The 85,981-nt window shown below is 70.6% G+C and carries 79 protein-coding genes, 1 tRNA gene and 2 pseudogenes (1 of these 82 only partly in view); 26 read left to right on the top strand and 56 right to left on the bottom strand.

The annotated features are described in order from the left end of the window. Nucleotides 1-128, top strand: a pseudogene (locus ACZ499_RS28790) (IS5/IS1182 family transposase); the annotation flags it as partial. 242 nt (nt 129-370) lie between these two features. Here ACZ499_RS28790 and ACZ499_RS28785 read toward each other — a convergent pair. The 4 genes from ACZ499_RS28785 to ACZ499_RS28770 all read right to left on the bottom strand — a co-directional run bounded on the left by ACZ499_RS28785 (nt 371) and on the right by ACZ499_RS28770 (nt 4,625). Further along, nucleotides 371-1,693, bottom strand: coding sequence for a hypothetical protein (locus tag ACZ499_RS28785; protein ID WP_468679204.1), 1,323 nt, complete (start codon nt 1,691-1,693; stop codon nt 371-373). Further along, nucleotides 1,683-2,237 carry a DUF6114 domain-containing protein gene (locus tag ACZ499_RS28780; protein ID WP_468406132.1) on the bottom strand — a complete coding sequence of 185 codons (555 nt, stop codon included), beginning with the start codon at nt 2,235-2,237 and terminating at the stop codon, nt 1,683-1,685. Before ACZ499_RS28780 ends, ACZ499_RS28785 begins: the two co-directional genes overlap by 11 nt. A 97-nt stretch (nt 2,238-2,334) precedes the next feature. Then, nucleotides 2,335-3,012: a DUF6230 family protein gene (locus ACZ499_RS28775; RefSeq protein ID WP_468679197.1), complete on the bottom strand. Its 678-nt coding sequence runs from the start codon at nt 3,010-3,012 to the stop codon at nt 2,335-2,337. Between the two features lie 638 nt (nt 3,013-3,650). Then, a complete protein-coding gene (locus tag ACZ499_RS28770) occupies nt 3,651-4,625 on the bottom strand; it encodes a tetratricopeptide repeat protein (RefSeq protein ID WP_468679195.1) in 975 nt (324 codons plus the stop codon). A 275-nt stretch (nt 4,626-4,900) separates the two neighbouring features. Here ACZ499_RS28770 and ACZ499_RS28765 point away from each other — a divergent pair, with 275 nt between their 5' ends. Next, complete coding sequence (locus ACZ499_RS28765) at nt 4,901-5,527, top strand: TetR/AcrR family transcriptional regulator (protein WP_468679194.1); 627 nt, start codon at nt 4,901-4,903, stop codon at nt 5,525-5,527. A gap of 496 nt (nt 5,528-6,023) precedes the next feature. Here the strand turns inward: ACZ499_RS28765 and ACZ499_RS28760 are convergent, their stop codons facing one another. Next, the gene (locus ACZ499_RS28760) at nt 6,024-7,010 is read right to left on the bottom strand and encodes an SDR family NAD(P)-dependent oxidoreductase (protein ID WP_468679192.1); all 987 of its coding nucleotides are present in this window, start codon (nt 7,008-7,010) and stop codon (nt 6,024-6,026) included. Further along, nucleotides 7,007-8,155, bottom strand: coding sequence for a UDP-N-acetylglucosamine--N-acetylmuramyl-(pentapeptide) pyrophosphoryl-undecaprenol N-acetylglucosamine transferase (locus ACZ499_RS28755; RefSeq protein ID WP_468679191.1), 1,149 nt, complete (start codon nt 8,153-8,155; stop codon nt 7,007-7,009). Before ACZ499_RS28755 ends, ACZ499_RS28760 begins: the two co-directional genes overlap by 4 nt. 63 nt (nt 8,156-8,218) lie before the next feature. On the opposite strand from ACZ499_RS28755, the gene ACZ499_RS28750 reads away from it, so the two are divergent. Continuing rightward, nucleotides 8,219-8,926, top strand: a complete 708-nt coding sequence (locus ACZ499_RS28750; RefSeq protein WP_468679189.1) for a response regulator transcription factor — start codon at nt 8,219-8,221, stop codon at nt 8,924-8,926. Next, nucleotides 8,923-10,299, top strand: coding sequence for a sensor histidine kinase (locus ACZ499_RS28745; protein WP_468679187.1), 1,377 nt, complete (start codon nt 8,923-8,925; stop codon nt 10,297-10,299). Before ACZ499_RS28750 ends, ACZ499_RS28745 begins: the two co-directional genes overlap by 4 nt. 75 nt (nt 10,300-10,374) lie before the next feature. On the opposite strand, the gene ACZ499_RS28740 is transcribed toward ACZ499_RS28745, so the two are convergent. The 3 genes from ACZ499_RS28740 to ACZ499_RS28730 form a co-directional block, all read right to left on the bottom strand. After that, complete coding sequence (locus tag ACZ499_RS28740; RefSeq protein WP_468679185.1) at nt 10,375-12,075, bottom strand: acyl-CoA mutase large subunit family protein; 1,701 nt, start codon at nt 12,073-12,075, stop codon at nt 10,375-10,377. Between the two features lie 72 nt (nt 12,076-12,147). Then, the gene (locus ACZ499_RS28735) at nt 12,148-12,486 is read right to left on the bottom strand and encodes a DUF3817 domain-containing protein (protein ID WP_385549475.1); all 339 of its coding nucleotides are present in this window, start codon (nt 12,484-12,486) and stop codon (nt 12,148-12,150) included. Between the two features lie 124 nt (nt 12,487-12,610). Next, a complete protein-coding gene (locus ACZ499_RS28730) occupies nt 12,611-13,120 on the bottom strand; it encodes a MarR family winged helix-turn-helix transcriptional regulator (RefSeq protein ID WP_468406150.1) in 510 nt (169 codons plus the stop codon). A 160-nt stretch (nt 13,121-13,280) separates the two neighbouring features. Between ACZ499_RS28730 and ACZ499_RS28725 the strand changes: the two genes are divergently transcribed. Continuing rightward, entirely contained in the window at nt 13,281-14,315 is a 1,035-nt protein-coding gene (locus ACZ499_RS28725; RefSeq protein WP_468679183.1) for a glycoside hydrolase family 6 protein, read from the top strand. 24 nt (nt 14,316-14,339) lie between these two features. Here the strand turns inward: ACZ499_RS28725 and glxA are convergent, their stop codons facing one another. From glxA to ACZ499_RS28705, 4 genes are all read right to left on the bottom strand, one after another. Beyond that, the gene (glxA, locus tag ACZ499_RS28720; protein WP_468679181.1) at nt 14,340-16,295 is read right to left on the bottom strand and encodes a radical copper oxidase GlxA; all 1,956 of its coding nucleotides are present in this window, start codon (nt 16,293-16,295) and stop codon (nt 14,340-14,342) included. Between the two features lie 3 nt (nt 16,296-16,298). Continuing rightward, entirely contained in the window at nt 16,299-18,095 is a 1,797-nt protein-coding gene (locus ACZ499_RS28715) for a glycosyltransferase family 2 protein (RefSeq protein WP_468679202.1), read from the bottom strand. 167 nt (nt 18,096-18,262) lie between these two features. Beyond that, nucleotides 18,263-18,556, bottom strand: a complete 294-nt coding sequence (locus ACZ499_RS28710) for an MTH1187 family thiamine-binding protein (protein WP_190090896.1) — start codon at nt 18,554-18,556, stop codon at nt 18,263-18,265. Further along, complete coding sequence (locus ACZ499_RS28705; protein WP_468679178.1) at nt 18,553-18,897, bottom strand: DUF3817 domain-containing protein; 345 nt, start codon at nt 18,895-18,897, stop codon at nt 18,553-18,555. Before ACZ499_RS28705 ends, ACZ499_RS28710 begins: the two co-directional genes overlap by 4 nt. A 167-nt stretch (nt 18,898-19,064) precedes the next feature. Here ACZ499_RS28705 and ACZ499_RS28700 point away from each other — a divergent pair, with 167 nt between their 5' ends. The 4 genes from ACZ499_RS28700 (at nt 19,065) to ACZ499_RS28685 (ending at nt 21,799) form a co-directional block, all read left to right on the top strand. Continuing rightward, a complete protein-coding gene (locus ACZ499_RS28700) occupies nt 19,065-19,703 on the top strand; it encodes an AIM24 family protein (protein WP_468679176.1) in 639 nt (212 codons plus the stop codon). Further along, the gene (locus ACZ499_RS28695) at nt 19,703-20,386 is read left to right on the top strand and encodes an AIM24 family protein (protein ID WP_468679174.1); all 684 of its coding nucleotides are present in this window, start codon (nt 19,703-19,705) and stop codon (nt 20,384-20,386) included. The genes ACZ499_RS28700 and ACZ499_RS28695 overlap by 1 nt, the downstream gene beginning before the upstream one ends. Then, the gene (locus ACZ499_RS28690; RefSeq protein WP_385549458.1) at nt 20,383-21,165 is read left to right on the top strand and encodes an AIM24 family protein; all 783 of its coding nucleotides are present in this window, start codon (nt 20,383-20,385) and stop codon (nt 21,163-21,165) included. The genes ACZ499_RS28695 and ACZ499_RS28690 overlap by 4 nt, the downstream gene beginning before the upstream one ends. A 157-nt stretch (nt 21,166-21,322) precedes the next feature. Next, entirely contained in the window at nt 21,323-21,799 is a 477-nt protein-coding gene (locus ACZ499_RS28685) for a MarR family winged helix-turn-helix transcriptional regulator (RefSeq protein ID WP_468679172.1), read from the top strand. A gap of 777 nt (nt 21,800-22,576) precedes the next feature. On the opposite strand, the gene meaB is transcribed toward ACZ499_RS28685, so the two are convergent. Together meaB and ACZ499_RS28675 are read right to left on the bottom strand one after the other, a co-directional pair. Then, nucleotides 22,577-23,533 carry a methylmalonyl Co-A mutase-associated GTPase MeaB gene (meaB, locus tag ACZ499_RS28680; RefSeq protein ID WP_371654792.1) on the bottom strand — a complete coding sequence of 319 codons (957 nt, stop codon included), beginning with the start codon at nt 23,531-23,533 and terminating at the stop codon, nt 22,577-22,579. 52 nt (nt 23,534-23,585) lie between these two features. Further along, the gene (locus ACZ499_RS28675; RefSeq protein WP_385548648.1) at nt 23,586-24,788 is read right to left on the bottom strand and encodes an acetyl-CoA C-acetyltransferase; all 1,203 of its coding nucleotides are present in this window, start codon (nt 24,786-24,788) and stop codon (nt 23,586-23,588) included. A 137-nt stretch (nt 24,789-24,925) separates the two neighbouring features. On the opposite strand from ACZ499_RS28675, the gene mce reads away from it, so the two are divergent. The 7 genes from mce (at nt 24,926) to ACZ499_RS28640 (ending at nt 34,949) form a co-directional block, all read left to right on the top strand. Continuing rightward, a complete protein-coding gene (gene mce / locus ACZ499_RS28670; protein ID WP_385548651.1) occupies nt 24,926-25,354 on the top strand; it encodes a methylmalonyl-CoA epimerase in 429 nt (142 codons plus the stop codon). Nucleotides 25,355-25,523: 169 nt separating this feature from the next. Next, a complete protein-coding gene (gene scy / locus ACZ499_RS28665) occupies nt 25,524-29,651 on the top strand; it encodes a polarized growth protein Scy (protein ID WP_468679169.1) in 4,128 nt (1,375 codons plus the stop codon). A 113-nt stretch (nt 29,652-29,764) separates the two neighbouring features. Continuing rightward, nucleotides 29,765-30,703 (top strand): coiled-coil domain-containing protein, encoded by a 939-nt coding sequence (locus ACZ499_RS28660; RefSeq protein WP_385548657.1) that lies wholly within the window; start codon nt 29,765-29,767, stop codon nt 30,701-30,703. A gap of 104 nt (nt 30,704-30,807) precedes the next feature. Further along, nucleotides 30,808-31,800 carry an ABC transporter ATP-binding protein gene (locus ACZ499_RS28655; protein WP_468679168.1) on the top strand — a complete coding sequence of 331 codons (993 nt, stop codon included), beginning with the start codon at nt 30,808-30,810 and terminating at the stop codon, nt 31,798-31,800. A 3-nt stretch (nt 31,801-31,803) separates the two neighbouring features. Beyond that, nucleotides 31,804-32,583: an ABC transporter permease gene (locus tag ACZ499_RS28650; protein WP_468679166.1), complete on the top strand. Its 780-nt coding sequence runs from the start codon at nt 31,804-31,806 to the stop codon at nt 32,581-32,583. Between the two features lie 321 nt (nt 32,584-32,904). Next, the gene (locus ACZ499_RS28645) at nt 32,905-34,116 is read left to right on the top strand and encodes an ABC transporter ATP-binding protein (RefSeq protein ID WP_468679164.1); all 1,212 of its coding nucleotides are present in this window, start codon (nt 32,905-32,907) and stop codon (nt 34,114-34,116) included. Further along, nucleotides 34,113-34,949 carry an ABC transporter permease gene (locus ACZ499_RS28640; protein WP_468679163.1) on the top strand — a complete coding sequence of 279 codons (837 nt, stop codon included), beginning with the start codon at nt 34,113-34,115 and terminating at the stop codon, nt 34,947-34,949. Before ACZ499_RS28645 ends, ACZ499_RS28640 begins: the two co-directional genes overlap by 4 nt. Nucleotides 34,950-34,961: 12 nt before the next feature. Here the strand turns inward: ACZ499_RS28640 and ACZ499_RS28635 are convergent, their stop codons facing one another. After that, the gene (locus ACZ499_RS28635; RefSeq protein WP_468406174.1) at nt 34,962-35,288 is read right to left on the bottom strand and encodes an ATP/GTP-binding protein; all 327 of its coding nucleotides are present in this window, start codon (nt 35,286-35,288) and stop codon (nt 34,962-34,964) included. A gap of 215 nt (nt 35,289-35,503) precedes the next feature. On the opposite strand from ACZ499_RS28635, the gene ACZ499_RS28630 reads away from it, so the two are divergent. Continuing rightward, a complete protein-coding gene (locus tag ACZ499_RS28630) occupies nt 35,504-36,535 on the top strand; it encodes an LLM class flavin-dependent oxidoreductase (RefSeq protein ID WP_468679161.1) in 1,032 nt (343 codons plus the stop codon). A gap of 107 nt (nt 36,536-36,642) precedes the next feature. On the opposite strand, the gene ACZ499_RS28625 is transcribed toward ACZ499_RS28630, so the two are convergent. Continuing rightward, nucleotides 36,643-37,035: an SCO5389 family protein gene (locus tag ACZ499_RS28625; RefSeq protein WP_468406178.1), complete on the bottom strand. Its 393-nt coding sequence runs from the start codon at nt 37,033-37,035 to the stop codon at nt 36,643-36,645. 214 nt (nt 37,036-37,249) lie between these two features. Between ACZ499_RS28625 and nucS the strand changes: the two genes are divergently transcribed. Then, nucleotides 37,250-37,921 carry an endonuclease NucS gene (gene nucS, locus ACZ499_RS28620; RefSeq protein ID WP_385548677.1) on the top strand — a complete coding sequence of 224 codons (672 nt, stop codon included), beginning with the start codon at nt 37,250-37,252 and terminating at the stop codon, nt 37,919-37,921. Between the two features lie 86 nt (nt 37,922-38,007). Here the strand turns inward: nucS and ACZ499_RS28615 are convergent, their stop codons facing one another. The 3 genes from ACZ499_RS28615 to ACZ499_RS28605 form a co-directional block, all read right to left on the bottom strand. Continuing rightward, nucleotides 38,008-40,464 (bottom strand): ATP-binding protein, encoded by a 2,457-nt coding sequence (locus ACZ499_RS28615; protein ID WP_468679158.1) that lies wholly within the window; start codon nt 40,462-40,464, stop codon nt 38,008-38,010. 288 nt (nt 40,465-40,752) lie between these two features. Continuing rightward, nucleotides 40,753-41,076, bottom strand: a complete 324-nt coding sequence (locus ACZ499_RS28610; RefSeq protein ID WP_067163978.1) for an STAS domain-containing protein — start codon at nt 41,074-41,076, stop codon at nt 40,753-40,755. A gap of 159 nt (nt 41,077-41,235) precedes the next feature. Then, nucleotides 41,236-42,084, bottom strand: coding sequence for a 3-hydroxyacyl-CoA dehydrogenase family protein (locus ACZ499_RS28605; protein WP_385540552.1), 849 nt, complete (start codon nt 42,082-42,084; stop codon nt 41,236-41,238). A gap of 270 nt (nt 42,085-42,354) precedes the next feature. Between ACZ499_RS28605 and ACZ499_RS28600 the strand changes: the two genes are divergently transcribed. Next, a complete protein-coding gene (locus ACZ499_RS28600; RefSeq protein ID WP_468406184.1) occupies nt 42,355-42,927 on the top strand; it encodes a cob(I)yrinic acid a,c-diamide adenosyltransferase in 573 nt (190 codons plus the stop codon). Nucleotides 42,928-43,049: 122 nt separating this feature from the next. On the opposite strand, the gene ACZ499_RS28595 is transcribed toward ACZ499_RS28600, so the two are convergent. Next, a complete protein-coding gene (locus ACZ499_RS28595; protein ID WP_468679155.1) occupies nt 43,050-43,610 on the bottom strand; it encodes a hypothetical protein in 561 nt (186 codons plus the stop codon). A 114-nt stretch (nt 43,611-43,724) separates the two neighbouring features. On the opposite strand from ACZ499_RS28595, the gene ACZ499_RS28590 reads away from it, so the two are divergent. The 3 genes from ACZ499_RS28590 (at nt 43,725) to ACZ499_RS28580 (ending at nt 47,655) form a co-directional block, all read left to right on the top strand. Then, the gene (locus tag ACZ499_RS28590) at nt 43,725-44,981 is read left to right on the top strand and encodes a sensor histidine kinase (RefSeq protein WP_468679153.1); all 1,257 of its coding nucleotides are present in this window, start codon (nt 43,725-43,727) and stop codon (nt 44,979-44,981) included. Then, nucleotides 44,978-45,622 (top strand): response regulator, encoded by a 645-nt coding sequence (locus ACZ499_RS28585; RefSeq protein WP_468679151.1) that lies wholly within the window; start codon nt 44,978-44,980, stop codon nt 45,620-45,622. The genes ACZ499_RS28590 and ACZ499_RS28585 overlap by 4 nt, the downstream gene beginning before the upstream one ends. A gap of 173 nt (nt 45,623-45,795) precedes the next feature. Then, nucleotides 45,796-47,655 (top strand): glycosyl hydrolase family 18 protein, encoded by a 1,860-nt coding sequence (locus ACZ499_RS28580; RefSeq protein WP_468679149.1) that lies wholly within the window; start codon nt 45,796-45,798, stop codon nt 47,653-47,655. Nucleotides 47,656-47,858: 203 nt separating this feature from the next. Here ACZ499_RS28580 and ACZ499_RS28575 read toward each other — a convergent pair whose 3' ends face one another. The 25 genes from ACZ499_RS28575 to ACZ499_RS28455 form a co-directional block, all read right to left on the bottom strand. Beyond that, a complete protein-coding gene (locus ACZ499_RS28575; protein ID WP_385540543.1) occupies nt 47,859-48,305 on the bottom strand; it encodes a DUF2550 domain-containing protein in 447 nt (148 codons plus the stop codon). 137 nt (nt 48,306-48,442) lie between these two features. Further along, nucleotides 48,443-48,817: a F0F1 ATP synthase subunit epsilon gene (locus ACZ499_RS28570; protein ID WP_067163957.1), complete on the bottom strand. Its 375-nt coding sequence runs from the start codon at nt 48,815-48,817 to the stop codon at nt 48,443-48,445. A 210-nt stretch (nt 48,818-49,027) separates the two neighbouring features. Next, the gene (atpD, locus tag ACZ499_RS28565; protein ID WP_468406194.1) at nt 49,028-50,470 is read right to left on the bottom strand and encodes a F0F1 ATP synthase subunit beta; all 1,443 of its coding nucleotides are present in this window, start codon (nt 50,468-50,470) and stop codon (nt 49,028-49,030) included. Continuing rightward, nucleotides 50,470-51,387, bottom strand: coding sequence for a F0F1 ATP synthase subunit gamma (locus tag ACZ499_RS28560; protein ID WP_406342442.1), 918 nt, complete (start codon nt 51,385-51,387; stop codon nt 50,470-50,472). Before ACZ499_RS28560 ends, atpD begins: the two co-directional genes overlap by 1 nt. Nucleotides 51,388-51,407: 20 nt before the next feature. After that, on the bottom strand, nt 51,408-53,003 hold the full coding sequence (gene atpA, locus ACZ499_RS28555; protein ID WP_468406195.1) for a F0F1 ATP synthase subunit alpha: 1,596 nt from the start codon (nt 53,001-53,003) through the stop codon (nt 51,408-51,410). 141 nt (nt 53,004-53,144) lie between these two features. Then, entirely contained in the window at nt 53,145-53,960 is an 816-nt protein-coding gene (locus ACZ499_RS28550; protein WP_468406197.1) for a F0F1 ATP synthase subunit delta, read from the bottom strand. Continuing rightward, a complete protein-coding gene (locus tag ACZ499_RS28545; RefSeq protein WP_389888643.1) occupies nt 53,957-54,496 on the bottom strand; it encodes a F0F1 ATP synthase subunit B in 540 nt (179 codons plus the stop codon). The genes ACZ499_RS28550 and ACZ499_RS28545 overlap by 4 nt, the downstream gene beginning before the upstream one ends. A 53-nt stretch (nt 54,497-54,549) precedes the next feature. Next, complete coding sequence (gene atpE / locus ACZ499_RS28540; protein WP_361389568.1) at nt 54,550-54,786, bottom strand: ATP synthase F0 subunit C; 237 nt, start codon at nt 54,784-54,786, stop codon at nt 54,550-54,552. 75 nt (nt 54,787-54,861) lie between these two features. Beyond that, on the bottom strand, nt 54,862-55,680 hold the full coding sequence (atpB, locus tag ACZ499_RS28535) for a F0F1 ATP synthase subunit A (RefSeq protein ID WP_389888597.1): 819 nt from the start codon (nt 55,678-55,680) through the stop codon (nt 54,862-54,864). A 225-nt stretch (nt 55,681-55,905) separates the two neighbouring features. Further along, nucleotides 55,906-56,340 (bottom strand): hypothetical protein, encoded by a 435-nt coding sequence (locus tag ACZ499_RS28530; RefSeq protein WP_385540530.1) that lies wholly within the window; start codon nt 56,338-56,340, stop codon nt 55,906-55,908. A 263-nt stretch (nt 56,341-56,603) separates the two neighbouring features. Continuing rightward, nucleotides 56,604-57,959 carry an MraY family glycosyltransferase gene (locus ACZ499_RS28525; RefSeq protein ID WP_468406549.1) on the bottom strand — a complete coding sequence of 452 codons (1,356 nt, stop codon included), beginning with the start codon at nt 57,957-57,959 and terminating at the stop codon, nt 56,604-56,606. A 93-nt stretch (nt 57,960-58,052) separates the two neighbouring features. Continuing rightward, entirely contained in the window at nt 58,053-59,339 is a 1,287-nt protein-coding gene (locus ACZ499_RS28520; RefSeq protein ID WP_468679142.1) for a serine hydroxymethyltransferase, read from the bottom strand. A gap of 221 nt (nt 59,340-59,560) precedes the next feature. After that, a complete protein-coding gene (locus ACZ499_RS28515) occupies nt 59,561-60,211 on the bottom strand; it encodes an arsenate reductase/protein-tyrosine-phosphatase family protein (protein WP_468679140.1) in 651 nt (216 codons plus the stop codon). After that, nucleotides 60,208-60,855, bottom strand: a complete 648-nt coding sequence (locus ACZ499_RS28510) for an L-threonylcarbamoyladenylate synthase (RefSeq protein WP_329401763.1) — start codon at nt 60,853-60,855, stop codon at nt 60,208-60,210. Before ACZ499_RS28510 ends, ACZ499_RS28515 begins: the two co-directional genes overlap by 4 nt. A gap of 56 nt (nt 60,856-60,911) precedes the next feature. Continuing rightward, nucleotides 60,912-61,793, bottom strand: coding sequence for a peptide chain release factor N(5)-glutamine methyltransferase (gene prmC, locus ACZ499_RS28505; protein WP_385540525.1), 882 nt, complete (start codon nt 61,791-61,793; stop codon nt 60,912-60,914). Nucleotides 61,794-61,868: 75 nt separating this feature from the next. Next, nucleotides 61,869-62,948 (bottom strand): peptide chain release factor 1, encoded by a 1,080-nt coding sequence (gene prfA, locus ACZ499_RS28500; RefSeq protein WP_468406207.1) that lies wholly within the window; start codon nt 62,946-62,948, stop codon nt 61,869-61,871. 100 nt (nt 62,949-63,048) lie between these two features. Beyond that, nucleotides 63,049-63,267 carry a 50S ribosomal protein L31 gene (rpmE, locus tag ACZ499_RS28495; RefSeq protein WP_067163931.1) on the bottom strand — a complete coding sequence of 73 codons (219 nt, stop codon included), beginning with the start codon at nt 63,265-63,267 and terminating at the stop codon, nt 63,049-63,051. 160 nt (nt 63,268-63,427) lie between these two features. Continuing rightward, a complete protein-coding gene (locus ACZ499_RS28490; protein ID WP_468679137.1) occupies nt 63,428-64,543 on the bottom strand; it encodes an LCP family protein in 1,116 nt (371 codons plus the stop codon). A gap of 238 nt (nt 64,544-64,781) precedes the next feature. After that, the gene (rho, locus tag ACZ499_RS28485; protein ID WP_468679135.1) at nt 64,782-66,884 is read right to left on the bottom strand and encodes a transcription termination factor Rho; all 2,103 of its coding nucleotides are present in this window, start codon (nt 66,882-66,884) and stop codon (nt 64,782-64,784) included. Nucleotides 66,885-67,286: 402 nt separating this feature from the next. Continuing rightward, nucleotides 67,287-68,204, bottom strand: a complete 918-nt coding sequence (gene thrB, locus ACZ499_RS28480) for a homoserine kinase (RefSeq protein WP_468679133.1) — start codon at nt 68,202-68,204, stop codon at nt 67,287-67,289. A gap of 229 nt (nt 68,205-68,433) precedes the next feature. Beyond that, a complete protein-coding gene (thrC, locus tag ACZ499_RS28475; protein ID WP_385540515.1) occupies nt 68,434-69,492 on the bottom strand; it encodes a threonine synthase in 1,059 nt (352 codons plus the stop codon). Nucleotides 69,493-69,498: 6 nt separating this feature from the next. Beyond that, entirely contained in the window at nt 69,499-70,788 is a 1,290-nt protein-coding gene (locus ACZ499_RS28470; RefSeq protein ID WP_468679200.1) for a homoserine dehydrogenase, read from the bottom strand. A 131-nt stretch (nt 70,789-70,919) separates the two neighbouring features. Beyond that, nucleotides 70,920-72,311 (bottom strand): diaminopimelate decarboxylase, encoded by a 1,392-nt coding sequence (gene lysA, locus ACZ499_RS28465; RefSeq protein WP_468679130.1) that lies wholly within the window; start codon nt 72,309-72,311, stop codon nt 70,920-70,922. 36 nt (nt 72,312-72,347) lie between these two features. Next, nucleotides 72,348-73,382, bottom strand: a complete 1,035-nt coding sequence (nrtL, locus tag ACZ499_RS28460; RefSeq protein WP_468679128.1) for an ArgS-related anticodon-binding protein NrtL — start codon at nt 73,380-73,382, stop codon at nt 72,348-72,350. A 314-nt stretch (nt 73,383-73,696) separates the two neighbouring features. Continuing rightward, the gene (locus tag ACZ499_RS28455; RefSeq protein ID WP_468679127.1) at nt 73,697-74,143 is read right to left on the bottom strand and encodes a response regulator; all 447 of its coding nucleotides are present in this window, start codon (nt 74,141-74,143) and stop codon (nt 73,697-73,699) included. 158 nt (nt 74,144-74,301) lie between these two features. Here ACZ499_RS28455 and ACZ499_RS28450 point away from each other — a divergent pair. Then, nucleotides 74,302-74,373 (top strand) — tRNA-Arg (locus tag ACZ499_RS28450). Between the two features lie 1,727 nt (nt 74,374-76,100). Then, on the top strand, nt 76,101-76,529 hold the full coding sequence (locus tag ACZ499_RS28445; protein WP_468679125.1) for a hypothetical protein: 429 nt from the start codon (nt 76,101-76,103) through the stop codon (nt 76,527-76,529). A 16-nt stretch (nt 76,530-76,545) separates the two neighbouring features. Here ACZ499_RS28445 and ACZ499_RS28440 read toward each other — a convergent pair whose 3' ends face one another. From ACZ499_RS28440 to ACZ499_RS28425, 4 genes are all read right to left on the bottom strand, one after another. Continuing rightward, nucleotides 76,546-77,481, bottom strand: a complete 936-nt coding sequence (locus tag ACZ499_RS28440) for a phosphotransferase family protein (protein ID WP_468679123.1) — start codon at nt 77,479-77,481, stop codon at nt 76,546-76,548. 83 nt (nt 77,482-77,564) lie between these two features. Beyond that, the gene (locus ACZ499_RS28435; protein ID WP_468679120.1) at nt 77,565-78,203 is read right to left on the bottom strand and encodes a hypothetical protein; all 639 of its coding nucleotides are present in this window, start codon (nt 78,201-78,203) and stop codon (nt 77,565-77,567) included. Then, nucleotides 78,200-80,104 carry an alpha/beta hydrolase gene (locus tag ACZ499_RS28430; RefSeq protein WP_468679118.1) on the bottom strand — a complete coding sequence of 635 codons (1,905 nt, stop codon included), beginning with the start codon at nt 80,102-80,104 and terminating at the stop codon, nt 78,200-78,202. Before ACZ499_RS28430 ends, ACZ499_RS28435 begins: the two co-directional genes overlap by 4 nt. Further along, nucleotides 80,101-80,514 carry a hypothetical protein gene (locus tag ACZ499_RS28425; RefSeq protein ID WP_468679116.1) on the bottom strand — a complete coding sequence of 138 codons (414 nt, stop codon included), beginning with the start codon at nt 80,512-80,514 and terminating at the stop codon, nt 80,101-80,103. Before ACZ499_RS28425 ends, ACZ499_RS28430 begins: the two co-directional genes overlap by 4 nt. Before the next feature lie 616 nt (nt 80,515-81,130). Between ACZ499_RS28425 and ACZ499_RS28420 the strand changes: the two genes are divergently transcribed. Both ACZ499_RS28420 and ACZ499_RS28415 read left to right on the top strand, forming a co-directional pair. Continuing rightward, nucleotides 81,131-81,394 carry a CopG family transcriptional regulator gene (locus ACZ499_RS28420; RefSeq protein WP_468679114.1) on the top strand — a complete coding sequence of 88 codons (264 nt, stop codon included), beginning with the start codon at nt 81,131-81,133 and terminating at the stop codon, nt 81,392-81,394. Further along, nucleotides 81,391-81,804 (top strand): DNA-binding protein, encoded by a 414-nt coding sequence (locus ACZ499_RS28415; RefSeq protein ID WP_468679113.1) that lies wholly within the window; start codon nt 81,391-81,393, stop codon nt 81,802-81,804. The genes ACZ499_RS28420 and ACZ499_RS28415 overlap by 4 nt, the downstream gene beginning before the upstream one ends. 52 nt (nt 81,805-81,856) lie before the next feature. Here the strand turns inward: ACZ499_RS28415 and ACZ499_RS28410 are convergent, their stop codons facing one another. The 6 genes and pseudogenes from ACZ499_RS28410 to kdpB all read right to left on the bottom strand — a co-directional run. Then, nucleotides 81,857-83,056 (bottom strand): serine hydrolase domain-containing protein, encoded by a 1,200-nt coding sequence (locus tag ACZ499_RS28410; protein ID WP_468679111.1) that lies wholly within the window; start codon nt 83,054-83,056, stop codon nt 81,857-81,859. Between the two features lie 180 nt (nt 83,057-83,236). Then, a pseudogene (locus ACZ499_RS28405) lies at nt 83,237-83,724 on the bottom strand (nucleoside deaminase). A gap of 97 nt (nt 83,725-83,821) precedes the next feature. Further along, the gene (locus tag ACZ499_RS28400; RefSeq protein ID WP_371657075.1) at nt 83,822-83,896 is read right to left on the bottom strand and encodes a 50S ribosomal protein bL37; all 75 of its coding nucleotides are present in this window, start codon (nt 83,894-83,896) and stop codon (nt 83,822-83,824) included. 69 nt (nt 83,897-83,965) lie between these two features. After that, nucleotides 83,966-84,673: a response regulator transcription factor gene (locus ACZ499_RS28395; RefSeq protein WP_468679109.1), complete on the bottom strand. Its 708-nt coding sequence runs from the start codon at nt 84,671-84,673 to the stop codon at nt 83,966-83,968. A gap of 53 nt (nt 84,674-84,726) precedes the next feature. Continuing rightward, complete coding sequence (locus ACZ499_RS28390) at nt 84,727-85,410, bottom strand: potassium-transporting ATPase subunit C (protein ID WP_468679107.1); 684 nt, start codon at nt 85,408-85,410, stop codon at nt 84,727-84,729. A gap of 6 nt (nt 85,411-85,416) precedes the next feature. Continuing rightward, on the bottom strand, nt 85,417-85,981 hold the final stretch of the coding sequence (gene kdpB, locus ACZ499_RS28385) for a potassium-transporting ATPase subunit KdpB (protein ID WP_468679199.1). Its footprint extends 1,532 nt past the window's final position; the window shows 565 of its 2,097 coding nt (coding positions 1,533-2,097); its start codon lies beyond the right edge, outside the window; its stop codon occupies nt 85,417-85,419.

The following is an 85,981-nucleotide window of genomic DNA, read 5'->3' as shown; positions in this document are numbered from 1 at the left end:
GCGTCGGCGAGCAGGCCATGGCCACCCTCAAGGGCTGGCCCCTGCTGCGGAAGCTCCGCTGCAGCACCAACCGCATCACCGACATCGTGAAGGCCGTCCTCCTCGTCCTTCACCACGCCGCAACCTGAGGTTGGAAAAGGCTCATGCACGTGGGCACACCAAATGACTCGTTGTCTCCCCCATGAATGCCCCCGCACCGGGTCCACGACCGCAGCACCTGCCACTCTAGTGAAGGGCACGAATTTCCGTGAAGGTTATTTGAGCCACCTGTGAAAGTGGTGATGAAAATGAGACGACCGTGGCCCGCACCGATGTTGGTGCGGGCCACGGCTCAACTGCGGCTCCCGGATGGGTCTTTGAGTACGTACGGCTACTCGGGATTGCCGTCCGTAATGTAATTCTGCAGGCCAGGCACAGTGAGCGTGCCGCCGAACTGGCCCGCCTGGTGGACCGTCGCGTTGGTGAAGAAGACGTACGGGATGTTCAGGGGCGGCGGGCTCTGCGGGCTGAACGTGATCGGTATGAGGCCGAAGAGGTTGCCCTTCAGCTCCTCCGTGTACATCGTCACCGTGCCGTTGCGGATCGTCGACTCGGAACCCGCGCGCGCCTTGACGTGGGCGGTGGTCGGCTTGCCGTTGACCTCCGGGCCGTACACCAGCTGGTGCAGGTTGTCGATGTCCACCGACTTCGCCGTGAACTTCAGGACCTTCTTGATCTTGCCGCTGCCCGTCTTGACCTCGACGATGCCCTCGTAGTTCAGGCCGCTCAACGTCAGCTTGGAGGTCTTGAGGATCCAGGGCTGGTCCGGCAGCAGCGGGACGTCCGCGGCCAGCTTGGCGTTGGCCAGGGCCTTCGGGTCCGCCGTGGGACACGGGAAGGGCTGCTTGGCGCCGTCGGGGACGTTGGTGTCCTTCTTGGCGTCCAGGCCCTTCGCGTTGTCCGCCAGGTCCTCGACCTTCTGGCCCGCCTGCTTGGCCGCGTCACGGATCGCGTCGGCCGTCTTGTCCACGGTCTTCGTCACCGGCTTGGTGGCCGGCTTGCTCGGCGTGGTCCTGGGCGTCGGGGCCTTGGTCGACGGCTTCGTCGTCGGTGTGGACGTCGCGGTCGAGGACGGCTTCGGGGTCACCGGTGCCGACGACTTGCTCGGGTTCACGCCCAGGATGTCGCCCAGCACGTCCCCCAGCCCCAACGGGTCCAGCGGGTTCGTGGACTTGGTGGGCGCCGGTGCCGGAGGTGTCGTGGACGGCTTCGTCGTGGGCGCCTGCGTGGAGGTCTTCCCCGAGGAGCCGGACTGCTGCTTCGCCTTGTCCGCCGACGGAGTGGTCGCCGGGGTCGGCTCCTTGTCCTTCTCCGAGGAAGAGGACGACGGGCTCGGCGTCGGCGTCGTCGACTTGCTCGACGACGGGCTGGGCGAATTCGACGGGCTCGCCGACTCGCTCGGCTGGTCGGAGCGCGTCACACAAGGGCCCGGCGCGAACGGGATGTCCGTCTTGTCGTCCGCCATCGCGAGCTTGGGCGTGAGGCTCATCCCGACGAACATGGCCGTCGGCATGGCGGCCAGCGCCATCGCCTTGCCCGCGGGCATGTGCAGCTTCGTCAGCAGCGACTTCCTCGGGGCCGCGTGGCGCGGCCCGCCTCTCTCACGGGAGTCGCCGCCTCCGGTCGAGTTCAGCTGCGTCTCGTCACCCCGCACTGTTCCTCCCGCCATTGGCGTCGACTGTCGTTTCGGTGATGGCGGTTCCGTGCCCCTCCTCGCGCGGGCCGGGGACGCTTCCCTCTTCCGGGAGTGCGTCCGGCTCATCGCCCGAGGGCTCGGCGGCCTCGCCGCGGAGATCACGCCGTCTGGGCTTTGCGGGCACCCACGCAACTGCGAGCGCCCCGCCGAACAGAGCAAGCAGGAAGCCGATGACGAAGCCGCCGAAGTTCGCGACGGGCAGGGAGATCAGCGCCAGCAGGATGGCCGCGATACCGGCGAACACCCGGACAATGTGGTGGAACCACATCGTCACGCCCAGCGTCACCAGAAGTACGCCGATGATCAGCGAACCCGCCCCGGCCGTGGTCGACATGGCCAGCGTGATGTTGCCCAGGTGCATGTTGGCGTACGGGAAGTACATGATGGGCACGCCGCCCGCGATGGTGAACAGCCCCGCCCAGAACGGCCGGCTGCCCCGCCAGGCCCGGTAACGAAGCCGCCAGTAGGTGAACCCTCGGGAACCTGTGGTCTCGGCGCTCATGGAAAACAGCTCCCTGGTACCGCTGTTGCTGTAAGAAGAAAGAGTGTCCCGGCAGCCGAGAGAGCCATGCTCCGTCGGCCACCGGGTGAGGTGCCTGCTAGTGCTTCAACTCGCACTCGTTGGCGCCACCGGACAGCCGCAGCTTGAGGCCGTTGAGCTTGAAGCTGGCCGCTGTGGTTGCCCACGCGCGCTGCTGCACCTTGTCCAGAACGACCTCGTCAGCGCGCTGCGCGAAGCCGTACTGGCTGGGGCTCTCCCCCGGTGTGCCCGCCTTGCCAGGCTGGATCTGGACCCTGTTCTTGCCGTCAGGGTCGCTCTTGCCCTCGCCCGCCGCGACACCGATGTCGATGTTCTTGAACGTCGCGTCGGTGTCGAGCTGGGTCACATCAAGGTAGATGTTGTCCGCTACGACGGGCTTGCCCGCCTCCGTGCCCGCCTCGATCTTCATCGTGACGGCCTTGCCGATGCCCGGGATGTCGAACGGGAGCGGCGTCACGACGGACTGGCACATGTTGGTGATCTCGGCGTGGTTGAAGCCGGACACGACCACTGGGTGGTTCTTGCCCGCGCCGCTGTCGATCGACCCGTACTGAAGCATGTTGTGGCCGACGAGCTGATCCGCCGTGACCTTGAAGTCAACACCCGAAACACTGAACGACGCCGCGAGCGCACCCTGGGCGAGCCCGATGCCTATCGCCGCCGTGGCAGCCACGCTGGGCACCATGACCAGCGCGAACCGCTTCCATCTGGTCCCGCCACGAACTTGGGACTCCATGACTTTCCTCCTTCTCGGACGTACATCTCCGGGACGGACCCTCGCAGGCTGTCCAGGGATGGGAGAAGTGCTACGTCCTCGGGAAGGAGCGCCCGACCCGGAGGCGCGTACCGCGTCCGAATCACCGGCGATCACCCCCGAGCGACAACCACTGGTCGCGCCTGACGCGTATCACGCACAACCTGCTGGACAGGCCCCGCCGATGAGCGGAGACCCCCCTGTCCACGGTCGACGGCAGGGCCGTCGGCCGGCCCGGTGGGGACCCAGGAACGCCCAGCCCCGAGTGGCTGTCGGGCTGGTGCGTTATTGGACCGAGCGTGGCCGATCGTGGTCCATTCGGAGGAGGGGCGCAAGGGGGTTCGTTACTTGCCAGTAACGGAGGGATAACCGTGGCGCGACAGCCCGGCATCGGGCCGCCACCCTTCGTACCCCCAAGTCACCAGACAGAAGGGGAAATAGACGTCTCAATACGGACGTAAGAAGCAGTTCAATTTACTGCCAGTAACAGCGACCGCGTTTACCAAGTTTTGGCAAAGCGCGGCCGCCGCCTGTCTCCGTGTCGCCAAATCGTCAGCGGTGCACACGCACGCGATGACAGCTCAGCGCCCCTGGAGCGGCCCGGAGGCGGGGCCCCCGGTTCAGTAAAGAACTCGCGCCAGCGCGCTCCGCGCCTTGGTCACCCGCGGGTCGTCGGAACCGACCACTTCGAAGAGTTCGAGCAGTCGCATCCGCGCCGCGTTGCGGTCCTCGCCCGAGGTGACCCGGGCGGCCTCGACGAGCCGGCCGAAGGCGTCCTCGACGTGTCCGCCCACCAGGTCCAGATCCGCCGCGGCGATCTGGGCGGTGACGTCCGCCGGCTTCTCCGCCGCGTCCTCGCGGACCTGCTGCGGGTCCATGTCCTGGACCCGGCGCAGCAGTTCGGCCTGGGCGAGGCCGAGCTTGGCCTCGGGGTGGCCGGGGTCGTCGGCGAGCACGTTCTTGTACGCCTGGACCGCGCCGGCCAGATCGCCGGAGTCCAGGGCCGTCACGGCCGCTTCGAGCAGGGCGTCGTAAGGACCGGCCGCGACCGCGGCGGGGGCCTGCGCGGAGTCCGCGTCCGCGTCCGCCTCGACGGCGATGCCGGTGAGGCCGAAGCGCTCCTCGGCGACCTGGATCAGCTGGTCGAGGGTCTCGCGGATCTGCGCCTCGGGGGCCGCGCCCTGGAAGAGGGGCAGCGCCTGCCCCGCGACCACCGCGAAGACCGCCGGGATCCCCTGGATCCCGAACTGCTGCATCAGCATCTGGTTGGCGTCGACATCGATCTTGGCCAGAAGGAAGCGGCCGCTGTACTCGACGGCGAGGCGCTCCAGCAGCGGGCCGAGCTGCTTGCACGGCTCGCACCACTCGGCCCAGAAGTCGATGACGACCGGCACCTCGGCCGAACGCTGGAGGATGTCGCGCTCGAATCCGGCCTCGTCGACATTGATCACGAGGGCCGACGGCGGTACGGCCGCGCCCCCGCCCTGGCGGGCGGCCTCGACTCGGGCCTGCTCCGCCTTGGCCTTGGCCTCACCGGCCGCCTTCACCGCGGCGAGGTCGACGACGCCGCTCATGGACATGTTCCTAGGCTGCATGCGTACATCCTCCCCCTTCCGCGCGCGTGCGTGGTCAACCGGTGGCAGGATCCGGCGCCCCTGGGTCCCCACCCGGCGCCTGCGGCCCTGCGTGCGCAGCTGCGTCCGCTGCTGCGTCTGCTGTTGTTCTGTCACTGCTTCGTGGTCGTCGCTCAAAGACCGCTGGAGTCTTTCGCTACGAGTCGTAGCGTAACTGGAGTGGGTACGGGACGGCCTCGAACTCGCCGTGATCTCTCCCACAGCGCTTTCCTTACTGGCCGGTATGGTCGTACGTCATGTGTTCCGATTCCAGCCCCGGCAGAACCGCGCGCCCCGGCCGCCCCCGCAGCCTTGAGGCGGACGCGGCGATCCTGCTGGCGACCCGGCAGGCGCTGGTCGAGCTGGGCTGGTCGAAGCTGACGATGGGGGACGTGGCGACCCGCGCGGGCGTCGCCAAGACGACGCTGTACCGGCGCTGGGCGGGCAAGAACGAGCTGGTCGTGGACGCGGTGGCGGTCCTCTTCGACGAGCTCGAACTCCCCGACCTCGGCAGCCTCGCGGCGGACGTGGAGGGCGTGGTGCTCCAGTTCGCGTCCATCCTGGAGCGCCCCGAGACCAAGACGGCCCTGATGGCCGTGGTCGCCGAATCCACCCGCGACGACGCCCTGCGCGGCCGGATCCGCTCGGCGATCGTGGACCGCCAGAAACGGCTCGTACTGATCGGCCGCGAGCGGGCGCAGGTGCGGGGGGAACTCCCGTACGAGGCCGACGCGGCGGCCTCCGCGCGCCACGCCGACCTCATCTTCGATGTGGTGGCGGGGGCGGTGGTGCATCGGGCGCTGGTGAGCGCGGAGCCGGTGGATCAGGAGTGGGCGCGGGAGTTCACGCTCCTGATCTGCACGGGCTTGCAGGCGACCGCCTGATTCCCCCCTCAGGGGCTACGCCCCCGAACCCCTGTTTCCTCCCACCCACCCGCCCTTGACGTCCCGTTCGCCCGCGGGCCGGTGGGGGCCGGTCGCGCAGTTCCCCGCGCCCCTTCTCGGCCCGGTGTTCGCCTGCGGACCGCGGTGGGTTGCTCGCGCAGTTCCCCGCGCCCCTGAAAGCCCCCTTCGGGGCGCCCCCAGGATTGCCGCGCAGCGGCATCCGAGGGGCGCGGGGAACTGCGCGCCCAGCCACAGACTGCCTGCGGACGAACGGGGTCCGGGGCGCAGCCCCAGCCGGGGTACCGGGGGCGAAGCCTCCTTAGCGGGGTGCAGGGGCCGCAGGCCCCGCGACGGGGGCCGGGGGCGAAGCCTCCTTGGCGGGGTGCAGGGGCCGCAGGCCCCGCAAACGGGGGCCGGGGGCGCAGCCCCCGGGAAACCCGCCTCAACCACCCACCCACCCCCGGAGGGTTAAGGGAAGGGGCGGGGAGGGGCCAGATCACACCGCGTAACGGGTCGCGCCACCCACCCCCACCCAAGACTCCACCCACTCCGACGTCCGCTTCAGCCCCTCCCCCAGGGACACCTCCGGCTCCCACCCCGCCCACTCCCGCGCCCGCGAGTTGTCGGACAGCAGGCGTTCGACCTCGCTGCCCGAGGGCCGCAGACGCGCCGGGTCGACGACGATCCGCGCGTCCCGGCCGGACGCCGAGATCAGTGCCCGAGCCAGGTCCCCGACAGCGATCTCGCGGCCCGACCCCAGGTTCACCACCTCCCCCACCGCCCGGTCGCACGACGCCACCGCCAGGAACCCCCGCGCGGTGTCCGTCACGTACGTGAAGTCACGCGTCGGAGTGAGCGAGCCGAGCCGGATCTCCTTCGCCCCCGCATGGAGTTGGGACAGGATCGTCGGGATCACCGCCCGCGCGGACTGCCGGGGCCCGTACGTGTTGAACGGCCGCACCACCGTCACCGGCAGCTCGAACGCGTGCCAGTGCGACAGCGCCATCATGTCCGCGCCTATCTTCGACGCGGAGTACGGCGACTGCGGCTGGAGCGGATGGTTCTCCGCGATCGGCACCGTCCGCGCCGTCCCGTACACCTCACTCGTCGAGGTGTGCACCAGCCGCCGCACCGAGTGCCGGCGGCAGGCCTCCGCGATGTTCTCCGTGCCGACCACATTGGTCTGGACGTACGCGCCCGGCGAGTCGTAGCTGTACGGGATGCCGATCAGCGCAGCGAGGTGGAAGACGGTGTCGCACCCGGCGACCGCGTCCGAGACCCGCCCGGCGTCGCGCACGTCGCCCGCGATCATCTCGACCGCCGGGTGGTCGAGCAGATGCGCGAGGTGGCCCTTCTCCGCGTACGGCTTGTAGTGCACCAACGCCCGCACCCGCGCGCCCTGTTCGACCAGCAGGTCCACCAGGGTCGAGCCGATGAAGCCCTCGGCCCCGGTGACCAGGACGGTCCGGTTGTTCCAGCTCATACCGCGTGCTCCTTCATGGAAGAAATCGTCGTGTGCGCGGCCAGTGCGAGGACCCTCGCCGCCAGCAGCTCCGCCGCCCGCGCATGGCACCCGGGATCCGCCGCCCCCGCCATCGCGGCGAGCCGCGCCGGGTCGGCGAGGAGCGGCTCGACGAGCTCGGCCAGCCGGTCGGCGGTGGTCTCGGCGTCCGGGAGCAGCAGCCCCGCCCCGGCGTCCGAGAGCACCCGCGCGTTGTGCGTCTGGTGGTCGCCGGGCGCGTGCGGATACGGGACGAGGACCGCCGGTACGCCCGTGCTGGCCAGTTCCGCGACCGTCGCCGAACCGGCCCGGCACACCACCAGATCGGCGGCCGCGTACGCGAGGTCCATCCGGTCGAGGTACGGCACGGCCCGCGCGCCCCACAGCCCGGTCAGCCGCCGCCGGGTCTCGTCGAGCGCCGCGGGACCGGTCTTGATCAGCAGGTGGACGTCGTCGCGCCCCTGCCAGCGCCCAGCCAGCCCGACCGCCGCCTCGGTGAGCCGGGCCGCGCCCAGGCTGCCGCCGTTGACGAGCACGAGCCGCGCCCCGGGCGGCACGTCCAGCGCCCGCCGGGCCTCGGCCCGCAGCGACGGCCGGTCGAGCCGGGCCAGCGCCGAGGAGATCGGCATCCCGGTGGTGATGGCGTCGGCGCCGCCCGCCAGATGCGCCCGGCTGCGGTCGAAGGCGACCGCGATGTTCCGGGTGAGCCGGGCCGCGAACTGGTTGGCCCGGCCCGGCACGGCGTTGGACTCGTGGATCAGGCTGGGCAGTCCGGCGAGTCTGGCGCCGACGATGACGGGCGCGCTGGGATAGCCGCCCATCCCCACGGCGACCTGCGCGCCCTGCGCCCGCAGGATCGCCCGGCACTGCGCGCCGGACTTCAGCAGTGCGGCGGGCAGCAGATAGCGGCGCGCGCCGAGCGCCGGGTCGAAGGGGATCATGTCGACGGTGTGCAGCCGGTATCCGGCGGCGGGGATGAGCTCGCCCTCCAGGCCCCGCTCCGTACCCACGAACGAGATCACCGCGTCCGGGACGGCCCGGCGCAGCGCCTCGGCGAGCGCGAGCCCGGGGTAGATGTGGCCGCCGGTGCCGCCCGCACCGATCACGACAGAGAGTGGTGTGCGCATGCCCCGAAGGTTCGCGGGGTGGCTTAAGAGGCTTCTAAGAGCGGCGTTTGGCAGTCTTTGCCCATGAGCAGCAGCGCACACACCCGGCCCCCGGCCCGCATCCTCGTCGTCGACGACGAGCCGGAGGTGCGGGCCGCCGTGGAGGACGGCCTCGCCGTCGAGGGGTACGAGGTGCGCGGCGCCGCCGACGGGCTCGCGGCGCTCGCCGGGATCGCCGGCTGGCAGCCGGACGCGGTGGTCCTCGATGTGATGATGCCGGTCCTGGACGGGCTGGCGGTCTGCCGCCAGCTGCGGGCGCTCGGCGACCGCACCCCCGTCCTCGTACTGACCGCACTCGACTCGGTGAGCGAACGCGTCGACGGCCTGGAGGCGGGCGCCGACGACTATCTCGTCAAGCCGTTCGCGCTGGACGAACTCATCGCGCGCGTACGGGCGTTGCTGCGCAGGGCCGCGCCCGAGGAGCCGGACCCGGAGCGGCTGGTCTTCGCGGACCTGGTCCTCGACCCCGCCACCAGGACCGGCCACCGCGCCGGACGCCCGTTGGAGTTCAGCCGCACCGAGTCCGCCCTGCTCGAACTGCTCATGCGCCACCCCGGCCAGGTCCTGCCGCGCGAGATGATCCTGGAACTCGTCTGGGGCCGCGACTTCGGCCCGGACTCCAACTCCCTCGCGGTGTACGTGGGTTATCTGCGCCGCAAGCTGGAGGCGGGCGGCGAGCCCCGGCTCGTCCACACCGTCCACGGCGTCGGCTACCGGCTGGACACCGCGTGAGCGCCCGCCGCCGACTCGGCGCACGGTGGCGGCGTCGGCGTCCACTGCGCACTCGGCTCGCCGTGGCCGCCTCGGCGGCGGTGGCGCTGGTCGCGCTCGGCGTCTGCACGGCCGCGTTCTTCGTGATCCGCTACGAGCTGTTCCACCAGCTCGACCTGAACCTCACCCAGTCCGCGACCCTGGCCGCCCAGCAGAACCGGGGAACCGGCCCCGGCGTGATCAACGGCGAGTGCCGCTTCCTCTCCGCCCCGGCCTGCTCGCAGATCGTCCCGAAGGACCCGGCGAAGGACCCCGCCAAGCCGTATCTGCTGCCGGTCCCGCCCCAGGCCCGCCAGGTCGCGGCCGGGCAGCGCCGCCCGTACTTCACCAACCTCCGGATCTCCGGCCACCCGGCCCGCATGCTCACCACCACGCTGCCGCACGGCGAGGCGCTCCAGGTCGCCCTGCGCGCCGACACGGTGGAGAAGGGCGTACAGCAGGCGGCCCGGCTGCTCACCGGGGTCGGTGCGGCCGGGGTGCTGCTCGCCGCCGCGCTCGGCTACTGGGTCTCGCGCACCGGCCTCGCCCCGGTCGCCCGGCTCACGGCGACCGCCGAGCGCATCTCGGCCACCCGCGACCCCAGCCATCGCATCGAGCTGCCGCCGGGCCCGTTGGGCAAGGAGGACGAGGTGACCCGGCTCGCGGCGTCCTTCAACACCATGCTGGGCGAGCTGGAGCAGTCGGTGACCGCCCAGCGCAGGCTGGTCGCGGACGCCTCCCACGAGCTGCGCACCCCGCTCACCGCACTGCGTACCAACGCCGAACTCCTGGCCCGCGCCGACCGCCTGACGGAGGCTCAGCGCACCAGGGCCTCAGCGGCCCTCGGCCGCCAGATCCGGGAGGTGACGGTGATGGTGAACGACCTGATCGACCTGGCCAGGGACGAGGAGCCGACCCCGCTCCTGGAGGAGGTCCGCCTCGCCCCGCTGGTGGCGCACACGGTGGACACGGCCCGCGCGCACTGGCCGTCCACCCCGTTCCGCCTCGACCTGGCGGACGCGTCCGCCATGCTCCCGGGCGTCCCGGCCCGGCTGGCCCGACTGCTGTCCAACCTCCTGGACAACGCGGCGAAGTTCAGCCCTCCGGGCGCGGAGATCGAAGTGACGCTCTCGGCCCGCGAGTTGACGGTACGGGACCACGGCCCCGGCATCGCGGAGGAAGACCTCCCGTACGTCTTCGACCGCTTCTACCGCGCCGACCGGGCCCGAGCCCTCCCCGGCTCGGGCCTGGGCCTGGCGATGGCCCGCCAGATCGCGAGAGCGCATGGGGCAGAGCTGGCGGCGGGGAACGCGGCGGGAGGGGGCGCGGTGTTCCGGGTGACCTGGCAACCCTGATCGCTCCAAGCGCGCGGGGAACTGCGCGACAAGCCACAGTCCACCCGCACCCGAAACGACGGCCCGGTACCGCGCCTAGAACCCCGCAGGCTCCGTGTAGATGCCCCACTCATCACGCAGCACCCCACAGATCTCACCCAGCGTGGCCTCGGCCCGCACCGCGTCGAGCATCGGCGAGATCATGTTCGACCCATCCCGAGCGGCAGCGAGCATCGCGTCCAGAGCCGCACGCACGCGCGCCTCGTCCCGCCCGGCCTTACGCGCCGCGAGCACCCGCACCTGCTCCCGCTCCACCTCATGGCTGACCCGCAGGATCTCCAGGTCACCGGTGACAGACCCGTGGTGGACGTTCACGCCCACGACCCGCTTGTCACCCTTCTCCAGGGACCGCTGGTACTCGAACGCCGACTCGGCGATCTCGCCGGTGAACCAGCCGTCCTCGATGCCGCGCAGGATGCCGGAGGTGATCGGGCCGATCGGGTGCTTGCCGTCGGGGTGCGCCCGCGTCCCGCGCTCCTTGATCTGGTCGAAGATCTTCTCGGCCTCCGCCTCGATGCGGTCGGTGAGCTGCTCCACGTACCAGGCGCCGCCGAGCGGGTCGGCCACATTGGCCACACCCGTCTCCTCCATCAGCACCTGCTGGGTGCGCAGCGCGATCTCGGCCGCCTGCTCGCTGGGCAGGGCGAGCGTCTCGTCCAGGGCGTTGGTGTGCAGCGAGTTGGTGCCGCCGAGGATCGCGGAGAGCGCCTCCACGGCCGTGCGCACGACGTTGTTGTACGGCTGCTGGGCGGTCAGCGAGACACCGGCCGTCTGAGTGTGGAAGCGCAACCACTGCGCCTTGTCGGACTTCGCCCCGTACACCTCCTTCATCCAGCGGGCCCAGATCCGGCGCGCGGCGCGGAACTTGGCGATCTCCTCGAAGAAGTCGAGGTGCGCGTCGAAGAAGAAGGACAGGCCGGGCGCGAAGACGTCCACGTCCAGGCCGCGCGAGAGGCCCAGCTCCACGTACCCGAAGCCGTCGGCCAAGGTGTACGCCAGCTCCTGCGCGGCCGTCGCCCCGGCCTCGCGGATGTGGTAGCCGGAGACGGACAGCGGCTTGTAGGCGGGAATGCCGGCCGCGCAGTGCTCCATCAGGTCGCCGATGAGGCGCAGGTGCGGCTCGGGCTGGAAGAGCCACTCCTTCTGCGCGATGTACTCCTTGAAGATGTCGGTCTGGAGCGTGCCGTTGAGGATGCCCGGGTCGACGCCCTGCCGCTCGGCGGCGACCAGGTACATGCAGAACACCGGCACGGCGGGGCCGCTGATCGTCATCGACGTCGTGACGTCGCCGAGCGGGATGTCCTGGAACAGGACCTCCATGTCGGCGGCCGAGTCGATGGCGACACCGCAGTGGCCCACCTCGCCCAGCGCGCGCGGGTCGTCGGAGTCGCGGCCCATCAGGGTCGGCATGTCGAAGGCGACGGAGAGGCCGCCGCCGCCCGCCGCGAGGATCATCTTGTAGCGCTCGTTGGTCTGCTCGGCGTTGCCGAACCCGGCGAACTGGCGGATGGTCCAGGTCCGGCCCCGGTAGCCGGTCGCGTGGAGACCGCGGGTGTACGGGTACTCGCCGGGCCATCCGATCCGCTCGAAGCCCTCGTAGGTGTCGCCGGGGCGGGGCCCGTAGACCGGGTCCACCGGGTCCCCGGAGAGCGTGGTGAAGTCCGCGTCCCGCTTGCGGGCCTTGTCGTAACGGGCCTGCCAGCGTCGGCGGCCTTCCTCGATGGCGTCAGCGTCCATACCTCCGAATTTACTAGGACGTCCTAGTAAATGTCGATGGCTGGCCGCCCACGGTTCTCCGTGGGCGGTGGGTTACGCCTGGGCCGCGGCCGGCTCCGGGTCCGTGACCAGGGCCTCGACCTCGCGGGAGACCTTGCGCTCGACGAAGAAGGCGGCGGTGGGAATGGTGCCCGCGAGGAGCACCCAGAGCTGCTTGCCGACCGGCCACTTCGCCTTGGAGCCGAGATCGAAGGCGCAGACGAGGTACAGGACGTACAGCCAGCCGTGCGCGATGCCCACGATCTTGGTGAAGTCGGCCGCGCCGTCCATGTCCAGCAGATACTTGGCGATCACGCCGAGGGTGAGCAGGACGAGGAGGACACCGGTGACGTACGCCATGATCCGGTAGCGGGTCAACACGCTCTTTTTCATGCCTACGAGCGTAACGGCCCGCACAGGGCGATCTTGGCCGGGCCCCACCCCCCCAGGGGCGCGGGGAACTGCGCGCCCAGACCACGACGGCCCGCACCCGGCAGACGACGGCAGCGACCGAGCTCTATCCGCCCTCGAAATCACCCGCGGCCACCCGAAGCGGCCGCAGCAGTGCGAAGATCTCCCCGCACTCCTCCGCGTCGTAAGTGCCCAGCCCGAAGTCCATCTCCATAAGGTCCCGCGTCGCGTTCTCGACGACCTCGCGGCCCTTGTCCGTGATGGACGCCAGCGTGCCCCGCCCGTCATTGGGGTTGGGACGCTTGTCGACGAGTCCCGAGCGCACCAGGCGGTCCACGGTGTTCGTCACCGAGGTGGGGTGGACCATCAGCCGCTCGCCGATCTTGGACATCGGCAGCTCACCCGCCTTGGAGAAGGTGAGCAGCACCAGCGCCTCGTATCGCGCGAAGGTCAGCCCGTACGGCTTGACGACCGCGTCGACCTCGGCGAGCAGGATCTGGTGCGCGCGCATGATCGAGGTGATCGCCCCCATGGAGGGGACCGGCCCCCAGCGCTGCTGCCAGAGTTCGTCGGCGCGGGCGATGGGGTCGAACGGGAGGCTGAGCGGCTTCGGCACGCATTGACCTTACCGACTGGTCACATGCCGGTCAGCCCCGTCTCACACTTCGGCCCGCACAACCGCATCCACCCCGGCCCGTGGCGCTCCACTGCGGAGAGTGACCTATATGTCACGATTGTTCGCGTCCTGTGTACACCCTGTGACCCCAGGGAGCCGCATGTCCCGGCACGGAACCGTCCGGCACCGCGTCCTGCTCGCCGCCGCCCTGCTCACCGTGGCGGTCGGCTGCTCGGGCTCCCCCGACCCGGACCCCGGCGCCGCCTCGACCGCAGGCCAGCGCCACTCCACGGGCGAGGGCGCCGAACCGGCGCCCGGCGGGCCCTTCTGGGTCGACCCGGACAGCAGCGCCGCCAAGCAGATCAAGATCTGGAAGGCGCAGGGGCGTACCGCCGACGCCGAGGCGCTGCGGCGGATCGCGGACCGGCCGACGGCGGACTGGCCCGCGTGGGACAACCCGGGGCCCGGGATCCGCAAGGCCGTGGCGGGCGCCGCCAAGGACCAGCGCACGATCCTGCTCGTGGCGTACAACATCCCGCACCGCGACTGCGGCGGGCTCTCGGCGGGCGGCGCGGCGGACACGGCCGCGTACCGCACCTGGTTCGGCATGTTCGCCGAGGCGATCGGGGACGCCAGGGCGATCGTGGTCCTGGAGCCGGACGCGGTGGCCCACATGGTCGACGGCTGCACCACGCCCGAGCACTGGGACGAGCGCTACCAGCTGCTCAACGAGGCGGTCGACCACTTCAAGAAGCTGCCGAACACCAAGGTCTACCTGGACGCGGGCAACCCGGCGTGGATCCCCGACCCGGCCAAGCTGGTCGAGCCGCTGGCCCGGGCCGGGGTCGCCCGGGCGGACGGGTTCGCGCTGAACGTCTCCAACTTCCAGACCGACGACGCCGTACGGGCGTACGGCACCAAGATCTCGCAGGGCCTCGGCGGCAAGCACTTCGTGATCGACACCAGCCGCAACGGGGCCGGGCCGCTGCTCGACGACCCCGGCCAGGCCTGGTGCAACCCGCCCGGCCGGGCCCTCGGCACACCGCCGACCACCAGCACCGGGGACCGCCGGCTCGACGCGTATCTGTGGATCAAGCGGCCCGGCGACTCGGACGGGACCTGCCGCGGCGGGCCCGCGGCAGGCGCCTGGTGGCCGGAGTACGCCCTGGGCCTGGCCCGCCGCTCGACGGCGTGAAGCACTGAAGGCACAAAAGAGGCGCTAGTCGATCAACAGCCACTTCGCCTCGGACGGCGTGCCCTCGGCGTCCGTGACGAAGAGCATGTACCAGCCGGGCGGGACGAGGGCCTTGTCGCGCGGCACCTCGACCGTCACCGAGTTCCTGTCCTTGGTCAGGCGCACGTCGATCGAGCGCTGCTCGACGTCCGTGGTGTGGGTGACCGCGCTCGGCCGCATCAGCCGGGCCTTGGCGATCCGCTCGGGGTGGGCGGCGGGGAAGGTGGCGCGGCGGTCCTGGCCGACCGCCTGCGGGCCGTCGCCGAGGGCGGGACGCTTGTCCTTGTCCCGGTAGAGGTAGGGCGGGGTGTAGATCTCCATGCGCTGCTCGAACTTGCCGAGCTTGGTGTTGTCCTTGTCGCCGAAGAGCGAGTCGGAGCCGAAGGTGGCGACCCGGCCGTCGGGCAGCAGCAGCGCCTCGGAGTGGTAGTTGCGCCCGACCGTGGGGTCGGCGGCATCGCGGAAGGCGTTGGCGGCGGGGTCGTAGAACTGGGCCTTGAGGATGTTGCTGGAGCCGCGGCCCCGGTAGTCCTCGGAGCCGCCGCTGGTGAAGACGGAGTCGTCGGGCAGGATCACGCTGTTGAGGTAGCGGGTGCCCTGCGGGAGCGTGGGTCCGGTCCTGAAGGCGGGGCTGTCCTGCTTGAGGTCGATCAGCGCGGTGCGGGGCGTGGACTTCGCGGACTCGCCGACCCCGCCGCCGCCCAGGAGCATGAACCTCTGGTCCTGGGCGGGCGGGAGCAGTAGCGAGCTGGCCGTTTCGAGCTGGTCGCCGTCGCCCAGGCCGTTGATCTTGGTGAAGGTGTTGGTGGCGATGTCCCACAGCCCCGGCTCGCGGCCCTTGTCGGCGGGCCCGTAGCCCGCGTTGGCGCCGGAGTAGAAGAGCTTGCCGCTCTTGGTGAGGAAGAGCGAGGGGTACGTGGGGAAGTACCGGAAGGGCCCCTTGGCCCACTTCTTCGTCCTGGGGTCGTAGATCTCGTTCTCGCCCGCGAGGATCGTGCCCACGTCGTCGAGCCCGGAGACGGCGAGGACCTTGCCGTCCCGGAGGGTGGTGAGCGTCGGGTACCAGCGGGCCTCCTGCATGGGGGCCACCGGTATGTACTTCTCCGCCTTCGGGTCGAACTCGTAGGCCGCCCGGATGCCCTGGAAGTCCTGCTTGTCCATGGTGATCTTCTCGGCGAGGCCGTACGTGTTGTCGGCGTCGTCGCCCTTGAGGCCCTCGATCTCGTACTGCGCCTGGTCGGTGGCCACGAACTTGGGGCCCTCGGCGGCGGCCTCCACGAAGACGCGGGCCTCGGCCGCGGTGACCTTCGTCTTCCACGGTTTCATCTGGCCGGTCGCGTAGTGGCCGACCACGAACTCGCGCTTGGCCCGGGGCACGGTGACATCGAACCTGGAGACGTACTCGACGCCCGCAGGGGAACGGAACCTGGTGCCCTTCTTGATGGTGACGGGCTTGTCCGGGTTCTCGTTCTTGACCCGCATCCCGCCGCCGGCCCGCTTCACCTGGGCGTCCAGGACCTCGTAGCGCGCGGTGCCGCCCGCCACCAGGAGGCGGCCGTCGGGGAGCTGGGCGTGGCCGGAGCAGAAGAAGTCCTCGGGGGTGGGGACCTTCTTGAAGGTGTTGTCCCTCGGGTTCCACAGCACGGTGTCGAAGGAGCCGGCGTCGAACTTCTCCTGCTTGTTGCCGGACCCGGCGATGATCAGGACCTTGCCGGTGTGCAGCAGGGCCGCGTGGATCGCGTTGGTGCGGTACTTCGCGGGGATGTCGACGGTGTCCCAGGCGCCGTACTTGCGCATGTAGCCGGGTTGGCGGATCTGGTACGCGTGGTACTGCTCCTCGGCGAAGGAGAGCGCGGCCGGGGCGTTGAGACCGGCGAGCAGTACGACCGCGCCGCCGCCGAGGAGCGTCTTCTTGGTGCGCGGGGAGGGCCGGTAGGCCATGGCTCAGTTCCCTCCGGTCGTCGTGGCAGCCGGTGCGGCGGCGAGGGCGCCCTCCGCCCCCTCGGGCTCGGCGGACCGCGCCAGGGGCCGCCCCCTGGTGGCCGCGCGCTCGCGCCGGGCGGTCCAGGACCAGACGGCGACGGGGGCCAGCGCGATGGCGAGGGCCAGGACGGCCCAGGTCCGCATCGCCGCATGGGTGTGGCCGTAGTGGACAGAGGCGCCCAGCGACACGACGAGCACCGCGGCCCAGAAGAGGTGGATGCGGAAGGTCCACAGCCGGTCGGGGCTGGCCTCCCCGCCCTTGGGGGTGACGACGAACCGGCCGCGGGTGCGCAGCACCGCCGAGCCGAGCGACTTGAGGTAGATGGGCGCGGAGAGCGCGGACATCCCCATGCCGGCGAGTCCGCCGGAGCCCTGGGGTTCGTGGGGCGAGACGTTGTGGCGGCGGTTCCAGAGGTAGAGCCCGATCTGGAGGGCGGCCGCGTCGCTGTAGAGCATCAGCCAGACGGAGGCGGAGACCTGGGTGCCGGAGGCGCCGAACCAGAGGAACAGGACGCAGCTGACGATGCCGAGCAGCCAGTTGACGGCGGTCATCGGGTAGTAGACGAGCATCAGGGTGTACGAGAGGAGCCGCCCGGGCGGGACCCGGAACAGCGCCTTCCAGTACTGCTTGAGCAGCGTCTCGTACGTACCCCGCGACCAGCGCATCTGCTGGGTGAAGAAGTCGGTCCAGGACTCCGGGCCCTCGCCGACGGCGAGCACGTCCGGGGTGTAGACGGACCTCCAGAAGTGGCCGGTCCCGGGGTTCTTGCGGCGGTGCAGCTCGAAGCCGGTGGCCATGTCCTCGGTGATCGAGTCGTAGAGCCCGCCGACCTGGCGCAGTGCGGTGATCCGGACGATGTTGTTGGTGCCGACGAACATCGGGGCGCGGTAGCGGTTGCCGGCCCGCTGGATCAGCGCGTGGAAGAGGAACTGCTGGGACTCGGCGGCCTTGGTGACGGGCGAGTCGTAGTTCCCGTAGACCTGGGGGCCGACCACGAACGCGACGTCGGGGTCGCGGAAGTAGCCCATCATCCGCTCCAGGAAGTTGGGGAGCGGCACGTGGTCGGTGTCGACGGAGGCGAAGAAGTCGTAGCCGTCGCCGTGCATGGCGAGCCAGGCGTTGTAGTTGCCGTGCTTGGTACGGGCCTTGTGCGGGCCCTTCTTGCGGTTCCACTCGGGTATGCCGCTGCGGGTGAAGTGGCGCACCCCCAGCTCCTGGCAGAGCGCCTTGGCCCGTTCGTCGTCGCCCTCGTCCAGGAGCCAGACGTCGAGGGGGCCGGGGTGGTGGAGGCGGACCGCGCCCTCCAGGGTGGCCCGGACCATGGCCATGGGCTCCTTGCCGGGCACCCAGGTGGTGAGGAAGGCGACCCGGGTGCCGGGCTCGGCGTACACCGGTATGGGGTCCCTGGCGACCATGGTGGCGTGCGCGATCGAGACGACGTTGGCGACCATGAAGAGCTCGATCAGGCCGATCGCGACGAGCATCGCGATGTCCAGCCCGACGAGCCACTCGTCCCCGCCCTCGCGCTCCACCCAGTGGGTCGGCCAGACCAGGTAGACCAGCAGGACCGCGGTGAGCACGGGCGCCAGCGTCATCAGGAGTACGGCGCGTATTCGGCGGGGTTCGGCGGAGAGGAGACTTCGGTACCGCACCCGGTAGGCCGCCCGGTCCGGTTCCGTGAGCGGTCCGGCGAGCCGGCTGTGGGTCTCGTAGTCGTAATGCTCCGACGGACTCTTCGACCGCACTGTGCCCTCCAGCTGATCGAGTCAGGTAGATATCCCCACAGAAGTGGAGATTCTTCGGCGTGTCGACTGGAGTACTCCGAGTGAGCGGTTCTTGTTCGAGCGGTTTGCGCCGGGTCGCGGCACGGAAGAGCCCCCGGTGCCGCACGGGGCGGCCGGGGGCTCGAACAGCGGCTCGGAGCTCAGGCGGAGAGGTGGCGCTCCACCGTCTCCACCTTGGAGGTGAGCCCGTCGGTGACGCCCGGGCGGACGTCCGCCTTGAGGACGAGCGAGACGCGCGGGGCGCGGGCCTCGACGGCGGCGACGGCGCGCTTGACGACGTCCATCACCTCGTCCCACTCTCCCTCGATCGAGGTGAACATGGCGTCGGTCCGGTTCGGCAGCCCGGACTCGCGTACGACGCGTACGGCGTCGGCGACGTACTCCCCCACGTCCTCGCCGACGCCGAGCGGGGTGACCGAGAAGGCGACGATCACGCTCCGACCACGCCTTCCTTGCGGGCGCGGGCGGCGATCAGGGCGTCCTCGGCCTGACGCTTGAGCTTGCGCTCGGCCACGAAGCCGCCGAACGGCAGCACGGACAGGACGAAGTACAGGGCGGCGGTCTTCACCGGCCACTTGGCGTTGTTCCAGGCGTCGGCCCAGAAGATCACGTACAGGATGAAGAGGATGCCGTGGATCGCGCCCATCACCGGGACGGCGTTGACGTCGGTCGTCCGCTTCAGCACCGAGCACACGAGCAGCAGCAGGAAAGAGACGGCTTCCGGGGCCGAGACCAGCCGGAGGCGGTGGAAGGCGGATGCGGTCTTGATGTCCACGGGGGCACCTTCGGTGGGAGGGTCGGAGGGTGTTGCTTGTGAACGCAAGCACAAACGTCTCCATTGTGACATCGGCGGCGCCGGGATCTTGGCGGGGGTCCCCGCGGACCGTGGCCCGGACACCCAAGGGCCTGGCCGGGCGGGGACGGGGCCGCTAACGTCAGCGCGTGGCAACGTTCCGACTCCAAGGCAGCAAAGTGCTGGCCGTCGACATGACCGGGGACGCCGTCAAGGCGAAGAACGGCTCGATGGTCGCCTACGACGGCCAGATGGCCTTCAAGAAGATGTCCGGCGGCGGTGAGGGCATCCGCGGCATGGTGACCCGCCGCCTCACCGGCGAATCCATGGCCGTGATGGAGGTGAAGGGCAACGGCACCTGCTACTTCGCCGACCGCGCCTCCGAGATCAACCTGGTCTCGCTCCAGGGCGACAAGCTCTGGGTCGAGGCGAGCAATCTGCTCGCCACCGACGCGGGGCTGCGCACCGGCACCACCTTCACCGGGCTGCGCGGGGCGACCCAGGGCAACGGCCTGTTCACGACCACGGTCGAGGGCCACGGCCAGGCGGCGATCGTCTCGGACGGCCCGGCCGTGGTGCTGCGGGTCTCCGCGCAGTACCCGCTGGCGGTCGACCCCGGCGCGTACATCGCCCACCAGGGCAACCTCCAGCAGCACTTCCAGTCCGGGGTGACCTTCCGCACCCTGCTCGGCGAGGGCTCGGGGGAGGCGTTCCAGATCCGCTTCGAGGGCGAGGGACTGGTGTACGTGCAGCCCAGCGAGCGCAACACGATCGGAGGGGACGTCTGATGCCCTTCCGCGAGATCAACTCCAAGATGGTCGAGGCCACGCTGGCGCCCGGCCAGAAGATGTTCAGCCAGCGCGGTGCGATGCTCGCGTACAAGGGCGAGGTGTCGTTCACGCCCAACATGCAGGGCGGCCAGGGCGGCCTGATGTCGATGATCGGCCGGCGGGTGGCCAACGAGGCGACCCCGCTGATGACCGTCGAGGTCCCCCAAGGTCTTCATGACCAGGGAGGTGCCCCCGGCGCCACGGTTCTGTTCGGCCACGGCGGCCACCACATCCAGGTCATCAACCTCGCCGGGGACACCCTGTGCGTGGAGGCGGACCGGCTGCTCGCCTTCGACGGCACCCTCCAGCAGGGCACGATGTTCATGGGCTCGCAGGGCGGCGTCATGGGCATGGTCCGGGGCCAGGTGACGGGCCAGGGCCTGTTCACCACCACGCTCAAGGGCCACGGCGCGGTCGCGGTGATGGCGCACGGCGGTGTGATCGAGCTGCCGATCACCCCGCAGCGCCCGGTCCATGTCGACCCGCAGGCGTACGTGGCCCATCACGGCGACGTACGCAACAAGCTGTCCACGGCACTGGGCTGGCGCGACATGGTGGGCCGGGGCTCGGGAGAGGCCTTCCAGCTCGAACTGTCCGGCAGCGGCGCGGTGTACGTCCAGGCCTCGGAGGAGAAGCTGTGAGCGGCCCGGTGATCTTCGACCCGCACTCGCTGCCGGCGGACGACAACGTCAACAAGTACACCTTCTGCGTGGAGCTCAAATCGAGCCAGTGGTTCCTGCAGAAGGGCAAGATGATCGCCTACTACGGGCGCATCGAGTTCAACGGCATCGGCCACGGCCGCCTCGACCGGCTGCTGCGCACCAGCTTCCACTCGCCGCTGCACGCGAGCGACTGGGTGGTCGCGGACGGCTCCGGCAAGATGCTGCTCGCGGACCGGGCCTTCGACGTCAACTCGTACGACCTGGAGGACGGCAACCTCACCATCCGGGCCGGGAACCTGCTGGCCTACCAGCCGACGCTGGCGCTCAAGCAGTCGATCGTGCCGGGTTTCCTGACGCTGATCGGAACCGGGAAGTTCGTGGCGGCTTCCAACGGACCGGTGGTGTTCATGGAGCCGCCGATCCGGGTGGACCCGCAGGCGCTGGTGGGCTGGGCGGACTGCCCGTCGCCCTGCCACCACTACGATCACGGCTATATGACGGGCGTACTGGGCGGAATCCGGTCACTGACGGGGCTCGGGGGGACGTCGGGCGAGGAGCACCAGTTCGAGTTCGTGGGCGCGGGTACGGTGCTGCTCCAGTCCACCGAGGTGCTGATGGCCGAGCCGATGACGGGGCAAGTGCCCGCGGAGCCGGGCGTTCCGGGCGGCGGGGTGCCGGCCGGGGCGGGCGGGGCGGCGGGTTCGGTACCGCGTCTTCCCGGCCAGCTCGGAGACCTCCAGCGTCGCTTCGGCCTGTGAGCGGTAGTCTGCGGAGTGTGACGTCGAACGCGTGCACCCTTACCAGGCGCTGACCACGACCTGGGCTGGGCCGCTGACGCGCCCTTGTGCCGGTGCGTGCGGGGCGTCACGCTCCCAGGCTTCGTTCAGAATTCAACTTCTTAGGTAGAATCCACATATGGAGACCGAGACGGCCACCAACTGGCTGACCGATAGCGAGCAGTGCACCTGGCGTACCTATCTGGACGTCAACAGGATGCTGACGCACCAGATGGAAAAGGACCTGCAGCCGTTCGGCCTGACCAACAACGACTACGAGATCCTGGTCAACCTATCGGAGGCCGAGGGGCAGCGGCTGCGCATGAGCGACCTCGCCGCGGCGACCCTTCAGTCCAAGAGCCGCCTTTCGCACCAGATCACGCGGATGGAGAACGCGGGTCTGGTCCGCCGGGAGAACTGCGAGTCCGACCGGCGGGGGCTGTTCGCGGTGTTGACCGACGCGGGGGTGGAGACGATGGGGAAGGTGGCGCCACACCATGTGGCGTCGGTGCGCAAGCACTTCATCGACTTGCTGTCGAGTGAGGCGCTGTCGGAGCTGCGGGCGTCTTTGACACCGGTGGCGGAGCACTTGCGCGGCCACCGCGGCAAGCTCTGAGGGTTGCCCCACCCCGCCCCTTCACCTAAACCCTCCGGGGGTGGGTGGGGGGGTGAGGTGGTTTCCGGGGGCTGCGCCCCCGGAAACCCGGAGGGGCTGCGCCCCTGCACCCCGCTTCGGGGCTCCGCCCCGGTACCCCTGTTGGGGCTGCACGCCCCTGGACCCCACTTACGGGGGCTTCGCCCCGGCACCTCCGCTGGGGCTGCGCCCCCGCCCCCGCCTCGGGGCTCCGCCCCGGACCCCGTTCGCGTGCGGGCCGTCTGTGGCTGGTCGCGCAGTTCCCCGCGCCCCTTAAGGGGCCCGCACCTCAAACGCCGGAGGGGCTGAATGTGCGGGCCCCGCTCCTCGCACGCTGGAGGGGGGCCGAATTTGCCGCCGCCGGAGCCCGCATCGTGGCCACACCCCATCCCCTGAGGGGCGCGGGGAACTGCGCGACCAGCCCCCACCCACCCGCGGACGAACACGGGGCACAGGGGCCGCAGGCCCCCCGCCAGGGGTCCGAGGGCGCAGGCCCCGCCAAGGGTCCGGGAGGGGCAGGCCCCGCCAAGGGTCCGGGGGGCGCAGGCCCCGCCAGGGGTACAGGGGCCGCCGCAGGCCCCGCCAAGGGTCCGAGGGGGCAGGCCCCGCCAAGGTCCGGGGGGCGCAGGCCCCGCCAAGGGTCCGAGGGCGCAGGCCCCGCCAAGGTCCGGGGGGCGCAGGCCCCGCCAAGGGTCCGAGGGCGCAGGCCCCGCCAAGGTCCGGGGGGCACAGGGCCCCGGGAGAACACCTGCCGGGCAGCTACTCGCCCGTGAGCCCCGCCACCAGCTCGTCCGCCGCCGCGTACGGGTCCAGCTCACCGCCGATGATGCGGGACGCCAGCGCGTCCAGGCGGCGGTCGCCGTGGAGGTCGCCGATGCGTTCGCGCAGCGCCGTGACCGCGATCGTCTCGACCTCTCGCGCCGCGCGGGCCAGGCGCCGCTCCCCCAGCACCCCCCGCTCCGCCATCCACGCGTGGTGCTTCTCCAGCGCCTCCACCAGTTCGTCGATGCCCTCGGACCGGGCCGCCACCGTCTTGACGATGGGCGGGCGCCAGTCGCCCGCACCGCGCGCCTCGCCAAGCCCCAGCATGTGGTTGAGCTCGCGCGCGGTCGCGTCCGCGCCGTCGCGGTCGGCCTTGTTGACGACGTATACGTCGCCGATCTCCAGGATTCCCGCCTTCGCCGCCTGGATGCCGTCGCCCATGCCGGGGGCGAGCAGGACCACCGACGTGTCCGCCTGGGAGGCGATCTCGACCTCGGACTGGCCGACGCCGACCGTCTCCACGAGGATCACCTCGCAGCCCGCCGCGTCCAGGACGCGGATCGCCTGCGGGGCCGACCAGGCGAGGCCGCCCAGATGCCCCCGGGTGGCCATCGAGCGGATGTAGACGCCGGGGTCGGAGGCGTGGTCCGACATACGGACCCGGTCGCCGAGCAGGGCGCCGCCGGAGAACGGCGAGGAGGGGTCGACGGCAAGGACCCCGACCCGCTTCCCCGCCCGCCGGTACGCCGTGACCAGCGCCGACGTCGATGTCGACTTGCCGACACCCGGCGAGCCCGTGAGGCCCACCACGTACGCCCCGCCGGTCAGCGGAGCCAACTGCGCCATCACTTCGCGCAGTTGCGGGGACGCCCCCTCGACCAGCGAGATCAGCCGGGCCACGGCGCGCGGCCGGCCCTCTCTCGCCTGTGCCACCAGTTCGGGGACGTCCACCATTGCCGCTCCGTTCGGTTCAGGGATCAGTGCGTACGTACAGCGGGAGCGGTGCCTACTTGCCCGGGACCTTGATGATCAGGGCGTCGCCCTGGCCGCCGCCGCCGCACAGCGCCGCCGCACCGGTACCGCCGCCGCGGCGCTTGAGCTCCAGCGCCAGGTGGAGCACCACGCGCGCGCCCGACATCCCGATGGGGTGGCCCAGAGCGATCGCGCCACCGTTGACGTTCACCTTTTCCGGGGAGACGCCGAGGTCCTTCATTGACTGGACCGCGACCGCCGCGAACGCCTCGTTGATCTCGATGAGGTCGAGGTCCTCGACGCCGATGCCCTCCTTGCCCAGGGCGTGCTTGATGGCGTTGGACGGCTGCGACTGGAGGGAGTTGTCGGGGCCCGCCACGTTGCCGTGGGCGCCGATCTCCGCGATCCACTCCAGGCCCAGCTCCTCGGCCTTCGCCTTGGACATGACCACGACCGCGGCCGCGCCGTCCGAGATCTGCGAGGAGGTACCGGCCGTGATCGTGCCGTCCTTGGCGAAGGCCGGGCGCAGCTTGCCGAGGGACTCGGCCGTCGTCTCCGCGCGGATGCCCTCGTCCTTGGCGAAGATCACCGGCTCGCCCTTGCGCTGCGGGATCTCGACCGGGGTGATCTCGGCCTCGAACAGCCCGTTCTTCTGGGCGGCGGCGGCGCGCTGGTGGGAGAGCGCCGCGATCTCGTCCTGCGGGGCGCGCTCGATGCCCAGACGGGTGTTGTGCTTCTCGGTGGACTCGCCCATGGCGATGTTCTCGAAGGCGTCGGTCAGACCGTCGTACGCCATCGCGTCGAGCATCTCGATCGCGCCGTACTTGTAGCCCTCGCGGGACTTCGGCAGCAGGTGCGGCGCGTTGGTCATCGACTCCTGGCCGCCGGCCACCACCACGTCGAACTCGCCGGCGCGGATCAGCTGGTCGGCGAGCGCGATGGCGTCGAGGCCCGAGAGACAGACCTTGTTGATCGTGAGCGCCGGGACGCTCATCGGGATGCCGGCCTTGACGGCCGCCTGACGGGCCGGGATCTGGCCCGCGCCGGCCTGGAGCACCTGGCCCATGATCACGTACTGGACCTGGTCGCCGCCGATGCCGGCCCGGTCGAGCGCGGCCTTGATGGCGACGCCGCCGAGGTCGGCGCCCGAGAAGGACTTGAGGGAGCCGAGCAGTCGGCCCATGGGCGTGCGGGCGCCCGCGACGATCACTGAGGTGGTACCGGTCGTTCCAGACATGAGGCACGGCCCCTAGGGATGAGGAGTGAACGAGGGTTTACTTTGAATGTACTGAGCGGTACGCGGCGGCGTCACCGGCCAGCCGGTGTGATCGCGCGCACGTTGCGTAACCACCTCCGGGGCGCTGCACTGGTCCCATGCTGACGCGCATCGACCACATCGGGATCGCCTGTTTCGACCTCGACAAGACCGTCGAGTTCTATCGTGCTACGTACGGATTCGAGGTGTTCCACTCCGAGATCAACGAGGAGCAGGGCGTTCGGGAGGCCATGCTCAAGATCAACGGTACTTCCGACGGCGGCGCCTCCTACCTCCAGCTCCTGGAGCCCACCCGCGAGGACTCCGCGGTCGGGAAATGGCTGGCCAAGAACGGCGAGGGCGTCCACCACATCGCCTTCGGCACCGCCGACGTCGACGGGGACGCCGAGGCCATCCGCGGCAAGGGCGTCCGGGTCCTCTACGACGAGCCCCGCACCGGCTCGATGGGGTCCCGCATCACGTTCCTGCACCCCAAGGACTGCCACGGTGTACTGACCGAACTGGTCACCTCGGCAGGAGAGCACTGACCCCGGGATTCCGGGGCCGGTACAGTGGGCGGTTCCGGGCCGGGGTCGGGTCGGGGCCTGGGACCCACGCCCCCTTGTCGATCTGACACCATTCACCGGGGGCCCGTCCGTCGTCGGACGGTGCTCGTACGGGCAGTGTTCGCGACCAGGGGACGGATGGGACCGCGCAGTGCGGGGCTACGAACGCCAGGACAGCCACCGGCCTGACGACCACCTCTCGCGGTTCGAGGCCGAGATGGACCGGCTGAAGACCGAGCGGGAGAAGGCCGTCCAGCACGCCGAGGACCTCGGCTACCAGGTCGAGGTGCTGCGCGCCAAGCTGCATGAGGCGCGCCGCAACCTCGCGACGCGCCCTGCCTACGATGCCGCGGACATCGGCTACCAGGCCGAACAGCTGCTGCGCAACGCGCAGATGCAGGCCGAGCAGCTGCGCACGGACGCCGAGCGCGAGCTGCGCGACGCCCGCGCCCAGACCCAGCGCATCCTCCAGGAGCACGCCGAGCACCAGGCCCGGCTCCAGGCCGAGCTGCACACGGAGGCGGTCACCCGCCGCCAGCGGCTCGACCAGGAGCTGGCCGAGCGGCGTGCGACCGTCGAGTCGCACGTCAACGAGAACGTGGCGTGGGCGGAGCAGCTGCGGGCGCGGACCGAGGCGCAGGCCCGGCGCCTGCTCGAAGAGTCGCGTGCCGAGAGCGAGGCGGCGCTGGCCGCCGCCCGCGCGGAGGCCGCCCGGGTCGCCGAGGAGACCAGGCAACGGCTCGGCTCCGAGGCCGAGTCGGCCCGTACGGAAGCCGAAGCGATCCTGCTGCGCGCCCGCAAGGACGCCGAGCGGCTCCTCAACGCCGCCTCCAACCAGGCCCAGGAGGCCACCTCCCACGCCGAGCAGCTGCGCTCGTCCACCACCGCCGAGTCCGACCAGGCGCGCCAGCAGGCGGCCGAGCTGAGCCGGGCCGCCGAGCAGCGGATGCAGGAGGCCGAGTCGGCGCTGCGTGAGGCGCGCGCCGAGGCCGAGAAGGTGCTGGCCGAGGCGAAGGAGTCGGCGGCCAAGCAGCTCGCGGGCGCCGAGTCCGCCAACGAGCAGCGCACCCGTACCGCCAAGACCGAGATCGCCCGGCTCGTCGCCGAGGCGACCAAGGACTCCGAGGCGCTCAAGTCGGAGGCCGAGCAGGCGCTCGCCGACGCGCGCGCCAAGGCCGAGGGGCTGGTCTCCGAGGCCGCCGAGAAGGCCCGTACCAGCGCGGCCGAGGACACCGCCGCCCAGCTCGCCAAGGCCGCCCGGGCCGCCGAGGAGGTGCTCACCAAGGCGTCCGCGGACGCCCAGGAGACCACCCGCAAGGCGGCCGCGGAGGCCGAGCGCATCCGCCGTGAGGCCGACGCCGAGGCGGACCGGCTGCGCTCGCAGGCCGAGGAGCGGGCCGACCAGCTCAAGGGCGCGGCCAAGGACGACACCAAGGAGTACCGGGCCAAGACGGTCGAGCTGCAGGAGGAGGCGCGCAGGCTGCGCGGCGAGGCCGAGCAGCTGCGGGCCGAGGCGGTCGCCGAGGGCGAGCGCATCCGCGGCGAGGCCCGCCGCGAGGGCGTCCAGCAGATCGAGGAGGCGGCCAGGACCGCCGAGGAGCTGCTGACCAAGGCGAAGGCCGACGCGGAGGAGCTGCGCACCTCCGCCGGGGCGGAGTCGGAGCGGGTCCGCGGCGAGGCCATGGAGCGCGCGACGACGCTGCGCAAGCAGGCCGAGGAGACCCTGGAGCGCACCCGGGCCGAGGCCGAGCGGCTGCGCGCGGAGGCCGAGGAACAGGCCGAGGCCGTCAGGACGGCCGCCGAGCAGGCTGCCGCCAAGCTGCGTGCGGAGACCGAGCGGGCCGTCGCCGCCCGCCAGGCGGACGCCGCCGACGAGTTGACGCGGCTGCACACCGAGGCCGAGCAGCGGCACGCCTCCGCCGAGCAGGCGCTGACCGAGGCGCGCGGCGAGAGCGAGCGGATCCGGCGCGAGGCCGCCGAGGAGACCGAGCGGCTCCGCGCGGAGGCCGCCGAGCGCGTCCGTACGCTCCAGGCGCAGGCCGAGCAGGAGGCCGAGCGGCTGCGCATCGAGGCGGCCGCCGACTCCTCGACCGCCCGCGCCGAGGCGGAGGGCGCGGCCGTACGGCTGCGGTCCGAGGCGGCCGCGGAGGCCGAGCGGCTCAAGTCCGAGGCGCAGGAGACCGCCGACCGGATGCGCGCGGAGGCCGCGGCCGCCGCCGAGCGGGTGGGCGCCGAGGCCGCCGAGGCACTCGCCGCCGCCCAGGAGGAGGCCGCGCGCCGGCGCCGCGAGGCGGAGGAGACGCTGGACTCGGCGCGTACCGAGGCCGGTTCGGAGCGGGCGCAGGCCCGCGAGCAGAGCGAGGAGCTGCTGGCCTCCGCCCGCAAGCGGGTGGAGGAGGCGCAGGCCGAGGCGCAGCGGCTCGGCGAGGAGGCCGACCGGCGCGCCACCGAGCTGGTGGCGGCCGCCGAGCAGACCGCCCAGCAGGTGCGGGACTCGGTGTCGGGGCTGCGCGAGGAGGCCGAGCAGGAGATCACCGGGCTGCGCTCGACGGCCGAGCACGTGGCGGAGCGTACGAAGACGGAGGCGCAGGAGGAGGCGGACCGGCTCCGCGCCGACGCGCACGCCGAGCGCGAGCGCGCCGCGGAGGACGCCCAGCGCGTCCGCACCCGGGCACAGGAGGAGGCGGAGGCCGCCAGGGAGCTGGCCGAGCGGACCGTCGCGGACGCCATCGCCGAGTCGGACAAGGCGCGTTCGGACGCGTCGGAGTACGCGCAGCGGATGCGCACCGAGGCCTCCGACGCGCTGGCCTCGTCCGAGCAGGACGCCTCGCGCACCCGGGCGGACGCCCGCGAGGACGCCAACCGCATCCGGAACGACGCAGCGAGCCAGGCCGACCGCCTGGTCACCGAGGCGACCGCGGAGGCCGAGCGGCTCGCCGCCGAGTCGACGGCCACGGCCGAGCGGCTGGTGGCGGAGGCTCAGCAGCTGCGCGACGAGGGCCAGTCGGAGCACGACCGGCTGCTCGCGGAGGCCACCGCCCACGCCGAGCGCACCACGTCCGACGCCGACACGTACGCGGAGCTGGTCACCACCGAGGCGCGCGCGGACGCCGGTTCGACCCTGGCGGCCGCGGCCGCCGAGGCCGAGCAGACGGTCAACGAGGCGCGCGAGCAGGCCGAGCGGACGCTCGCCGAGGCGCGTACGGAGGCGGAGCGGCTGCTCGACGAGGCCCGCCAGGCCGCCGACAAGCGCCGTGCGGACGCGGCCGGGCAGGCGGACAAGCTCATCGCCGAGGCGAGCAGCGAGGCCGAGCGGGTGCTCACCGAGGCGAACGGGGAGGCGGAGCGGCTGCGCGCCGAGGCCGCCGAGACCGTGGGCTCCGCCCAGCAGGCCGCCGAGCGGATCCGTGCGGAGGCCGAGAAGAGCCGCGCCCGGACCGAGGAGGCCGCGGAGAAGATCCGCACGGAGGCCCGCGAGGAGTCCGACCGGCTGCTCGACGAGGCGCGTACGGCGGCGGCCAAGCGCCGTGCGGACGCGGCCGAGCAGGCGGACCAGCTCATCGCCAAGGCCCAGGAGGAGGCGCTGCTCGCGGCCACACTGGCCGAGGAGCAGGCCGACACGATGGTCGGCGCGGCCCGCAAGGAGGCCGAGCGGATCGTCGCCGAGGCGACCGTGGAGGGCAACTCCCTGGTGGAGAAGTCCCGTACGGACGCGGACGAGCTGCTGGCCGGGGCGCGCGCGGACGCGACGGCCATCAGGGAGCGCACCGAGGAGGTGCGCGCGCGGACCGAGTCGGAGATCGAGGAACTGCACGAGCGGGCCCGGCGGGAGAGCGCCGAGCAGATGAAGACGGCGGGCGAGCGCGTCGACAAGCTGGTCACGGCCGCCACCGAGCAGACGACGCAGGCCCAGGCGAAGGCCAAGCAGCTTCTTTCGGACGCCAGCTCCGAGGCGAGCAAGGTGCGCATCGCGGCCGTGAAGAAGGCCGAGGCGCTGCTCAAGGAGGCGGAGACCAAGAAGGCCGAGCTGATCCGCGAGGCGACGAAGCTGCGCGACGACGCGGCGGCGGAGGCCCGGCGCACGGTCGACGAGGGCAAGCACGAGCTGGACGTGCTGGTCCGGCGCCGTGCGGACATCAACGCCGAGATCTCCCGTGTCCAGGACGTACTTGAGGCGTTGGAATCTTTCGAGACACCGTCCTCCGGCGGCAAGGAGGCGGCCAAGGCGGGTGCGGCGGCCGGTGGAACCCGTTCGAGTGGCAAGTCTTCGGAGGGGTAGCCACTCAAAAGGCTGGACATTCTCCAGATCAAACGGGCATACGCTCGATGACACGCCGCCTGGGCCCCTAGGATTCCCCTATCACCTCACCGGTCTCATTCGACAGGAACCCCATGAGCGACACTTCCTCCCCCTTCGGCTTCGAGCTCGTGCGGCGTGGTTACGACCGCGGTCAGGTGGACGACCGCATTACCAAGCTCGTCGCCGACCGTGACAGCGCTCTGGCACGGATCACTTCTCTGGAAAAGCGCATCGAGGAACTGCACCTCGAAACGCAGAACGCCCAGGCCCAGGTGAGCGACGCGGAGCCGTCGTACGCGGGCCTCGGCGCGCGGGTCGAGAAGATCCTGCGTCTCGCCGAGGAAGAGGCGAAGGACCTGCGCGAGGAGGCCCGCCGCGCTGCCGAACAGCACCGCGAGCTGGCCGAGTCGGCGGCCCAGCAGGTGCGCAACGACGCTGAATCGTTCGCCGCCGAGCGCAAGTCGAAGGCGGAGGACGAGGGCGTCCGGATCGTCGAGAAGGCGAAGGGTGACGCCTCCACGCTGCGCTCCGAGGCGCAGAAGGACGCGCAGTCCAAGCGCGAGGAGGCGGACGCCCTCTTCGAGGAGACCCGCGCCAAGGCCGCCCAGGCCGCCGCGGACTTCGAGACGAACCTCGCCAAGCGCCGCGAGCAGTCCGAGCGCGACCTGGCGTCGCGTCAGGCCAAGGCGGAGAAGCGTCTCGCCGAGATCGAGCACCGCGCCGAGCAGCTGCGCCTGGAGGCCGAGAAGCTGCGTACGGACGCGGAGCGCCGGGCCCGTCAGACGGTCGAGACGGCCCAGCGCCAGGCCGAGGACATCGTGGCGGACGCCAACGCCAAGGCCGACCGCATCCGTTCGGAATCCGAGCGCGAGCTGGCGGCGCTCACCAACCGCCGCGACTCGATCAACGCGCAGCTGACCAACGTCCGCGAGATGCTGGCGACCCTCACGGGTGCGGCGGTCGCGGCGGCCGGCTCCCCGGTCGACGACGAGCCCGTCTCGCGCGGCGTCCCGGCGCAGCAGTCCCGCTAGCCCCGTTGGTGCCGCAGCTCCTCCCCCGTGGGCTGCGTTCGTACGGTCGAGAGCCCCTCGCCACTCCGGTGGCGGGGGGCTTTGTCCGCCTTTAGCGTGGCGACATGATCGAGCTAGCCGGTCTCACCAAGCGCTTCGGCTCCAAGACCGCGGTCGACGACCTGTCGTTCCAGGTCAGACCAGGTGTGGTGACCGGCTTCCTGGGCCCCAACGGCGCCGGCAAGTCCACCACCATGCGCATGATGCTCGATCTCGACAACCCGACCAGCGGCACCGTGCACATCGACGGCCGGCACTACCGCGACCTCGACGAGCCGCTGAAGTACATCGGCGCGCTGCTCGACGCCAAGTCGATGCACGGCGGCCGCAGCGCGTACAACAACCTGCTGTGCCTGGCGCAGTCGAACCGGATCCCTCAGCGCCGGGTCGCGGAGGTGCTGGACACGGTCGGTCTGACGGCCGTGGCGAAGAAGAAGTCGAAGGGGTTCTCGCTCGGCATGGGCCAGCGCCTCGGAATCGCCTCCGCGCTGCTCGGCGACCCCGAGATCCTGATGTTCGACGAACCCGTCAATGGTCTGGACCCCGAGGGAATTCACTGGATCCGCAATCTCATGAAAGCCCTCGCGGCGGAGGGCAGAACGATCTTCGTCTCGTCTCACCTGATGAGCGAAATGGCGCTGACGGCGGATCATTTGATCGTCATCGGCCAGGGCCGACTGCTCGCCGATACATCGATGGCGGATTTCATTCGGCAGAATTCACGGAGTTTCGTACGGCTGCGCTCACCGCAATGGGAACACCTGCTCGATGTGCTGGCGCGGGCCGGGGTCCCCGTGACCCAGACCGCCGACGGCGCCCTGGAGGTCGAGAACGGCAGGATCGAGCGGCTCGGCGAGCTGGCCGCGCAGTACCGGATCGTGCTGCACGAGCTCTCCGGCCAGCAGGCCTCGCTGGAGGAGGCGTTCATGCAGATGACGGCGGGATCGGTGGAGTACCACGCGCACTCGGACACCGGCCACGGGCCGCCCCCGGCGCCCGCCGCGAACTGGGGCGAGAACTACCGGGCGAAGACCCGGGGCGACGGCGAGGGGGCCTGACCCATGGCATCGGTACCCGCGGTCCTCAAGTCCGAGTGGACCAAGATCCGTTCGGTCTCCTCCACCTCCTGGACGCTGGTCTGCGCGCTCGTCGTCACGGTCGCGGTGAGCGCGGCCCTGTGCGCGCTGACGAAGTCGCAGTTCGACGACCTCGAGCCGGCCGAGCGGCTGACCTTCGACCCGACCTTCATCAGCTTCTCCGGGATGGTGCTCGGCCAGCTGGCGATGGTGGTGTTCGGCGTCCTGGTGGTCGGCACCGAGTACAGCTCGGGCATGATCCGCACCTCGCTCGCCGCCGTGCCGCAGCGGGCCACCTTCCTCTTCTCCAAGCTCCTGGTCGCCACCGCGCTCGCGCTGGTCGTGGGCCTGGCGACCAGCTTCCTGTCGTTCTTCCTCGGCCAGGCGCTGCTCGGCCCACACCGCACGACCATCGGCGAGCCCAATGTGCTGCGGGCGGTCTTCGGGGCGGGCCTCTACATGGCGCTGATCGCGCTCTTCTCGATGGGCGTGGCCACGATGCTGCGCAGCTCGATGCTCTCGCTCGGCATCCTGATGCCGTTCTTCTTCCTGATCTCGCAGATCCTGTCGGCGGTGCCGGGCGCCAAGAAGGTGGCCCGCTACTTCCCCGACCAGGCGGGCTCCAAGATCATGCAGGTGGTGCCCAACGCGATGAACACCGAGCCGCCGCCGTACGGCCCCTGGACCGGGCTCGGGATCATGGCGCTGTGGGTCCTCGCGGCGCTCGCGGGCGGCTACCTCGTCCTGCGGAAGCGTGACGCCTGAGCGCTCCGCCGGAAGTGCGGTGATTCGGCTGCGGGCCGTCCGTGGCTGGTCGCGTCCACGCGGCGAAGCCGCACATTGACACAGGCCCGCGCCCCTTACGGGCGCGGGGCCGCACCGGGCATCGGCAAGGCACCCCAGCCCACCGCGACGGGCCCGCCGACCTGCGCGAAGCCGAGAATATATCGGGACATACTCATACGTAACGCACGTCTCACCGCTTGGCCGGAACCGTAAAGTCCTGGATAAGCTCCTCACTCATACGGGGGCACCCTGGCGATCGGCCACCGCCCCGACGACCCACACCGTCGATGGGGCTGGAGAATGATCGAGGCAGTCGGCCTGACGAAGCGCTACGGCGCCAAGACAGCCGTGTACAACCTTTCCTTCCAGGTGAGGCCGGGCGCCGTCACCGGCTTCCTGGGGCCCAACGGCTCCGGCAAGTCGACGACCATGCGCATGATCCTCGGCCTGGACCAGCCCACTTCCGGCCATGTCACCATCGGCGGCCACCCCTTCCGTACGCTCCCCAACGCGCCCCGCCAGGTCGGCGCGCTGCTCGACGCCAAGGCCGTGCACGGCGGCCGCAGCGCCCGCAACCACCTGCTCTCGCTCGCCCAGCTCTCCGGCATCCCGGCCCGCCGGGTCGACGAGGTGCTCGGGGTCGTCGGCCTCCAGGAGGTCGCGGGCAAGCGCTCCAAGGGTTTCTCGCTCGGCATGGGCCAGCGGCTCGGCATCGCCGCGGCCCTGCTCGGCGACCCCCAGGTGCTGCTCTTCGACGAGCCGGTCAACGGCCTCGACCCCGAGGGCATCCTGTGGGTGCGCAACCTCATGAAGCAGCTCGCCGCCGAGGGCCGGACCGTCTTCGTCTCCTCGCACCTGATGAGCGAGATGGCGCTGACCGCCGACCACCTCATCGTGATCGGCCGCGGCCAGCTGCTCGCCGACATGAGCGTCAAGGACTTCATCTCGCACAACTCCGCCGACTTCGCGCGCGTGCGGACGCCCGAGCCCGCCGGCCGGGACAAGCTGACGGCCGCGCTGACCCAGGCCGGCGGCCAGGTCATGCCGGAGCCGGACGGCGCCCTGCGGGTGACCGGCCTCGCGCTGCCGCGCATCAGCGACCTCGCGCACGGCGCGGACGTACGCCTGTGGGAGCTGTCGCCGCACCAGGCCTCCCTTGAGGAGGCGTACATGCGGATGACGCAGGGCGCGGTGGACTACCGCTCCACGGCCGACCAGAAGGCCGGTCTGATGCAGCCCGCGCCGCTCGGGTACCAGCCGCCGCAGGTCATCCCCGAGGTGCCGACGCAGGGCTGGTACGCCCCGCCGCCGCCCGGACCGAACCCGTACGCGGCCCCGCAGGCCCCCGGACAGGCCCCACCGGCCCCCCAGAGCGCCCCGGCGGCCCCGGTGCAGGCACCCGCGCCGCAGGCCCCGGCCGCGGCCCCGCAGCCCGCTCCGGCCGCTCCCCCGGCCGCCCATCCCGCCGCCGCGCCCGCCCCCGCCCTGACCAAGCACGAGGACGCCCGATGACCGCCCCCTACCAGCAGCAGGCACCGGGTGCGCCCCTCGGGACGTACACCTCGCCCATCCCGGTGCGGCCCGCCTCGCTCGGCGACGCGCTCGCCTCCGAGTGGACCAAGATCCGCTCGGTGCGCTCCACGATGTGGACGCTGGGCGTGCTCATCGTGCTCTTGCTCGGCATCGGCCTGCTCGCGGCGGTCGCGGTCAACGCCTCCGACGCGAATATGGGCGACGCCCCGCTGCTCAGCCTCGGCTTCTACGGCGTGCTGCTCGGCTCGATCTGCGTGATCACGCTCGGCGTGCTGACCATCGCCTCCGAGTACGGCACGGGGATGATCCGTACGACACTGACCGCGTGCCCCAGCCGAGCCCGGATCCTCGCCGCCAAGTCGATCGTCTTCTTCCTGCTGTCGTTCGTCATCGTGACGCTCTCCACCGGCCTGGTGGCGATGCTCCAGACCGCAATGGTGGACACCGCCAACAAGCCGACCGGCTCCGAGCTGTTCAAGGCGACAGTCGGCGTCAGCCTCTACGTCTCGACGCTCGGCCTGCTCTCGCTCGCGGTCGGCGCGCTGATCCGGCACTCGGCCGGCGCGATCACGGTCATGATCGGCGTGGTCCTGCTGCCGCTGGTGCTCGCACTGTTCATGTTCGCGCCGTCGCTCGAATCGGTCCGCGAGGCCCTCTTCGAGTACTCGATCCCGAGCCAACTGGCGGTGTTCTACGGCGCACCGGTGAACGACTCGGGCCCGACCGGCTGGACGCCGCTGCTGATCCTGGGGGCCGTCACGGCCGCCGTACTCGGCGGCGCCTTCGCCGCGCTGAACAACCGCGACGTGTGACCTGAGCGCCTGCTAGTACCTGGGCGCGTTCCTGGACCGCTGCACCCTGCTGGTGCGGCGGTCCTTCGCGTTCCAGCAGGCCTTGTGCCAGTGCCGGCGGTCGTCCACGCCGCCGTACTCCGGCCAGGCCACCACGTGCGGGACACCGGAGGGGATCTCCTGGTCGCACCCCGGGCAGCGGTAGCGCTTGCCCTGCGCGCTCGCGCCGCTCACGTGCCGGACGGACCACTCCTCGCCCTGATACGTCTCGGTGCGCTGGAGGCCGTAGCGCTCCGCAGCCCCGCCGGTCGGTTCGGTCGGCTGGTCGCCGCCCTTGGGGCGGTTGCGGCGCGGGGACACGGAAACACCTCACGGGGCCGGGCTGACGGACTGACTCCAGCGTAGGGCCACATGGCCCGGGTACCCGAACCGCACGAGCGTGGGACGGTAACTCGTATGAGGGACTCTTACCGGACTATCGCAAGAAAATTCCGCTGGGCCGTGCCCTTGGCACTTGTCAGGCGTTGTTGCCGGTAAGAGGGGGAGCCGCGTAGGCCGCGAGGAGGCAGAAGGCGATGCGCGTCGGAACTTTTGTACTGGCAGCCCAATTCCCGGGCCAGGGCCAGGGGGAGGCACTGCACCGGGCAGTGCGGTCCGCCGAAGTGGCCGAGGAAGCGGGCCTGGACGCGGTGTGGCTCGCCGAGCACCACTTCGTTCCGTACGGGGTGTGCCCGTCGGCGGTGACGCTGGCGGCAATGCTGCTCGGGCGCACGCGCCGGATCCGCGTCGGGACGGCGGTCAGCGTGCTGCCCAGCGCACACCCGGTGGCGCTGGGCGAACAGGCGGCGCTGCTGCACCTGACGTCCGGTGGCCGGTTCTCGCTGGGAGTGGGCCGCGGCGGCCCCTGGGTCGACCTGGAGGTCTTCGGCTCGGGCCTGCGGGCGTACGAGGAGGGGCTCCCGGAGTCCCTCGACCTGCTGCTGCGGTGGCTGACCGAACCCCGGGTGGCGAGTCTGGGCGAACGTTTCGCCTTCCGGGAGGTCCCGGTGGTGCCAAGGCCCGACGAACTGCTCTCGGACGGTCCCGCGGGCCCCGAGGTCATCGTGGCGTGCACCTCGCCGAAGAGCGTGAAGCTGGCCGCCGAGCGGGGCCTGCCGATGCTGCTCGGGATGCACTGCGGGGACGAGGAGAAGGCGGAGATGGTCGCGCTGTGGCGGTCGCACGCGCTGGCGTCCGGCATCTCGCCGGAGGCGGTCGCGGCCGCGCCGCATGTGTCGGCCGGGGTGGCGCAGATCGAGGACCATCGCGCCCAGGCCACCGAGACACTGCTCAAGGCGATGCCCGGCTGGCTCAAGCAGGGCCTCGACGCGCATATGACGGTCGACGGCCGCCACCGGCCGATGCGCGACCCGGTGCTGTACACGGAACTGCTGTGCAGCCTCCATCCGGTCGGCACCCCGCGCCAGGCGGCGGACCGCATCGCGGCGACCTCGGAGAAGACGGGCATCACGCGCTTCGCCTTCCTGGTGGAGGGTTCGGGGGACCTGACCGCGACGGAGGAGAACGTACGGAGGCTGGGCGCGGAAGTGCTGCCGCTGCTGGGGTGAGGCCCGAGGGGGACGACGCCGGAGGGGCGCGGGGACTCGGGGCCCCACAAAAGGCCGCCGCTCCGCATCAGTTGCACCTCCCGCGATGCAGAGCGGCGGCGAAGACTTCAGCAGTCCCGCAACTCCGGAGACTGGTTGAGCAGTTGGCCCCGGACCGAGGTGAAGCGGGCGAGCCGCTCGTCGGCCACCGGGTCCAGGGGGAACACCGCGACGCGGTGGCAGTTCTGGAACGCCAGACGGACACCGAAGTGCCGCTGGAGCGAACCGCGGATGGCGTCACTCGCGAGCGCACGAAGGAGCTGGCCGCGCGCCTGCTCGTCCGGCGGAGGCGTCTGGTTGTCGGCGAACTCGCCACCGTCCACCTTCAGCTGGGCCACCAGAGAACTGATCATCTCCCATGCATACGGCAGGGAGGTCCGGACGCAGTCGACGAAATCAGCTTCGTCGACCTCGCCTCGCTCGGCCTGTTCGAGTAGGGCCGGTGAGACGTCGAGCGACATGGTTTCTCCTCTCGCGACCCCGGGGAGGGGGTCTTACGGCCAGGGAAAGGAACGAAATCGGCCACGCAGCGTGCCTGACCGACAACCTCCCGCTTACACGGTAGGCGCGGCATGGTGGCTGCGACAGGTACTTGGCACGTAACCGGCCAATAACGAACAGCGCTTTGTCGGACGAATCGCGTTCGGTGGGGGGATTCGAGTAGCGTTGCCGACCATGCGTCTCGTCATCGCCCGCTGCTCCGTCGACTACGCGGGCCGCCTCACCGCCCATCTGCCCTCCGCCACCCGGCTGATCCTGGTGAAGGCGGACAACAGCGTCTCCATTCACGCGGACGACCGGGCGTACAAGCCCCTCAACTGGATGTCTCCGCCCTGCACCCTCAAGGAGGGGGCCGGGGACGACACCGGCGTCTGGACGGTGGTCAACAAGGCGGGCGAGAAGCTCATCATCACGATGGAGGAGATCCTCCACGACTCGTCGCACGAGCTGGGTGTGGACCCGGGCCTCATCAAGGACGGCGTGGAAGCGCACCTGCAGGAGCTGCTCGCGGACCGGATCGACACGCTGGGCGAGGGGTACACGCTGATCCGCCGCGAGTACCCGACGGCGATCGGCCCGGTGGACATCCTGTGCCGGGACGCCTCCGGCGGGACGGTGGCGGTCGAGATCAAGCGGCGCGGTGAGATCGACGGGGTCGAGCAGCTCACGCGGTACCTGGAACTGCTGAACCGGGATCCGCATCTGGCGCCGGTGCGGGGGGTGTTCGCGGCGCAGGAGATCAAGCCGCAGGCGCGTGTGCTGGCGACGGACCGGGGGATCGGGTGCGTTGTCCTGGACTACAACGCGATGCGGGGCATCGAGGACGACAAACTCCGCCTGTTCTGACCCCTGGGGCGAGTCCCCCACCCCGCCCCTTCCGCTGTGACATGTGCGGCTCCGCCGCGTAGCCTCCGGGCGGGAAGGGGCGGGGCCTACGCCGTAGGCGACGCCGCTGGGCTCGGGGCCGTGGGCGCCGACGCACTGTTGCTCGGGGGCGTCTCGCCGGACGAGGCGCCCGTGGTCGCCGGCGTGGACGCGGTCGGCGTCGGTGCGGGGCTGGTCGAAGTCGGCGGCGCCGACGTCGGGCTCGGCGGCTTCGTCGCCGACGGCTTGGTCGTCGGCGACGGGTGCCCCGGAATCGACGGCTTCGGCCCACCAGGCGACATCGTCGGCCCCGACGGCTTCGTCGACGGCGTGGACGCCTGCCCGGAAGGCGTCATCGAGGACGACGGGCCGGACGGCGCCGACGGGGTCGTCCCCGGCGTACCCGGCCTCGGGGTCGTCGGGGTCGCGGGACCGTCCCCGGACCGGGGCGGGGCCCCGGGCGTGGGCGTGTCCGCCGGGAGGCCCGCCTCGGCGCCGCCCTCGTTCGCCGACTGCTGCTGCTCGACCTTGTCGCCGGGCGCGTCGGAGCCGGACGTCGCGCCCAGCGTCACCACCGTGCCCAGGACCGCCGCGAGCACCGCACCGGCACCCGCCGCCACCAGGTTGCGACGCGTGCCGGTGAAGAGCGTCCGCTTGGCGGGGGGTGCCCCGTGCGGGATCAGCACCGTGGGCGTGGCGTCCGGGACGGGGACGCCGGCCGGGGGCGACTGGGACTCCTCGTAGCGCGCGGCGGGGACCTCGTCGCCGGACGGGGTGCGGCCGCCGGAGACCACCGGGCCGCCCGAGCGGTCCTCGACCAGGGCCAGCGCGCGGCGCCCCGCGACCGTGCCCCGCTTGTCGGACAGCGCGCCCTTGAGGCCGATGGACGCCTCCAGTTCGGCGCGGGCGCGGTCGACGTTCCCGGCGCACAGCGCCAGGACGCCCAGTTCGTGGTGGAAGTAGGCCTCTTCCCCGACTTCGCCGGTGAGGCGGGCCGCCGCCGAGCCGATCCGCAGGGACCGCTCCCATGCCCCCCAGTGCAGCCCGGCCGCGAACGCGGGCGCCGCGCTGCGGGCGAGCTTGACGGCCGTGGCCGGGTGCGCGGGGTCGCCGCCGGGGACCAGCGCGCCCAGGGCCGCGAGGACCGCGTCCGCCTCGGCCGCCGCCCGCTCGGGCGTGACCGAGGGGTGCCCGGTCCACCAGGCGTAGTGCTGGGCGGCGGTGTGCGCCCGCTCCCCCGCCCCCTCCCCGTACCCGGCAGCCTCCAGCTGGGGGAGCACGCCCGCCGCGAGCCGGTAGCGCGTACCGACCGGGGAGAGCAGCCCGCAGCCGAGCAGTTCGCCGAGCGCGGCGTCCGCGTGGGTGTCCCCGACGAGCGCGGGCAGATGCGCCTGGTGCGGCACCTCGCCGCCGAGCGCGACGGCGAACCGCAGGGTCTCCCGGGAGGCCTGGCCGAGCCGGGCCGCGAGCGGCGCGGCGGGTGCGGCGCCCTCGCCAAGGGACGGCAGCGGCACCTCGCGGCCCTCGGCCGAGAAGACGGAGACGTCGGAGGGCTCGTCGACCGGCAGCCCGAACTCGTCGCGCGGGACGCCCTCGCCGCGCAGCCCGTCGCGCTGCCGCAGCAGCGAGCCCGCCTGGACGAACCGCAGCGGCAGGCCCTCGGACTCGAACCAGAGGTCGCCCGCCCAGTTGGCCTCGTCGTCGCTGAGCGGCCGGTCCACGGCCTGCTCCAGGAGTTCGAGGGAGGCGCTGCGGCCGAGCCCGGTCAGGAAGACCTCTTCGAGGTGCGACTCGGCGGGCGGCGCCGCCACCTCGGGCGTCGCGGCGAGCAGGAAGGCGCATTCGGGGGCCGCGGCGAGCAGCTCTTCGAGGGCGGCGCCGCCGAACTCCAGGTCGTCGACGAGGACGACCGCCCCGATCTCGCGCACCTGGTCGTGCAGCCCGGCCCGGTCGGGCCGGTGCAGCGGGGCGCGGTACACCGTCGCGTACAGCTCGTGCAGCAGTTCCTGGGCGGTGCGGCGGTGGCCGCTGAGGCGGACGACGCCGTCGGGTGCGAGCTGGGCGCAGTCGGCGGCCACCGCGTCGAGCAGGACCGTGCGCCCGGATCCGGCGGGCCCGGTGAGCCGCACCGAACGGCCGCGGCCGAGCAGGCGCACCAGTCGCTCGCGCTCCTCGCCGCGCTCCAGGAGGACCGGCGCGGGTGAGGCGGGCCCGGCGGGCACCGGCGGCTTGAGCGCCCGCTCCCGGTCGGTGCGTTCGGCGGCGGACTGGCGTTCGGGGCGGCCGGGTATCTCGCCGGGCGGGCAGGGCTCGATCTCGCTGCCGTCGACGGGGTTGACGGTGAGCAGGAAGTCGCCCGAGACGAGCTGGACCGTGCGCGCGAGTCCGGCGGCGCGCGCTCCGAGCTCGGGGGTGACGGCGTCGCGGTCGCGCTCCTTGCGCGGTGCGGCGGCGCCCGCGCCGGTGCCCGGTCCGTTCTGCTCGTCGTCGAACTCGTCCGGTCCCCGGGTGTCCATCGGGTTCATGGTGAAAGCCCCCCAGATACGCCTGCGTAACCTCGCCCCCCCGGCCGCTACGCATTGCGCTGTCGTTCTGGTCCGGTACCCGCCGCAGGGATGTCGACCGGCGGGAGACCGCACCCTAAACCTTCGCCCAGTATCTCCGAACGGGCGGGGTGCCACCCCGCCCAGAGCGTCACAGTCCGGTGAGGATTGCGCATGGAGGACCGGCTTCCACATCACCTGCACAAGTAGCGCACAGGTCTTGCTCAAGAGGGCCGTAGGAGCCTCGTACGGCGGTGGCGCCGCGCACGCTCACACGCGCGGCAGCGCCTCCGCCGCGATGCCGCCCTCGATGGCGAGGATGCGGTGCAGCCGGGTCGCCACCAGCAGGCGCTGCATCTGGGGCGGCACGCCCCGCAGCACGAGCCGCCGGCCGCAGCGGCCGGCCCGCCGGTGGGCGCCCATGATCACGCCGAGGCCCGTGGCATCCCAGGAGTCCAGCTCGGTCAGGTCGAGCACCAGATCGCCGGCTCCGTCGTCGACGGCCGAGTGCAGGACCGTACGGGCGTCCGCCGCGCTGCGGACGTCGAGGCGGCCCCCGACGACCAGCTCGACGTGGTCGCCCCTGATGTGCATATGTACTCCCCGGAGTGCTCCGTATGCCTGTCTGCCTGTCGTCTCTTACTGCACCAACTGACTGCACAGACCGCAGGGAAGTTGCCGTCTGTAAGCGAACCGATACCTAATTCACCCCATGGAGTGATTCCGGGGCGAGGGGAGGTGAGGGTGCGTCAATCAGTGCTTGTAGAAGCCCTGCCCGCTCTTGCGGCCGATGTCACCCGCGTCAACCATCCGACGCATCAGCTCCGGCGGCGCGAACTTCTCGTCCTGGGACTCGGTGTAGATGTTGCTGGTGGCGTGGAGCAGGATGTCCACGCCGGTGAGGTCGGCGGTGGCCAGCGGGCCCATCGCGTGGCCGAAGCCCAGCTTGCAGGCGAGGTCGATGTCCTCGGCGGTGGCCACGCCCGACTCGTACAGCTTGGCCGCCTCGACGACGAGCGCCGAGATCAGCCGGGTGGTGACGAAACCGGCGACGTCGCGGTTGACGACGATGCAGGTCTTGCCGACGGACTCGGCGAACTCCCGGGCGGTGGCCAGGGTTTCGTCGCTCGTCTTGTAGCCGCGCACCAGCTCGCAGAGCTGCATCATCGGGACCGGCGAGAAGAAGTGGACGCCGACGACCCGCTCGGGGTTCTCGGTGGCCGCCGCGATCTTGGTGATCGGGATGGCGGAGGTGTTGGAGGCGAGCACGGTGTCCGGACGCACGATCTTGTCGAGCGTACCGAAGATGTCGTGCTTGACCTCCAGCTTCTCGAAGACGGCCTCGACGACGATGTCCACGTCGGCGGCCGCGTCCAGGTCGGTCGTGGTGGTGATGCGGGCGAGCGCGGCCTCCGCGTCCTCGGCGGCCAGCTTGCCCTTGCTCACGAACTTGTCGTACGAGGCCTTGATGCCGTCGGTGCCACGGGCCAGCGCCGCGTCGGTGACGTCGCGCAGCACCACGTCCCAGCCCGCCTGGGCCGAGACCTGCGCGATGCCCGAACCCATGAGTCCGGCCCCGATGACGGCGAGCTTCCTGGCCACTTCACACCCCTTTGACAGCTTGCTGATACGGCTCTCCGGCGGAGGCTATCGGCCGTGAGGCGTCTTGGGAGCCGTAAGAGATGCGCGTCACGTCTCAGATGACGGACATCACACCAAGACGGGGGAGCGGCGTCTCACCGAGGGGCCCGGCGGGCCCCACCGGTCGTCCCGTACCGCGTACTTGGGCGGGGAATGTCCGTGCCCGGCGGGCGGCCGTGACGGTCGGCACAGGAGCGTGGCGGACGGCCCCCGCGTAACTAGGCTGACCCCATGGTCAATCTGACGCGCATCTACACCCGTACCGGCGACAAGGGCACCACGGCCCTGGGCGACATGAGCCGTACCGCCAAGACGGATCTGCGGATCTCGGCGTACGCGGACGCCAACGAGGCGAACGCGGTCATCGGCACCGCGCTGGCGCTCGGGAAGCTGTCCGAGGAGGTCGCGACCGTCCTCGGCCGGGTCCAGAACGACCTGTTCGACGTGGGCGCGGATCTGTCCACGCCCGTGGTCGAGGACCCGAAGTACCCGCCGCTGCGGGTCGAGCAGTTCTACATCGACCGCCTTGAGGCGGACTGCGACCTCTTCAACGAGCGGCTGGAGAAGCTCCGCAGCTTCATCCTGCCGGGCGGCACGCCGGGCGCGGCGCTGCTGCACCAGGCGTGCACGGTGGTCCGCCGCGCCGAGCGCTCGACCTGGGCGGCCCTGGAGGTGCACGGCGAGACGATGAACCCGCTGACGGCCACGTACCTCAACCGCCTCTCCGACCTGCTGTTCATCCTGGCGCGGACGGCGAACGGCGAGGTCGGGGACGTGCTGTGGGTGCCGGGCGGCGAGCGGTAGGCGCTCCGCGCGGAGGGCGGTGATCCGGCCGCGGGTCGTGCGTCGCCGATCGCACCCACGCCGCGGAGCCGCATATGTCACCGCCCCGCGCCCCGTACGGGGCGCGGTACCGCACGGGCTGCCTAGAACAGGCCCTTCCGCGACCGGGCCGCCTGCACCCGCTTCGGGAACAGCGTGCAGCTCAGCGCGATGACCAGGTTGATGCCGATCAGCCACAGCATCCGCTGCTGCCACGTCCGCAGGGAGCCGACGTCCCCGTCGCCGCCCACGTACCAGATGCCGCCCTGGAGCAGCCCGATCGCGATCGCGGCGGCGAGCACCCAGCGCCCGGCGGTCCTCCACTCGTGGACCGCGCGGGCCGCGCCGCCCGCCGGGGCCTTGGCGGGGCGCGGGCCGCCCGCGAAGCGGTGGGCGAACCAGGCGTCGGCCCGCTTCACCATGGAGTGGCCCATCGCCACCGAGAAACCGATGTACACGGCGGCGAGGCCGTGCTTCCAGTCCGGCTCGGCGCCGTTCTTGAGGTCGATCACGGTGACGACGAGGAGCAGCGCTTCGAGCAGTGGCTCGCAGAGCAGGACCGCCACCGACGTCCTGGGCATCTTCGCGAAGTAGCGCAGCGCCAGGCCCCCGGCCAGCAGCACCCAGAAGCCGACTTCGCAGATGACGATCAGTGTGACGATCACGGCGTTCCCCTTTCCTCGGTCCCGTCGTCCGGACTCCCCTCCAGCGTCGGCCCGCGATCAGGCCCGCTCGTCGTCGGCAGTGAGGAAACGGCACTGCATCCTTCGGCGTATTCGATGGAGCGCGGGATCGCCCCGCACGTGGAGGCCCGGGCCCCAAGCTCCGTGTTTCATGGGAACGTGAAACGTTTTCCCCGCCCGCACCGCCATGACGTGATCATCGCCGTCGTCGGCCTGCTGACCGGCGTGGCGGGCTGGGCGCTCGGGCTGCACACCCAGGGCGGGCATCCGTTCGGCGGCGCCGAGGTCCTGGTGCCGCTGTCGGTGATGGCGGCCCTCGAACTCGTACGCCGGACCGCCCCGCAGTTCGCCCTGGTCACCGGCACCTTCGCGATCGTCGCGGACCAGTTCACGCTCGGCAGCGTGGTGACGGTCCTGATGTTCACGGATCTGGTCTACGCGGCCGTCCTGTACGGCACCCCGGCCGCCGCCCGCCGCATCCCCGTCACCACCGGGCTGATCTCGGTGGGGGTGGCCATCGGCTTCGTGGCCTGGCTGCACAAGCCCGAGGCCCTGCTGATCGGCCTGATCGCCGGACTGGTCTCGTTCGCACCCGCCACCACCGGCGCGCTGGTGCGCAACCACCGCGACGCCGCCGACGCGGCCACCCTGCGCGCCGAGCAGACCGCACTGCTCGCCGAGGTCGACCGCACCCAGGCGGTGGTGGCCGAGCGCGCCCGGATGGCCCGTGAGCTGCACGACATGGTCGCCAACCACCTCTCGGCGATCGCCATCCACTCCACCGCCGCGCTCTCCCTCGACGACCCGGCCACCACCCGCCAGGCGCTCACCGTGATCCGCGCGAACAGCGTGGACGGGCTCGCGGAGATGCGCCGGCTGATCGGGCTGCTGCGCGACAGCGGCGCCGGGCGCGCACCGGCCGCCGCGCCCACGCTGGCCGGGCTCGACGCGCTGATCGCCCAGGCCCGTACGAACGGGGCCTCCAGCGGGCTCGACTTCGCCCTCGACGACACCCGGCCCGAGGGGGCCGCGCTGTCCGCCCCGGTCGAGCTCGCCGCGTACCGGATCGTCCAGGAGTCGCTGACCAACGCCCTCAAGCACGCCTCGCCGGGCACGGTCACCGCGGCGCTCGCGCACAACGGGCGGGCGCTGACGGTCCGGGTGACCAGCCCGTACGGTGAGCGTCCGGGACCGCGTGCGCCGGGCTCGGGCGCGGGTCTGGTCGGGATGCGGGAGCGGGCCGTGCTGCTCGGCGGGAGCTTCGCGTCGGGCCCCGAGCCGGGTGAGGACGGCGCCAGGATCTGGCGGGTCCGGGCCGAACTTCCCATCAAGGAAAGCGAGTCGACCACATGACGATCCGGGTGCTGGTCGCGGAGGACCAGTCGTCGGTACGGGCCGGCCTGGTCCTGATCCTGGGCAGCGCCCCGGACATCGAGGTGGCCGGGGAGGCCGCCGACGGCGAGGAGGCGGTCCGGCTGGCGCGTGAACTGCGCCCGGACCTGGTGCTCATGGATGTGCAGATGCCCCGGCTCGACGGCGTTTCGGCGACCCGTCAGGTGGTCGCGGAACAGCTGGCCGATGTGCTGGTCCTGACGACGTTCGACCTCGACGAGTACGTCTTCGGGGCGCTGCGCGCGGGCGCGGCGGGGTTCCTGCTGAAGAACACGGAGGCGAGGGACCTGATCGAGGCGGTACGGACGGTGGCGCGCGGCGAGGGGCTGATCGCCCCGGCCGTCACCCGCCGGCTGATCGCGGAGTTCGCGGCCCCGGCGGCCAAGGCGCCCCCGGTGCGGCCGGCCGCCCTGGAGACGTTGACCCGCCGCGAGCGGGAGGTCCTGTCGTGCCTCGGCGAGGGGCTGTCGAACGCCGAGATCGCGGGGCGCCTTGCGATGGCGGAGGCCACGGTGAAGACCCATGTCAGCCGGTTGCTGGGGAAGCTGGAGCTGCGCAGCCGGGTCCAAGCGGCCGTACTGGCACAGGAGTTGGGCGTCTAGGGGCGACTTCCGGCCGTTGGTCTGGACCTCTTGACGGTTGGTCCAGACCTTTCTACGCTCACGGCACTGCTGTGTGAGCGTGCCACGACACCGTGTGCTCCACGACACCGTGTGCTCACCGGGCGGAGCAGGGTCCCACCCCCACCCCTTCGGACCTCACTCGGGAGCTCTCCTTGAGTCCTGCAACGCGCATCCGCACCCGCACCCGCTTCAGAACCAGAGCCGCGGCAACCCTGACCGCGCTGGCACTTCCCCTGGCCGCGCTCGTCGGTCTGGCCGGCGCCACTCCCGCCGCGGCCGCCGCCTCGGCGACCGCCACCTACGCCAAGACCCAGGACTGGGGCTCCGGCTTCGGCGCCCAGTGGACCGTCAAGAACACCGGCACCACGACGCTCACCTCCTGGACCGTGGAGTGGGACTACCCCTCCGGTACGTCCGTGACCTCGTTCTGGGACGCGGACGTCACCCATGACGGCAACCACTGGACCGCCAAGAACAAGTCGTACAACGGCACCCTCGCTCCCGGCGCCGGCGTCACCTTCGGCTTCAACGGGGCGGGCTCCGGTGCCCCCTCCGGCTGCAAGCTCAACGGGGGCTCCTGCGACGGTAGTTCGACCCCGCCCGGCGACAGCCCGCCGTCCGCGCCGGGCACCCCGACGGCGAGTGGCGTCACCAACACCTCGGTGAGCCTGTCGTGGACCGCCGCCACCGACGACAAGGGCGTCAAGAACTACGACGTCCACCGCGGCTCCGTGAAGATCGCCACGGTGACCGGTACGACGTACGCCGACTCGGGCCTCACCGCCGGGACGACGTACACGTACAGCGTGACCGCGCGCGACACCGCCGACCAGACGGGCCCCTCCTCCGGCTCGGCCACCGTCACCACCACGGGCGGCGGAGGCAACCCGGACCCGGGCTCCACGGTCAAGCTCGGCTACTTCACCGACTGGGGCGTCTACCAGCGCAACTACCACGTGAAGAACATCGTCACCTCGGGCTCGGCGGCCAAGCTGACGCACATCAACTACGCGTTCGGCAACGTCACGGGCGGCCAGTGCGCCATCGGTGACGCCTACGCCGACTACCAGAAGACGTACGACGCCTCCTCCAGCGTCGACGGCACCGCCGACACCTGGGCCCAGCCGGTCGCGGGCAGCATCAACCAGCTGCGCGAGCTGAAGAAGAAGTACCCGGGCATCAAGGTGCTGTGGTCGTTCGGCGGGTGGACCTGGTCGGGCGGCTTCGGCGCGGCGGCGGCCAACCCGACGGCGTTCGCCAACTCCTGCTACAGCCTGGTCGAGGACCCGCGCTGGGCCGACGTCTTCGACGGCATCGACATCGACTGGGAGTACCCGAACGCCTGCGGCCTCTCCTGCGACACCAGCGGCCAGGCCTCGCTGAAGAACCTGCTGGCCGCGCTCCGGGCCAAGTTCGGCTCCTCGGCGCTGGTGACGGCGGCCGTCACGGCCGACGGCTCCGCCAACGGCAAGATGGACCAGGCCGACTACGCCGGGGCTGCGCAGTACGTCGACTGGTACAACGTGATGACGTACGACTTCTTCGGCGCCTGGGACGCGAAGGGACCCACGGCCCCGCACTCCCCGCTCACCTCGTACAACGGCATCCCGATCGCGGGCTTCAACACGGACGCGGCGATCCAGAAGTACAAGGTCAAGGGGATCCCGGCGAGCAAGCTCAACCTGGGGATCGGGTTCTACGGGCGCGGCTGGACCGGCGTCACCCAGGACGCGCCGGGCGGTACGGCGACGGGGTCGGCCCCCGGGACGTACGAGCAGGGCATCGAGGACTACAAGGTCCTCAGGAGCGCCTGCCCGGTGACGGGGACGGTCGCGGGCACGGCGTACGCCCGCTGCGGCTCCAACTGGTGGAGCTATGACACCCCGTCGACGATCGCGGGGAAGATGTCGTACGCGAAGGCCCAGGGGTTGAAGGGGGCGTTCTTCTGGGAGTTCAGCGGCGACACGGCGAATGGTGAACTGATCTCGGCGATCGACGCGGGCTTGCGTTAACGGGCCCGCCCCACGACCCCGGGCAGGCGGTCCGTCCCCGCTTGCCCGGGAACCCTCAGGGGCGCAGGGCTGTGACATGTGCGGCTCCGCCGCGTGGCGCGACAAGCCACAGGCGGCCCGCAGCCGAGAAGAGAAGGGGGCGTCAGCCTTCGGCTGCAGGCCGTGCTGGGCCGGCCGCGCAGTTCCCCGCGCCCCTTTCGGGGCTACGCCACGTTCACCCGTTGCCCCGGCGGCGCCGCCTCCAGCCACGCCAGGAAACCCGTCAGCGCGTCCTCGCTCATCGCCAGCTCCAGGCGGACGCCCCGGTGCGTACAGCCGAGCACGATCGCGTCGGACAGCAGCGCCAGCTCCTCCTCGCCCGCCGGCTTGCGGCGCGCCACGACCTCGATCGCGGAGCGCTCCAGGAGCCGCCGCGGCCGGGGCGCGTACGAGAAGACGCGGAACCACTCGATCCGGTCACCGCTGTACCGCGCGACTCCGTACACCCAGCCCTTGCCGCCCGGGTCGCCGCCCTCGGGCACGTCCCAGCGCAGACTGCAGTCGAAGGTCCCGCCGGAACGCTGGATCAGCCGCCGGCGCAGACCGAAGACGAAGAGTCCCACCAGTACCAGCGCGACGACCAGGCCGCCCACAAGCAGAACGAGGGTCATCTACACCGACCTCCTCGCTCCATTCGGGGCCCGGGGCTCGCCCCGGTCTCTTGTGCCTGCATCGCCTCAGCCGCGGCCGGGTCCGGAAAATTCCAGACCCGTGACCGCGGCTGAGGGCAAAACTCTTCGGCGGGGTGCTAGCGCACCGACACCGTACGCAGCCGGACCTCGGCGCGGCGCTCGGCGGCGCCGTCCTCGACCGACTTGGCGCTCTCCAGCGCCCGCTCGGCACGCTGGACGTCGATCTCGTCCGCGAGCTCCGCGATCTCCGCGAGCATGGAGAGCTTGTTGTCCGCGAACGAGATGAACCCGCCGTGCACAGCGGCGACGACGGTGCTGCCCTCACTCGTACGGATGGTCACCGGACCGGACTCCAGCACTCCGAGGAGCGGCTGGTGACCGGGCATGACGCCGATGTCGCCGGACGTGGTGCGCGCGACGACCAGGGTGGCCTCGCCGGACCAGACACTGCGGTCCGCGGCGACGAGCTCGACGTGCAGCTCAGCAGCCAAGGTGGGCTCCTCGGGTCACCACCCGGCAATTGGAGCCGGGTGTTGGGTCAAGTCTAGTAGGGCCCGGAGCAACAGAGCGCCGGGGCCCACCCGGCCTTCCGGCCGGGGGTCCGGGGGTTGCCCCCCGGGAGATGCAGCGTGGGCGTACGGAGGAGGGCGGGACGCGCCCGCCCCCCTCCGCCGAAACGCGACTCTTACGAGTCAGGCGATTCAGGAGACGCCCAGCTCCTTGGCGTTGGCCTTCAGGTCCTCGATGCCACCGCACATGAAGAACGCCTGCTCGGGGAAGTGGTCGTACTCACCGTCGCAGATCGCGTTGAACGCGGTGATCGACTCTTCGAGCGGAACGTCCGAACCGTCCACGCCGGTGAACTGCTTGGCGACGTGGGTGTTCTGCGACAGGAAGCGCTCGACGCGACGGGCACGGTGGACAACGAGCTTGTCCTCCTCGCCCAGCTCGTCGATACCGAGGATCGCGATGATGTCCTGGAGGTCCTTGTACTTCTGCAGGATCCCCTTGACACGCATGGCGGCCGCGTAGTGGTCCGCCGCGATGTACCGCGGGTCGAGGATGCGGGACGTCGAGTCCAGCGGGTCCACGGCCGGGTAGATGCCCTTCTCGGAGATCGGACGGGAGAGAACCGTCGTCGCGTCGAGGTGGGCGAAGGTGGTGGCCGGGGCCGGGTCGGTCAGGTCGTCCGCGGGGACGTAGATCGCCTGCATCGAGGTGATCGAGTGACCACGGGTCGAGGTGATGCGCTCCTGGAGGAGACCCATCTCGTCGGCCAGGTTCGGCTGGTAACCCACCGCGGAGGGCATACGGCCGAGCAGGGTCGACACCTCGGAACCCGCCTGGGTGTACCGGAAGATGTTGTCGATGAAGAAGAGGACGTCCTGCTTCTGGACGTCACGGAAGTACTCCGCCATCGTCAGACCGGCCAGCGCGACCCGAAGACGGGTGCCCGGGGGCTCGTCCATCTGACCGAAGACGAGCGCCGTCTTGTCGATGACGCCGGAGTCGCCCATCTCCTCGATGAGGTCGTTGCCCTCACGGGTACGCTCACCGACGCCCGCGAACACCGACACACCGTCGTGGTTGTTGGCGACGCGGTAGATCATTTCCTGGATCAGAACGGTCTTGCCGACACCGGCACCACCGAACAGACCGATCTTTCCACCCTTGACGTACGGGGTGAGAAGGTCGATGACCTTGACGCCGGTCTCGAACATCTCGGTCTTCGACTCAAGCTCGTCGAAGCGAGGGGCCTTGCGGTGGATCGGCCAGCGCTCGGTGACCTCGGCGTTCGCCTCGGGGTAGTTCAGCACCTCGCCCAGCGTGTTGAACACCTTGCCCTTGGTGAAGTCACCGACGGGGACGGTGATGCCCTCGCCCGTGTCGGTCACCGCGGCCTGGCGGACCAGACCGTCGGTCGGCTGCATCGAGATGGTACGGACGAGGCCGTCACCCAGGTGCTGCGCGACCTCAAGGGTCAGCGTCTTGAGCTTGCCGTCCTCGGCCGGGTCGGCGACCTGGACCTTCAGCGCGTTGTAGATCTCGGGCATGGCGTCGACGGGGAACTCCACGTCGACGACCGGGCCGATGACCCGGGCGACGCGGCCCGTGGCGGCGGCCGTCTCAACAGTGGTCGTCATTACTTGTCACTCCCCGCGGTCGCGTCAGCCATGGCGCTCGCGCCACCGACGATCTCGCTGATTTCCTGGGTGATTTCGGCCTGGCGGGCCGCGTTGGCAAGCCGGGAGAGGCTCTTGATGAGATCCCCGGCGTTGTCGGTCGCCGACTTCATCGCGCGGCGGCGGGCGGCGTGCTCGGAAGCGGCCGACTGCAGCAGTGCGTTGTAGATGCGGCTCTCGACGTAGCGCGGCAGCAGGGCGTCGAGGACGTCCTCCGCCGACGGCTCGAAGTCGAACAGCGGAAGGATCTCGCCCTTCGTACCGCTCTCCTCCACAGCCTGGTCGAGACTGAGCGGCAGCATCCGGCCGTCCACCGCGTTCTGCGTCATCATCGACACGAATTCCGTGTAGACGATGTGCAGCTCGTCGACGCCGCCCTCGGCCGTGTCCGTCTGGATGGCCTCGATCAGCGGCGCCGCGACGCGCTTGGCGTCGGCGTAGGCCGGGCTGTCGGTGAAGCCGGTCCACGACTCCGCGACCTTGCGCTCGCGGAAGCCGTAGTAGGCGACACCCTTGCGGCCGACGATGTAGGCATCGACGTCCTTGCCCTCAGCGCGCAGCCGCTCGGTGAGCCGCTCCGCCTGCTTGATGGCGTTCGAGGAGTAGCCGCCGGCCAGACCGCGGTCGCTCGTGATGAGCAGGATCGCGGCACGGGTCGGCGCCTCGGCCTCGGTGGTCAGGGCGTGCTTGGTGTTCGAACCGGTCGCCACCGCGGTCACCGCACGGGTGAGCTCGGTCGCGTACGGCATCGACGCCGCCACCTTGCGCTGCGCCTTGACGATGCGCGAGGCGGCGATCATCTCCATCGCCTTGGTGATCTTCTTGGTCGCCGTGACGGCACGGATGCGACGCTTGTAGACCCGGAGCTGCGCTCCCATGAGTCAGGTCCCTTCCGTCGTCACTTGGAGACGTTGACGGCCGGAGCGTCCTCGCCCAGGAGCTTGCCGTCAGACGTCTCGAACTGCTGCTTGAAGGCAGCGATGGCGTCCGCGATCGACGTCAGGGTGTCGTCCGACATCTTGCCGCCCTCGGCGATCGAGGTGAGGAGGTCCTTGCGCTCACGGCGCAGGTGCTCCAGCAGCTCCGACTCGAAGCGACGGATGTCGTTGACCGGGACGTCGTCCATCTTGCCGGTGGTGCCGGCCCAGACGGAGACGACCTGCTCCTCGACGGGCATCGGCTGGTACTGGCCCTGCTTCAGCAGCTCGACCATGCGCTTGCCGCGCTCCAGCGAGTTCTTCGACGCGGCGTCCAGGTCGGAACCGAAGGCGGCGAACGCCTCCAGCTCGCGGTACTGGGCGAGGTCCACGCGGAGACGGCCGGAAACCTGCTTCATGGCCTTGTGCTGCGCGGAACCACCGACGCGGGAGACCGAGATACCGACGTTCAGCGCCGGGCGCTGGCCCGCGTTGAACAGGTCGGACTCCAGGAAGCACTGGCCGTCGGTGATGGAGATGACGTTGGTCGGGATGAACGCCGACACGTCGTTCGCCTTGGTCTCGACGATCGGCAGACCGGTCATCGAACCGGCACCCATCTCGTCGGAGAGCTTGGCGCAGCGCTCCAGCAGACGCGAGTGCAGGTAGAAGACGTCGCCCGGGTAGGCCTCGCGGCCCGGCGGGCGGCGCAGCAGCAGCGACACGGCGCGGTAGGCGTCGGCCTGCTTCGACAGGTCGTCGAAGATGATCAGGACGTGCTTGCCGGCGTACATCCAGTGCTGGCCGATGGCGGAACCGGTGTACGGCGCCAGGTACTTGAAGCCGGCCGGGTCGGACGCCGGGGCGGCGACGATCGTCGTGTACTCGAGCGCGCCGGCCTCTTCCAGGGCGCCGCGAACGGACGCGATGGTCGAGCCCTTCTGGCCGATGGCGACGTAGATGCAGCGGACCTGCTTGTTCACGTCACCCGAGCGCCAGTTGTCGCGCTGGTTGATGATCGTGTCGACGGCCAGAGCGGTCTTGCCGGTCTGACGGTCACCGATGATCAGCTGGCGCTGGCCACGGCCGATCGGCACCATCGCGTCGACGGCCTTGTAGCCGGTCTGCATCGGCTCGTGCACCGACTTACGGACCATGACGCCCGGGGCCTGCAGTTCGAGGGCGCGGCGGCCTTCGGTCGCGATCTCGCCGAGGCCGTCGATCGGGTTGCCGAGCGGGTCGACGACGCGGCCGAGGTAGCCCTCGCCGACGCCTACGGAGAGGACCTCACCGGTGCGCTGCACCGGCTGGCCCTCCTCGATGCCGCTGAACTCGCCGAGGACGATCGCACCGATCTCGCGCTCCTCGAGGTTGAGGGCGAGACCGAGGGTGCCGTCCTCGAACTTCAGCAGCTCGTTCGCCATGGCGGAGGGCAGGCCCTCCACCTTCGCGATGCCGTCGCCGGCAACGCTGACCGTTCCGACCTCCTCGCGCGAGGCCGCGTCCGGCTGGTACGACTGGACGAAGTTCTCCAGTGCGTCCCGGATCTCCTCCGGCCGGATCGTGAGCTCCGCCATCTGGGTTCCCTGCTCTCCTTGTTGGGCCTGAAGCTTCTTAGGGGGTCTGGGGGCGACCCCCAGGAATCTTCTGCAAGTTCTGCACGGCCCAACCGGGCCGCTGTGATGCCTTGTGTAATTGGTGACGCTGCCGAGGCAGCGTCAGCCGGCCAGTCGCCGGCTCGCCTCGTCGAGACGCTGCGCGATCGTGCCGTCGACGACCTCGTCGCCCACCCGCACCGAGATCCCGCCGAGGACCGTCGGGTCCACGTCCAGGTTCAGGTGCATCTGGCGGCCGTACACCTTCGCCAGAGCGGCGCCGAGGCGCTGCTTCTGTACGTCGGTCAGCGGCACCGCCGAGGTGACCACGGCGACCATGCGGTCCCGGCGCTCCGCGGCGAGCTTGGAGAGGGAGTCGAGTCCCGCTTCCAGGCTACGTCCACGCGGCTTGGTCACCAGACGCGTGACGAGACGCTCGGTGGCCGCGTTCGCCTTGCCGCCGAGCAGGCTGCGCAGCAGCTCGCCCTTGGCGGACGCGGTGGCGGCGCGGTTGGTCAGCGCGGAGCGCAGGTCGGTGCTGGAGGAGACGATCCGGCCGAACCGGAACAGCTCGTCCTCCACGTCGTCCAGCGCGCCGGCCTTCTGCGCCGCGGTGAGGTCGGCGGTGTTCGCCAGCTCCTCCAGCGCGTCCACCAGGTCGCGCGACTGCGACCAGCGGGAGCGGACCATGCCGCTCACCAGGTCGGCGGTCTCGCCGCCGACCTGACCGCCGAGGAGGCGCCCGGCCAGCTCGGCCTTGGCCTCGGCGGGCTGCGACGGGTCGGTGAGGACCCGGCGCAGCGACACCTCGCGGTCGAGCAGCGCGGTGACGGCCGCCAGCTCCCCGGCGAGCTTCGCCGCGTCGACGGACGTGTTGTCCATCAGCGCGTCGAGACGCTCGCGCGCGGCAGCCAGTGCCTCGCGGCTCGCTCCGTTCATCGCGTGGCCTCGGCCTTCGAAGCGTCCTCGAGACCCTCGAGGAAGCGGTCGATGGTGCGGCTCTGCCGGGCGTGGTCCTCAAGGGACTCGCCGACGAGCTTGCCGGCCAGGTCGGTGGCGAGCTTGCCCACGTCCTGGCGGAGCGCGTGCGCCGCGGCCTTGCGGTCGGCCTCGATCTGGGCGTGGCCGGCAGCGATGATCTCCTCACGCTGCCGCTGGCCTTCCGCCCTCATCTCCTGGATGAGCACGGTGCCCTGCTCGGTCGCCTCCTGGCGCAGGCGGGCAGCCTCGTGGCGGGCCTCGGCGAGCTGGGCCTTGTACTGCTCCAGCACGCTCTGAGCCTCGGTCTGCGCGGCCTCGGCCTTCTCGATACCGCCCTCGATGGCCTCGCGCCGCTCGTCCAGAACCTTGTTGATGTTCGGGAGGAGCTTCTTGGCGAGGAAGCCGAAGACGATGACAAAGGCGATCAGGCCGATGACGAGCTCGGGCCACGGCGGAACGAGGGGGTTTTCCTTGCCCTCGGCCAGCTGAACCATGGTGAGGTTCACATCAGTGCCTTTCGTCGGATCGGTCTAGTCGTGGCTGTTCGTCAGCTGTAGACGAACGGCATGACGAGGCCGATGAGGGCCAGCGCCTCACAGAACGCGAAACCGAGGATCTGGTTGGCGCGGATCAGGCCGGCGGCCTCGGGCTGACGGGCCATGGCCTGGGTGCCGTTACCGAAGATGATGCCGACGCCGACGCCGGGGCCGATCGCGGCGAGACCGTAACCGACGGAGCTGAGGGAGCCGGTGACACCATCGGAGGCAGCGAGGATCTGGGACATGCCAGTTCTTCCTTCTCTTTCACGGACCGGTGGGGGTTGGCCACCGGACGACTGGGGGTTTTGAGGGGCGGGCGGTCAGTGGTGCTCGGCGACGGCGCCCTGGATGAAGCTGCAGGCCAGAAGCACGAACACGTACGCCTGGACGGCCTGGATGAAGAGCTCGAAGCCGGTCATCACGATGACCATCACGAACGAGACACCCGAGTACGCGATGCCGATGCCGTTGAGCATGTACCAGCTGGCGATCGTGAAGAGCAGCAGCAGGGTGTGACCCGCGAACATGTTCGCGAAGAGTCGCACCGCGTGCGTGAACGGGCGGACCAGGACGTTCGAGAAGAACTCGATGACCATGACCAGCGGCAGGACGCCGCCGAGGCTCTTGTCGTAGCCCGTGAGGTTCTTGAAGCCGCCGACGAAGCCGTGGCGCTTGAAGGTGAGGCTCATCCAGATGATGTAGACGATCCCCGCGAGAACCGCCGGGTACGCGATGATCGACGTCACCGGGAACTGCGCGACCGGGACGATCGACCAGAGGTTCATCATCCAGACGAAGAAGAAGATCGAGACCATGAGGGGGACCCACTTCTCGCCCTCCTTCTTGCCGATCGTCTCGTAGACGATGCCGCGGCGTACGAAGTCGTAGCCGGCCTCGGCCACCATCTGGAGCTTGCCGGGGACGACCTTCGGCTTACGGAAGGCAGCCCAGAAGAAGCCGACGATGATGAGCGAGCCCAGCAGGGCGAGCAGCATCGGCTTGTTGAAATAAACGCCGTCCGCGTCACCCCAGAGAGGCTTGAACAGGAACGAGTGCAGGCCCGGACCCTCGAAGCCACCGCAGTCCTGGAACAGGTGGCAACTGGTGTCGAAAGCGAGCTGCGTCGGGTCAGCACTCACCGCGGGCTCCTTCAGCGTGGCGCATAGGTACGGCAACCTCGTTGTGTCGGCGCGGCGCGCAGCCGCGGTTCGGCACTGGACTGGTGTTACGGATGATGGGGCGGCGGTCGGGCATCAAGCCTCGCGATCGAGCAGGCGTCAGCTCAGATGCCCGCGCCCGCAGTGCCGCAGTTGGCACCGGACGATAGCAGGGTCTCGAACTCGCATTTATTCCGCCCCTACCCTTCACGACGAAGACCCGGATTTCTCGGGCTTCTGAGCCTCCGAATCCGGCTCGACGTAAAGGATCTTGGCCTTCATGTGCGCACGTGCCTGCATGCCGATCCAGACGAGGGTCAGCGCGACGAGTGTGGCGGCGAATGCCTTGGGGTTGAACAGTGTCGTGTTCTTGAAGACCGCGACGAAGATGAAGAGCAACAACAACTGAGCCGTGTACAGCATCAGCCCCATGGCCTGGAACAGGTGGGGCAGGTTCTTGGCCGTGCGTTCCAGTACGACGAGCCCGATACCCATGAAGCAGATGACCACGACCGTCGCGATGGCGGCGCCGATGGCCCCCTTGCCGCCCGCGACCCCGGTGCTGACCGCGATGGCGATGACGCCGGCGGCAGCGGTGGGTACGGCGGTCCGAAGGAGGGTGCGGGCGTCGTTGGACGGCATGGCGGCAGCTCCGCTTACTGGGTGGGGGCAGGGTGTCGTCATGGACGAGCGTAGGCCCCGGCCGAGGTGGTCCCCTCAAGCCAATGGGCCGTCGCACTACGGTCCTTCGGCTCTGTTGCCGGGTCTCGTGAACCGTATCACAAACTATTTGATGAGGTCTTTACCAAGATGGTGTGCTGCCCGTCACACATGAGAGTGAACGTGCGCGCATGTGCAGAACGGGCGGCAACTTGTCTGGTATTGGGACTCAGTGCGGCAATTCGTCAGCGGGACGCGCCGGTCTTCCGCCGGTCGGGGAAGCGCGAACGGGGGCCAATGGCGGTCGCCCCGTTGACGCCGGAGACGCCCGCGCCGACCGGTGTGCGCTCCTCCTCGTCCCCGTCCCACTCCTCGGTGCCCTCCGCGGCCACGGCCGCCGCGGCGAGCCGTGTACGGCGCCGGTAGCGCGGCGGGACGAACGCCTCGGCCCAGCGCGGGGCGCGCGGCGTGAAGCGCGGGAGCAGCAGCAGGACAAGACCGACCGCGCTCAGCGCGACGATGACGAAGACGATCCACATCGACGCCGAGTGCACCGAGTACGCCAGCGTGCCGAAGGCGATCAGCGCCGCCCAGAAGTACATGATCAGCACCGCGCGGCTGTGCGAGTGCCCGATCTCCAGGAGCCGGTGGTGCAGATGGCCGCGGTCGGCCGCGAACGGCGACTGGCCCTTCCAGGTGCGCCGCACGATCGCGAGCACCAGGTCGGCCATCGGGATCGCGATGATGGTCAGCGGCATCAGCAGCGGGATGAAGACCGGGAGCATCGCGTGGGTCGCCTCGCGCTCACTGCCGCTGAGGCTGAGGTTCATCCGCAGCGCGTCCGGGTCGACCTGACCGGTGATGGAGATGGCGCCGGCCGCGAGGACCAGCCCGATCAGCATCGAGCCCGAGTCGCCCATGAAGATGCGCGCGGGGTGCATGTTGTGCGGCAGGAAGCCCAGGCACATGCCCATCAGGATGGCGGCGAAGAGGGTGGCCGGGGCCGCGGCCTCGATGCCGTACCCGAACCAGATCCGGTACGCGTACATGAAGAACGCCGCGGCGGCGATGCAGACCATGCCCGCCGCGAGGCCGTCCAGGCCGTCCACGAAGTTCACCGCGTTGATGGTGATCACCACCAGGGCGACCGTGAGCAGCGTGCCCTGCCAGGAGGTGAGCGAGACCGCGCCGACGCCGGGGACGGGCAGCCACAGGATCGTCAGACCCTGCACGACCATCACACCGGCGGCGATCATCTGACCGCCCAGCTTGATCAGGGCGTCGATCTCGAACTTGTCGTCCAGGACGCCGATGATCCAGATCAGGGCGGCGCCGGAGAGCAGCGCGCGCGGTTCGTTGGAGCGCTCGAAGACGCCGTTGAGGCTGTCGAGGTGGTCGGCGACGAGCAGGCCCGCGCACAGCCCGCCGAACATGGCGATGCCGCCGAGCCGCGGCGTCGGTTCCCGGTGCACGTCCCGGGCACGGATCTCCGGCATCGCGCCGGTCGCGATGGCGAACTTCCGCACCGGCCCGGTGAGCAGGTAGGTCACCGCGGCCGTGACGCAGAGCGTCAGCAGGTATTCACGCACGGGCTGCCCCAGAGGTATCGCTGGCCATCTCAGCCCCACACACTAGCTTCGCGCCCACATGGTTGAGGACATGCGGGTACACGAGATGGTTGCAGTCAACCCCATCTAGTGCGGATAGGGAGGAAATCTTCCCGCGAGTTCCCGCACTTCGGCACGGACTTCGGCCCGGCCCTCGCCGCCCTCGTCGCGGTCCCCGCGCAGCGCCGCGGAGAACAGCACCGCGATCCTCGCCATCTCCGCCTCGCCCATCCCCTGGGTGGTCAGCGCGGCCGTACCGAGCCGGATGCCGCGCGCTTCGTCGTACGGGAGGGCACAGGTGTCCAGGACCATCCCGGCGCCCGCCAGACGGCCCCTGGCGGCCCGTCCGTCGGCTCCCAGGGGGGCCGGGTCGGCCAGGATGATGTGGGTGTCGGTGCCGCCGGTGACCACGGCGAACCCCTCGGCGGCCAGCCCGGCCGCGAGCACGCGCGCGTTGGCGACCACCTGATGGGCGTACCCGGTGAACCCCGGCGTCGCCGCCTCCCCGAACGCGACCGCCTTGGCGGCGATGGTGTGCATCTGGGCGCCGCCCTGGGTGAACGGGAAGACCGCCCGGTCGATCCGGTCCGCCAGTTCCGCGCCGCACAGCAGCAGCCCGCCGCGGGGGCCGCGCAGCACCTTGTGGGTGGTCGCGCAGACCACGTCGGCGTACGGGACGGGGCTGGGCGCCGCTCCCCCGGCCACCAGGCCCATGGGGTGCGCCGCGTCCGCGATGAGGTACGCGCCCACCGAGTCCGCGATCTCGCGGAACGCCTCGTAGTCGGGGTGGCGCGGGTAGCAGATCGAGCCGCAGACGATCGCCTTGGGGCGGCGGCGCTCGGCCAGGGCCGCGACCTCTTCGTAGTCGATGAGTCCGGTCTCCGGGTCGACGCCGTAGCCGACGAAGTCGAACCACCGGCCGGAGAAGTTGGCGGGCGAGCCGTGGGTGAGGTGCCCCCCGTACGGGAGCCCCATGGCGAGCACGGTGTCCCCCGGCCGCAGCAGCGCCGCGTAGGCCGCCAGGACGGCCGAGGAGCCGGAGTGCGGCTGTACGTTGGCGTGCTCGGCCCCGAAGAGCGCCTTGGCCCGGTCGATGGCGATCCGCTCGGCCACGTCGACGATCTCGCAGCCGCCGTGGTGGCGGGCGCCGGGGTAGCCCTCGGCGTACTTGTTGCTGAGCGGGGAGCCCAGGGCCGCGAGCACGGCGGGCGAGGTGAAGTTCTCGGCGGCGATGAGCTGGAGCGAGGTGGCCTGCCGCCGCGTCTCGCCGATCAGCACGTCGGCGATCTCGGGATCCTGCCGCCGCAGGGCGTCGAAAGCCCCCTCGGGGGCGGTGGCACGGGCAGCGGACACGGCTGCGGTGGTGGCCGTCATCGGGGTCTCCGGGCCTGACAGGGGGGTGGGGTGAGGCGTCAGATCCAATGTAGGCCGATGCGTGCGCATACGCCCGGCAGAATCACGTCACCCCTTTTGACGCGCCTCTCGCGATGCTCGGCCCCTGGGGCCCCACAGCTACGCGGCGGAGCCGCTCATGTCACGGCGAGCCGCTGCGCCGGACTCCGTCCGGCGGTCTCGGCCGGGCGGCCGGGCACCCTTCAATGCGGCGCGGGCACACCCGTCAGGGCCGTCACGACCGGTTCGAGGGCCACGTTGATCTCGTCGCCGATCGAGCGGAAGAACGTGATCGGGGCCCCGTACGGGTCGTTCACCTCGTCCGCCTCCGCGTTCGGGGCCAGCAGCCAGCCGCGCAGGGACGCGGCCGCGCGCACCAGGGCGCGGGCGCGCTCGACCATGCCGTCCTGGAGCGGGTCGGGGAGCGTCGCCGGGTCTATGGCGCGCACCAGCCGGGTGAACTCCTTCAGCGTGAAGGTGCGCAGGCCCGCCGAGTGACCCATGGAGATGACCTGGGCGCGGTGGTCGCGGGTGGCCGTGAGGACCAGGTCCGCGGTGATGACGTGCTCGTCCAGGAGCTCGCGTCCCGTGAAGCCGGTGGCGTCCGCGCCGAAGTCCGCGAGGACGGCCGCCGCGTTGGCCTCCATCGGGGCACCCTCGTGGCCCCAGGTGCCCGCGCTCTCCACGACCAGGCCGCCCGTGAACGGGTCGCCGAGGCGATCGCTCAGGGCATGCCGGGTCAGCCGCTCGGTGATGGGCGAGCGGCACACGTTGCCGGTGCTGACGTGGAGGATGCGGAAAGTGGTGCCGGTGAGCCCGGTGCCTATGCCACGCCCCGTCTCAGGGGCTGTCAATTCGCCACCTCAAGGTCGGGTACCACCTTGCGCAGCTCGTCGGCGTCGAGAGCGCCCGCGCGCAGCAGCACCGGCACCTTCCCCGTGACGTCGACGATCGACGACGGGACGATGCCCGGGGTGGGGCCGCCGTCCAGGTACACCGAGACGGAGTCGCCCAGCATCTCCTGCGCGGCATCGCAGTCCTCGGGCGAGGGGTGCCCGGTGAGGTTGGCGGAGGAGACGGCCATCGGGCCGACCTCGGTGAGCAGCTCGATGGCGACCGGGTGCAGCGGCATCCGGATGGCGACCGTGCCCCGGGTGTCGCCCAGGTCCCACTGGAGCGACGGCTGGTGCTTGGCGACCAGCGTCAGGGCGCCCGGCCAGAACGCGTCGACGAGCTCCCACGCCTGCTCGGTGAAGTCCGTGACCAGGCCGTGCAGCGTGTTCGGGGACCCGATGAGCACAGGGGTGGGCATGTTGCGGCCGCGGCCCTTGGCGTCCAGCAGGGAAGCGACGGCCTCGGAGCTGAACGCGTCGGCGCCGATGCCGTAGACGGTGTCCGTCGGGAGGACGACGAGCTCGCCGCGGCGCACTGCGGAGGCGGCCTCGCGCAGACCGGTCGTGCGGTCGGTCGCGTCGTTGCAGTCGTATCGCCGAGCCATTTAACGGGCCTCCTCGTACACGTACGCGGTCTTGGAGCGGTTGGGGGGCGGGACGGTCACGGCAGGGCCTTGCGAGCCGTGGCGAAGCGCGGACGGTTGTTCAGGTCGGGGTGGTCGGCGGCGTCCGCCCAGCCGGCCTCCTCGTTGAAGATCCACGGCACCTGGCCGCCCTGGGTGTCGGCGTGCTCGATCACGACGAGGCCGCCGGGCCGCAGCAGCCGGTGGGCGGTGCGCTCGATGCCCCGGATCGTGTCGAGGCCGTCCTCGCCGGAGAAGAGCGCGAGCTCGGGATCGTGGTCCCGGGCCTCGGGGGCGACGTACTCCCACTCGGTGAGCGGGATGTACGGCGGGTTGGAGATGACCAGGTCGACCTGGCCGTCCAGCTCGGGCAGCGCGGTCAGGGCGTCGCCCTGGTGCAGCACGACGCGGGAGCCCTCGACGTTCTTGCGGGTCCAGTCGATCGCGTCCTCGGACAGCTCCACGGCGTGCACCCGCGAGCGGGGCACCTCCTGGGCCATGGCGAGCGCGATCGCGCCGGAGCCGGTGCACAGGTCGACGATGAGCGGCTCGACCACGTCCATGGCACGCACCGCGTCTATGGCCCAGCCGACGACCGACTCGGTCTCGGGGCGGGGCACGAAGACGCCGGGGCCGACCTGGAGCTCCAGATAGCGGAAGAACGCCCGCCCGGTGATGTGCTGGAGCGGCTCGCGCGCCTCACGACGGGCGATCGCCTCCCAGTACCGGGCGTCGAAGTCGGCGTCCTTGACCAGGTGCAGCTCTCCCCGCTTGACGCCGTGGATGTGCGCGGCGAGCTCTTCCGCGTCGAAGCGCGGCGAGGGCACGCCGGCGTCGGCCAGCCGCTGGGTGGCCTGGGCCACCTCCGCGAGCAGCACACTGCGGGGGCCTGGGGTTCGCCCCCCAGAATGTTGCGGCACGCTGGTCCTCCGGGCTGCAATGGGCCTCCCCCGCCCGGTCCTGCGGCGGGGGAAGTACCGGGTGTCTTACGGGTGTCAGCTCGCCGCGGCGAGCTTGGCGGCGGAGTCGGCGTCGACGCACGCCTGGATCATGGCGTCCAGGTCGCCGTCGAGCACCTGGTCCAAGTTGTACGCCTTGAAGCCGACCCGGTGGTCCGAGATGCGGTTCTCCGGGTAGTTGTACGTGCGGATCTTCTCGGAGCGGTCCACGGTACGCACCTGGCTGCGCCGGGCGTCGGCGGCCTCGGCCTCGGCCTTCTCCTGGGCGGCGGCGAGCAGCCGGGAGCGCAGGATGCGCATGGCCTGCTCCTTGTTCTGGAGCTGGCTCTTCTCGTTCTGGCAGGAGGCGACGACGCCGGTCGGCAGGTGCGTGATGCGTACGGCGGAGTCGGTCGTGTTGACGGACTGGCCGCCGGGGCCCGACGAGCGGTACACGTCGATGCGCAGATCGTTCATGTTGATCTCGACGTCGACCTCCTCGGCCTCGGGCGTGACGAGCACGCCGGCGGCGGAGGTGTGGATGCGGCCCTGCGACTCGGTGGCGGGCACGCGCTGCACGCGGTGCACCCCGCCCTCGTACTTCAGCCGCGCCCAGACGCCCTGGCCGGGCTCGGTGGCGCCGTTGCCGCCCTTGGTCTTCACCGCGACCTGGACGTCCTTGTAGCCGCCCAGCTCGGACTCGGTGGCGTCGATGATCTCGGTCTTCCAGCCGACGCGCTCGGCGTAGCGCAGATACATCCGCAGCAGGTCGCCGGCGAACAGGGCCGACTCGTCGCCGCCCGCGCCCGCCTTGATCTCCAGGAGGACGTCCTTGTCGTCGCTGGGGTCGCGCGGGACCAGGAGCAGCCGCAGCTTCTCCGTCAGCTCCTCGCGCTGCTTCTCCAGCTCCTTGACCTCGGCCGCGAAGTCGGGGTCGTCCGCCGCGTACTCCTTGGCCGTCTCGATGTCCTCGCCCGTCTGCTTCCAGGAGCGATAGGTCCCGACGATCGGCGTCAGCTCGGCGTACCGCTTGTTGAGCTTGCGCGCGTTCGCCTGGTCGGCGTGGACCGAAGGGTCGGCGAGCTTGCTCTCCAGACCGGCGTGTTCACCGATCAGTTCCTCGACCGCCTCGAACATCGGGGGCTCCTGGGTTTCTTCGTGAGTGGCTGCGGGAGACGGCAAAGCGCCGGTCCTGGCCGCCCCCACAGGGGCGGCCGAAGACCGGCGCAGTGGCTCGCTACTTGGCGGCAGCAGCCTTGCCGAAGCGGGCCTCGAAGCGGGCCACGCGGCCACCGGTGTCGAGGATCTTCTGCTTGCCCGTGTAGAACGGGTGGCACTCGGAGCAGACCTCGGCACGGATGGTGCCCTCGGCGAGGGTGCTACGGGTGGTGAACGACGCGCCACAGGTGCAGCTGACCTGCGTCTCGACGTACTCGGGGTGGATGTCGCGCTTCAAGGTGTCTCCTAGATTCGGGAGGGCGCCGGGTCGTCCGCGCGGGAATGCGCACACGTGAACCGGGGCCGACGTACCAGTCTGCCAGGACTGGGCGTATCTCCCAAAACCGGGGTCGGCCCCGATCTATTCCACGCCCCGTCCCGCTCGGCGAAACCGCAGGTCAGCCGGTTTTCACCACAGAGCCCGCATCACCCTTGTCGCCCGCCGAGTCCTTGGTCGCGGAGGCCGGGACCGGCTGGTCCTTGAGCAGGGCGTCCCAGACCTGCCGGGACTGGGCCTGCTGCGGCAGTACGCGGTTGGGGTCGGCCGGGTCGTACATCACCGGCAGGGTGATCATGTGGACGTCGTCCGCGCCCAGGCCCTTGAGCCCGTTGCCGAAGCCGATCAGCTTGTTGATCGAGTTCAGGTCGGAGTCGGTGGTGATCGCCTTGGTGGCGGCGTCCGCGAGGCCGTAGAGCTTGGTGGGGCTGGTGAAGACGCCCACGCCCTTGACCCGCTCGATCAGCGCCTTGATGAAGGCCTGCTGGAGCTGGATGCGGCCGAGGTCGGAGCCGTCCCCCACGCCGTGCCGGGTGCGCACCAGGCCGAGGGCCTGCTCCCCGTTGAGGGTGTGCCTGCCGGGCGGCAGGTCCAGATGGCTCTTGGTGTCCTTGATCGGCTTCGCGGTGGTGACGGGCACCCCGCCGAGCTCGTCGATGAGCTTCTTGAAGCCGGTGAAGTCGACCTCGATGTAGTGGTCCATACGGATGCCGGACATCTGCTCGACCGTCTTGACCGCACAGGCCGGGCCGCCGACCTCGTACGCGGTGTTGAACATCTGGCGCTTGCCGCCGGGGTCGCTCTTGCCGTCCGTGGTGGTGCAGGAGGGCCGGGTGACCAGGGTGTCTCGCGGGATGGAGACGACACTGGCCGTCTTGTGGCCCTCGTAGACGTGGATGACCATCGCGGTGTCGGAGCGGGCACCGCCGTCGTCCTGGCCGTACTCCTTGTTGGCGCCGGCCCGCGAGTCGGAGCCGAGGACGAGGATGTCCATGGATCCGTTGTCGACGTCCTGCGGGCGGTCGGTGCCGAGCTGGGCGTTGATGTCGACGCCCTTGATGTTGCCGTTCAGCTTGAAGTAGACGTACCCGAGGCCGGCCCCGCCGACCAGGACCACGCCCGCCGCGGACCAGGCCGCGATCGTCAGCACTCGGCGGCGCGGGGCCGGGCGCCTGCGGCGCCTGCCACGGCCACCGCCGGATATTCGGTCGCTGCCGTTCTCGCTCTGCTCGGCCATGTTCTCCTCAGTCCTCGCTGCCGCTCCAGGTACCCCCCGCCGTGTCTGTCAGGCACGGTTTGTCGACACTTGTCAGACGGAGAAGCACCAGGAAGGGTTGCACAGGGTTCTAAGAACGCCTTAAGAGCGCCCTGGGCGTGTGGTGAAGCTCTCGGCCGCCCTCGGATGCCCCTCCACGTACGAGAACGCCCCCGGCACCGAGGTGACGGGGGCGTTCTCAGAGGTCGCGGCGGTGACGTCAGTCGTTGTTGCCGTTGCCCGGGGTCGTCTTCTGGATCTGGAGCAGGAACTCGGCGTTCGACTTCGTCTGCTTCATCTTGTCCAGGAGCAGCTCGATGGCCTGCTGCTGGTCGAGTGCGTGCAGCACCCGGCGCAGCTTCCAGACGACCGCGAGCTCGTCGCTGCCGAGCAGGATCTCTTCCTTACGGGTGCCGGACGCGTCCACGTCCACCGCCGGGAAGATGCGCTTGTCGGCGAGCTTGCGGTCGAGCTTGAGCTCCATGTTGCCGGTGCCCTTGAACTCCTCGAAGATCACCTCGTCCATGCGCGAGCCGGTCTCCACGAGCGCGGTGGCGAGGATGGTCAGCGAGCCGCCGTCCTCGATGTTGCGCGCCGCACCGAAGAAGCGCTTCGGCGGGTAGAGCGCGGTCGAGTCGACACCACCGGACAGGATGCGCCCGGAGGCCGGGGCCGCCAGGTTGTACGCACGGCCCAGACGGGTGATCGAGTCGAGCAGGACGACCACGTCGTGGCCGAGCTCGACGAGGCGCTTGGCGCGCTCGATGGCGAGCTCCGCGACCGTGGTGTGGTCCTCGGCCGGGCGGTCGAAGGTCGAGGAGATGACCTCGCCCTTGACCGACCGCTGCATGTCGGTGACCTCTTCCGGACGCTCGTCGACCAGGACGACCATCAGGTGGCACTCGGGGTTGTTGACCGTGATCGCGTTGGCGACCGCCTGCATGATCATGGTCTTGCCGGTCTTCGGCGGGGCCACGATCAGACCGCGCTGGCCCTTGCCGATCGGCGACACGAGGTCGATGATCCGCGTGGTCAGCACGCCCGGGTCGGTCTCCAGACGGAGCCGGTCCTGCGGGTACAGCGGCGTCAGCTTGCTGAACTCCGGGCGGCCGCGGCCGGAGTCGGCCGCCATGCCGTTCGCGGAGTCCAGACGGACCAGCGCGTTGAACTTCTCGCGGCGCTCGCCGTCCTTGGGCTGGCGGACCGCGCCGGTGACGTGGTCACCCTTGCGCAGACCGTTCTTGCGGACCTGGGCCAGCGAGACGTACACGTCGTTCGGGCCCGGCAGGTAGCCGGAGGTCCGGATGAACGCGTAGTTGTCGAGGATGTCCAGGATGCCCGCGACGGGGATCAGCACGTCGTCGTCGGCGACCTGCGGCTCGGCGGGGCCGAACTCCTCGCGGCCACCGCGGCGGCCGCGGCGGTCCCGGTAACGGCCCCGACGGCCGCGACGGCCCTCGTCGTCGTAACTGTCGTCCTGGGGACCGTTGTTCTGCTGGCTCTGACCGCCCTGGCTGCCCTGGCCCTGGCCCTGGCCGCCCTGGCGCTGCTGGCGCTGGCCGCCCTGGCCCTGCTGGTCGTCGCCCTTGCCGCGGCGCTCGCCGCGGTCACGGTCGCCGCGGTCACGGTCGCCACGGTCGCGGTCGCCGCGCTGGCGGCCCTGGCGGTCGCCCCGCTCGCCACCGCGCTCGCCGCGGTCCCGGCGGTCGCGCCGGCCCTCGGCGCCGTCGACGGCCTCGGCGGCCTTGGCGTCCGGCTGGGCGTCGGTCTTCTGCTCGGCCCGGACGTCCGTCTTGGTCTCGGCCTTGGCGGTCTGCGGCTCGGCGACGGCGGTCGCGGACTCCGGGGAGCCGGCGGCCGCGGTGGCGCGCCGGCGACGGCGCTCGCCCGCGGGCTGGTCGTCTCCCCCGAGCTCTCGGCTTCGCTCGGCCTGGGGGGCGCCCCCAGCCGGCTGGCCGGGGATCTCGATCTGCTGCTGGGCGGCAGGCTTCTCGGCGGCCTCGTCACCCGTACGGGCCTTGGAGGTCGCGCGGCGCTTGGGCTTCGTCTCGGTCGCGTCGGCGCCCTTGGCCGGGGCGGCGGAGCCGGAACCGGCCTGCGCCTCCTTGATGACCTCGATCAGCTGGCTCTTGCGCATCCGCGCGGTGCCCCTGATGCCGAGGCCGGACGCGACCTGCTGCAGCTCGGCCAGGACCATGCCGTCGAGGCCGGTGCCGGAGCGGCGGCGCCGTGAGGTGGTGCCAGAGGCAGCACCTGCGGCGGGCGCGGAGTCGTCGACAGAAGTGTCGGCTGTCACGCCCATCAGATCGGTGGTGTCGCTCACGAAGGGTCCTTCCCTGGAGCGGACGTCGGCCTGTCTGGCTCGGCGACCGGTTGTGCTGTCCGAACGCGGCTCGTGACCTGGGGTCACTGACCGTGCCGGGGCGGTGGTCCGCCGCGTGCGGCGGAGAGATGAACGTGCGTGGGGTCCGGCCCGAGTTCCCCTACTCGGCCCCCTGGGAAAAGCGGGGGGTGTCGTGCCGGGTTCCGGAGCGTGCTCGGAAACTGCTCAGGCAGGCTGCGCAGGCAGTTTGGGAGGCTCCCGGAAGAAAGGCGGTCCCTGAAGGGGACACGAAGCACCGCGCCGCAATGACGACCGATGCAGACTTGAGGTTAACACTACCGGATCCAACAAACATTCCCCCTCTCGTTCACCGGCAAGCCGCGCGTCACCGCCCTGAAGGCCCTAGGAGCCCAGTGGCAGGACGCTCGCGCCCGAGGCGTCGAGGCGGAGCCTGTTCGCGGCCCACCCGTCGCCCGCCAGCCGTGCGACCTTGTCGGCCGCACCGTCCTCGACCAGCGCCAGGACCGTGGGCCCCGCGCCGGAGATGACCGCGGGGACGCCGTCCGCGCGCAGCCGGTTGACCAGCGCCACACTCTCGGGCATCGCGGGTGCCCGGTATTCCTGGTGGAGCCGGTCCTCGGTGGCCGGGAGCAGCAGCTCGGGGCGCCTGGTCAGCGCCTCCACGAGCAGCGCCGCACGCCCGGCGTTGGCCGCCGCGTCCCCGTGCGGGACGGTGCGCGGCAGCAGCCCCCGCGCGGTCTCCGTCAGCACCGGCTTGCCGGGCACGAAGACCACCGGAACGACGGAATCCGCGGGGTCCATCCTGATGGCCCGCGCCGCTCCCCCCTCCATCCAGGAGAGCGTGAAGCCGCCGAGCAGGCAGGCCGCGACGTTGTCGGGGTGGCCCTCGATCTCGGTGGCCAGCTCAAGGAGCGCGCCATCGTCGAGCCTGGCGTCGCCGCCTATGGTCACCGCGCGCGCCGCGACGATGCCGGCGCAGATGGCGGCCGACGAGGAGCCCAGGCCCCGGCCGTGCGGGATGCGGTTGGCGCAGACGACCTCAAGGCCGCGCGGCTGTCCGCCGAGCAGGTCGAACGCGGTGCGCAGCGACCGTACGAGGAGGTGGCTCTCGTCGCGGGGCAGCGTCTCGGCGCCCTCGCCCGCGATGTCGATGTGCAGGCCGGAGTCGGCGACGCGGACGACCACGTCGTCATACAGCCCCAGTGACAGGCCCAGGGCGTCGAAGCCCGGGCCGAGGTTGGCACTGGTGGCGGGGACGCGCACCCGTACGGCGGCGGCGCGGAATGCGGGACCGGCCATCGCTCTGATGACTCTCCTTGTGAGACTGCTGCGAGATTTTCGAAGAGGTACCCAGGACCCGACGGCCACAGGGGCAACTGCACCGCGGCATATGCGGCGGGGTGGGTTGGGTACAGCCTATCGAAGGAAGGTTCAGTGGCGACATAGGGCGCACAGGAGGCGCACGATGCGTGTCGCGAGCCCCCTGCGCCCCTACGTGCCGAGTTGCACGACGTTGTGCGGGTTCTGCCTACGCCAGACCGAGGCGCTCGGCCGCGACCGCCGCGTCCACCGGCACCGTGACCGGCTGCGGAGCGCCCGCGACGGCCCAGTCCGGGTCCTTGAGGCCGTTGCCGGTGACCGTACACACGATCGTCTGGCCGGGGTCGACCAGACCCTGCTCGGCGGCCTTGAGCAGACCGGCGACCGAGGCGGCCGACGCGGGCTCCACGAAGACGCCCTCCTGGGCGGCGAGCAGCCGGTAGGCCCGCAGGATCTCACGGTCCGTCACCTCGTCGATGAGACCGCCCGATTCATCGCGCGCGGCCTCCGCGAACTGCCAGGACGCCGGGTTGCCGATGCGAATCGCGGTGGCGATCGTCGACGGGTCCTTGACCACCTCGCCGCGCACGATCGGTGCCGAACCGGAGGCCTGGAAGCCCCACATGCGGGGCGCGCGGGTGGACACCTTGTCCGCCGCGTACTCCCGGTACCCCCGCCAGTACGCCGTGATGTTGCCGGCGTTGCCCACGGGAAGCACATGGATGTCGGGCGCGTCGCCGAGCATGTCCACGATCTCGAACGCGGCCGTCTTCTGGCCCTCGATACGGACCGGGTTGACCGAATTGACCAGCGCCACCGGGTAGTTGTCGGAGAGGCTGCGGGCCAGCGTCAGACAGTCGTCGAAGTTCCCGTCCACCTGGAGGATCTTCGCCCCGTGGACCAGCGCCTGACCCATCTTGCCGAGCGCGATCTTGCCCTGCGGCACCAGGACGGCGCAGACCATCTGGGCCCGTACCGCGTAGGCGGCCGCGGAGGCGGAGGTGTTGCCGGTGGAGGCGCAGATGACCGCTTTCGCGCCCTCCTCCTTCGCCCGGGTGATCGCCATCGTCATCCCGCGGTCCTTGAAGGACCCGGTCGGGTTGGCGCCCTCGACCTTGAGGTGGACCTCGCAGCCCGTGCGCTCGGAGAGCACCTGCGCGGGCACGAGCGGCGTGCCGCCCTCGCGGAGGGTGACGACCGGGGTCGTAGCGGAGACGGGGAGCCGGTCCCGGTACTCCTCGATGATTCCGCGCCACTGATGGGCCATTGCTCGTTACTCCCCTTCCACACGCATGATGCTGGCGACACCCCGCACGGTGTCGAGCTCCCGCAGGGCGTCCACGGTCCCGGTGAGGGCCGCGTCGGCCGCGCGGTGGGTGACGACGACGAGGGACGCCTCGCCGTCCTTCCCCTGCTGGCGGACGGTGTCGATGGACACCCCGTGCTCGGCGAAGACCGTGGCCACCTGGGCGAGCACACCCGGTTTGTCGGCCACGTCGAGGCTGATGTGGTAGCGCGTCACCACGTCGCCCATGGGGCTCACGGGCAGCTGGGTGTACGCGGACTCACCGGGCCCGGTGGACTCGGCGAGCTTGTTGCGGCAGACCGCGACCAGGTCGCCCAGGACCGCGGAGGCGGTCGGCGCGCCGCCCGCGCCCGGCCCGTAGAACATCAGCTGTCCGGCGGCCTCGGCCTCGACGAACACGGCGTTGTACGCGCCGCGCACGGAGGCCAGCGGGTGGTCGAGCGGGATCATCGCCGGGTGGACGCGGGCGGTGACGGAACCGCCGTCCGCGGCCCGCTCGCAGATGGCGAGCAGCTTGATGGTGCAGCCCATCTCCTTCGCCGAGGCGAAGTCGGCGGCGGTGACCTCGGCCATGCCCTCGCGGTAGACGTCGTCGAGCCGGACCCGGGTGTGGAAGGCGATCCCGGCGAGGATGGCGGCCTTGGCGGCGGCGTCGAAGCCCTCGACGTCGGCGGTCGGGTCGGCCTCCGCGTACCCCAGGGCGGTGGCCTCGTCGAGGGCCTCCTGGTACCCGGCGCCCGTCGAGTCCATCTTGTCGAGGATGAAGTTGGTGGTGCCGTTGACGATGCCGAGCACCCGGTTCACCTTGTCACCGGCGAGCGACTCGCGCAGCGGCCGGATGAGCGGGATGGCACCGGCTACGGCGGCCTCGTAGTACAGATCCCGCCCGTGCTCATTGGCGGCGGCGTGCAGCGCGGCGCCGTCCTGGGCGAGCAGCGCCTTGTTGGCGGAAACGACGGAGGCGCCGTGCTCGAAGGCGGTGGTGATCAGCGTACGGGCGGGCTCGATGCCCCCGATGACCTCGATGATGACGTCGATGTCGCCGCGTTTGACGAGGGCGGTGGCGTCGGTGGTGACGAGGGCGGGGTCGATGCCCTCGCGCACCTTCGAGGGCCGGCGCACGGCGACACCGGCGAGCTCGACGGGCGCGCCGATGCGCGCCGCGAGGTCGTCGGCGTGCGTCGTCATGATGCGCGCCACCTCTGAGCCGACCACTCCACAGCCCAGCAGCGCCACCTTCAGCGGACGCGTACGCATCATCCGACCTCGTTTCCTTCTACCAGCTTGAATGCGAACCAGTCTCACTCACCGGACGGAGGTTTCCGCCCCCCGTCCGGATTCTGAGACACATATTCCACTATTTATTCATCGATCTATTCATTTATTCATCATCCGACGTCGAGCCGCAGGAGATCTTCCTCGGTCTCGCGCCGGACGACCACGCGCGCCTCGCCGTCGCGGACCGCGACGACGGGCGGGCGCAGGGCGTGGTTGTAGTTGCTGGCCATGGAGCGGCAGTACGCCCCGGTCGCCGGCACCGCGAGCAGGTCACCGGGCGCCAGGTCGGCGGGCAGGAACGCGTCCCGTACGACGATGTCGCCGCTCTCGCAGTGCTTGCCCACGACCCGTACCAGCATCGGCTCGGCGTCGGAGGTGCGCGAGACGAGCGAGACGGAGTACTCGGCGTCGTACAGGGCGGTCCGAATGTTGTCGGACATACCGCCGTCGACGCTGACGTACGTCCGCAAGCCCTCAAGCGGCTTGATCGTCCCGACTTCGTACAGCGTGAAGGCGCTGGGCCCGACGATCGCGCGCCCCGGCTCGACGGAGATGCGCGGCGTACGCAGCCCGGCGGCCTCGCACTCGCGGGTGACGATCTCGTTGAGCGCCTTGGCGATCTCGTGCGGCTCGCTGGGGTCGTCGTCGGAGGTGTACGCGATGCCGAGCCCGCCGCCGAGGTCGATCTCGGGCAGCTCGACACCGTGCTCGTCACGGACCTCGGCGAGCAGCTGCACGACGCGCCGGGCGGACACCTCGAACCCCGCCATGTCGAAGATCTGAGACCCGATGTGGGAGTGAATGCCGATGAGTTCGAGCCCGTCGAGCTTCAGCGCCCGCCGCACGGCCTCGGCGGCCTGCCCCCCGGCGAGGGCGATGCCGAACTTCTGGTCCTCATGGGCGGTGGCGATGAACTCGTGGGTGTGCGCCTCGACGCCCACGGTCACGCGGATCTGGACGCGCTGGCGCTTGCCGAGGCCCTGGGCGATGTGGGCGACGCGGACGATCTCCTGGAAGGAGTCGAGGACGATACGCCCGACGCCGACCTCGACGGCCCGCCGGATTTCATCCTCGGACTTGTTATTGCCATGGAAGGCGATGCGCTCGGCGGGCATTCCGGCGGAGAGGGCGGTGGCGAGCTCGGTGCCGGAGCAGACGTCGAGGTTGAGCCCCTCCTCGTGGAGCCACCGCACGATGGCGCGGGAGAGGAACGCCTTCCCGGCGTAGAAGACATCGGCGTCCTTGCCGAAGGCGTCGGCCCAGGCGCGGCAGCGGGCGCGGAAGTCGGCCTCGTCGAGGAAGTACGCGGGGGTCCCGAACTCCTCGGCGAGCGAGGCGACATCGAGCCCGGCGACGGTGGCGACTCCGTCGTCGTTGCGTCCGACGGTCTGCGACCAGACCTTCGGATCAAGGGAGTTGAGGTCGGCGGGCGGCGCCGAGTAGTGCCCTTCGGTGAGGACGTCGGCGTGACGGGGCCCGGCGGGATGTGCGGAACGGCTCATGCTGTCACTCTCACAACTCTTACGACTCTCGCGAGTTCACAGGAATTCAGGGGCGTCGATACCGAACAGGGACAGGCCACCGGCCAGCACCGCCCCGGCGGCTTCGGCGAGCGCGAGCCGGGCACGGTGGGCGGCCAAGGGTTTCTCGTCCCCGAGAGGCAGCACGGTGTGCTGGAAGTCGAGAACGGCGTCGGCGATCCCTTCGAGCTGCCGGGCGACCCGGTCGGGGGCGGCCAGGCGTGCGGCGCGGAGGAGGACGTCGGGGTGGTCGGCGAGGAGACGGTGGAGGGGGGCGGCCTGGTCCGGGGTACCGGCTTCGCCCGGGGTACCGGTTTCGCCCGGGGTACCGGTTTCGCCCGGGGTACCGGTTTCGCCCGGGGCGCCGGTGAAGCCGAGGGCGTGGGCGTTGCGGGTGAGGGCGCGGGTGCGGCTGTACGCGTACCGGACGCGGAAGTACGGATTGCTGTCGCGCTGGGCGAGGAGCTCGGCGGCCGGGGCGGGCCGGTCGTGGGCGGCGGCGCGGAGGTAGGCCCAGCGGGCGGCGTCGGGGCCGACACGGCTTGCTTCGGGATCGGGGAGGACATGGAGCCGTTCACTCCCGTACGGGGTGATCTCGGCGGTGGCGCCCTGCGAGCGCAGCAGCTCGACGACCACGGAGGTGACAGCGAGGGCGCGGGGCTCGTCGACGGGGGCGAAGGAGGTGTGCTGCCCGGTGAGGGAGTCGCCGTACCCGTAGCGCGGGCCGAGCGCGAGCACCCGGCGTACGAGCTCGTCGTGAGCGGCGGGGCCGGCATCAAGGGTGAAATTGAGGAACCCCGGCCCGGTGATGTCGACACGCGCGACCCCGGGGGCGCTGGTGAGCCGCCCTCGCAGGGCCTCGGCCACGGCGCGGGGCGCGAGCCCGGAGGCGGCGGCGAGCTTCAGCGCGACGGCACTGGCGTAGTCCCCTCCCCCGCCCGGCCGGGGCCGCTCGACCTTGACGTCGTCGGGCACGGCCACAGCGAGCACACCCTCGTCGACGGCGCTGCGCACGGCACGCACGACGGTACGGGAGAGCTCTGCGGGGGTCACGGGACAAGCGTATGGGAGAGGGGGGGTGCGGCGGCCAATCGGTTTCGGGATGTGGGCGAAGGCCCTCCGGGGGCGGGGGAACAAGGGGGTGCGGTGGGGCCGGGGGGTGGGGTCTGCGGGGGCGTGGGGGGTGCGGCGGGCCGTGCCGGCGTGCGGGGTGGGGCGTGCGGGGTGCGGGGTAGGGCGTGCGGGGTGCGGCGGGCCGTGCCGGCGTGCGGGGCACGGCGGGGCCGGGGGCCGGTCGGGCCCGCCCATGCCAGGGGCGGGCGCACGCTACCCGTGTCGAGGGGGAGTGCCCCCCTGCCCCCTACCCCTCAGCCACGGCTGGTCCCGGCCGCCCGTCCGGCTCGTCCGGGCTGCCTGTTGCCGTCGGTGGACGGCGGGGCCTCCCGGTGCATCAGCTGCCGTACGACCTTGACGAGCTCGGCCGGCTCGAAGGGCTTGGCCAGGAACGCGTCCACACCGGACGCGAGCCCGGTCTCGACCTCGTACTGCGTACAGGCACTGATGATGGCGAGCGGCAGATGCCGCGTACGCGCGTCCGCCCGCAGCCGCGCGGCCGTACGCAACCCGTCGAGCCGAGGCATCACGACGTCCAGAGTGATGACATCCGGACAGACCCGGTGCACCACTTCCAGACACTCGGCACCATCGGCCGCGGTCACGACCTCGAAGCCCTCCAGCTCGAGGTTGACCCTGATCAGCTGCCGGATGACCTTGTTGTCGTCGACAACAAGCACCCGGCCGGACACGCCTGACACATCTCGAGGTTAGGTCCGCGAACGTCGCCGCGTCCGGGTTTTCCCCACTTCCGCCCCCTGCGGGGGACCCGACCCCCACGGGCCACGCGAAATACCTGTTCACAGCCACCCCACGAGAGCTGGTAGTGTTCAACCCGTCGCCGCCAAGCGCGGTGAACGCCCCCGTAGCTCAGGGGATAGAGCAACGGCCTCCGGAGCCGTGTGCGCAGGTTCGAATCCTGCCGGGGGCACCTTGTATTGGGTGCCGTAAGACCCCGCCGCCAGCTTGATTGCTGGGTGCGGGGTCTTTTTGCGTGTAGGGGTGGATGTGCCCGGGGCAGCCGCACATCGATGATCACGTTGTGTGGGCGTGATGACCTTGCAGCGGTCTCTCAGCCTTGCCGCGCCCAACTCCCCGCCAGGCAGGTCCGGCTGCGGGCCGCAGGAGGGGCAGCGATATCGGGCCCGCCCACTGGGCAGGGGACAGGGGCCCTCGTACACGCTCCGAGACCTGCCTGGCTCAGACTTTCTCTACTCCATCAAGGCGGCTCGCTCCGCTCACCGCGCGGCGGGCGCTTCTGCTGCCAGCCCGACCGACGCCCGTGCCGCGCTCTGAGCAGTCAGCCACTCGACGCCAAGACAGGGTACGTCGTGGCCGGGGCGGTCGGCGGAACGGCTTTACGCAGCCACGTTGGCGCGAGCCTCGAAGATCATGGCCCCAACGTCGTGCTTTACCGGGCAGGTCCACAGACTGCCCGACGCGCCGGAAGCTTACGGGGCCATGATCACTCGCGCCAAAGCAGCTCCAGCCCAAAGCCGCTCCGCCGACCTACGTAGCGCAGCATCCTGTTCAACGAGGTGTTGCAGCTTGTAGCGATGTGCCAAAAGGGAATATGGAGACCCCGGAGCTGGACGAGACGCTGCTGCCCCACCTCGTTGATGAGCTGAACGACGACGGGAAGCGAGCAGTTAGCTTCCTTCGATCGGCTCAAGCTCTGATAGCTCTTGACGACGACTCCATACCAGAGCACGGATCCCTTATTGCCTATACCCTGAGAGAAGCGATGAAGGCAATTCCTTCTTCGCAGAGCTCAGCTAGTACCGGCGGGGAATGGAAGACTCTGTCCCGCGAAGTCGTCGAGGCCAAACAAGGACTTGCGGCCAGCGCTGACCTTACTGCCGAAGATAGACAAGGTGCAATGCAGCATCTTTTCGCTACGATTGACGCTCTCGACGTTTTCCATAAACAGGACGCCGTACATCAGCGACGACTGATTTCGGTAATCGTAAACCGCACTGGCACAACAGCCGCTTACCGCTGGGGATGTAGAACCGATCACGTCTTATTATCAGCGGATTCTGAGCCGCCTAGATAGGGGTCTGCACAGCGGGATAGCGATCGGAGCAGCCAGAGCTCTGTGGCACGAATGCGTGTCGATACTACGACGGGTCCGTCATCCCCCGTCACCCGCTCGCCCGATTCACCGAACTACGGCCTGCCCCTCACATCGGCGCTTTCGAGTCCGTACATTCAGACGCGCGGGAAACTCAGGCACCGTCGCGTTATGGAGGGGGCGACGACCACGAACCCGACGCAGTCAGTCGGCAGCCACTGACGCGCGGCCCGGACGAATCGCGGTTGGAGCCAACCGCGGCTGGTCCGTGAGCTACGTACGCTCGCCGCGCGTCGCGGACACCAACTCCCGGCAGATGCCAGCGTGAAGAGGCGTCTCGCCAGTTGAGAGAACGGCCACAGCGTCCCCGATGAGTTCTACGGCCCGTTGATCTGCGCTGCACTCGGGGTCAGCGCGGCCGAGCTCGGGCTCAACCACGTCGGGAGCCAGGGCTCCGCTCTGCTCGACGCTTCGTACCCGGCAAGCCCTGAAGCCGCCTTCGACAACGTCGATCGGCTGTGGCGCGCGGACCTCAACGGGTACGCGCTCGTACGGGTGACTGCAAGGCCACCGAGCGCGCCCTGGTGGCCGCCACGAATGCGCTCGACAGCAAGAACACGGACGACGAGCCCGAGTGGATCTCGTACTTCGACACGACCGAGCTCGCGGCCGCGGCTGCGCACTGCTTCCGTGACGTGAACAGCGCCCGGCAGGCCGTCGCCAACGCCGAGAACGCGATGAGCGGAAACCACGTACGGAGCGACTTCTTCGCGACCATGGTCTTAGCGGACGCGCACCTACGGGCGGGAGAGCCGGAGGAAGCCTGCCGGGTGGCCCTGGATGCGCTGGATCTGGGGGATCAACTGAAGTCCGCCCGCTGCGTGAGCTACCTGGCGGAGTTCCGCGCCCACCTTTCCCGTACGGGGAACTCCTCCGCCATCGTCCGGGACTTCGAGGACCAGGCCGCCGAGCACCGACTGTGGATCGCGGGCGCCGGCCTCGGCACCAGTTGACGTGAGTCGCCCCCCATCAGAAGGGCTTCCACTCCCGCCGCCCCTCCCCCGTCTGGAGTGACTGCACCCGGCGGGCGAACTCCCCTGCGGACTTGGCGCTTGTCGCCACTTGCTGTCCCAGCCACGCGACCATCATCAGCTCGCGCACATCCGCGAGCACGGAGTACCCAGGCCAGTTCATCAGGTCGAAGCCGTAGCGGTAGACGAACTCCCGGTACTCCTCGCGCGAGTGCCAGCCGTACCGCTCGTAGTACATCGCCGTGAGCACGAGATCCCACTCGCGGGGAGCCAGAGCGAAGCCGTCGAGGTCGATGAGGACCGCCGAGCCATCCCGGTGCCGGAGCACATTGCCGACGTTCGCGTCCCCATGGATCATTCCGAAGGGGAGGACGAAGTCGAGGCGGGCGTACTCCTTGTGGAGCCGCCCGGCCCGCTCCTCCAGGAGGCCCCGATCCTCCTCGGATACACCGCCCACACCGTCCAACCGTTGCAGCGAGCCCGACAGCTTCGCAAACGGATCGAAGTACGGCAGCCTCAGCGATTCCGGCTCTTCCAGCCAGTGCAGCCGCCGCAACAGGTCGGCCAGCTCCCCGACCGTCCCGTACTCCTCATGATCCTGCGCGCTCTCCCAGAACGTCACCACGCGGCCCGCGAGCACGAGCGGCTGCGATGCACCACCCCACACCCGCGTCGCCGGGAAGTGTTCCGTCTCCAGCCAGCGGGCAAGGCGCACGACCCGTTCCATCTCGCCCAGTGTGTCCAGGTCCCGGGCTATTCGGACGACCACCGGTAGGGCCGCCAGCCGGTAGACCGCGTTCGATCCCAGCCGTAGCAATTCGGCGCCGGTTAGCTCCAAGTCCGCCTGTCGACACGCCTCTTGGAACACGGCGCGGACCGTCTCTGCCGTGAACCCCGCCGCGCCGCCCGGGATACCGCCATCGCCCGAGATCATGCACTCGACGATACGGGCGTACGCCCCGGTGCACACCGGGGCCCACCGTACGGCGTGCGGTTCGGGCGGACTACGGGAGCGCCCTACCGGCCGGCGGTGGGTGAGGGGTGCTGAGCGGGCGGCGTGGGGGTGGTGGACGACCAGAAGTCGTCGTGGATGTACGGGCGGGGGAGAGGCTTGCCGCCCTCGTAGGCGGGGGTGTTCGTGTCCACGTTGGAGGGAGCGGTGGGCTTTTGGACGGGAGAGTCGGCGAAGCAGGGGGTCGCGATGGTGAACTGGAGCTGGCCTTCGCCGCCCACCGCGACGTCCATACGGAAGTCGTCGGGGGTTGAGGCATAGACGGCAGGGAACTTCGCGTCGGCATCGATGCTGGTGATTTTGAATCCGCGCGCCTTCCAGTTGCGCTCGACCACGCCGAGCAGACTGCCGCGGCGTTCCGGAGAGACGATCGTCATGACCCTGACTCCCCGGGTGACGGAGCCTGCGCCGGTGGCCGAGTTCTTCCAGTCCGGGCAGCCGCTCTCCTCCGATGCCTCATGCACCCAGCGAAGGTTGGGCCTGATGGCGGCGAGGGTTTCCTGGAGGATGGCGTCGGCCTTCTCGGCCGCTTGCTGCATGTTCACCTTTGAGTCGTTCCGTTCGGTGTGGCCGGAGGTGGAGAGGCCGCAACTGGTGGTGGCCAGAAGCGTCAGCGCGATGCCGACGCGGCGGAGGAGTTTCACCGGGGCTCCTGAGTGTGGATCTGTTGTCCTTGGCCCGCGACGATCTTGGCGATGTTCCGGGCAGATTCCCGGTCTCGGTCGGGATCGAAGTAGTGCGAGTGGGCGCTGACGTCGACGGGATTCTCCAAATCCCCGTCCTTGAGCCGGTTGACCTTGTCCGCGTCGAGGATGAACGGGCCGTCTCCCGTCGCGAAGCGCTTGGCACCGAACTCGTGGCTCGCCGGGTCGGTGCCGAAGTAGAGCTGGTCGGGGCCGCCTCCCACATGCTCTCCGATCTTGTGGCCCAGTTCCGCGCCCCCGAAGGGGCCGAGCGGGGTGCCGATGCCGATGATCGCGCCGAGTGCGGTGCCGCCCGACTCGGTCTTGCTAGGCAACTGGGTCACGACGTCGTGCTTGGCTGCGCCCACGTACACATGGTCCCGGCCGACCCCCAGGTCGTCGGCGGTCTTCGCCTCGGTGCCGGGGCTGCCGACCAGGATGATGTCGTCGGCGCCGGGGATGCCGCCGTGCTGCTGGGCGGCGAGGCCGACGGTGAGGGAGCCGTAGGAGTGGCCGATGGCCGTGACGTGCGGATCGCCCGTCTCGTGCGTGGCGGAGACTCCCGCCATGAACTGGTTGTACGCGGACGCGCCGACCTTGGCGTCGTGGTCGCCCATGACTCCGAAGTTCTCGGCGAGCTTGTTGGGGTTGACGAATTTATCGGCCTCGAACTGCGGGGCGTCGTAACCGAGCCAGACGATCGACGCACTCGAAGGGTCGTAGAACCCTGCCCCCTTGGCGGTCGCGCGGGCACGCTTGATGTCGTTGCGGGCGAAGTCCCCGTCGAGTGACGTGCCGAGCCCCGGAACGTAGGCGGAGACGTTCTTCGACGTGTCGGGGTTGCCGAAGGCGACGATGGCGCGGCCGTTGCCCTCTTCGCCGATCCCGAGCAGATACATGGGCGGGACGCCCGGCTCCGGCGCGGCCCGCAGCTGAGTGTCGATGGAGCGCAGCCCGTCCAGCTTGGCCCGGGCCTCCTTGCCGTCCGCCCCGGAAAGTTTCCCGATCAGCAGCTGCAGGTTGTCCCGGTTGGCCTCGTCGCGGGCGGTGGCCGGGACGCCGTCCAGGTTTCCGATGATGTCGGGGCACGCCGCGAGGTATTCGTCGCGCTGGGACGGGGACAGGTGGGTCCACCAGTCGTGGCGGTCGGCCGGGGAGGCGTCCGTGGGGATGCTCTTCCTGAGGCGGTCGCCGGAGACCTCACGTACCGCCGCCAGGTCCGCCGCCGCGTCCTTCCACGTAGCCTCGGTGACGTCCAGGCCCGGCTCGGCCTTCAGACGGTTCAGGGCCGTGGAGAAGTGCTCGTCGGCCTGGCGGGCCGCCGTGAGTGCGCGCTGGATGCGGGTGGCGATCTCCTGGGCCTTGGCGTGGTTCGGGTTGGGGTTGATCAACCCGGGCTGGGGCGCGTTCAGCGACGGCGGGCCGGGCAGGAGGGGCGAGGCGCCGGTGGCGCTGCCACCGGGGACCGGCTCGTTCGTAATCAGGTTCTGGCCGCCGGCCGGGTAGCTGACCGAGCCGTCCGCCGCGACCGTGAAGCCGAGACTTGCCGCGTCGTCCAGCGCGCCCTTCAACTGCCCCTGGAAGCCGACCAGTTCGTACACGAGGGAGCTCAGGGTCGTGCGGACGAGTCCGCATTCGGTGCGGATGTAGTCATAGTTGCGGTCCAGGCGCCGCAGGCGGCCGATGGCGGCCGGCGCCGCCATGCCCTTCTGCGTGGCCTCCAGGCTCCGGACCATCTCGTCGCTGATCCGGTCCCGGGCCGCATCTGCCTGGGTACTGACGGCACCCCAGCCGTCGGCGGCGTCCAGGAGTTCGTCGCACTTGAGGTCGTGCAGCTGCTGCCAGGTGAGCACGGCCGTCACCGGCCCTTGCCGGACGGCGCGGAGTACTGCGCCAGCGCCGACTTCACACCCGCGTCCACCTCACCCTGCGCCCACGCCGTCTCACGCAGAACCGGCTCCAGCGCGCCGCACTCCGTGTGGACGGCCGTCAGCCGCTTCTCCCACGACGCCAGTACGGACGTGAGCGCGGCCATGCTCGCCAGCCCGGCCGTCCCCGCCTCCGCACCCGTGTGGGCCGTGGCCAGAGTGGACTTCACCTTGGCGGTGTCCGTCTGAAGGGCGTGGGCCGCACCCGCCGCGTCCGACCACGGCTTGGCGCTGTGCTTCAGCTCACCGGCGCCACCGCCACCCGCCGGTCCCGCCGACGCCAGCGACATCGCCCCCGGCTGCCCCACCTGGTCCAGCAGCCGCTGCCAGCTCTGCGCGTACACGTACTCCCCACCCTCCCCCGGCGGCTCTCCCGCCACATCCGCAATGACGTTAACGGGTGCGACCTGGGGGTACGCAAGCGCAAACGAGAGCCTGAGCGGGAAAAGGGCAGGAGCACGTAGCACCAGTGCCGCAGGCCGCACAAGAGCGGTCGGGCTCAGCCCGCTGAGCCCGCGACAACAGCGGGACGGGCACGGCATTTTGCCATCTGTCTCAGATCGGTCTTCGAACGGCAGCAGCCGAAGTCGAAGGGAGACCCGATCAAGGCCCGGCACCAGGACCACTCGCCGAGTCCGGAGCGTTCCCGTTCCGGCCCGCTCGTACCAACGCGACCAATTGCCTGGACTTCCCACGCGCCGATCCGCAACTCATTGCGCAACGACTCGGCCGAGACCGTCTGCCAAGGTTGCTTCGGGACGAAAGGTCCTGCCCGCTCATCACCCGCGGCAGCCGCATCGAATGGTCTGCCCGACCTGTCGCCTTCTTGTCGCTGGCTCAGCGGTCAGGCATGCCGCAACAGCCCGAGTGTTTCTGCACGTACAGCTGCCACTCCCACGCCCACCCCAGCCTGCCCGCGCGACACGGCACAGCGGGAATACCAGCAGTAGGATAGGTAGCATGCCTGACCCTACCGGCAAGTACTCGATCACCATGCCCCGCGACATCGCCGAAGCCGCTCGCGCTCGCAGCGGTCATTCCGGGCTGTCCGCCTATGTCGCCGCTGCCGTCGCCCGGCAGATCGAGCGGGACAACCTCAACGAGCTCATCCAGGTGGCCGAGGCCGAGCACGGGCCCGTTGCCGAGGACGAGATCCAGGCCATGCGGGACCAGCTTCAGCAGGCGCGCCAAGAGCAGGCGAGCAACGGGGCGGATGCCGCATGAGTCGCTCGCCGGCCGCCCCGGGTGGCACGCTCGTGCTCGACAGCGAGGGGCTGGCCAAAGCCGTGTTGCGCGACCGGACCATCACCGCCTGGCTCGCCCTCGCCCGCGCCGACGACCTGCGGGTCATCACGTCTGCGGCCACGCTCGTCGAGGTGGTCCACCCCCGGATCAACCGCCCCGCGCTGGAGTGGACCCTGTCCCGTCTCGTCGTCGAGCCGGTCACCGAACCCCTCGCCCGACACGCCGCAGGTCTGCTCGCCGACGCCGGTCTGCACGGCCACAAGTACGCCATCGACGCCATGCTCTGTGCGGCCGCTCTTGCCGCGCCGGGGCCCGTAACCGTCCTGACCTCCGACCCCGAGGACCTCGCCGCCCTATGCGGCGGACGCCTCACCGTGATCAAGATTTGATCGCAGGGTCTGATCGCTGGCGCAGCCCCTCGGCAACCGCCCAAGAACGCTCCTACCGCGGCGGCACCGGCCGGTCATACACATTCCGCGGCGTCACGATCTGCGTGATCGCCCGCGCAACCAGCGACGTCGGCTCCTGGCCCTGGTACGTGATGTCCGTGTTCAGCAGCACCACCAGCGTCGCCTTCTGGGACGGCAGGTATACCGTCACGGACTCGTAGCCCGGGATGGAGCCGTTGTGGCCGGTCCAGCCGCCGCTCTTGAAGATGCCCAGGCCGTAGCTCGTACCGGGGTAGCCCGTGGGGAGTGTCCTGAGGCGCTGCTTCTGGGTTTCCGGGGTGAGCAGTGTGCCCGTGGCGACGACCTTGGCCCAGCGGCGTAGGTCCTGGAGGTTCGAGATCATGGCTCCGGCCGACCAGGCCCAGCTGGGGTTCCAGTTGGTGGAGTCCTCGATGTCGCCGCTCAGGGTCTGGTTGGTGTAGCCGCGGGCGTGCGGCTTGGGGAACTCGGGGCCCTTGGGGAACAGCGTGTGGTCGAGGTGGGCCGGGCGGAGTACCCGCTCTCGGATGAAGTCCTCGACGCGTCGGCCGCTGACCTTCTCGATCACCAGGCCGAGGAGGACCAGGTTGCTGTTGCAGTACTGGAACTGCGCGCCCGGCGCAAAGGTGTTCTTGTGCTTGTAGCCGTACGCGAGGACCTCGTGCGGCGTGAACGTACGGCTCGGGTCGCTCAGCAGGTCGTGTTCGAAGTCCGGGTCGCTGGTGTACGGGAAGAGGCCGCTGCGCATCTCGGCGAGGTGGCGCAGGGTGATCCGGCGGCCGTTCGGCACACCTCGGATGTACTTGGAGATCGGGTCGTCGAGGCGGATCCGGTGGTCGTCCACCAGCTTGAGCAGCGCCGTCACCGTGAAGGTCTTCGTCTCGCTGCCGATCCGCGTGAACAGGTCGGTGGTCATCGGCTTGCCGGTGGCCGTGTTGGCGACCCCGGTCGCACGGACGTAGTTTCCCTTGCCCGGCATCCACAGTCCGACCACGACGCCGGGGATGTCGGCCTGGCGGCGGACGTCCTCGATCGCCTTGTCCAGGCGGGCGGTCAGCTCGGGGCCGAGGCCGTCCGACGGGCACCTGTCCGGCCCGTACCGGTCACACCCCACCGCGTGGGAGGCAAGGGCAGGCGTCGCTGTCGTCGGGGCCAGTACGGACGCCACCAGCAGCGCGGCGGCGAACAGACGTCGGGTGGGGGTACGTCTCATGTCGGGGCGTCTCATGTGGGGCGTCTCTTCCGGATCGGGGCTGAGGAAGCAACGCCACCATCCGGACCCAGGAGAGAGACCCCCGTGCCGTACGCGTCCCTGCGAGTCCACTCGTTCGGGCCTACGTCGAACGTTCGGCCCCGTCGGCGCGCATGTCACGCCGGTCCGCCGCGCGCCCCCTCACCCCTCCCCGATGTCCACCTCGGTGTCCACCCCGGTGTCCACCCCGATGTCCTCCCCCCACAGCTCCGGATTCGCCGCCACGAACTCCAGATCCGCGACCGGCATTCGGCGTCGTCCACCACCACGATCTCCACGCCGCACTCCCCCAGCCACTCACGCCCGCCCCCGAACGTGGACGCCTCCCCGATCACCACCCGTGAGATGCCGAACTGGCGGACCAGGCCGCTGCAGTACCAGCAGGGGGACAGGGTCGTCACCATCGTCGTGCCGCGGTACGTCCGCCGGCGGCCCGCCGCGCGGAACGCCGCCGTCTCCGCGTGCATCGACGGGTCGTCGTCCTGGACGCGGCGGTTGCGGCCGCGGCCCAGGAGGCGGCCGTCCGCGCCGTAGAGCGCGGCGCCGATCGGGATGCCTCCCTCGGCCAGCCCGGCTCGCGCCTCCTGGATCGCTATGGGGAGCAGGGCACGTGCTGCCGCCGGTTCCATGACGTCATTCTGGCCTCGCTGTGCGTCCGTGCAAGCCGTACGAGCCGTACGAGCCGTACGAGCCGTACGGGCGTCGTCGGACGCCCCGGATCATGAATTACGTGTTCGGGCGCTTCCCGTGGTTCGCGCTCTTCTTCTTCCGCGCCCGACGCTTGTTGCCTCGCTTCGACATGGCCCTCGTCTCCCTACGTAAGGTCTGCAATGGCCTACTTTGCCCCACCCTACGTTCCGCCCCTCCCCCTCACACCTCGAACTCGAACCGGTACCCCATCCCCGGCGCCGTCACCAGATACCTCGGGTGCGACGGGTCCGCCTCCAGCTTGCGGCGGAGTTGGGCCATGTAAACGCGGAGGTAGTTGGTCTGGGTGCGGTACGTCGGGCCCCAGACCTCCTGGAGCAGTTGGCGTTGGGTGACCAGGCGGCCCCGGTGGCGGATCAGCACCTCCAGGAGGTGCCATTCCGTCGGCGTGAGGCGTACGGGGGCGCCGTCGCGGGTCGCCTTCTTCGCCAGCAGGTCCAGGGTGAAGGCCGGGGTCGACATCCGGCCCGGGGCCCCCGACCCGGGCTCCGTCCGTGCAGCCCCGGTCCCGTCCCCCCGCCGCGTCACCGCCCTCAGCCGCGCCACGAGCTCGTCCATGCCGAACGGCTTCGTGATGTAGTCGTCCGCGCCCGCGTCCAGCGCCTCCACCTTCTCGTCCGACGTGCTCCGGGCCGACACGACCAGGATCGGGGCCCTCGACCAGCGGCGCAGTGTGCGCATCACGTCGATGCCGTCCATGTCCGGCAGGCCCAGGTCCAGGAGCACCGCGTCCGGTGGGTTCGCGGCGGCCAGGGTGAGGGCGGTCTCGCCGTCGGGGGCCGCGTCCACGGCGTACCGGCGTGCCCTGAGGTTGATCTCCAGCGCCCGTACGAGCTGCGGCTCGTCCTCCACCACCAGCACCCTGGTCATGAGCCCGCCTCCTCCGCCGCCGCCGCGGGTCCCGGCCCCCGTCCCTAAGCCCGTCACTTCCCCACTGCCTCCCTCAGTGCGATGTTCAGCTTCAGGACGTTGACGCGCGGCTCACCGATGAAGCCGAGGATCCGGCCGGTGGTGTTGTCCGCGACCAGCTTCTCCACCTCCGCCACCGGCAGGCCGTTCACCTGCGCCACCCGGTGGACCTGGAGCTTCGCGTACACCGGGGAGATGTCGGGGTCCAGGCCCGAGCCCGAGGAGGTGACCGCCTCGGCGGGGACGTCGGACGGCTCGACCTTGTACGTCGGGGTCGAGTTGTCCCGTACCACCGCCGCCATCGCGTCCTTCACCTGCTGGATCAGCTTGTCGTTGTCACCGGAGAGGTTGGTCGCGCCCGACACGATCAGGTCGTACCGGGTGTTGAGGCCGTTGGCCTTGTTGGAGCCGAGGCCGTTGGACGGGCGCGGCTGGAACCAGTGCAGGTCCGGGCGGGCCGCCTCCTCGGGGTCGGCCGGGTTCTTCTTGGGGAGGTCGTAGCGCTGGCCGATCAGTTCCGAACCGACCACCTTGCCCTGCGACTTGATCTCCGAGCCGTTGGCCTTGCCGCCGAGGGCGGCCTGGGCGATGCCGGTGACGGCGAGCGGGTACAGGACGCCGCAGATCACCGTGAGGACCAGCAGGGCGCGCAGGCCCGCGCCGATCAACCGGGCGGTGTTTCCAACTGAGTTGTTCATCGCAGGTCAGCCGATTCCGGGGATGAGGGAGATGATCAGGTCGATGAGCTTGATGCCGATGAAGGGCGCGATGAGGCCGCCGAGGCCGTAGATCCCGAGGTTGCGGCGGAGCATCCTGTCGGCGCTGGTCGGCTTGTACTGCACGCCCTTCAGAGCGAGCGGTACGAGCGCGATGATGATCAGGGCGTTGAAGATGACCGCCGAGAGGATCGCCGACTCGGGGCTGTGCAGGCTCATGATGTTGAGCTTGTCCAGGCCGGGGTAGACCACCGCGAACATCGCCGGGATGATCGCGAAGTACTTCGCCACGTCGTTGGCGATGGAGAACGTGGTCAGCGCGCCCCGGGTGATCAGGAGCTGCTTGCCGATCTCCACGATCTCGATCAGCTTGGTCGGGTTGGAGTCGAGGTCGACCATGTTGCCGGCCTCCTTGGCGGCCGACGTGCCCGTGTTCATGGCCACGCCCACGTCCGCCTGGGCCAGCGCGGGGGCGTCGTTGGTGCCGTCCCCGGTCATCGCGACCAGCTTGCCGCCGGCCTGCTCGCGCTTGATCAGGGCCATCTTGTCCTCG

This window comes from Streptomyces sp. NPDC031265, assembly GCF_055570295.1.
Note: the sequence above shows the minus strand (reverse complement) of the source record. Positions and strands in the feature narration are given on the sequence as shown.

What these genes read in the sequence shown, in the direction of transcription:
- thrB (WP_468679133.1), bottom strand. Translation starts at nt 68,204, where the DNA reads ATGGCCGGTCCCGCATTCCGCGCCGCCGCCGTACGGGTGCGCGTCCCC.
- ACZ499_RS28765 (WP_468679194.1), top strand. Translation starts at nt 4,901, where the DNA reads ATGTGTTCCGATTCCAGCCCCGGCAGAACCGCGCGCCCCGGCCGCCCC.
- ACZ499_RS28675 (WP_385548648.1), bottom strand. Translation starts at nt 24,788, where the DNA reads ATGTCTGGAACGACCGGTACCACCTCAGTGATCGTCGCGGGCGCCCGC.
- ACZ499_RS28770 (WP_468679195.1), bottom strand. Translation starts at nt 4,625, where the DNA reads ATGCAGCCTAGGAACATGTCCATGAGCGGCGTCGTCGACCTCGCCGCG.
- atpE (WP_361389568.1), bottom strand. Translation starts at nt 54,786, where the DNA reads ATGTCCCAGATCCTCGCTGCCTCCGATGGTGTCACCGGCTCCCTCAGC.
- ACZ499_RS28780 (WP_468406132.1), bottom strand. Translation starts at nt 2,237, where the DNA reads ATGAGCGCCGAGACCACAGGTTCCCGAGGGTTCACCTACTGGCGGCTT.
- ACZ499_RS28510 (WP_329401763.1), bottom strand. Translation starts at nt 60,855, where the DNA reads ATGGCTCGGCGATACGACTGCAACGACGCGACCGACCGCACGACCGGT.
- ACZ499_RS28470 (WP_468679200.1), bottom strand. Translation starts at nt 70,788, where the DNA reads ATGCGTACGCGTCCGCTGAAGGTGGCGCTGCTGGGCTGTGGAGTGGTC.
- thrC (WP_385540515.1), bottom strand. Translation starts at nt 69,492, where the DNA reads ATGGCCCATCAGTGGCGCGGAATCATCGAGGAGTACCGGGACCGGCTC.
- meaB (WP_371654792.1), bottom strand. Translation starts at nt 23,533, where the DNA reads ATGGTGGACGTCCCCGAACTGGTGGCACAGGCGAGAGAGGGCCGGCCG.
- ACZ499_RS28660 (WP_385548657.1), top strand. Translation starts at nt 29,765, where the DNA reads ATGAGCGACACTTCCTCCCCCTTCGGCTTCGAGCTCGTGCGGCGTGGT.
- ACZ499_RS28630 (WP_468679161.1), top strand. Translation starts at nt 35,504, where the DNA reads ATGCGCGTCGGAACTTTTGTACTGGCAGCCCAATTCCCGGGCCAGGGC.
- ACZ499_RS28695 (WP_468679174.1), top strand. Translation starts at nt 19,703, where the DNA reads ATGCCCTTCCGCGAGATCAACTCCAAGATGGTCGAGGCCACGCTGGCG.
- ACZ499_RS28740 (WP_468679185.1), bottom strand. Translation starts at nt 12,075, where the DNA reads ATGGACGCTGACGCCATCGAGGAAGGCCGCCGACGCTGGCAGGCCCGT.
- atpA (WP_468406195.1), bottom strand. Translation starts at nt 53,003, where the DNA reads ATGGCGGAGCTCACGATCCGGCCGGAGGAGATCCGGGACGCACTGGAG.
- ACZ499_RS28390 (WP_468679107.1), bottom strand. Translation starts at nt 85,410, where the DNA reads ATGAACAACTCAGTTGGAAACACCGCCCGGTTGATCGGCGCGGGCCTG.
- ACZ499_RS28415 (WP_468679113.1), top strand. Translation starts at nt 81,391, where the DNA reads ATGAGTCGCTCGCCGGCCGCCCCGGGTGGCACGCTCGTGCTCGACAGC.
- ACZ499_RS28625 (WP_468406178.1), bottom strand. Translation starts at nt 37,035, where the DNA reads ATGTCGCTCGACGTCTCACCGGCCCTACTCGAACAGGCCGAGCGAGGC.
- ACZ499_RS28655 (WP_468679168.1), top strand. Translation starts at nt 30,808, where the DNA reads ATGATCGAGCTAGCCGGTCTCACCAAGCGCTTCGGCTCCAAGACCGCG.
- ACZ499_RS28520 (WP_468679142.1), bottom strand. Translation starts at nt 59,339, where the DNA reads ATGACGGCCACCACCGCAGCCGTGTCCGCTGCCCGTGCCACCGCCCCC.
- ACZ499_RS28560 (WP_406342442.1), bottom strand. Translation starts at nt 51,387, where the DNA reads ATGGGAGCGCAGCTCCGGGTCTACAAGCGTCGCATCCGTGCCGTCACG.
- ACZ499_RS28735 (WP_385549475.1), bottom strand. Translation starts at nt 12,486, where the DNA reads ATGAAAAAGAGCGTGTTGACCCGCTACCGGATCATGGCGTACGTCACC.
- ACZ499_RS28590 (WP_468679153.1), top strand. Translation starts at nt 43,725, where the DNA reads ATGGAGCGCGGGATCGCCCCGCACGTGGAGGCCCGGGCCCCAAGCTCC.
- ACZ499_RS28640 (WP_468679163.1), top strand. Translation starts at nt 34,113, where the DNA reads ATGACCGCCCCCTACCAGCAGCAGGCACCGGGTGCGCCCCTCGGGACG.
- ACZ499_RS28610 (WP_067163978.1), bottom strand. Translation starts at nt 41,076, where the DNA reads ATGCACATCAGGGGCGACCACGTCGAGCTGGTCGTCGGGGGCCGCCTC.
- ACZ499_RS28650 (WP_468679166.1), top strand. Translation starts at nt 31,804, where the DNA reads ATGGCATCGGTACCCGCGGTCCTCAAGTCCGAGTGGACCAAGATCCGT.
- ACZ499_RS28440 (WP_468679123.1), bottom strand. Translation starts at nt 77,481, where the DNA reads ATGATCTCGGGCGATGGCGGTATCCCGGGCGGCGCGGCGGGGTTCACG.
- ACZ499_RS28685 (WP_468679172.1), top strand. Translation starts at nt 21,323, where the DNA reads ATGGAGACCGAGACGGCCACCAACTGGCTGACCGATAGCGAGCAGTGC.
- ACZ499_RS28600 (WP_468406184.1), top strand. Translation starts at nt 42,355, where the DNA reads ATGGTCAATCTGACGCGCATCTACACCCGTACCGGCGACAAGGGCACC.
- ACZ499_RS28575 (WP_385540543.1), bottom strand. Translation starts at nt 48,305, where the DNA reads ATGACCCTCGTTCTGCTTGTGGGCGGCCTGGTCGTCGCGCTGGTACTG.
- ACZ499_RS28585 (WP_468679151.1), top strand. Translation starts at nt 44,978, where the DNA reads ATGACGATCCGGGTGCTGGTCGCGGAGGACCAGTCGTCGGTACGGGCC.
- ACZ499_RS28410 (WP_468679111.1), bottom strand. Translation starts at nt 83,056, where the DNA reads ATGAGACGTACCCCCACCCGACGTCTGTTCGCCGCCGCGCTGCTGGTG.
- ACZ499_RS28725 (WP_468679183.1), top strand. Translation starts at nt 13,281, where the DNA reads ATGTCCCGGCACGGAACCGTCCGGCACCGCGTCCTGCTCGCCGCCGCC.
- atpD (WP_468406194.1), bottom strand. Translation starts at nt 50,470, where the DNA reads ATGACGACCACTGTTGAGACGGCCGCCGCCACGGGCCGCGTCGCCCGG.
- ACZ499_RS28550 (WP_468406197.1), bottom strand. Translation starts at nt 53,960, where the DNA reads ATGAACGGAGCGAGCCGCGAGGCACTGGCTGCCGCGCGCGAGCGTCTC.
- ACZ499_RS28645 (WP_468679164.1), top strand. Translation starts at nt 32,905, where the DNA reads ATGATCGAGGCAGTCGGCCTGACGAAGCGCTACGGCGCCAAGACAGCC.
- ACZ499_RS28490 (WP_468679137.1), bottom strand. Translation starts at nt 64,543, where the DNA reads ATGGCCGAGCAGAGCGAGAACGGCAGCGACCGAATATCCGGCGGTGGC.
- mce (WP_385548651.1), top strand. Translation starts at nt 24,926, where the DNA reads ATGCTGACGCGCATCGACCACATCGGGATCGCCTGTTTCGACCTCGAC.
- ACZ499_RS28775 (WP_468679197.1), bottom strand. Translation starts at nt 3,012, where the DNA reads ATGGAGTCCCAAGTTCGTGGCGGGACCAGATGGAAGCGGTTCGCGCTG.
- ACZ499_RS28760 (WP_468679192.1), bottom strand. Translation starts at nt 7,010, where the DNA reads ATGAGCTGGAACAACCGGACCGTCCTGGTCACCGGGGCCGAGGGCTTC.
- ACZ499_RS28750 (WP_468679189.1), top strand. Translation starts at nt 8,219, where the DNA reads ATGAGCAGCAGCGCACACACCCGGCCCCCGGCCCGCATCCTCGTCGTC.
- glxA (WP_468679181.1), bottom strand. Translation starts at nt 16,295, where the DNA reads ATGGCCTACCGGCCCTCCCCGCGCACCAAGAAGACGCTCCTCGGCGGC.
- ACZ499_RS28755 (WP_468679191.1), bottom strand. Translation starts at nt 8,155, where the DNA reads ATGCGCACACCACTCTCTGTCGTGATCGGTGCGGGCGGCACCGGCGGC.
- ACZ499_RS28395 (WP_468679109.1), bottom strand. Translation starts at nt 84,673, where the DNA reads ATGACCAGGGTGCTGGTGGTGGAGGACGAGCCGCAGCTCGTACGGGCG.
- nucS (WP_385548677.1), top strand. Translation starts at nt 37,250, where the DNA reads ATGCGTCTCGTCATCGCCCGCTGCTCCGTCGACTACGCGGGCCGCCTC.
- ACZ499_RS28545 (WP_389888643.1), bottom strand. Translation starts at nt 54,496, where the DNA reads ATGGTTCAGCTGGCCGAGGGCAAGGAAAACCCCCTCGTTCCGCCGTGG.
- lysA (WP_468679130.1), bottom strand. Translation starts at nt 72,311, where the DNA reads ATGAGCCGTTCCGCACATCCCGCCGGGCCCCGTCACGCCGACGTCCTC.
- ACZ499_RS28530 (WP_385540530.1), bottom strand. Translation starts at nt 56,340, where the DNA reads ATGCCGTCCAACGACGCCCGCACCCTCCTTCGGACCGCCGTACCCACC.
- ACZ499_RS28615 (WP_468679158.1), bottom strand. Translation starts at nt 40,464, where the DNA reads ATGAACCCGATGGACACCCGGGGACCGGACGAGTTCGACGACGAGCAG.
- prfA (WP_468406207.1), bottom strand. Translation starts at nt 62,948, where the DNA reads ATGTTCGAGGCGGTCGAGGAACTGATCGGTGAACACGCCGGTCTGGAG.
- ACZ499_RS28420 (WP_468679114.1), top strand. Translation starts at nt 81,131, where the DNA reads ATGCCTGACCCTACCGGCAAGTACTCGATCACCATGCCCCGCGACATC.